Origin of the sequence: Paenibacillus sp. HJGM_3 (assembly GCF_045062745.1) — a bacterium.
Lineage (GTDB): Bacteria > Bacillota > Bacilli > Paenibacillales > NBRC-103111 > Paenibacillus_AA.
The window spans coordinates 1-115,343 of sequence record NZ_JBJGED010000021.1; the positions used below are offsets into that span (position 1 = coordinate 1).

Below are 115,343 nucleotides of genomic sequence, written 5' to 3' on the forward strand. Positions count from 1 at the left end.
CTTGCCTTCCTTGCCTTCCTTGCCTTCCTTGCCTTCCTTGCCTTCCTTGCCTTCCTTGCCTTCCTTGCCTTCCTTGCCTTCCTTGCATTCCTTGCCTTCCTTGCCTTCCTTACCTTTCTGCCCTTCTTTGCTTTCCTTTTTTTCCGTGCTTTCCTTGCCTTCCTTGCCTTCCTGCCCATCCGAGCGCCGTTTCGCGTAACGCGCCTTCAGAGGCCGGTTCCAGTGCTCGAGCCTCTGCCCGTCTTCCTCCGCGTCCATCGCAAGCTCCCTCCTCTGGTCTTCTTCCTCATTTCCCCTTATTATGCGCGACGAGCCGCCAATGTAATCCAAGTAGCAATTCGCCTCGGAATTCGATAGAATAGAAGAAACAATTCCACTTACCAGATGGGGTGACCTCGTTGTCGCAAACGAATTCGCAAGCACAGAGCCGGCCGGCGATCTACGGCGGACAGGCGGTTATGGAAGGCGTCATGTTCGCGGGCCGTACCGTCCACGTCACTGCCGTCCGTAGAAAAAATGAACAGATCGAATTTTTCGAAGTCCCCAAAAAAGAAATCGCTTGGGTGCAAACGCTGAAAAAAATCCCGCTGCTTCGAGGATTGGTCGCGATTATCGAATCGAGCGCCAAGGGAGCCCAGCACTTGAACTTCTCGGCCGAGGTTTATGCCGATGAACAGTTGGACGCAGGCGAAGCGAAGGAAGCAAAGAAAGGCGGCTTCGGCAATTTGTCGCTCATCCTGGGAGTAGCCGTAGTCGGGGTGCTCTCGTTCATTTTCGGCAAGTTCGTGTTCACGCTCGTTCCGGCCGCTCTGGAACAATTGATATTCGGATCGTTATTTGAGAATCAGATTGGGCATAATCTAGTCGAAGGCGCCATCAAGATCGTCTTGTTGATCGGCTACATTTATTTCATCTCCTTCACGCCCGTCATCCGTCGCCTGTTCCAGTACCATGGAGCCGAGCACAAGGTGATCAGCGCGTATGAAGCGGGCAAGGAACTGACCGTCGAGAATGTCCAGAAGTTCAACACGCTGCACTACCGTTGCGGAAGCAGCTTTATCGTATTCACGGTGCTAGTCGGAGTAATAGTGTATTCCTTCCTCCAATACGATAATATATGGGAACGCCTGCTTCAGCGTATCCTCCTGCTCCCGCTCGTCATAGGCCTCTCCTATGAGGTGCTGCGGTTCACGAATTCACTGCGCGAAGTGCCGGTCCTGAGGTTCTTGGGCTATCCCGGCTTGTGGCTCCAAAAGCTGACGACGAAGGAACCGGACGACTCGCAGGTAGAAGTGTCGATCGCCTCCTTCGAGCGGATGCTCGAGATCGACCGCGGCCAGCAGGCAAGATCAGACTACGAGATCCCGAGCGTGCAGCACGCGTAAATCGGACTACGATTCATAATAGTAGGGGGAACCAACTATGAGACGGCGAATGCACTGGTCGACTATACTCATTGCCGCTTTGTTCATCATCGGCATCACCGCCAGTTTGGTAAGCAGACCGACTCAGCTCATCATTCCGCTCGTCATCTTCGGCGGCGTGTTCCTGCTCTGGAAATACCCACCGGCCCGCTGGCGCGTGCAGCGCAAGCCGACCCGCTCGAGTCCCCCCGCCGGCAGCCGGGGCAAGTCGGCCCGCGACAAGCGCAAGCAGGTGCCGTTCAAAGTCATCCAGGGCAACAAGAAGGACGAGAAAGACCCCGACCCGCCGTATCCCTACCATTAAAGCAAGTAAGCCGCAGAATCGGATCGCTCCGACTGCGGCTTTGTTATGGTTTAGGGCGAATGCTCATACCAGGGTGCGGCTGATATACTGTTTGAACTGGGCCATGTAAGCCGTGTGCGACCAGCGGTCGAAGTAATGCAGCCCGGCCCTGTACCCGGATTCGTACAGCTGCAGGCTCTTTTCCTTGGAAATATCAAAATCCGTCACCCTGACGCCCAGCGTAGGAATCTTAATCGTCCGGAACAAGTTTTTCTCTTCGATATACCGCTCATCATGGGCTTCGAGCATCGTTTCGAACAAAGCCTGAAACATCGAGATCGGGCCGATGATTTTGTGAGGGGCGTTCTTGCGCTTGTCGACCAAGTGAAACCCGAGTGTGGGCAGCAAGTCGTTCTCCTTGACGAAGGCGCTCTGGTTGTCGAAGATCCACAGCGGGAAGTTGCTGAGTACCCCTCCGTCGACGACATAGATGAACTGCTCGGCGAACGATTCCCCCTTCTTCCTTAGCCTGGCGGCTTTGCGGATCACGACGGGATCGAAAAAGTAAGGGATGCTGGTGCTCATGCGGATGGCGCGGGAGATCAGCAGCCGGCTGGGATCGATCCCGTAGGAAGCAATGTCGTCCGGCAGGACGAGCAGTCGTCCCATCGTAATATCCGAAGCAACGATGCGCAGCTTGTTGCGCGGCAAGTCGGAGAATGTGCGAATCCCTTTGAGGGCCAGCTTGTCGTAGATCCATTTCTCCAGCTCGTTGCCGGAGTAAAGCCCTTTTTTGATAAACAGCCGAAGCCCGGGACCGATAATCTTGATATCCATGAGCCAGGACTTCTTCAGGAAGGTGGAGAACGGCGTCTCGAGGATAAGGTCCCGCATTTCGTCCGCGTCGTAGCCCGCCGCCAGCAACGAAGCGACCAGGGCTCCCGAGGAAGTGCCGGCCACCTGATGGAACCGGACCCCCTTCTCCTCCGCCGCTTTGATCGCGCCTACTAAAGCGATCGCCTTCACACCGCCTCCTTCAAACACCCCGTTCATCTGCATGCGTTTCACCCTTTCCCACAAAGCCGCTTACTTGTATGTATGCGGGGGAATGGGCTGCGTATGATAAATCGGATGAGGACAGGAGTTTCCTCAGCACAAAAAAACATCCATCCAAAGGGTGAATGCTTTATTCCGACTCCAGTTCGCTGCGAATTCTCGACAGCTCCTGAATACGGTCCGGTTCGCGATTGAAATATTCGACCAGCCCTTCGAGGCATGTAATCGAATCCCAGCTCAGATGATGCTCGATGCCTTCGACATCCTTATAGATGTTGTCTTCCTGCACGCCGATAATCTTAAGGAAAGATTCCAGCAAATGATGCCGTTCCACAAGCCGCTTGCCCATCTTCTTGCCCTTGGATGTCAGCACGAGCCCGCGATATCGTTCGTAGATCAAGTAATGGTCTTTGTCCAGCTTCTGGATCATTTTCGTCACGGAGGACGGGTGCACTTCCAAGCCTTCGGCGATATCCGATACACGAGCGTATCCTTTCTCGTCAATCAGCTTGTAGATCTTCTCCAGATAGTCCTCCATGCTAGGTGTAGCTGCCATAACGTACCTCCATTTGCCACTACTGTGTCCGCACACGATCGTCTAATGTATGATACACTGTTTGCCTGGCTAAAGCAAGTGCTCCTGCCCTAGCTGCGAACGGCTTCAAAAACGGAAGCAAGCCGTTCCCGAGGAAACGGCTCACCGCATCTTTTTCACGTTAGCGTTAGAACTTGAGCCACTCGGGGGTGCGCTCTTGCAGCCAGATCGTGATCAGAATCATTTTGTCAAAATAGAGCAGGACAGCAATCACAATCATCAGGGCGCCCCCGATTTTCATGATCAAGGAGGAATAGCGCTGAATCCACTTGGTCGACCCGATAAAAAAGGCCAAAATGAAAAAAGGAATCGCGAATCCGAGCGTGTAGGCGGTAATCATCGAAAACCACGCGCCGGGCTCGGTGGTAGAAAGCATCAGAATCGCCGATAGGATAGGCCCGATGCAAGGCGACCAGCCGGCCGCAAAGCCCATGCCGATCAAGATCGAGCCGACATAGCCGGCCGGGCGGTACTTGAACTGCAGCTTCCGCTCGCTCATCAGCCATTGCGGCTGGAAGATGCCGATCAGGAACAAGCCCATCACCAGGATGAAGATTGCGGCGATTTGACGGAGCAGGTCGCGATACGAATCGAACCAGTCCGACAGCAGGCCGGCTCCGAACCCTAGGGTGTAGAAGATGATCGAGAACCCGAGGATAAAAAAGAGCGTATGCGTCAAAGTCGATTTGCGCACTTCTCGGGCGGTTCGCTCTTCACGCAACCTTTGAACGGAAATGCCGGTAATATAAGATAAGTACGACGGGTAAAGCGGCAGGCAGCAAGGCGAGATGAACGAAGCGAACCCTGCCCAGAAAGCGATCCAAACGTTTACGTTCTCCATGTCTTCTCCTCCTGTGCTAAAAACGGAAGGTCCGCTTGGCTATAAGCGATAGAATGAGCAGCGCAATCAGAGTGAGCACGACGGTCGCACCCGGAGCCCAGCTCCAAATTCCCGCCGCGACCAAGCCGCCCACGACCGCAATCTCCGAATAGATCACCGCGGTCCAGACGGAATGCCGGAAGCTTCGAGCCACGACGAGACTGCAGGCGACCGGAACGGTCAGCAGCGCCGATACGAGGAGCGCTCCTACGATCTTGATCGCGACGCCGATCACCAGGGCGGTCAGCATCGTGGTCAACAGATTGAGCGTGCGCACCGGCAAGCCGCTCACGCTGGCCGCCTCCTCGTCGAACACGAGCAGGAACATCTCCTTGAACGTCAGGAGCAGCACCGTCGTCACGACGACCGTCACCCCCGCCACGAGCCACAAGTCGGTCCAGTTAAGCGTATAAATGCTGCCGAACAAATAGCTGGTCACGTCCATATTGAACCCTTGACCTAACGTGAACAAAAACGTCGCCAGGGCAACGCCCCCCGACATGATGATGGCGATCGACAGCTCGGCATACGTCTTGTACGCTTTGCGCAGCCATTCGATCGCGAACGAAGCGAGGACGGAGAACAACAGCCCGACCCCGAGCGGGTATATGCCCATCAGGAAGCCTAGCGCCACTCCCGCAATCGAGACGTGCGCCAGCGTGTCCCCGATCATCGACAGCCGCCTGAGGACGAGGAAGACGCCCATCAAGGGCGCCATGAATCCGATCAGTACGCCCCCAAGCAGCGCCCTCTGAAAGAAATATTCCTGAAAAATGTCCAAGCCGGTTGCTCCTCCGCATGTATTTCTCTACTTCTATTGCCAAACGGGAGCCGGCTCCGTCCGCGCGCGCAGGTCGCGTAGCGAATGGGCCAGGTTCGTCTCCTTGCAGTTCTCCAGCTCGTGGGTGTGCTTGACATAAAACTTCAGCTTCCCGCTCGTCATCGCCGGCTCTTGGCCGAGATAGGCATACATCATTTCCATGTCGTGCGAGACCATCAGGAAAGTAATATTATGGTGCTGATGCATATGGCGAATCATATGGAAGAAGCCGGCCTGCGTCTCCGAATCGATCCCGACGGTCGGCTCATCGAGGATGAGCAGGTCGGGGTTGTTGATCAGCGCGCGTGCAAGGAACACCCTCTGCTGCTGTCCGCCGGACAACTGACCGATCCGACGGTCGGCGATGTCCTCGATACGCATGGCGTGCATCGCATCCTCGCACTTCTGCATGTCCTGCTTCGTCGTCCGGCGGAACAGCTTCTTCTTGCCATAGACGCCGGACAGCACCACTTCCCGCACGGTAGCCGGGAACAACGGATTGAAGGCGTTCTTCTGCGGGACGTAGCCGATGCGCTCCCAGTCCTTGAACTGTGCGATCGGCTGGCCGAACAGCTGGATCGAGCCGTGATCCGGCTGGAGCTGGGAGACGATCATACGGAGCAGCGTCGTCTTCCCCGCTCCGTTCGAACCGATCAGCCCCACGAAATCACGCTGGTATACGTTGAAGGTCAGATGCTCGATTACATTCCGGTTGTTATAGCGGAACGAGACGTCTTCTATAGAGATGATGCTGTCATGACAATGCGGTCCCGTGAACGGGGGAATCGCATGCAGACCAGTCGGATTGGACGTATTGGCGTTCATCGGAATCAGGCTCCCACTTTAGCTTTCTTAGGCTTATTGTAATGCTTTCAGCAATTTTTGCAAATTGCTCTCCATCACTGTCACATAATTGTCGCCGGCCTTGATCTGCGCATCGGTCAAGCCCTCGAGCGGATTCAGCACTTCGGTCTCGATCTTGGCGTCCTCGGCGAGCGTCTTCGCCAGCTTGTCGGAGACCAGCTCCTCGAAGAAGATGACTTTCACCTGGTGCTCCCGGATAAATTGGTTGATCTCCTTCATTGCCTTGGCCGTCGGCTCCGCATCGGGCGACAAGCCCATAATCGGCATTTGCGTCAGCCCATAATCGCGGGCCAAATAACCGAACGCCTGGTGGGACACGATGATTTCCTTCTTCGACACCTTGGACAGCTTCTCCTTGAACTGGGCGTCCAGCGCGGACAGCTGCTGTGCGAGCTTGCCGTAGTTCGCCTCGTAGTCGGTTTTGTGCGCGGCATCCGCTTGGATCAGCCCGTTCTTGATCGACTCGGCCATATGCAGCGCGGACTTCGGGCTGACCCATACGTGAGGGTCTACGCCGGACTCTTGCTCGTGGCCGTGATCGTCCTTGTTATCGGCAGCCCCTTCTTCGCCCGCATGGATAAGCGGGATGCCGGCGCTCGCTTCGATGACGACCTGCTTCGAGCCGCTCTTCTTGCTGGCCAGGAAATCGTCTACCCAGCCTTCGAAGCCGGCCCCGTTGTACACGAACAGCTCCGCCTTGGTCATCGCGACGAGGTCGCGGCTCTTGGGCGACCACTCGTGCGGCTCTACGCCGGCCGGGACGAGATTGATCACGTGCGCATGATCGCCCCCGATCGCACCGGCAAAGTAATAGAGCGGGTAAAAAGTAGTCACGATGTTGATCTTGCCCTCCTCCAGCTGGACGCCGGACGTTTTACCGCAGCCGGAGAGGATGAGGACTGTGGAGAGCGCTAAGGTTAATAAGATGTATGAGAGCTTATTAGTTCTCGGATGCATGGTATTAGGGTCCCCTTTCAGATGCTGCCGGCGGATCGCGGATCTGATTTCGTGGATCATGGATCTTGGATCGCCTGGCGATATGTAAATCGTAAGTATTTCTATTTACACTTCGGATTATACGTGCCCGCCCAATCGCTTGTCAACGATTAGTTTCGTGAACGGCAAAGAAGCCCCGTCGGCCGTACTAGCGGCCCACGGGGCGATTCTTGGATCTTGCGGGTTATTTCACGCGAGCGCCGACCGGGATGTCCTCCGCTACGGTTGCCAGCGTCAGCCGGTCGCCCTCGGAAGCGGCGAGGATCATGCCTTGCGACAACTCGCCGCGCAACTTGACCGGCTTCAGGTTCACGACGCAGATTACTTTGCGTCCGACGAGGTCTTCCGGCTTGTAGAACTTGGCGATGCCCGAGACGACCTGCCGCTGCTCGCTGCCCAGGTCCAGCTGGAGCTTGAGCAGCTTGTCGGCGTTCGGAATCGCGTCCGCGGCGAGCACTTGCGCGACGCGCAGCTCGACCTTGAGGAAATCGTCGATGGCGATTTCCTCCAAGCGGTCGGCGCCGCTCGCCGCCGGCGCCTTAGGTGCGGCGGCGGGGGCACCTGCCTCTGCCGCAGGCGCTGCCGGCGGCTCGGCCGGGGCCGCGCCGCCGCCCATGGACTCGGCGATGAACGCCGTCTCGACGGGTACGTCGAGCCGCGGGAACATCGCCTCGCCCTTCACGACCTTCGTGCCCGCCGGGAGCTGGCCGAAGGTCGTGACGCTGTCCCAGCCGCTCAAGCGGCTGTCCGCGGGGTCGAGCCCCAGCTGGGCGAAGATGTTGCCCGGCGTCCGCGTCAGGAACGGCTGCAGCAGCACGGCCGAGATGCGGAGCGACTCGGCCAAGTGGTACAGCACCGAGCCGAGCGCCGGGCGCGTCGCCTCGTCCTTGACGAGCGACCACGGCTGCGTCTCGTCGATGTACTTGTTCGTGCGGCCGATCAGCGTCCACACGGCGGCAAGCGCGAGCGAGAATTCCATCCGCTCCATCGCCTCTTCATACTTCGCCAGCGTACTCCGGTACGTCTCCAGCAGGCCGGCATCATGCAAGGTGACGTTCGCGATATAAGGCTGGATCTCGCCGCCGAAATATTTGTCGATCATGACGATCGTCCGGTTAAGCAAATTGCCCAAGTCGTTCGCCAAGTCATAATTCAGCCGCTCGACGAAGCCTTCCGGCGTGAACGTCCCGTCGGCTCCGAACGGCACTTCCCGCAGCAAATAATAGCGGAGCGCGTCCAGCCCGTACCGGTCGATTAGCGTCACCGGGTCGACGACGTTGCCTTTGGACTTCGACATCTTGCCGTCCTTCATGAGCAGCCAGCCATGGGCGAACACTTGCTTCGGCAGCGGCAGGTCCAGCGCCATGAGCATGATCGGCCAGTAGATCGTATGGAACCGCACGATTTCCTTGCCTACCAGATGCACGTCAGCCGGCCAGTACCGCTCGAACTTCTCCGGATGGTCGGTTCCGTAGCCGAGCGCGGTAATGTAGTTGGACAGCGCGTCGATCCAGACGTAGACGACATGCTTCGGATTGTTCGGCACCTTGATGCCCCAGTCGAACGACATCCGCGAGACCGCCAAGTCCTCCAGGCCGGGCTTGATGAAGTTGTTGACCATCTCATTTTTGCGGGATTCCGGTTGAATGAACGAAGGATTCTCCTCATAGTAAGCGAGCAGCCGGTCGGCGTACTTGCTCATCTTGAAAAAATAGCTCTCCTCGCGCACCTTTTCCACCGGGCGTCCGCAGTCGGGACAGTTGCCGTCCACGAGCTGCCGCTCCAGGAAGAACGATTCGCATGGCGTACAGTACCAGCCTTCATACGTATCCAGATAAATGTCGCCCTGCTGCACAAGCTTGTCGAAGATGCGCTGCACTACCACCTTGTGGCGCTCCTCCGTCGTGCGGATGAAGTCGTCGTAGGAAATGTCCAGCTTCGCCCACAGCGCCTTGATCCCCTCGACGATGTCGTCGACGAATTGCTGAGGCGTCACCCCGCGCTCCACCGCCTTGCGCTCGATCTTCTGGCCGTGCTCATCCGTCCCGGTCAAGTACATGACGTCGAACCCGCGCAGCCGCTTGTAGCGCGCCATGGCATCCCCCGCTACGGTCGTGTAAGCGTGGCCGATGTGCAGCTTGTCGCTCGGGTAGTAAATCGGCGTCGTAATGTAATACGTTGGTCGTTTGGTCTCTGACATGTCGGTCAGCCTCCTATAGTGTTTCCCGTCGCAGGCGACGGTTCTGATTCCCCGAATTCGTCTGATTCCTCATTTTCCCCGAAAAAACAAAAAAACCCTCTCCCCTATGGGACGAGAGTTCGGACTCACGCGGTACCACCCAACTTCCTCCGGCCTTTGCAGGCGCGAAGCTCATCAGTCTGCTGGAGACTGCGCCGATATCGCGGCGTAGCGTCGATCCTTAACGCAGCTGCATGCAGCGGGCGCTCGGGACCGATTCCTCCTGGACCATGTTCCAAAGGGCGGCCTATACCGGGTTTCAGCGGGTTCCGGCTCTCTGTAATAGGGGCGTCTCTGTACTCTTCCATTCATTGGAGTCGAGTTATAACCATTCATTTAGTGAAATGATACCGAAAAGGGGCGCCGCCTGTCAAGCAGCCCCCAAAGTGATCGTATTGTCAAGGTTTCCGGCCATCCGGTTCGCTCCCCGCCTTCGGCGGGACCGGGTCCAACCCGCCCGGGTGGAACGGATGGCACTTGCATATGCGCCGTACCGCCAAGTACGAGCCTTTCAGCGGACCGTGCACCTCCAACGCTTCGAGCGCATAGGCCGAGCATGTCGGATAGAATCGGCACGTCGGCGGCTTCAGCGGCGAAATCCAGCGGCGATACACGCGGACGGGAAGCTGAAGCGCCTTAGTGAGCATGGGGGGCGGCCGCCTCCTCCTTACCCTCCGCCTTGCACGAAGAGCAATAGCCGTAGATCTCGAATTTGTGGCGCACGACTTGGAAGTCTTCCGGAACCCCCTCGATCCGGGTCATCGGACAATAAACGATCGGTACCGTCTTCTCACAGTTTAGGCAGAACAAGTGGTGGTGATGATGGTGCTCGTCGCAATGCGCGCGAAACTTCACGCCGTCCTCGAACACGAACTGCTCCACGATGCCCATGTCGTGCATCACCCGCAGGTTGCGGTACACCGTATCGAAGCTAAGGCCCGAATACCGCTTGCCCATATAGTCATAGACGTCTTTGGCCGTCAAATAGCCATCCGTATCGGCGAACAGCCCGGCTAACGTCCTCCGTTGGTCGGTAATGCGCAGCCCGCGGCTGGACATCATTTGAACGATCTGCTCCGCATTCACAACAAAACGTCCCTCCAATCATCTCCTGTCCCCCTATCATGCACGAAAAGGAGAACAACGTCAATGAAAGAGGGACTTTGACCCCATAACCAAGCTTACTTGCTGACCCCGTAGAACGTGTACAGATCATCCAAGAGCAGGTTGGCCGCTTTCACGCCGCCTGCCGTATTCCAGATCGCGTCGTCCACTTTCTTGACCTTGCCGGCCTTGACGACGTTCAAGTTTTTCCACAGCGAATCGTTCGTCCATTCCTGCTCGGCCTTGCTGGCCTTGCCATCCCCGGTCTCATACGTGAAGTAGAACATGTAATCGCCGTCCATCTCCGGGATCCGCTCCTTGGTCACGTCGGCCGAGAACTCCTGCTTGTTCTGGCTGTCCGGTCGGGCGATGCCGAGTTGGCTGAAAATAATGCCGGTAAACGTCTCTTTGTAGTAGATGCGCACGCGGTCCGGCATAAACCGCACGATGGAGATCTTTTGCTTCAGCTTGTCGCCGGCCTTCGCCTTCAAATCTTCGACCCGCTTGTCGAAGTCCGCAATCACCTTCTCGCCCTCGGCCTTCTTATTCAACGCTTGGGCATACAGAGCAAAGTTGTTTTTCCACTCGCCCCGCAGCGTTTCGGACTCGATGGTAGGCGCAATCGCTTTGAGCTGCTCGTAGATTTTCTCGTGACGCAGCTTGTTGCCGATAATCAGGTCCGGCTTGAGAGCGGCGATCTCTTCGAGGTTCGGCTGGCTTTCCTCGCCGACGACTTTGACGCCTTCCATGTCGGCTTTAATATGATTGTACCAAGGGTTACCCGTCCATGATTTCACCGCGCCTACCGGCTTCACGCCTAACGCGAGCAGCGCCTCCGTACCTTCGTTTGTCAAAATGACGACTTTCTTCGGCGTTGCCGGAATCGTCGTTTCCCCCATGGCATGTTTGATCGTATAAGCCGTAGAGGCGCTTGGAGACGGAGTGCCGCCTGCAGCGTTAGTCCCGCCGTTGTCTTCGGATTTGCTGCCGCAGCCGGCTAACGCAACCGAGGCGGCGAGGGCCGTAATCGCTAATGTAATCACTTTCTTTTTGACGAGCAACATGCTTGAATCTCTCCCCTGTCCTGCAAATATGTTTGATAATGATTATCAATGTCAGAACAAATCATACACAGGGACTGAAGCGTTGTCAAGCCTTTTTGCTCCTCTTTCAAATGATTCCCACTCGGTTTTCATTGAGAATGAATATCAAATTCATTGACAAAAGACGCTTCGATCGCCTAAACTTGTTCTTGTTCCTACTTACTTTCCTTACTTATTTTCCTTTACTTAATATTCCTTTACTTATCTCTCATGTTGATTAAGGATGAATGCATAATGACCGGCTTGCTTCGGACCACCGCAACCAGAATAACTGGCGTTATCGTCGCCATCGCGCTTGTGCTGCTAGCGCTCTATGCCAGCGTCGTTTTCGGTGTAATCAACACCGGGTGGAGAACCGCCGTCGATGCGTTCATGCACTTCAACGGGTCCAATGAACATATAGTAATTAAGGATGTCCGCATTCCTCGAGCCTTCATCGCCGCCGCCGTCGGAGCGAGTCTCGGCATCGCGGGAGCGCTGCTGCAAGCACTAACCCGGAATCCGCTGGCCGATACCGGCCTGATGGGCTTGAACGCGGGAGCCGGTCTCGCGATCGTCGTTGCGGTCACGTTCATGTCTGTAGGCAGTCTCAGCCAATTCGCTTGGGTCGCGTTCATCGGCGCCGCCTTCAGCGGGGCGATCGTCTTCGCGCTCGGCTCCGCCGGCCGGGAAGGGTTGTCACCGATGCGGGTCACCCTGGCGGGTGCCGCCGTCACAGCGCTTGCCTCTTCCATGACCCACGCCTTTCTCGTCATTAATCAGAAGACGATGGATGAAGTGCTGTTCTGGCTCGCCGGTTCGGTTGCCGGCCGCAAGCTGTCCATCCTGACCGATCTGCTTCCTTATATGGTCGTAGCCTGGATCGCCGCCTTCGTCCTCGCCGGTCCGATCAATACGCTGCTGCTCGGGGAGGATGTGGCGAAAGGTCTCGGCCAGCGGACCGTGCTCGTCAAGGCGATGACCGGTCTCGTCATCGTCCTGCTCGCCGGCGCTTCGGTGGCCGTGGCCGGTCCGATCGGCTTCGTCGGCCTCGTCGTGCCGCATCTGGCTCGTTCGTTGATCGGCCAGGACGTACGCTGGGTCGTCTTGTACAGCGGCCTGCTCGGGGCGATCCTGCTCCTGGCGGCGGATATCGGGGCGCGTTACGTCGCGATGCCGAAGGAAATTCCTATCGGCGTCATGACGGCGATCATCGGCACTCCCTTCTTCGTGTACGTGGCCCGGAAGGGGGGCAAGTAATCATGAACCGATGGATCCACATACGATTCGGTCGATTAGGCGCTTCGTTCCTCACCGAACGAAGAACGATTGGGACGATCGGCGCGTTGCTCATTCTGAGCGTGATCCTGCTGATCGCCAGTACGGCGCTCGGCTCGACGCGCATTCATCCATGGTCGGTCGTGCAGGCTGTATTCGGCTACGGGGACAGCGGAGCCGGCTTGATCGTGCGGCAGCTGCGTCTGCCGCGTGTCGTGATCGGCTTCCTCGTCGGGATCGCGCTCGCCGCATCCGGAGCGATTCTGCAGGGCATCATTCGCAATCCGCTCGCCTCGCCCGACATCATGGGTGTCACTGGCGGCTCTTCCGCCGCCGCTGTGCTGCTCCTCCTGGTGTTCCCGAAGGTGAGCATCCAGTGGCTGCCGGTTGCGGCCTTGCTCGGCGCCGCGCTCATTACGTTCCTGATCTACGCGCTGGCCTGGAAGCGGGGCGTCACTCCAATGCGGCTCGTCCTCGTCGGGGTCGGCATCGGCGCCGCGATGGCGGCGATTACGACGATGCTGATCGTCACGAGTCCGATCTACTTGACCGCCAGGTCGCTCATCTGGATGACCGGCACCGTTTACGGATCGAACTGGAAAAATGTACTCACCTTGCTGCCTTGGGTATTGGTGTTCCTCCCGCTCGCCTGGGCGCTGGGACGCTCGGTGAATGCGCTCCAGCTCGGCGACGAGACCGCGACCGGAGTCGGCAACCGCGTCCAGCGCAGCCGGTTCCTGCTGCTCGTCATCTGCGTGGCGCTGGCCGGCGCGGGCGTCGCGGTCGGAGGCGCCATCGGGTTCGTCGGCCTGATCGCCCCCCACATCGCGCGGCGGCTCGTCGGCCCGGCGTTCGGCGGCAATCTGATCGTCTCGTCGCTTGTAGGCGGCATTATGGTCGCGGCAGCCGATCTCGTCGCCCGCACCGCATTCCCGCCGCTTGATCTGCCCGTCGGGATCTTCACTTCGCTGATCGGCGCACCGTTCTTTATCTATTTACTATATAAGCATCGCAACGCTTAACTATCAAACGGCCAAAACTTTTAAAAAAAGGAGTGCTTCCGGTGACCGCCATTGAAACGAAACAGCTCACCTTGTCCTATGGGGACACCTGCATTATAGAAAACCTGGATTTGTGCGTTCCAAAAGGGAAAATCTCGGTGTTCATCGGAAGCAACGGCTCCGGTAAGTCGACGCTGCTGCGTTCGATGGCCCGGCTCCTCAAGCCTCGCGGCGGCCAGCTTCTGCTGGACGGACGGGCGATCGCGGAGCAATCGACGAAGGAAGTGGCGCGCCAGCTGGCGATTTTGCCGCAAGGGCCGATCGCGCCGGAAGGGCTCACCGTGCTGCAGCTCGTGAAGCAGGGCCGGTACCCGTACCAGAACTGGCTGAAGCAGTGGTCGGACGAAGACGAACGGGCGGTGAGGCAAGCTCTTCATGCGACTGGCATCGAGGATCTCGCCGACCGTACGGTTGATTCGCTGTCGGGCGGCCAGCGCCAGCGCGCCTGGATCGCAATGACGCTGGCACAGGGCACCTCCACGATCCTGCTCGACGAGCCTACGACATATCTCGATCTGACCCATCAGATCGAAGTGCTGGACCTGCTGTTCGAGCTGAATGAACGGGAGAATCGGACGATCGTCATGGTGCTGCACGATATTAACCTGGCGTGCCGGTACGCGCATCATATCGTCGCCGTCAAGGACAAGACGGTCTATGCCGCCGGACAACCGGAGGAAATCGTGACCGAGCGGCTCATCGGTGATGTGTTCGAGATGCCATGTCAGATTACGCGCGATCCGGTGTACGGCACGCCTATGGTCATCCCGCTTGGGAAAGGGCGCACCGTAGGACGGCCTGAGCCCCGGAGTGTAGGTGTAGGTACGGCATAGAAGCCGGCAACAGCATCAAGAAGACCCAGCTCCAAGTCATGGAGGCTGGGTCTTTTTTCAAGCCATGAATCCCATAATGATGCCGGCCGTCTCCTCGATCGCCTTGTCGGTGACATTGATGATCGGGCAATTCAGCTGCTTCATCAATCCGTTCGCGTATTCCAGCTCCTCCATGATGCGCTGGAGCGTCGCGTACTTGGCGCCGTATGGCAGTCCGACGGCCTTCAGCCGTTCTGTCCGAATCTTGAGCAGCTGCTCGGCGTCCATCGTCAAGCCGATGATGCGGCGCTCCGGCAGCATGAACAGCTCCTTCGGCACCTTCACCTCCGGGACGAGCGGGAAGTTGCCTACCTTGATTCCTTTATGAGCGAGGAAGATGCTGAGCGGGGTTTTGGACGTGCGGGATACGCCCAGCAGCACGAGCTGCGCTTGCAGGAGCGCGTTCGTGTCGCGGCCGTCGTCGCACTTGACCGCGAATTCGATCGCCTCCACCCGGCGGAAGTAGTCGTCGTCCATCTCGTGCAAGAGGCCGGGCTTCCGCTTCGGCGAGTCGTTGAACGTGTCGATGAACGCCTGCATAACCGGCCCCATGATATCGACCGCCCGCACTCCGAGCCGGATCGATTCCTCCCGGATCATCTCTCTCAGCTCCGGCTGCACGAGCGTGTAGGCGACGAAGCCTCCGTGGAGGGCCGCTTCCTCCATCATCGACTTGATCTCGTCCTCATGGCGAACTTGCGCGAACCGCTTAATTCTCACCTGATGCGCGTCGAACTGACGCATAGTGGCCCGAACGACGGCATCGGCGGTTTCCCCGACCGCGTCCGAGCAAATGTAAATGATATGCTGCGCTTCTTGCGTCACGTGTTCCTCCTCCAGCCCGGTTTGCTGCCGCGAAGCATTGCCGGCTTGTTGCTCCCATTCTGTCTTCTGTCTGTTCCTAGAACGATCCCGGATCCGACGCCAGCTCGACGAGCAGCCGGGTCATCGTCGTCTTCGTAATGCGGCCTACGACCTCGAGCCGTACCGGTCCGCCCGGCGTGTCCTGCTGTTTCGCCACCACCGGCAGACTGTCCACCTGATGATGGATCATTTTGCGGCCGGCCTCCACGACCGGATCTTCCGGCGACACGGTAATAATGTTCGGCTGACGGGACATGACGAGACTAACCGGCATTCCGGCAGCTCCGGCATTGCCGAGCGTCACCTTAAGCAAGTCCTTCCGGGATACCATCCCGACGAGCTCCCCCTCGGCGTTCGTCACCATCAGGCTCCCGACATTCTCCATGAAGAGCGCTACGACCGCATCGTGAACAGTGGCCGTCTCCAGGATGTTGACCGGCACCGACTGAACGTCCTTTACCTTCAAGCCCTGCAGTTTCCGGGCCCCATGATGGTCTGATACGGCGGCGTCGCCGAGGAAGTATCCGACCTTCGGCTTCGCGTCCAGATAGCCCAGCATGACGAGCAGCGCCAGGTCCGATCGAATCGTCGGCCGGCTCAGGTTCAGCTGTTCGGCGAGCTGGTCCCCCGTGATCGGGGCGTGCTGTTTCACTAGCCGGATGATCTCCAGCTGACGAGCGGATAATTCGATGGCGGTTCCCCTCCTTGGTCCAAGCATTCCAACCCATAATTTACGTTTCTTCTATGTTAGCCTGAAACGAGAAGAAAAGCCAGACGAACGTACGAAGCCGACGTCCCTCTGGCTCTGATCCGCTCCCTAGTGTCCCACCGCCGGCCGCAGCGCCTCGGCTGCACTCGACACGGCATTGGCATCCGCCTCCAGCTTCGCCTGAGCGGCGGCCAGCCGGGCGAGCGGAATCCGGTACGGGGAGCAGCTGACATAGTCGAGCCCCGCTTCATGACAGAAGCCGATCGACTGCGGGTCGCCGCCGTGCTCGCCGCACACGCCCGTCTTGAGCGCCGGTTGGCTCTTGAGCCCATGCTCCACTGCCCATTCGATCAATTGTCCGACGCCTTCGCGATCGAGCACCTGGAACGGATTGTGCGCCAGTACTTCCCGGTCCACATAAGCGGTCAGGAATTTCCCCTCGGCGTCGTCCCGGCTATAGCCGTACGTCATCTGTGTGAGGTCGTTCGTCCCGAAGGAGAAGAAGTCGGCGTACGGGGCGATCTGAGCCGCAGTGAGCGCCGCCCGCGGCACCTCGATCATCGTGCCGACCTTGTAGCCGCATGTCAAGGCATCGCCATGCAGGACCCGCACTGCCGTACGGTCCACCATCTCTCGCAGCAGCTTGAGCTCGTTCACATGCCCGACGAGCGGGATCATAATCTCCGGCAGCACCTTCACGCCCTCGGCTAGGCACGTTTGGACCGCGAGGAAGATCGCCTCTACTTGCATTTCATAGATTTCCGGGTACAGGATCCCCAGTCGGCACCCGCGCTGACCGAGCATCGGATTCACTTCGTGCAACGCCTTCACTTTGCGGATGAGCCGCTCCAGCTCCTGCCTCTCCACTAGGCTGCCTACCCCTGCGGGTGAATGCTCGAGCCGCGCCTTCAGCTCCTCCAGATTCGGCAGAAACTCATGCAGAGGCGGGTCCAAGAGACGGATCGACACCGGCAACCCGTCCATGGCGCGGAACAGCCCTTCGAAATCGTCCCGCTGCATCGGCAGCAGCCGTCCCAGTGCCTCGAGCCGCCCTTCCCGCGTCTCGGCCAAAATCATCGCCTGCACGATCGGCAGCCGATCCGGCGTCAAGAACATATGCTCCGTCCGGCACAGCCCGATGCCTTCCGCACCGAACTCGCGGGCCTTCCGCGCGTCCTCCGGGTTATCGGCGTTCGCGACTACCCGGAGTGTGCGGATGTCGTCCGCCCACGCGAGCAGCTGCCTCAGCTCAGCGGTCATCTCCGCCTCCTGCAGCGGCACCTCGCCGCGGATGACGCGCCCGCTCGCGCCGTCGATCGTGACGCAGTCGCCCTCGCGCACAACCGCGCCTGCTACGGCGAACGTGCCGTCCTCCGCATCGATGGCCAGCGCCTCGCAGCCGCAGACGCACGGCTTGCCCATGCCGCGCGCCACGACCGCCGCGTGGCTCGTCATGCCGCCGCGGCTCGTCAGCACGCCCTCTGCGGCGAGCACGCCGTGGATGTCCTCGGGCGTCGTCTCGGCTCGCACGAGGATGACGCGCTTGCCGGCGGCGGCCCACCGCTCGGCGGTGTCGGCGTCGAAGACGACTTGCCCGGTGGCCGCGCCAGGCGACGCCGGCAGCCCTACGGCCAGCACGTCCAGCTCGGCATCCGACCGAATCGTCGGATGGAGCAGCTGGTCCAGATGGCCGGCTTCCACGCGGCGCACCGCCTCGGCGGGCGTCAGGACGCCCTCGGCGACGAGATCGACGCCGATCTTGAGCGTCGCCTGCGCCGAGCGCTTGCCGGTGCGCGTCTGCAGGATGTACAACCGGCCGCTCTCGACGGTGAATTCGATGTCCTGCATGTCGCGGTAATGGGCCTCGAGCTTGCGTGCGGTTGCGGCTAGCTGGGCGTACACGTCCGGCATGACGGTCTCGAGCTCGGCGATCGCCCGGGGGGTACGGGAGCCGGCCACGACGTCCTCGCCTTGGGCGTTCGTCAGAAACTCCCCATACAGTACATTGCGCCCCGTAGACGGGTCCCGCGTGAAGACAACCCCCGTGCCGCAATCTTCGCCCCGATTGCCGAACACCATCGCCTGTACGTTCACCGCCGTACCTTGCGAGTCGGGAATGCGATGCACCTTCCGGTATACTTTCGCCCGGGCGTTATCCCACGAGCGGAACACGGCATCGACCGCCAGTGTCAGCTGATCTCGAGCCGCCTGCGGGAAGTCCTGACCGGTCTGACGGCGGATCAGCGCCTGGAACTGCCTGACCAGCGTCTTCCAGCCGTCCGCGTCCACATCGCGATCCTGCTCCAGGCCGCGGGCCGTCTTGAGCTCATGCAGCAGCCTCTCGAACAGGATCCCCTCAATACCGAACACAACGTTGCCGAACATTTGCACGAGGCGTCGGTAGCAGTCGTAGGCGAAGCGCGGATTGCCGGTTGCGCGGACCAGCCCTTCTACCGTATCGTCGTTCAAGCCGACGTTCAGAATCGTATCCATCATCCCCGGCATCGAATGGACGGACCCGGAGCGGACGGACACGAGGAGCGGGCGGTTCGCATCGCCGAAACCCTTCTCGAGCTGCCGCTCCAGCTCGGCTAGCGCCCGGTACGCCTGTTCCATCAGCCCTTCGGGAAGTGTAGAGCCGTGCCGGTAATATTCTCGGCATGCTTCGGTCGTAATCGTGAACCCGGGCGGCACCGGCAGTCCGGCTCTCGTCATCTCCGCCAAATTCGCGCCTTTCCCCCCCAGTATCGAATTCATCCCCGCGTGACCTTCCTCGAATCGCATAACCCAGTTTCCAATCATCCGTCTCATCCTCCCGGTGCGGCATCATTATTGGCTGCATTGTTTACTTTTTTCAATATATAATACATATCATATAACGATTTAGTGTGCAATATTTTATTTATTGTGTGTACTAAATAAAAGTAGTATGAATTGTAAAAGCCCTAGAAGACTCGTGACGATCTGCCGTAAGAGGAGCTGAGCCCAGTTATCCAATTCTTTTGTAAAGCTAAATTTACAAATTGTAACGCTAACTAAACTATATACGCGCGACACTACCTGCAAATGGTCAATTAGTAAGGCAAACTTCGGTTAATTGTAAACTCGGGTTTATTGTTAACGGAAGTTAGGTTTACAATCTCGCCGGGAAGCACGATTTTAAGCTTGTTTTGTTAGGCTCGGTTTACTCTTTGTAAGTTTAGTTTCACTACTTCAGCTCAAGACATAAGACAAGGCGAGTTTAAGCCGAATAAGCGGTTTGGTCGATAAAGGGGACGATCGGCAGGAATAAGCCGAAAAAATCGGGTTACGGGTCGATAAGCGGGGCGTTCGGCTGGAATAAGCCGTAAAAATCGAGTTACGGGTGGATAAACGAGGCGATAGGCAGGATTAAGCCGAAAAAATCGGGTTACGGGTCGATAAACGAGGCGATAGGCAGGATTAAGCCGAAAAAATCGGGTTACCGGTCGGTATGGTTGCGGTTGGCCGGGATAATCCGAAAATCGGGTTACTTGTCGGTCAGTGAGGCGATAGGCAGAATTAAGCCTAAAGTCAGGTTACTGGTCGTTTAGCGAGGCGATTGGCGGGGATAATCCGAAAGTTGGGTTACTGGCCGGTCAGCGAGGCGATAAGGCAGGAGTAGGCCAAAAATGAGGTTACTGGTCGTTTAGACGGGGATAATCCCAAAATCGGGTACGGGTCGGTCCGCGAGGCGATAGGCGGGATAAAGCCAATAAACGGGTTACTGGTCGTTAAGCGAGGCACTTGGGGAAAATAATCCGAATAAATCATGGTACTTGTCGGAAAGCGGCGGGACTGCCCCTGTCGATTCCAACATTGTCCGTTCCCTTAGCCAATCCGGATATTTGAATCAGCAGGATGCGATAGTTACTCAGCCCTCTTCCGCTTCTTCCGCCGCCTCCGCTCCGGCCCCGCCAACCGGGCGCTCTCCGCGCAGCAGCTGACGAATGTGGAGCACACGGGCTTCCGCATCGACGACGTACGTATTGCCCACCTTCAACACCGAGGAGGCGGCTATGGAGGTCACATCGATCCCGCCGACACGGATGGACGGGTCCTCGTTGAAGATGCTCACCTTGACCGGCGACGACAAGTCCGGCCGCGGGATCGGCACCGAGAATAACGGATAATTGGAGAATCCGCCCTCCCAGGGCAGGAAGAATGCGATCTCCCGCTGTACGGCCAACGCGCGGCTGCGCGGCTGAACGACCTGGGAATCGCCGACTTGGAGGAGCGAGGAGGACGTAATCGTGTTCAGGTCCAGTACTCCGACGACAACCGTGCGATTCATACTCATCCCCGAGTCTCCCCTCTCCTCTGTAAGCTTACCACTCGCCTGACCGTTCCGGTGCCAGGGGTACGAGCGGACCGATAATGAGCGATTCCGGAGGCGTATCGAACACGGAGGCCAGAGTGATAATCTCCGAATCGCCGATGAGGAACACCGAAGAGCTCGAGACCCCGGTCACCCGGATCGTTCCGATTCGCACTTCGCGGTTTACGACATTTAGATTCATCCGCTACTCCTCCTCTCTTTTCGGGAACGTTTGCAAGTACTGCTCCACGCCTTTCCGAATATCGGCCTTCACTTGCTCCGAGATTTCGCGTACCCGCTCTTCTGGATTCTCCCCATCGTCTCGAAGCTCCATCTGCTGCATATAATGCACGATCCGAGCGTTTACTTGCTTCTGTACATCCGCCAAGATGTGCGCGCGATACTCTCCAGGAAGAGACAGGTTGTATTTGCCCTCCATCTGCATCAGCTCCTCCGGCGCTTCCGCGTTCAGATAATTCATCACTCCGTTCTGAATCGCGGCGAACGACTGGGGAGACTGGGTCTGAATCGGAACCGGGCCGACCATCACTTCGCTGTCTCCGAGGGCGAGCTGCTCGATGGACTTGGCATTGTCCGGTGTAATCCCGATATTCAAAGTTCCGTCCAGCTTCTCAACCTTCAGCTGGTCGAAATTGTATTCGATCTTCTCCACATTGACCGGCTTCTGGCCCCGAATAGCCTGCAGCTCCGCCAGGATGGCGTCCAGCTTCCGGTCCATCTTGCCCAGCTTCTCGGACTGCCACAGCAGCTGTGTATACAGCTGGCGGAAAATCATGTTCCAGTCGTACCCGCTGTTCATCGGCATCCTCCCCTCGGGCGATAAGCTCGTCGCGAGCCGTATCATCCTATTGTATGACGGGAGGCCTGCCGGACATGACAATTGCGCTATCGCGGAGAAGCCAGCGGCACGAGGGGACCGGCTGTGCCCGCGGCTGTGCCCAAGGCTGGCGGAGCGGGTCCTGTATATTGGCCGGTATTGAAAAGGTTGGCTTGCGACTTGATAATCCCCGCCGTTCCGATCTGCAGGATGGATGAATTGGTAATTCCGCCGACCTTCAATTGCTGAATGACGATGGACTGATGGACGATGAGGTTCACTCCACAACCTCCTTCTTATTGCTGGAGTCGATGACGTCTTGGTCATTCGTCTTAGTGATGTTTCCGGGGTTATTCACAAGCGATGGTCCGAACGTATCACCGGTATTGAACGAATTGGCGCCTGCATACGTCTTGGATGAGCTGACCGGAGACAAAATAACGGCATCTCCGATCTGTACGATCGAGCTCGGGCCGACACTTAAGATTTTGATGTTTCCCACAATGGATGGCATGACAAACACCCTTCGCTCTTTAGTCCATATGCTAATGTATGTGGGTATCCGCCCACTGGTGCTTACCGATTTTATCGGAGGGATCGGTTTAAGCCCTTAGCACGCACTCGCTTCCCTTGATGCACATAAGCTAGTAGGAGAAGGTTAGGAGGGATGGAGATGGCCGACAATGGGAATCCATTCGGCAATTGGAAGCATTTCGAAGAGCTATTCAACGGAATCGCCTCGGCCCAGCAGGGGAAAGTTCCGGACATGGGCTGGGTAGACAAGTTCATACAGAACGTCATGAAGCAGACGGTGCCGGCCGCGCTGGGGAATGCCCTGAAACCTCAACAAGCCGCACCGGCCTCACCGGCCGGGCAGCTCGAGACGGAAGTTTTCGAAACGCATCGCAACGTCATTGTCCGGATCCGCATCCCAGCCCAAGTCAACCCACGCAATCTGCAGCTATTCGCCAATTCCAGCAAGGTCAAGATCGAGGGGCCCGGAAAAAACGTGCAATTCGTACGCCTCCCCGCGCTTGTGCATTCCAACTCCAGCAAAGCCGAATATCAAGACGGCATCCTGCAGCTGCAATTGCGCAAGAAAATGAATTCGGACCGGTTCGACGAGCTCTACATTCGGTTCCTCTAGGTAAGCCGAGTGTCGGAAGTGAGCAACGGCAAATGAACCGTGAACGTTGTTCCGGTCCCGAGCTCGCTCGATACATTCACCCGTCCCTTATGGTTCTCGATAATGCTGTAGCTGACCATGAGGCCGAGGCCGGTCCCCCGATCCTTGGTCGTGTAGAACGGTTGCCAGATCGTGGCCAGCTTGTCCTCGGGAATACCGCAGCCTTGATCGATGAAGGCAATCACCGCTTCCTCCTGATGCCGTTCTACTGTAACCCGCAACAGGCCGCCGTTCGGCATTGCCTCGATCGCATTCTTGATGAAATTGATAAACACTTGCTTGAGCTGATTCTCGTCGCATCGGATGTATAAAGGCTCCATGGCGGGAGTGTTCACGACTTGCACGTTATTCAGAATCGATTGCGGCTCCATGATGGACACGACCTGCTTCAGCAGCCCGCCCAGCTCGTGCTTGTGGAACGCATGGGCATGAGGTTTCGCGAGCAGCAGCAGCTCGTTCGTAATCTCCTCGATCCGGTTCAGCTCGGAGCGCATGATCGTGACGAATTCCTGTTTGTCCTTCATCTGCGAGCCCAGTAGCTGCAGGAAGCCCTTGATCGACGTCAGTGGATTGCGAATTTCATGGGCAATGCCGGCAGCCAGCTGACCGGCCATTAACAATTTCTCGGACCGAAGCATAAGCTCCTCGGTCTGTTTGCGTTCCGAGATATCCCTCGATACGCAGAGCAGCTCCGAGACAGCTCCGTCCGCGTCGCGAACCATCGAGATGATCGTTTCCATCCAGACATAGTGGCCGTCTTTGTGGCGGAACCTATAGGCATGAAGCGAAGGCTCCATTCCACGCTGGTACTGGGACTGGAAGTTTTGTTCCATGAGCAACAGATCGTCGGGGTGCATATACTGCTGCGTGTATTGGTCTCTTAGCTCTTCCTGGGCGTACCCTAACATGGTGGTGACGATGGAGGACATGTAGAGCAGCTTCCCGTCCAGCGCGCAACGGGCGATCAGATCGAACGAGTTCTCTTCGATAAGCTTGTACATCCCCTCGCTGGAACGCAGCTTCTCCAGGAGCCGCTTCTCCTGCGTAATGTCCTGCGCGATGCCGTAGACGCCCCTCGGCTCATGATCTACGAGTATGGGCAGCAAATAGACGCGGAACTCGATGAGCCCGCCGTTCTTGTGCTGTACCCTAGTATTGAACACCCGCGGCTGGCCCTTGACCGCCAGCAGGAATTGATCGTATGTAACGGCCCAGTCTTCCTGATACGTCCGGTTGATGAAGTTCGTCTGGAACAGCTCGCTTGCGGAATAGCCGGTGATCCGTTCGAAGGAGGCGTTGAGCGTCAGGAACCGAGCCTGCAAATCCAGGGAAAAGACGCCGTCGGGATGCTGTTCGAACAAGGACTTGTAGTGCTGCTTGCTTAAGACCAGCGCTTGTTCGAGCTTCGATTGATGCTCCAGCTCTCGAATTCGCTCCAGCGTAGGATCCGGGTAGTGTTGAATATCCTTAAACTGAATCAAATACCCGTCGCATCTTGAGTTGGACAAGACCACTTTCCGGCTGTACAGCTCCAAGTCGGAGTACCCTTTCTTGTGATACATTCGCACGGACCGTCCGGCCCCGCCTTCTACCAAGCAATCGAGCGGACTTGCGGCGCGGTCGCCGATCGTGAGCAACGCGGGCCCTACGGAGTGCGGCATGAGCCATTCCTGCTCCGCATACCCGGACATTTCGCACAGTGCCGTATTGACCGCTATCCAATTTCCGTGTATATCGATCCATCCGGCTGCCACAATGGACATTTGAACGAACGATTTGAAAATTTCACGTTCGTTTGCTAAGGATACAAGCTCCAACCTTCCCGCCCCCCGAAGTCGTCGCGTGTGAAAGTTCACATAGGCTTACATTTTCGCTATTTATATCTATAATCTTCTATAGATTAATCTAGGAATGCAAGACTTTTTTCTATATTTTCATATTTAAACAAAAATCGAGCTGCTTGAAACAAGCAGCTCGGCGTTGCGGCCAATCGTTTAGATCTCCCAATTTCCCCATTCCTGCTTTTGCCGTTCCCGGTCTTCCAGCCATTGCATCGTCTTAGCGTATAGCTCGGCTTTGCTGTTGCCGTCGGAATACGTATGGTTGGCTTGAAAGATCCACTCCAAATCGCACTGCCCCTCCGTACGCATCCAGAACACCTTCTGGTAGATGGAGCTGTAGTCCGGCGGAATCGTATCGTCCGATGTGCCATGCACGACGAGCACGTCTCCGGCAAACTTGCGTACTTGAGCAAGCGGTTGATGCGTCTTGAGCGATTCGAAAAATTCGGGCTGGAGGCTATAGCCGAGGTAATCGGCGGCGCCCTTCTGGACCGACTCGTCAAATGTCGACTGTCCGACGATCCGGACGATATCATTGAACGGATGGGCGACCGCGGACCAGAGCACAAGCGACTTCACTCGCTTGTCCTGGGCGGCCGTCAGGAGCGCCGCCGCACCGCCCAGACTGTGGCCGATCAGGATCAGCCGATTCGGGTCCACATAATCCACGTCGAGCAAGTAGTCCAGCACCGTACGCGTCTGCTCGATCATGGCCGTCAACCCGCCCGCTCCATAATCGCCCGTGCTCTCTCCACAGCCGGCGTAATCGAATCGGACGACGACGTACCCGGCGCGGCTGAACTGGCGGGCGGCATTCACGAACAGCCGATCGACGCCGATCCGATTGCCGACGAAGCCGTGGCACAGAACGACGGTGGCGCAGCGCTCCAAGGGAATCCCCCCTCGGCCTTCGCGGTTCGGGTAATGGATCGTCGCGCGCAGCTCGTCGTTTTTATAAGGGATCGTGATCGTATGCTCCATGTGGGAAACCTCCAGCTGTTTTTATCATATAACATCAGAATTAATAAGTTTTGAGCGAAGCTCAAAAATTCTGATGTTTCAAGAAAAGCTACCGCTAAAGCACGAATGCACTTCCTCGAATGGCTTCGATCAGAAAACTTTTCTTATAATTCCTATAAGATTACTATGCTTTAAAAGCATCGTATCATTCCGGCCGTCTCCTGTCAATGCTCTCCAATTTTCATTTTTTTATGAGTTTTCCTTGGCCTGTACAAGAGAAGCAGCCTTCCGGGATCCGGAAGGCTGTTTCGTTATAGGTTGACCCGCACCGGGCGTCCTTGTTTGGCCGATTCATAAGCGGCGATGGCGACCGCCGCGGATTTTAGGCCGTCTTCCCCGCTGATCGGCACCGGCACGCCGGCTCGCAGCGCCCTCACGAAATCGCGCACGAGCGGTCCGTCCATACCGTCGCCCCAGAACATGCGGGCGGTCTTGCCGCTCTCGCTGTAGTACGCCTCGTTCGCTTGAGCGAATCCGTCGAGGCTGATCACGCCCTTGGTGCCGATGATCTCCATCGTGACGTCGGCCCGGCCGTACCCGGCAGGCCGCGACCAGCTGGGATCGAGGATTCCCAGCACGCCGTTCGCGAACTTCACGTGAATCATGCCGGCGTCGTCGATCCCCAAGTTCTCGTGGAACAGCTCTCCGACTTCCGCATACACTTCCTCCGGCTCCGTGTTCAGGAACCAGTTCATCAAGTCCATCACGTGCACCGTGTGGTCGAGCACCGCTCCGCCTCCGGACAGCGCCGGATCGATGAACCAGCGTCCGGGCATCCGCCCGCGGTTCGTCCCCTTGATCGCGACGATGTCGCCGATCGCTCCGTCCTCGACGGCGGACTTCGCGTCCAGGACAGCCGCCAGGTAGCGGCAGGGGAACGCCGTCATCAGTTGCACGCCGTGCTCGCGGCACACCTCGATCATCCCGCGCATCTGCTCGGTTGAGACGCCAAGCGGCTTCTCGCACAGCACATGCTTGCCGGCACGCGCCGCATCGGCCGTGAACCGGCCGTGCTCGGCATTCTCCGAGCAAATCACGACCGCATCGATCGGCTCTGCCAGCAGCCTATCGTGATCGTCATAGTAGGGAAGTCCCCACTCTTCCACATGCGGGGCCACCCGCTCGTACACTGGGTCGTACAGACCGACCACCTGAACGTCGTCCAGCTTCATCAGCTCTCGTAAGTAGCTGTTCCCATGGGAATGGGCGAAACTGATCATTCCAATCCGCAGCTTCTTCATCGGGACACCTCCTCTAGCTTGCCGTCGAGCCGGACCGGCCGGCCGGTGCGCAGCGATTCGACGGCGGCGCACGCCAGCGTCACCGCCATCACCCCGTCATGCGCGTTGACGAGCGGCTCGTTACCCGTCTGCACGCAGTCAAGGAAATGCTCCAGCTGGACCTGGAACGGGTCCTTCAGCGCCGGCCGATTCGGGAACCCGACGCCCCTCAGCCGGAACGCGTCCGGGTCCGAGCGTTGAATGACGAGCGAACGGGTCTGCGTGCTGTCGTAGCGCAGCAGCCCTTGCGAACCGGCGAGCTCCACCTGGGTCAGGAACGGCCCCGGGTAGCCCCAGTACGCCTCCACATTCGCGATGGCCCCGTTCACGAAGCGGAGCGTGACCGACGCGTATTCGACCCCTTCCGCTTGCCGGCCGGAGGCGAAGACGCTCTTCACCTCGCCGATCGTCCAGCGGAGGAAGTCCAGATCGTGGATCATCAGATCGAGGATAATGCCGCCGCTTAGCGCCTTGTCCACGTACCAGCTGCCGGCGGGCGGGCATTTGCTGGCCCGCTTCGCATGGCTCACGCCAATCCGACCGATCGTACCGGCCGCCGCCTGCTGCCGGAGCTGGGCGTATTCCGGGAAGAAGCGCAGCACATGGGCCGCGAACAGCCGTACCCCGCTCCGCTCGCATGCCTCCTGCATGAGGCGGGCATCCTCAGGATTCAACGCGAGCGGCTTCTCGCAGATGATGTGCTTGCCTTGCGCTGCGGCGAGCAGCACGACTTCCTTGTGCAGATGTGTCGGCAGCGTCACACAGACGACTTCAGCATCCGTAGCCGCCAGCAGCTCCTCGTACGACGTGTACGGGGTTGCCCCATAACGGGAGGCACACTCCTGCAGCGCTCCCTCCGAACGGTTGCTGATCGCCACGAGCTCCGCCTCCGGCATCAGCTCGAACCGCTCCATGTACATCTTGCCCATTGTACCGCATCCGATGACGGCCACTTTCATTGGGCTTCCCCCTTTCCAATATTTCCTGCAAGCTGTTGCAGCGCCTCGCGTACCGGAGCTTCGATCTCCGGGAGGAGCCGGGACGGCATGTGGAAGTAGTACGTCGACGAGTCCGATTCGTAGCTATCCGTGCGAAGCTGATAAGCGAGAGGTACATAGCCGATCATGCCGTTGGAATACCCCATCGGCAGTACGTCGGCGTTCATCGCCTTCACGTACAGCCCATACTCGACGACGACCTCGGCGTTCATCGCCAGGAAGCTCAAGCCTTCGGCCACGTCTATCCGGACGAATTCCATCGTAAGCGTGGTGTCCCGGCGGTCGAATTGCTGCAGCATCGTTTGCGCCCACTCGTCGTGGGGCGATCCGGCTCGCTCGGCAAGCGCCTGCAGTTCCTCGCGTCCGGCGAGCGGTCTCAGCTGCAGCGGAATGGCCAGGCGCATGCTTGAGAACGGCGTCACGGCCAGCCGCTTCAGCGGCCGCTTCAGGACGCCAATGACGGAATCCGCCAGCCGCTCGCCGAAGTACGCCACCTTCTCCCGCGGCGTGGAAGCGGACGGATCGGCCGATTCCGTGTATACATTAATATCCGCGCAGCAGCCCTGCAGGAACAGGCAGACCGACCCGTCCAGCTCGCGCTCCAACCGCTCCATCGCATGTCCCGTGAATTCCGAGGACACCACGTTCTCATTCGTCGTCACGGGATGGCATGCATAGTGCACCATCAGCGCCTTCACCGAACCGTCGGTCCGGGCGAAGCGGATCACATTCACCTCATGATCGGCGATCCCGTCCGGGAATGCGCCCCCGACCACGCCTCCGTCGGCATATTTTCTCCGCTGCACCCCATTGCGGCACTCGCCCGACCCGCGCTCGACGGTCACCGGCTCCAGGCCGGCGAGAGCAGCTTCGACGGCCGTGTACAGCTGCCGCTCGAGCGCCTCGACGTAACCCGGATCCGGCGCGCCGAGCAGCCGATGGAACCGGAAGCTCGTCTGCGGGCCGGAATGGCTGTGGGTAGCGTTCAGGATGATACGCTCCGCGCTCAGGCCGAAGCGGGCCTGCAGCGTCTCCCGGATCGTCTCCATCCGGTCGGTCCCCCACCAGAGTAAGTCGGCAGACACGATGAGCACCGGCTCCCCCACCCGTTGGTCCGCGGCGTCGGCCTGCTGCAGGACGGCCGCGCGCAAATACAGGGATGTGTGTATCGCTTCATAAGGCTTATTCTCGCGGACGGCGAACCCGGCAAGCGGGATCGGCCGGTCCGGGGTAATATCGAATTTGGTACAGCCCAACAGCAGCTTCATCCGATTCGTTCCTCCCTGTCGTCTCTCGCAATCTCCTCTTCATACTAAACGACAAGAAGCTTGATTGCATGCCAATTATGCCGGGATGTGTGCCAAATTTTACAGACCCCTCCCGCTCCGCAGGAAAAGCCCGAACGGCTATTCATCCCGCTCGGGCTCTGTGCTACAATGGGCGTATAAACCTATGTGAAAACGCTTCAGGAGGATGTCCGATGTCCACTTTCCCGATCTATGAAGACGCGCTACAGCTCCGCAATGTGACGGAGGGCATGTTCCCTTTCTATATCGGCATCCATACGATCGACAGCTATCCGGTGCACCATCACGAATTTGCCGAGATCGGCCTCGTGTTCCGGGGCAAAGGCCGGATGTTCATCAACGGGGTCAAGCACGAGTTCCAGCCCGGCACCCTGTTCATGCTGCTGCCTCATCAGATCCATAACTTCTCGAACGATACCGACAGTTCGCTCGAGCTCGTCTGCTGCATGTTCGATATCGGCATTCTGACCGACGCGCTTCTCGAGCCGGAACTGAGCAGCCTGCTGCTCCGGATCGGGGACGACCTCCATCCGCATCTGCAGTTGAACGAAGCGTTGTTCGCCTCCGCCAAATCGATGATCGACGAGCTTCACCGCGAGTTCCAAGGCCACGAGCTGGGACGCAACAGCATCATTCGCGCCAAGCTGGTCGAGGTGCTCCTGCTGTTCATCCGCGCGCATGCCGGCATATCCCGCCCGCAAAAGCCCCTTGCGCCGGAGAAGAAGAAGGAGACGTGGAAGCTGATTCAGTACGTGAACACGCATTATATGGAGGACGAATTGACACTAGAGCATCTGGCCGCCATGTTCCAGGTGAGCGTGCCGTATATAAGCCGTTCGTTCAAGGAGCTCGTCGGACAAAGCTTCCTCAGCTACGTGCACGCATTACGCATCCGCCGAGCTTCGAGCTTGCTCGCGTCCACCGAGATGACGGTGTCCGACATCGCCGCCGAGGTCGGATTCGAGTCGTTCCGGACGTTCTCCCGGGTGTTCAAGGAGCTGAAGGGCGTAACCCCGTCGGAATTCCGCCATACGATAAGCGGTTTACAGACGTTCTCCTAGCGGACGGACGGGAACTCGAAATCTTCATCACGGAGCGCTTCGACATGCAGCGTCCGGACGTAGCCGTTGCCCTTCTTCGAGAAGAAGTCATGCTGCTTCGTCCGGGTGCTGATACCGTTGAACACGATCGGGTTGACCGGCTCTTCCGGGAAGTGCGGATCCAGGCCCAGGTTCATAAACGCCTTGTTCGCGTTGTACCGGACGTACGCCAGCACTTCCTCCTTCAGCCCGATGCCTGCGTACAGCTCTTCCGTATAGGCGGCTTCATTGACGTACAGCTCGTCGAACAGCTCCATCAGTTCCCGAATCGCCGCCTCCCGCTCGCCAGGCGTGAGCTGCCGGTAAACCTCCTGAGCCAGCGTCCCTACATACAGCCCGTGGATGCTCTCATCCCGCAGGATCAAGTCGATGATTTCCCCGCTGCTCGTCATTTTCCCTTGCCCCGCCAAGTACAACGGGTAGAAGAACCCGCTGTAGAACAAAAAGCTCTCCAGAAGCACCGATGCCGCCATAGCGACATAGAGCGACTGTGGACCCGTGATGGCCGAGTAAGCCGAGGAGATGCGCTTCGCCTTCAGCTGCAGGCGCGGATGGCTCTCGACCCAGCGGAATAGGTCGTCGATCTTCTCCGCGGTCGCGAGCGTCGTGAAGATGCTGCTGTACGACTTGGCGTGAATCTGCTCCATCATGCCCATAAACGACAGCACCGCCTTGCGCTGCAGGCCGTCTACATGCTCCACGATGCGCGGCATCCCTACGCCGCCTTGCACGGTGTCGAGCAGCGTCAGGCCCCCGAGCACCTTCATATAGACGTCCTGCTCGACGGGGCTCAGCTCGATCCACGCCATTATATCATCGGACAGAGGAATTTCTTCATCCGTCCAGAATTGCATTACATTTTGCTGCCAGAAGGCCAGTGTGAAATCGTCGTCCGGCCGGTTCCAATTGACGGCTTGCATGCGCGCTCCTCCTTTGTCCTGCTGCCTTAAACGGCGCAGCTCGTGCATTCTTCCACCGAGAGATGCTTCGTGCGGGTGTAGTACAACGACTTGAGCCCCTTGTGAGCCGCATAAATGTACATGCGCGCCAAGTCCCGCGTAGAGACGCTGCTGTTGACGTGGAGGATCGTGGAGATGCCCTGGTCGACATGCTGGCTGATCTCGGCGATCAGGTCGATGATCTTGAACTGGTCCATGTTGTAAGCCGATTTGTAATAAAACACATTATTCGGGGCCAAATACGGCATCGGGTAGTACGTCGTAGCATTCGCATATGTACGCGTCTCGATGAGCTCCACCACCGGCATTACGCTCGACGTCGCGTTCTGGATGTAAGAGATGCTCTGGGTCGGCGCGATCGCCAGCCGATAAGCGTGGTACAAGCCGTGACACCGCACCTGCTCCTTCAGCTCCGCCCAATCGGCCGGAGTCGGAATGGCCATACCCTCGAACAGCGACGCCACCTTCTCCGTACGGGGGAGGTAGTCCTGCTCGACATACTTGGCGAAATAGACGCCGGACGCATACTCCGACCGCTCGAAATCCTGGAACGTAACCCCCCGTTCCCGGGCGATCTCCATGCTCTTCTCGAGCGAGTAGTAGTTCATCATCATGAAGAACGTGCGGACGAAATCCTTTGCTTCCTCGCTCTCGTACGCGATGCGGTTTTTGGCCAAAAAGCCGTTCAAATTCATCGCCCCGAGGCCGACCGAATGCAGCTCCTTGTTCGCTTTGCGGACACCGGGCGCGTTCTCGATCTGCGAGAAGTCGCTCACGGTCGTCAGAGCTTCCATCCCGACGTGCACGGATTCGCGGATCGCCCGGCGCTCCATGACGTTCACGATGTTGAGCGAAGCCAGATTGCAGCTGATGTCGCGGCGAATGTGATCCGGCTGGTCGTAGTCGGTGATCGTGGACGTTTCTTGCAGTTGGAAAATTTCGGTGCACAGGTTGGACATCTTCACATCGCCGATCGCCTTCAAGGCGTGAGCGCGGTTCGCATTCGACTTGTTCATCATGTACGGATAGCCGGACTCCAGCTGGATCGAAGCGATCTTCGTCAGCATGTCTCGCGCGCTCATCACCGTTTTCTTCAGCACCGCCGGATTGGCGAGCAGTTCCTCATACATCGAATCGATGTCCAAGTCGTCCAGGTGCTTCCCATAGGCCTGATAGACGGAATAGGAGCCGAACACCGTAAGCGGCTTGTTCTCGGCGGCGAGCCGGTACAGCTTGTCCGGTACGATAAGCCCGATGGACAGCGTCTTGATGCGCGACTTTTCATCGGCGTTAATTTTTTTGCAATCGAGAAACTCCAGCACGTCCCAGCCGAAAATGTTGTAGTACGCCGCTCCGGAGCCTTTGCGCTGCCCCATCTGATCCGCGTAAGAGAATGCGTCCTCGAGCAGCTTCAGAATCGGCATGATGCCTTTCGCCGCGCCCTCCACGCCCTTGATGGGCTCGCCGCGCCCGCGCAGCTTGGACAAGTTCACGGCGACCCCGCCGCCGATCTTCGACAGCTGCATGCACGTGCAGAGCACATAATTGATCGAGTTGAGCGAATCGTCCATCTCCAGCAGGAAGCAGCTTACCATCTCGCCTCTGCGGCTCTTGCCCGCATTCAAGAATGTCGGTGTCGCCGGCTGCAGCCGCTGCTCGATCATGGCGAGCGCGATCCGTTTGGCCAGCTCCGCGTCCCCGTGCCCAAGGAAGAGCGCCACGATGGCTACCCGGTCTTCATAGCGCTCGAGATACTGGCTTTTGTCGTCCGTCTTGAGGGCGTAGTCCTTGTAAAACTTCGAGACCGCCATATACGACTGGAACCGGAAGCCCGCCTCGTCGGTCAGCCGATAGACGGCCTCGACTTGCTCGTATGTATAGCGCTCATACACGTTCGTATAATAGTGATGCCGGATCAAGTAGTCGAGCTTCTCCCGTAAGGATGGGAACTTCATTCGCTTCGTCTCCACTTCCTCCAGGAAGGCGGCGGCCGCCTCGCGGTCTTTCTCCAAATCGTAAAACCCATCTTCGGTCCGCTGCATCAGCTGGTTGTTCAATTCAATGTGCCGCAACGCGGTTCAACCCCTCTCGAAATCGTTCTACATCGGTAGACGTGCCGGACAGCTCGAATTTATGAACGATCGGGACGCCGAACTGCTCGGCGATGGCGTCGGCGCTGCCGGCGAACGATGCGCCCCAATTGCGGTTCCCGCTGGCCGATACCCCCCTCAGATGGGCACGGTTGCGATTCAGGAAGTTCATCACTTGGGCTGGTACATGACCGAACCCGGTCGTATACGTCACCATGACGAACGGCTCCTCAACCTGCTGCGACTCGGAGTCGTGCAATTTAAGCACATCGAGGCCGAGCTTCCTCACGAAACGCTCCACATTCCCCGTTCGGGAGTCATAGACGATTAACATGGCGAGCTTCACTCCCTCTAGCAATCTAGTATTTCATGCGTGCCCGATGGGCGATATCGACATCAAAAAGGCGCATCCGGCCTCCCCCGAGAGAAAGCCAGACACGCCCCGCATCTGCACGATGAAGCCGTCCGAACCCGCCGCTGTCCAACCGGCAGCAGCCCGAACCCAAATTCGTCCTTGCAAGCTTGTCCGACACATCCCCTATCTCCCGTAGGTACCGTTGTGTCTTCATGCGTGGGCAGGTCTCCTGGCTCCAGATTCATCGCAACCTTCCGCCTTCCCAGCCTTATGGCCAGTGGCATATCGAAGGAGCTTCTCTGTTACAGTGGCGGGACCGCATCGGATTCGCTGTTGCTCTACCGAATTTCCCTATTAAGCCTTGGCAGCCGATCGCTGCCAGGCACCCATACATGTCCATATGTAGTTGTCGAACTTCAGATTATATCAAGATATTGATTCTGTCAACCGCCAAGAAGAAAATAAAAAGATAAAAAAACTCCCGGGTAATTAAACCCGGAAGCCGGTAACTCAACGATCAATCGGTTTTGAACGTGACCTTTTTGCCAAGCGCTGTAGAAATTTGCTCCGCGTATGCGTCGAAGATCGCTTTCGCTTTATACGTATCGAGCAGTTCTTGCAAGTATTTCGGCCAGTTGCTGGAGTCTTTCTCCTCGAACAATACTTTCACTTGCTTAGCACGCATTTGGGTGCGGTAAGAGCCGATATCAAGCCCTACAGGAGGAACTACGTTCGTTCCGAGCAAGTAGTATTTGTTCTTCTTCATGGTGGCGAGAATTTCGCGGTCATGATCGGTTTCGCGCGGGTCGATGATTTGGATGCCGATTTGGTTGGATGGATCCTTCACGTTGTAGCTGAATACACTGCTCCAAATTTCCGTAAAGTTACCGTTGTCGCCGATGTCCTTCTTGATCGCATCCGGAATCAGAGTAACCTTGTTGCCTTCTTTCTTGTAATGCACGTTTTCTTTCCCGAAGTTGGTGAGCAGGTACCCTTCCGGCGTTGCAAGGTAATCGAGAATCTCGATGGTGCGCTCAATTTTTTTAGGATCCGCTTTTGCGTTGAACAGGAACGGTACGCCTGGCAGCGGCTCGTAGCTGACCGGCACGTCGCCCGCGATATGGAACGCCGCGAATTCGGCTTTTTGGTTGCCGGTTACTTCGCGCGTCTTTTTCTGAACGCTGTTGTTCGTATTGTCGAAGGCAATGTCGCGGACCGCCGAGTAGAAAATGCCGGCCTTGCCTTGTTGAATCTTCGTTAACTGCTCCCCGGATTTGTTCAGGAACCAGTCGGGATCGACCACCTTCATATCGAGCAGCTTGCGGATATCGTCCAGTACCTTGGCGGTGCGGACGTTCGTGCCGCTATCGATGAAATTGTTGTCTTTATCCACATAGAAGCTCGCAGGGACCAAGCCGTTCTTCACCCATTCCGGGAAGTCCCCGGTGATGGACGTTCCGGCGCCGGCAGTAGTGAACCCATACGTATCGTTCTTGCCGTTGCCGTCAGGATCGTTGAACGTAAACGCCTTCATGACCGCGACCATTTCGTCGTAGTTTGTCGGCACTTTCAGCTTGAGGCTAGGATCTTTCGCATTCAGCGCATCGATCCAGTCTTTCCGAACATAATAAGAGAAGTAGGCGTTTTTCTCGAAAGGTACAGGAGCGCGCATGAACTTGCCGCCGACTTGGTAACGCTTCATCTCCGTGTCGGTAACCCACTTGAAGTAGTTCGGCATCTTGGCCGGCGTCACATAATTCGTCATATCCATGAGAGCGCCGTCTGTGACGTACTTGGTCGTAGCGGTGCCCTCAGCCTGGAACATGTCAGGCGCGCTGCCCGAAGCAAGCAGCGTATTCAGCTTCTGCGTAAATTCCGGACCCATAGCCATATAGTCCAGCTTAATTTCTACGTTGAACTTTTCTTCTAGCGTCTTCTTGATAAAATCTTTATCCCCGGATGGAAGGCTGGAGTTGTTCGTCGGCGTACCGACCATCCAGCTGAGGGTCAGCTTTTCTTTGGTCGGGGCCGCAGATTTGGCCGGGCTGGAAGAGTTGCCTGGAGTAGGCGTCGCGGAGCCTGTATCCGATTTGCCGCAAGCGCTAAGAATGAGTGCCGATGCCATCGTTAATACTACGACTTGATTGAACCGCTTTTTCAACAAGATGACCTCCCTGGGATTCAAAATGTTTGATTTTTGTTTGTCTGTTCATACTGTGCACCTTTACTAGAAACCGCTTACAATCAATACCTATTATGTTGGAATATAAGCGACACCTCCAGCCGTAATTTATGGAAATACCACTGTATAACAATTTAGCGGATCTGTATTTTACATGTATAGAATTTATAAAAGTATATCCTGTACCTATCCTGTATGTAACTATAATATAGCATAAAGGTTTGTCTAGGCAACTACCTTTTTTACTATCTAAATCCTCCCTTCTCCGATATTAAGAGCAAGGGAGAATCTATAGTTATGGATTGGGTGATTCTTGTAATTAAAAAGCCCCCGGGTGTTAAAACCCGGGAGCCGTATTCGTGGAATATCAATCTGTTTTGAACGTAACCTTTTTGCCAAGAGCTGTGGAGATTTGCTCCGCGTATGCGTCGAAGATCGCTTTCGCTTTATACGTATCGAGCAATTCTTGCAGATATTTCGGCCAGTTGCTGGAATCTTTCTCTTCGAACAGCACTTTGACTTGCTTAGCCCGCATCTGAGTCCGGTATGAGCCGATATCCAGGCCTACAGGAGGTACGACGTTCGTACCGAGCAAGTAGTATTTGTTTTTCTTCATGGAAGCAAGGATAGCGCGGTCATGGTCCGTTTCGCGAGGATCTACGATTTGCAATCCGATCGTGTTGGAAGGATCCTTGACATTATAGCTGAATACGCCGCCCCATATTTCGGTGAAGTTGCCGTTGTCGCTGATGTCCTTCTTAATCGCGTCCGGGATAAGCGTGATTTTATTGCCTTCCTTCTTGTAGTGCACGTTCTCCTTACCGAAGTTGGCGAGCAGATAGCCTTCCGGGCTAGCCAGCCAGTCTAGGATCTCGATCGTACGTTCCACTTTTTTCGGATCCGCTTTGGCGTTGAACAGGAACGGTACGCCTGGGAGCGGCTCATAGGTGACCGGAACGTCGCCCGCAATATGGAAAGCGGCGAACTCGGCTTTTTGGTTACCCGTAGTTTCGCGAGTCTTTTTCTGGACGCTGTTGCTCGTGTTGTCGAAGGCTATGTCACGGACGGTGGAATAGAATATCCCCGCTTTTCCTTGCTGAATCTTCGTGAATTGATCACCTGATTTGTTCAGGAACCAATCGGGATCGACGACTTTCAAATCCAGCGTTTTGCGGATATCCTCCAGAACCTTGGCGGTTCGGAGGTTCGTGCCGCTGTCGATGAAGTTGTTGTCCTTGTCGACATAAAAGCCCGCCGGCACCATGCCGTTCTTCACCCACTCAGGAAAGTCGCCCGGGATGGACGTCCCTGCCCCGGCGGTCGTGAACCCGTACGTATCGTTTTTGCCGTTACCGTCCGGATCGTTGAAAGTGAAAGCCTTCATGACCGCGAGCATTTCGTCATAGTTCGTCGGCACCTTCAGCTTGAGGTTCGGATCCTTCGCGTTCAACGCATCGATCCAGTCTTTCCTTACATAATAAGAGATGTACCAGTTCTTTTCAAAAGGCACCGGAGCGCGCATGAACTTGCCGCCGACCTGATACCGCTTCATCTCCGTATCGGTAACCCATTTAAAATAGTTGGGCATTTTGGCCGGCGTTACGTAATTGGTCAGATCCAGGACTGCGCCATCATTTACGTATTTAGACGTTGCGGTGCCTTCCGCATGGAACATATCAGGCGCAGTGCCCGACGCGAGAAGCGTATTCAGCTTCGTGGTGAATTCCGGACCCATGGCCATGTAATCCAACTTGATCTCGACGTTGAATTTTTCTTCGATGGCTTTCTTAACGAAGTCCTTGTCCCCGGAAGGGAGGCTGGAGTTGTTCGTAGGCGTACCGACCATCCAGTTCAATGTGAGCTTTTCTTTGGTAGGGGCCGCAGATTTGGCCGGACTGGATGAATTGCCTGGAGTAGGCGTCGCGGAGCCCGTATCCGATTTGCCGCAGGCGCTAAGAATGAGTGCCGATGCCATCGTCAATACGACGACTTGATTGAACCGCTTTTTCAACAAGATGACCTCCCTGAGATTCAAAATGTTTGATAGTGTCTGTCTGTTCATGCTGTGCACATTCATTAGAAATCGCTTACAATCATTACGTGTTATGTTGGAATATAAGCGACACCTCCAGCCGTAGTGTATGGAAATAACGATATACGAATAATTCTATTGTTACATGTATAAATCCTGTATGTAACTAATATAGCATAAGTATTTGTCTACGCAACCACCTTTTTTCTGCCTCTATGGCCTCCAATCTCCGAGCACTGCTCTCGCCTTGGAAAACCCGGTAAAATCCGCGTTTCTATCATGCGTGCGGAGCACTTGCAATTCTAGCAAATTACCGGTTCCGTCCGAGAGGAGCGGCACATATTGAATGGCCGAATCGGCGGAAGCGATCTCGCCTGTATGGCCGTCGCTCTGCTCTGCCGGGTCCGCGTAATCGCACCGGATGGCATACCGCACTTCTTGCGGCCGGCTGTATCCCGGCATCGGGTCGATTCCATCTACGACCGACTCCAGCTGGATCCCTTGCAGGTAGATCGGCAATCCGTGCCATTGAGCCGCATAGTGGTGCGCCAGCGACTGGAAGCCGCTTCTGGACGGATGTACGTCGTCTACGAATAAGCCCGGATGGACCCCGATCCCCCGTTCGCGATCGAGCGACCACTCGTAGAAATCGACGACCGTCGCTCCATAAGCGGGCAACTGCTCGCTCATCCAGGCGTTCAGACGGCGAATCTGGTCGCGCCAGGCCGGCGTAGCCGCATTATGGTCGCCCATATTGGAGAAGATGCAGAGGATGCCGTGCTCCTTGGCGCTCTGAGCCATCTGGATCCAGTAACGCTGGATGAAGCCATCGTCCCGATTCTGGAATACGTCGTTGATGCCCGCCACGATGAATACCGCATAAGGCTTGCGAGACAGCGTCCGTACGCCTCTTCCGTCTCCCAGCTCAATCGTGTCCGCCAGCACGTCCCGGCGCCACCTGGCCCAGATCTCGTCGGTCCGCTGGCCGCCGATGCCGTGATTGTACCAATGCAGGCCGGTAATGGCGCCCAGCTCGTACGACAGCTGACCCGGGACGTTCCGGTGGTGCGGGCTGAAGCCAGGCGCCCCGTCCACTTGCATCCGGCTGCGCGTCTGCGGCGAGCCCGCGCTTATGCTGTCCCCGATTACGACGCCGAACGGCAGGTGAAACCGGAATGTGGCCGACTCGGCTGAGCTTGTCCGCAAGGGCTCTACCCAGCAGGCGGATCGCTCGGCGACCGCGCTGATCAAGCCGTTCGGCTGGTTGATCGTGCCGTGCGTCGGAGGGTTCTGTTGCTCTCCTTGCATAGTGACGAGCTTGCGCATGGAATCGACTCCCCTTCTACTGAACAATGATTTCGTAGATTGTACTATATTATCTTTCGTCTTGTGTGCCGGATTTGTGAAGGGACAAGTCAATTTTTGACTGCCCTTGATAAGAAAGTTATGGTAATCCGACTATTTTTTTGATACGGTAAATGGGTTCTAGTTCTATTCGGGAGGTAGCACGTGGAAAAGAAATGGTTTACGTTCGGTCATATTCCGGCGATTCATCTCGTCACATTATTGTTTTATACCGGGCTCATTCCGATCGTTTACAAGGCAACCGCATTCGGAAAATCGACTTCCCTTCATCATACGATAATGAAGACGGTTCCGGATGGCCGCGGCATGTATACGGGCATAGAAGTGCCGAACGTATCGCTTGGGATCTTGTACGGCCTTCTCGCTTTCGCGATCGGCGTTGTAGTATGGAAAGTCGTATGCGAGATTTTGCTTATCGTCCTCCGGTATTTCGAAAGAGCCCGGAACGTTGACAAACACGGACCGGAGTTGTAAGGTGGAAGTAATAGAATCGGCCGACTGGGGGAGCCTGAAGAGCGCAGGCTGAGATGAAGACACGTATGCTTCGAACCCTTTGAACCTGTCTGGTTAGGACCAGCGTAGGGAAGTGGAGCAAGGCGACCGTTCGCCTGCATGAGCTAGTGACATGTATCCGTCCCTTGGGGGGCGGATTTTTTGTTAACCCCGGGATCCCCGCAAAGTAGCAGGAATAAGCTTCAAGGGCCTACATCACTTTGTGGGGTTTCTTACATTTGGAGGCGTGCTATGGATAAGAAGGAAACATTCGAGCGTTACTCGCGGCAGATGCTGTTCGCTCCGATCGGCGCCGACGGGCAGAGCAAGCTGTCGGCCGCTTCCGTCCTCATCGTCGGCATGGGCGCGCTCGGTACCGTGTTGGCCAACCATATGGTGCGCGCCGGCGTCGGCCATGTCCGGTTCGTGGACCGGGACTATGTCGAGGCGAGCAATCTGCAGCGGCAAATGCTGTACGACGAAGACGACGTTCGCGGCTCGCTGCCGAAGGCGATCGCCGCCGAGCGGAAGCTGGCCCGCATCAACTCGCTCGTCAAGCTGGAGCCCGTCGTAGCTGACGTCACGACAGCTAACATCATGACGCTCATGGACGGCGTCGACCTCGTCCTGGACGGAACCGACAATTTCCATACCCGCTTCCTGCTGAATGACGCCTGCTTCAAGCTGGGCATTCCGTTCGTCTATGGCGGCGCCGTCGGTTCGCGGGGCATGAGCGCCAGCTTCGTGCCCGGCGTCACGCCGTGCCTGCGCTGCCTCATTCAGCCGGGCGACGGAACGGCCGAGACTTGCGACCGCGTCGGCGTGCTCTCCCCGGTCGTCGATATCTCCGCGTCCTTTCAGGCCGTCGAAGCGCTGAAGCTGCTAGTCGGAGCCGGTTCGGCAAGGCGGACCAGTCTCGTGACGTTCGACGTGTGGCACAACTATCACTACGAAATGAAGATTGGCACGCCGAATCCCGAGTGCCCCACATGCGGCACGCACGAGTACCCTTCCCTTCATGCGAACGAAGCGGAGGAAGTCGGTTCGTTGTGCGGGCGGGAGACGGTGCAATTCCGCCTGGCGGCCCGATTCGATCTGGCCGAGTGGGAGGATCGTCTGTCCGGGGCGGTTACCGTGGAACGGAATCCGTTTCTATTGAAGGCTCATCTCCCCGAAGGCGAACGGATCGTGCTGTTCCCCGACGGCCGCGCGCTCGTCCAAGGAACGGAAGACCCGGTTCGGGCGAAGACGCTGTACGCGCGCTATATTGGAATGTAGGAGGAATTCTTATGAAGGATTTCAAGCTCTATGCGATCACCGGCGAGATGTTCCATCCCGGACGGCCGATGCTGGAGGTTATGGAAGAAGCGATTCTAGGCGGGGTCGATATCATTCAATTGCGGGACAAATCCAGCTCCAAGCGGGACGTGCTGGACAAAGCGCACGCCCTTCGCGAGCTTACCCGGCGGTATGGTGTGACGTTCATCGTCAACGATCACATAGACGTGGCGCTCGCCTGTGATGCGGACGGCATTCATCTCGGCCAGGACGACCTGCCGATCGAGGAGGCGCGGCGTATCGTCGGCCCGGACAAGGTGATCGGCATCTCCACGCATGCGATCGAGGAAGCCCGGGCCGCCGAACGCGACGGCGCGGACTATATCGGCGTCGGCCCGGTGTTCGAGACGAAGAGCAAAGTCGACGTCGTAGCTCCGGTCTCGACCCGTTACGTAGAGCAGGTGGCCGCGGAGATCCGGATCCCGTTCGTCGCCATCGGCGGCATCAAGCTGCACAACGTGGATCAAGTGCTCGCGGCCGGGGCGACCCGAATCTGCGCGATCAGTGAGATTGTAGGCAGCGCCGACGTACAAGGGACGTGCAGAGCGTTCCTGGATCGGATCGAGACCGCCGGCAGGAGGAATTCGCATGGAATTGTGGGTTAACGGCAGCCGGAAGACGAGCTCGGCATATACGGTCGAAGGTTTGCTGCAGGAATATGGCATGGAGCGCAAGCTGGTCGTGGTCGAGATCGACGGCGCGATTATTCAGCGCGACCAATGGGCCGAGACGGAATTGACGGCGGGCATGCGGATCGAGCTCGTTCACTTTGTCGGAGGGGGATGACACATAGAATGGACACATCAAGCTTAGTTATTGGCGGGAAGACACTGCGCTCCCGCTTTTTCCTCGGTACGGGCCGCTACCCGAACCCCTATGTACAGCGCCAGGCGATCGCCGCATCAGGCGCAGAAGTGCTGACATTCGCCATCAGACGAGTCAATCTGGATTCGCCGGAAGACGACTCGATTCTGCAGCATCTGGAGGAACGGCCCTATACGTTCCTGCCCAACACATCAGGGGCGCGAACGGCGGAGGAAGCGGTCCGTCTGGCCCGGCTCGCGCGCGCCTCGGGGCTTAGCGACTGGATCAAGGTCGAGATCAGCGCTTCCGAGAAGACCCTGCTCCCGGATCCGATCGAGACCTTGAAAGCGACCGAGACGCTCGCGCGCGAAGGGTTCGTCGTGCTGCCCTATACGTCCGACGATCCGGTGCTGTGCAAACGGCTCGAGGAGGCCGGGGCGGCCGCGGTTATGCCCGGCGGCTCGCCGATCGGCACCGGTCTCGGCATCCTCAATCCGTACAACCTCGGGTTGATCGTGGAGGATGCCGGGGTGCCGATCATCGTCGACGCCGGCCTCGGGTCGGCGATGGACGTCGCCCAGGCGATGGAGCTCGGCGCGGGGGGCGTGCTGATGAATACGCCGGTCGCCAAGGCGAAGGATCCGGTCCGGATGGCCGAAGCGATGAAGCTCGCGATCGAGGCGGGCCGGCTGTCCTACCTGGCCGGGCGCATCCCGAAGAAGCGCTACGCATCGGCCAGCAGCGGCAGCGAAGAATGGGTGTTGAACTAGATGGCCGAACATCTGGTTGTGATTGGCGGCGGGGTCATCGGATTAAGCTGCGCGTACGAGCTGCGTTCCCGCGGGCACGAGGTGACGGTGATCGAGCGGAACGGCTGCGGCGGACAAGCGTCCGGGGCGGCCGCCGGGATGCTCGCCCCGTACTCCGAGAACAGCGAGCAGCCGGACGCGTTTTTCGAGCTGTGTCTCGACAGTTTGCGATTATACGAGGATTGGCAGCAGGACATCCGAGAAGTGTCGGGAATTCCGTTCGAGTATTCCCGGACCGGCAGCTTGTACGCCTACTTCCATGAAGCCGACCGGCTGGCTATGGAGTCGCGCCGCTTGTGGCAGCAGCCCTTCGGGGCGGAAGCCGAGATCGTAACCGGCGAGGCGCTGTTCGAGCTCGAGCCCGGTCTGTCGCGAGGCGTGCGGGGGGCGCTGTACTATCCGCATGAAACCCATGTGTATGCGCCGCATTATGTGCAGGCGCTCGAGCTAGCGTGCCGGCTTCGCGGCGTAGCGATCCGCGACCATGCCGGCGACCTGGAGCTGGAGCAAAGCAGCATTGCCTCGGGTGACGGTGTACTCGTGAAGCTCGCATCCGGAGAGACCGTGTCAGGCGACCGGCTCGTGCTCTGTACGGGCGCCTGGTCGAACATGTGGGAAGCCTACTGGGGGATTGAGGTGCCGGTGTACCCGATCCGCGGTCAAATATGCGCTTACTCCTCTTCGCAAGTGGGCGTTGCGCGGCACATGGTATTTTGCAGCCAAGGCTACGTCGTGAGCAAGGCGAACGGCTCCCTCGTCTGTGGAGCCTCGGAGGACGTCGCCGGTTTCGATACGTCCGTGACGGCCAAAGGACTTGCTCGGCTCGAAAGCTGGAACGGCAAGCTCGTCCCTGCCCTGAAGGAGCACGCGCCGTTCCATCAATGGGCCGGTCTGCGGCCGGCAACTCAGGACGGGTGGCCGCTTATCGGCGGCGTTCCAACATCCAAGGCGGTGCTGTTCGCCGTCGGCCATTACCGTAACGGGATCCTGCTCAGCCCTGCTACAGCGAAGCTCGTCGCAGACTTGGCAGATGGGCGGGCCGGTTACTATGGGGATGGTCGCCTGAATCGGTACGCGGCTGCTTTTGCCCCGGATCGATTTAGTTGAATGGAAAAATGCCGAGAGGAGCTGCATGAACGTGGAACGTAACGCAACGATTCCTAGAGCGCTCACGATCGCCGGCTCGGATTCCGGCGGCGGAGCCGGCATCCAGGCCGACCTGAAGACGTTCCAGGAGCTCGGCGTCTTCGGGATGAGCGCCATCACGGCGATCACCGCCCAGAATACGCTTGGCGTCCAGCACGTGTTCCCGCTGCCGGTCGAGACGGTCGAGCAGCAGCTCGACTCCGTCCTCTCCGACATCGGGACGGACGCGGTCAAGACCGGGATGCTGTTCTCCGCCGAGATCATCCGCCTCGTCGCGCGGAAGATCCGGCAGTACGGGATCGAGCGTTCGCTCGTCGTCGACCCCGTCATGATCGCGAAAGGCGGCGCCTCGCTGCTGCAGCGCGAAGCGGTCGAAGCGCTGCGCGAGGAGCTGCTGCCGCTCGCGGCCGTCATTACGCCGAACGTGCCGGAGGCGTGCGCTCTGCTCGGCCTGGACGCCATCGCCGATCTCGATGGCATGGTCGACGCCGCCCGGCGGCTGCACGCGCTAGGTCCGCGCTACGTGCTGCTGAAGGGCGGGCACATGGTCGGCGGCGAAGCCGTTGACGTGCTGTTCGACGGGTCCGAGGCGGCGCTCTATCGCGCGCCCCGCATCGCGACCCGCCACACGCACGGCACCGGCTGCACGACCGCCTCGGCCCTCGCGGCCGGGCTCGCGCGCGGCCTGCCGATGGCGGACGCCGTGGACGAAGCGAAGCGCTTCGTCACGGCCGCCATCGGTGCGGCGCTGCCGCTCGGGCGCGGCATCGGGCCGACGAACCATGCGGCGTACCGCCACAGCCTGCAGAAGGGCGGCTAGTCCGCCCTCTCGTACAAGCGGGACGGCAAAGAGGCTTCTCCCCTCCATTGGGGTGAAGCCTCTTGTCGTCATGAGAAATTTTGGAGACTGTCGATTAATTGGGGACATGGGGAGTGTCCATCCAGCTAGGACGTTTCTACCTGAAAACCTCAGATTGTTGAGAACGCATGATGGGTGATCTTCGTGTAATACGATTTTGCCGAATTGGGAGACGCAACCGAAACGTTCATGGCGATGCAATTCGATTTTGCCTATTTAGAACGCATTCTGACGGGGCTAGGGCTCCAATAAGGAGCTCCAATTCGACAAAATCGAATTAGAACACGATCAGAGTCGCGCTGCCCTTGTGCAATTAGGCGAAATGGAACTACAGCTTGCCATAAGCCCATTACTTCTGCCAGAAACCGCTACAATGGCACGTTATTAGTAAAGTTCCCCTGCTAATTTGTAAACTTAGATTGACAACGAGCGTAGTACGTTTCTATACAACCCCTTCGACTACTCAGCATGCCCCTTCAGCCCAGCGAGGTCGTCCTTCCAACCATTAATCGACAGTTTAAGAAGGGATCCTTGCTTGCGAGAACGCTTTGCTCGTCAAATACCCGGCATGACTGATGCCGAGAATCGCGACCAGCCCGTCGCTCACGACGGGAAACGCATCCAGCTCGACGGCGGGGCTCGCGACGAACATTTGGAACAGGGCGACCGCGTAGGCGAACGACGATACGACCGTAAAGAAGAACATCTGGACCTTCGCCAGATCCAAGTACTGGCAGTTCGACGCGTCCTCCCCCCGGAACAGGTCCATGAACGAAGCCAGGCTGCTGTGCTCCTTCACGGCGAGCAAGCCTTTGCTAGTAATTTCTTTTCTCACCACGTCGGCGGATTGCTGCAGATCAACGGGGCTCACGGAGCTGACCGGATTGTCCGCTGCTCCCGGGCTACCACTGTCAGGTGCGTTTGCGTCCGGGCCCATTTCCGCTTTTAGCGCGGCGACATGCGTGTCCACGATCGCCTTCGCGGAGTCCGGGCTCAGCTTCCCCGCCGCCTTCGTCGAATTGATGAGCGGGGACCCGACGAGGGAAGTGACGCTGATGCCCAAGAGCGCCCAGATGTGCCAATCCATCTCGATGTCCATCGCGTCGGGTATGCCGGAGATCGCGCGGACAATCGTCGCCGTCCCGTACGCCGACAAGATCAGGAGCGTCCAGAGCACCGTCTGGAAGCGGGCCAGGCTCATGAAGTTTTGTTCATTGATCAGAACGCCGAGCGCCCGGCCCTGGATGAAGTAGCTCATCAGGAACAGCGCGACCGCCATAATGACGAGATTCGCCAGCCAGATGAAGCCTTTGCCGTGTGTGACCCGTTCCCGCTCCGACTCGATGTAGCTCTTCAGCACGGGCTGGCGCAGCGATTGCCCGAGCTCCGCCGCCGTTGTGGCGCTCGTGACCTGAATGCCCTTCAACTCGGCGGCGATCGCCTGCTTCGTGGCCGGGGCCGCGTCCGACGCTTGCAGGCGGTCCTGGAACGCGTCCATCGCTTGCTGGACCTTCCCGGCGTCCGGGGGCTGTTCCTGCATCGCGCTCGCCATCGCGCTGTAGCTCTCCAGCATTTGCTGCTGAGGCTTGGCGGCGGTCATCCAGGGCAGGAGCAGCACCAGGATGAGCATGGCGAGCAGCATGAACCCATGATGCCACCGGAACCTTCTTCCCTCCACTCTTTTCATTTTACTGAACAGACCGATAACTTGAGGCTCCATTACGCCTCCTCCCCTCGAACCTTACGAGCTTCTTACGATCATTTTATGTCTCAGCCGGTGAAGCGCCCATTCGCGGTTGCCGTCGTTTTGCTCCAACAACGATTGATAATAGTCGAACTGCGGCTTGGCGACCACGATCAAATAGTTGCTTCCGTAGCGCGCGATTTGCGCTTTGGCCCACTCCGCGTTGCCGTCCTTCTGAGCCATGAGGCTAGTGTAATAGTACCACTGCTCCTCCTCGATCCCGACGACGCTGCGGTCGAGCTGCGCTTGCGCCCACACCTGGTTTCCGTCGTTCTGGGCGAGCAGACCGGTATAGTAATTGTACTGGTCTTCCGTGATCAGAATAACCGACTCTGCCGCTTGACCTTCGGGCAATGCCTGCGCCTCTTCATGGGGAACGACGAGCCGGCTTCGGTTGAGTTGTGCCTGTGCCCAGGCGCTATTGCCGTCGCCGGCCGGAAGCAGGCTCTGGTAATACGCGTATACGCCTGGGTCGATGAGGACCGCATAAGAGTGCGAATGGGACCCTTCGAATACGATCGGTCCGTCTGATAAGCCTATACGCCCATCGAAATCGAAATAGGTGCCGTGAACGATTCCGGAGCCATGGACGATGGCCATTTTGCGGGCCAGTACGTCATTGCGATAAGGGGGCGACGAAGCTTGCGCGACGGCTTGCGCGATCAAAGCGAGCTTCTCCTTCTCCGCGATGGCGTCCGACCAGCCCTGCTTCTCCATCCAGGAGCGGGCCGACCCTGAGACGGTCCCGTTCTGCACCGCTATGTCAAACAAAAGCGCATAGCCGCGCTCAGTGGTGAGCCCGAATTCGTCGCACAACGACTGCGCCCGCTGCAAATACGGATCAGCCGCCTCGAGCTGCGCGGACTGGCAGGAGGCGGCTTGGCCGAGCTGCTTGAATGCCTGACACCAGTCGCTCTGAAGCGTGCCCCCGCCGTTCAGGCTGATGCTGCCGCCCCAGGCGATCTGTTCGGAGCGGGACTGTCCCAATACATTCTGCAGCGTCTGCACTTTATCGCCGCCGAAGATTCCGCCGATCGTATCCGGATCACGGCTAAGCAGACCCGACAAGATCGGCTGAAGCGTGCCTTGACCCAGGTTCCACTGCAGTGCTCCGAAGGAGAGCCCTTGTCCGTCGAAATTGCCGGTCACGTTGGAATACCCGTCGGGGCCTTCGTACCCGGAGGTGATGAGCAGCGCCTTTTGCTTCGAAGACGGTCCGCCCGTTGCCCCCTCCGGCGCCGGAAGGCGATAAAGCGCCAAAAACGGGATCGTATACTCGCTCATAAGTCCAATTCCCCTTCCCTAACCGAAAATATAGGAATGCCTTTGCGGCACTGCTCCAGCTCGTGAGCGATGTGCGGCCAATCCTGCAAGGCAGCGGATTCCGAGGCCGCCTGCAGCTTTTGCCCGATACGGATGAGCAGCCGATACATACACTCGGAATTTCCGATCACGACATTCAGCCGCTCAAGCAGCACAGCATCGCATGCGCCGGTCGCCTTGAAGCTCGCGTGGCAGGCGTCCCAGCAGCGGCGGCCTTCCCCGTCCAGTTCTAGCCAGACTGAGGTGCGCTCGCCCTTGCACACGTCGTCGTACAGATCCCGGATATCGTCCAGCAGCCGCCACGCGATCCCGAATTCCTCGAGAATGCCGATCAGCGCTTCCGCGCCGGCCTGACCGCCTGCCGCATAGCCGATCAGCCGGGGAACGAGCGTCCATGTGCTCATTTGCCGGCGGAATCGTTGCTCGTACGCTTCCAGATCGGCAGCATCTTCGGTTCGCTCAACCGAGGCGAGATAGAGGCCGGCCAGCTCATCGAAAATCCCCGCATCCCCTCTAACCTGCTCCGTCAAGATCAGACTCGACGAGCGGAACCGCTGCCAGGCCTCCGTCCGGAGCTGCAGCAGGGTCATTGTCGCAGGCAGTTGGCCGTCGCACAGATGATCGTCGAGCAGGTGCAGGAGCAGCGCCATTCCGTGGGCCTCCTGCGCATAGGACTGCAACTCGGAAGCCGACTGAAGACCGGCGTCTGGCCCCAGATGGTGCAAAAACGACCACATCGGGACGTAATACAGACGCATGATGTCGCCATCCGTCGGCCCGAGCCCAAGGAGCAGCTCCACAGCTTGCCCGTCCAGCGGCTCCGGGAGCGACGCGGCAGTATGCAACAACGAAGCGTTCATCTCCTGTCGCAGCCGGCCTATCCCGGTACCTTCGCTAACGACACCGAAATCCAATCCGGCATACAAGGACGGTTCGGGGTGATCATCCGGCATGGGATCGGATGTCGATAATATCCCATGGGGATCCGCGAACCGCTGGCAAGCATCGTGCAAAGCAGCCGTACCTTCATTGGAGCCGGGAATCGACGGCCCGTCAAGCAAACCGAGCCGATACGGGTAATAACCGTTCCGATCCAGCAGCTCACGGACGGCCGCGTGGCAGGAGGCGGCGCGTTCGTCCGTCTCCGGCTCATCACGGTCGTAGAAAAGGCCGATGATCGCATGAATCGAACGGCCCCCGAGCATCCGAAGCGAAACGGAAGGCTCGAAGCCCCGATCGAGCATGAGCCGCTCCACGCGTTCCATCACGGCGGCCGTCTCTCGGCCGAGCATGGGGAGCACCGGCGCGAGCCAGATGACGCCGCACCGGTCGCGATCCGGATCGGGATCGTCGGGCACCGCTCCCGGCTTACGCCAGTACACGCTGCGCATGCTTTCCTGGAAGGGGGGCGCCTCGATGCCTCGACCCGGAGCTTCCTCCAAGGCCGTCACGCCGATCGGTCCTAACGCACCTTCCAGCCGACTCCGGCAGCAAGCCAGCTCCTCTTCGCTGTCGGCCCACAACGTCGCACAGCCGAACCATCGCCCTCCGCCCAGGGCGGCGATCGCATCGGTCAAGTCGCTGCGGGACAAACTGTGTCTCGGATCCGACGTCTCGAACGGGAACGATCCGCTCATCATGAGCAGCCGGTAATCGTTGATCACTTCGGCTTGCATGCCCTTGCCGCTGCGCAGCAGCAATCCGCGCAGCGCTTCGATCGCGCCTTCGAGATCGGTGTCGCCGTGGAGCGGGAACATCAGCCGCTGCCGCCATTCCGGGGCCGGCTCCAGCCGGATCGTCATGCGGGTGACGATCCCGAGCCGGCTTTGCTGGAACAGTCCCTGCAGCGACGGCCCGGCAGGCTCCGCCTGGAGCGCAGCCGCAGCAGCGTCCGGATCCCCGGCTATGCCGGTATAGACGACTTCCCCCGAGGCCAGCACGATCTCATAGCCGCAGCTGTGGGCAGCCATATCCTCATAAGGACCTTTTCCGATCCCCCGCTGGAGCACGTTGCCTACGATGGAGGCCTCCCCGTCCGTGCCGGTCATAGGCGGCAGGAGTGACGATCCTCGCTCCCGCATATAAGCGGCCAGCTGGCGGAACGTCACGCCCGGCTCGATCGTGGCGTACGCGAGTTCCTCGCTGAAGGCCAAGATCCGCTTCATTCGCGCGAGCGACAGCAGGACGGCCCCGTCGCGAGGCGGCAGCCGGGAGCCGTAACCCCAATTGCGTCCGCCGCTGATCGGGTGGACCGGGATACGATAGCGGCCCGCGATTCGCAGGCAGGCCGCCACCTCGTCCCGGTTCTCCGGCTCGAGCAGTAACACGGAGCGGGAACCGAACGCAAACGTCGCCCGCTGCGCCTGCTCGAGCCGCTCCCCAGCGACATGGACGCGCTCCGGATCGAGCGCATCCTTCCATGCCGCGACAGCCGACCGCAGGCGCGTATCCCCTCCGATTTCCCGGATGTCCGTCTCCACGCCCTTCATCTCCATCCCTTACATCTTGATCGCGGCTCTGGTCATCGAGCAGGCGCGCTGCGCGAGCTTCACCGCTTCGTCTATGATTTGCTTCGCTTCCTCGACCGTCTTGTGGAACTGCTCTACGAGTACGCGCGTGACGTCCTCGACGCCCTGAATCAATTTCTCGTACACGTGCTTCGCCCATTCGACCGCATCCTGGAAAAACTCAAGCAGCTTCTTTTTCACATACTCGTAGGCGATTTTGGCGATGTCGAGCAGCGAATCGGCGTCCACCTTCAGCTCGATCGGCAGATCGAACGATTTCCCGGCGAACTTGAAGCTCCCGTCCACCTTCGCGTAAATCGTCGAGCCGCTGACCCCAATGTCGATCTTGCCTGTAACTCCGGTATTGATGTCGATGCGGCCCAGCGGGCCTAGATCGATCGTGTCCAGCCCGATCTTGATTTCCCCGCCGATGTTCATATCCGAGATGCCCTTGATATGGCCGTGTATGTTGAGATACAAGTATGGCGTCATTTGTCCGCTCAATTCGAGCTCGAAGCCGCCGGTCGTCAGCGTGACGAACGCTTCCCGGGTAAGCCCCAGGAGCTTCACCATGCCGTTGACATAGAAGTGCGGCGTCCGGAACCGCTCTACCGGATGATCGGGCTGCCAGAACGTCGCGGCCGAGATGACCGGCCCGCCGTCCCCTTCCATGGCCGACAAGCTGAACAGCTTCTCGTGGCCGATCACGATCCGGTTCATCTCCGCGTCTACCGCGATACCCCGGTTCGGGTCGATATCGATCGTAGCGGAGGCGCGGAAGCCGAGCAGCTTGATCGCGCCGTTAATATAAAAATCCGGATCGAACGGCGGCAGCGCACCGATTTGCGTCCGCTGGGGCACCACATAGAGCTGCGCTTCCAGGGACACCTCTATGCCGTCGTCGCCCCGCTGCAGCTGGTAATGGCGCATTTTGTTCGTTTGATCGGTCAGGAACCAACGCTGCCCGGGCCGGGACACGACAAAGTAAAGCTGCTGCAGGGTAGCCGGAATAAAGACGCCGTTCGCGGCAAACGCGCTTGCGACCCGGTCGAAGCGGAGATGGTCCAGATCGTCGGCCAAGTCGGCCGAAATCGTAAAGTTCCGGGTGCCGTGAATGCCGACCGAATCGAGCACCTGATCGATCTCCGACGGGAGAACGCTGCCCGCCAGCGTGTCGAGCACGTCCTTCAGCGACAAGTTGCTGAGCGAGCCGGCCACCATGCTCTTCTGCGGCTCCACGGAGTCGAAGAACACGGCGATCGACGATTCGAAGCCGGCGGCCTCGATCGAACCCGCCACTCCGAGACTCGGGATGCCTTCCCAGTCACAGCCGACGACTAACGCGAGATTGCCGATCTGGAACACCTCGAAGTCGATCGGCGTATTATCCTTCATCGTACCGGAGATAAAGGCGCCGTTCTCGACGAAGTCAAGCTTAACGTCAAACGTATGCGGCTGGTTCTGGATCTCGACCTGGACCGCGCCTTCCAGGAACACGCCGACACTCCCGCTGCTCATCCGCCCGCCGAACTTCGCCAGGAGCGGCAGCCCTTCGATCTTCGTCTCATAGCTGACGAACAGCGTGGCGTCCTTCGTCGGGTCGACGCCGACCTGCAGCGTAATCCCGAGACGCGGATTCAGCCCCAGCAGCTGCTTCAGGAACTTCTGCTTCGCATCCTCCGTATCGATGACCCACTCGGCGAAGAAATTCAGTCCGGCGATGACGCCGCCCTTGCCCGGCAACTGAAGACGTCCGCCGGCGATAACCGGATTGTTGAACTGCGCCATATCCGGGAAGGCGAACCCTACATCGTCGAACGACGATACGACGAACAGAAGCTTCTCCATCCGGAACAGATCCTCGAACGCCTGCAGAGCGCCGAGTCCGGGCAATTGCGAAGCGAGACCGGCAGAGAGATCGATGCCTGCCGCGACTCCCCATTGGCTGCCCCCCGTCTTGCGCACCTCCAGGGCAAACAGGCCGAAATGCTCCAGCTCCGTCCCGACCCGGAACACGTAGTTCGCACCGGCCTTCTGAATCAGCACGGACGAGTTAATGAAGGTCAAATCGAACGCCGAAGGGAGCGGCACCGGTTGGTTGACGAGTTTGGCCAGCAGATGGGACAGCTGCACCTTAGGGAACAAGCCGCGGATGACGATGTCGCCGGGGATATCGTAGCGGATGCCCAGGGTCACCGCGTCTCCGAAGGAGATGCTTCCGCCGAAGGTGCCGGCGAGCGGCCCTCCACGCGGGTAGGAGAACGCCAGGATGACGTCTCGAACGGTCAGCTTCTCGAAGCCGACGTCGATGACCCACGGCTCGGGCTCTTCGGCCATTGCCAGCGCCATCCCGTACGAGCGGAAGGGCGCCACGGTGACGTTCAGCGCGTCGATCGTCAAATCGCTCGGTGCCGGCACGCCGGGTACATACGTCTCCATGAGGTGTTTCAGCGGAATCGTCTGCTTCTCGCCGAGTTCGGCGAAGACGGTGAATCCGTCCGTGTTCCCGGCATACACGTTGATCGGCACGCCCTCGATCTGCATGGAGCCGATCACCGTCACTTCCACTTTCCGCTTCAGCTTGTTGAACGGATACAAGACGGTGAACCGGGATTCGATCGAGTCGATCTCGAAATGACCGTCCCATACGTTCCACTTCAAGTCCGGCATGCCGATCGTAACCGAAACCATGCCCAGCTCGAAGCCGGTCGCCGTCGGCAGAGCCAAGTCAATCGCGGCATGCGTCAGCTGCAGCTGGCCGAGCGCGCTGCCGAGTTGTTTAATCTGATCCGGCATGTTGGCCAGGAAATCCCCGCTGCCGTCCATATCGGCGAGATGGGCCAGATTGGCGATCGAGAGCCCCTCGAAGCTGCCCAGCAGCAGCAGCTCTCGGCTGCCCGGTTCCGTAGGCGCGACTACATCGACTTCCAGATTGGCGCTCGGGATGCTGAGCTTCCCGCCATAAGCGAGAATCGGCTTATATGTAGCATTGCGCTCCGTCCAATCGGCCGTGATCGGCGAGTACAAACGGAACACCGTATCCCCTAACGTCATGCCGCCGATCGTTAAGCCCAAGCCGAGATCGCATTGCAGCGTGATGCCGGCGGGCGGCGCTTCGAGATCCCACGGGTACTGGAAAGGCTTGAGCGGAATAGCCGCCTCGGTCGGCGTAGGGATGCGCACGGTTCCGTACAGCGTTAGCGGATCTCCGCTGTGGTTGAACACGCTCTCGATGATGCCGACGATCCCGGTCGGATGCAGCCGGCCGACGAAGTTGATGCCGGGGACGAGCGGCACTTGGAAGCGGGAATCCTGTACGGGATGGGTGACGACGACGAAGGAGGAATCGGATAAGCGCAGCTGATCGAGCGGAATGGAATACGGGTCGTCGTACGTTTTGTTCCAGTCCATCACTTGGGGCAAGCTTGGGAAGCTGCGCGAGAACTTCCAGGCATTGATGTCGGGCGTCTCGCCAAGCACCGTGTACCGAAGCGATAGATGCACCTGCTCCTCCGGGTCGAGGCTCGCCCGAAGCTCTACCGGCAAATTCGGCATATTCAGGAAGCTGGCTTCCCCTCGAATGACGACCGTGTCGTTCTGCCCGTCGTCCGGTCCGGGCACAGCCGCAGTCAGGACGATCGGCTGTCCGTTGTAGTAGCGGACGAGGAAATCGTTAATGGAAGACGTCAGCGTACTCGACGAAACCGTGACTGTCCCATTGGAAATGTCCAGTCGCTGCCGAAGCTCTGCATAGTTCAAGTGCAAAACCCTCTCTGAATTGAAATGGGAAAACCGTTAACCTGTGCGGCGTCCGCCTTAAGTCGGGATTGGAAGAGCCGGGTAGAAGACGACCCTTTGCGTGATGGAGACGTAACCCGTCGGCACGGGCAGCTGAAGGGATGAATCTACATTCCACACATACTCGTTCGCCGTATCTACTAAAGTGGTTCCACTAGTGGGAACTTGCTTCAGTTCCGTATTAGGCCCCCATAGCACATGCCCATCGTTGCGCAGGATGTATCCGCCTTTCTTGGCCGCCACAGCATCCGTTTCCAGCGGCTTTCCGCCGGCCGACAGGAGATGCAGCTTGATCGATTTCGTCGCACCCTCGTTCGCTTGCCATTGTGCCAATGTCGTCTTCAGCACCTTGAGTCCATGATCCAGGCACACCTCAAGACCGAAGGAGATGCCCGCCAAGTCGAAGACGCGCAGGCGCTTCGCGCTCCACTCATCGAAAATCAGCTTCACTTTTGCATCGGCTCCAGGCGCAAAAAAGGTCGGAGGCACTCCATCGATCGAAGAATTTATCTTCTTCTCCACGAGGCGGATGGAGTTGGTTTTCCCCCCTTCCACTACGACCCCCGTATTAAAGTACAGCTTCGTTTTGGCGAACGTATCGTTGGCTGAATCCCAGATCACCGTTCCGCAGACGAACAACCAATCCTTGAAGTCGGCGTGCGAGAACATGCTGTTCAGCGTTTGGAAAATGCGGTTGGCGACGTTGTCCGGGTAGCTGTTGCTGGCGATCGCCGCTTTGTCCGGGCGGAAGTAAAATTCCGGCACGATGAAAATTTTGAGCGTACTCGGGTTGTCGCTTAAGAGCAAGCTGTGGCGCAGCCAAGCGGCATTCACCACGCTGGCCAGGCGCCTCAGCCGCTTGCGGGCGTCGTCCGGCAAATCGTCCGGCACCGGGATCCTGGCAACCTTGGGGGTTTCGGTCCCGGGGTCCCAGCCGGATAGTCGATCATTGTAATTGGTCGGTCTGAGGGTAACAGTCGGCACTTCATAGCCAATCATGCGAAAATGCGTGTACGGCATCGGAGCCCTCCAGGTAAAAGGCTGAACGCCTCTACCGACCCAACCGGTCGTCGCTAGTGCCAGGGTATCGGGTCGGAAGAACGTTCGCAAAATGCAGGATGAGTTGCAGGTTAGGCGTCGAGCTTCCCGGCGATGATTTTTTTGGCGCCGTCGGTCGCCGTCCGTCCGATCGCGCCGAGATTTTGGGCCGCCCGGGCGTTGATCCCTTCGAGCGCCCGGCGCTTAATATCGTCTTGATTGAACACCTCGTTGATGATGTCTCCGAATGCGGAATCGATCTGAAGCTCGATCCGGATATCGCCGGGTGCTGCGTCCAGCAGCAGCTTCGAGAACTGAATGTCGAGCTCGGCCAACTCGCCACCGGTTGCCATCATCGAGGCCGACACGGTGGAGCGGACGACGCGGATCACGAACGAACCACCCAACGGCTCGTCGTCGCCGTCCACCTGCAGCGAGAATTGTCCGGTGATGAGGAGCGGCGATGCCGGAACCTGGACGTTCACGGTTGAACCTCCTCGCACCACGGGTACCTGCGGAGGAGGATTAAGGGTGGACAGCAGCAGCGTGCCGTCCATGCTGTTCTCTTGCAGCGCGAGCCGATCAGCCGGTGCGGCGATATTGGACAATCCTTGGATGACCACTTGCTTCAGCTGCAAATTGCGGAAATCGAGGCCCTCGGCGCTCTGATCGCCGAGCGAGATGACATCGATCCGATACGGCTCCAGGTTCGGGTCCGTATTGCGGCTCACGACCTTGGGCAAGTAGTAATCGCTTGCGGCGGTGTTCAGAGAGGCGCGTACGCGATCGAACAAATATTGATCAGCCGGATTGGAGACGGCCGGGCCGCTGCTCGGCAGCGAATTCGGCGGAATCGGACCGAGGGTGTCGTCCAGCACTCCGCTGAAATGTTTGGACAGCGTCTGTTCCAGCACTTGCCGGTTCGACGGCTGGTTCAGCGCCGCCGAGATATTGAGCAGCAGCCCTTTGCGGCCGTCCTCGCTCGCCAGCGCGTCCTTGGCCTTGGGCAGCCAGATGTTGTCCGCGATCCAGGTCATCGACGTATCGAGCGTCAGCTCGTCGACGGTGAGATCCGGCAGCTTCCCCTCCGCTCCCCGCAGCGTCATCTCGCTGATCGTCAGCTGCAGCGTTCTGGCCGGGCCCGTACCGTTCACGGCGACGACGACCGTGGCGTCCACATACACGCCGGTCATGGTGATTTTGAAGGTGCCGGTGCCCCGGATATCGTTATCCGGGATCCAGTGGTCGCAGGCGGTCGGTGCCGCTTCTCCCGAGCCCGTCGCCGGAGCGCTGCAGACGCATTGGCTCATGGCGTATTGGCCTTCCAGATGAAGCTGGCTTAACGACGGCCCTCCATTCTGGCCGGAATAGTAGCCGAATTGAAGCGTCATCACGGTGCTGTAGCCGGATCCTGGCTGCGTAGTGAGCGGATTGTCAAGCAGACCGACGTTTTCCAGCCCGTATACGGTTACGGCCGGCATCTCCAGACGCGGCCAAGGCTCGTTCGGACAGGCGATCGGCTGGTGCTTCTTCAGCTCCGGATCGCCACGGCGATCCCTCCCGACCTTCAGCCACCATTGCCCCTTGATCGTATTCTGGAACAACGTGCCGGCCGTGCCGGTAATATTGCCCAGCTTCCAATCCGTGCCCTGCAGCGGAAGCAGCTTGCCCGATCCGTCCGGTTTATCCAGCTTCTGCAGCGCGGCGGGCAGCCAGAACGTGCGATTGTTCGGGTCATTCGCCCGTTTCTGGATCGTCTTGTATATAAAAGCGAACAGCCTTGCTCCCATAAATGTCCTCCTTTATGTCAAAAGCTGCGGTCCACAACATACAGCGCGATATCCTCCAGCGCCTTGCGATACCGGTTGCGCGGGAAAGGCTTCAAATACTCGAGCGCGTCCAGCGCCTGGCTGCGGGCATCCGCATAGGCGCGGTTGAACCCGGCGGTGTGGCGTACGGCTACCACGCCCGTCTCAAGCTCCTCCCGCGAATACTCCGCACCGCGCATAATCCGGCTGACCGGATGCCACGGGCCCAGCTCCTCCATCGCATATAGAATAGGCAGCGACATCCGGCGGCGGGACAGATCCATCCCCCGTGTCTTGCCGGAGGCCGCATCGTCTTGGACGAAGTCGAACAAGTCGTCCATGATCTGGAATGCCCGGCCGACCCGGCGGCCGTAGAAGCCGGCTCTGCGGGAATCGCTTGTTCGCCCGCCCGCCAGCGTGGCGCCCGATTCGCACGCCAGTCCGAAGAGAATGGCGGTCTTCCGCTCGATCGTCTCCATATACCGCTTCCGAAGCTCGGCCGGGGATAGCGAGGGGTCGGTCTCCAGCTCGTCGAGCTCTCCGCAGCAAATGCGGAATGCCGTATCGAGCACCAGCTTCACGAGTCCCATGTCCTGCTGCGTATCGATGGCATCCACGAATCCGCGGATCGCTTGCACGAATTGCATATCGCCGATCAAGATCGCAGCCTCCACGCCTCGCGACGCGTTGACGGACGCCATGCCTCGGCGGACGAGGGCATCGTCGATAATGTCGTCATGGATCAGCGTCGCCACATGGAGCATCTCGAGCGAGACGGCGCCTTGGATCGCCTTCTGCGGCAGCGGAGTGTCGGGACCGTGCAGCATCCGGGCGGACAGAAGCATCATCATGGGCCGGAGCTTCTTGCCACGGCGGTACAAATTGTATTCGGTGTCCGACAAGTAGGGCTGCTGGGGCTTGAGCGCCTGCTCCATCATCTCGGCGTACCGCTCCAGGTCATCCGCCAGCAGCTCAACCCGGATCCGATCGATCGGATCCGGTTTTGCACTTTGCGTCAGAGGTGCTGCAAGCGGCATTTTCATGGGCGGTTCGTCCCTATTTCGCCCGTTTCATAAGCGGAAGCTGCATATTCCCCTACCGATCGCGACAGATGATCTACGATGGAGTCGTGGAGCAGGCTGCGGATGAAGGACATACTCTCTAGCCGCTTGCGGGCGATTTGTCCGGCGTCGCCGATCCAAGCGGAATCGTCGATGTCGAGCTCGTAAGCCGGCAGCTCGAGGCGGACCGAGCCGGTGCGGCACTTCGCGCCGTTCGGACCGGCTTCGAGCACGAGCTCGACGAACGCCTCTACGCCGCCAATCTCGGCGAAGAGCGCTCCTTCGAACAGCGGTTGCCCGGCAATAGCTGCTTTTTCCGCTTTTTGGCGCATCGTCGCTTCGAACAGCTGGCGAAGCCGGTGGCGGTCCTGCTCGTCGAGGACGACCCAGTCCGGCCGCCTCGCGGCAAGGCCTCCGCCGGGACCGTTGCCTTGAGCGATCACGTCCATCATCTCTTCGTCGCTCACTTGCGGCAGATCCTGATCATGCGCCTGGACGGTGCCGTGCACGTCCGTCGCTTTCAGCTCCTGGATGTTGTCCTTCGTGTTGTTCGTCGTCAATGTCACTCCTTTGCCGAAGGATAGAGCGGCTTTGGCCGCATTCCAATACTTGCTGTCGGGCGTCGGGCCGACCGACGGATCGAAGTCCGGGTCCGACCAGACGCAAGCGCTGGCCACGTTCAACTGCTGCACGAAAGCGTTGGCATTGTATGTAAGATTGCCGGTGTACGTTTTGTCGGACTTGTTCACGACGCCATCCGTCTTCACCGCCTCGTGCGTATCGGCCGCCATCTCCTTCGTCGCGCCGTCGGCTCTCCACAGCGGGGTCAGCGCGGCATTCTCCCGGAACACCTCCTCGTACACCTCGTTGTGTTCGTTATAGAGCCCCATGAGCTTTTGCCCGTTTTCGGTCTGCTGTAGCTTGGTCCGTTGATCGCGCGCTTGACCCAGCCACTCCTCCTGCTGCGGGTCCAGATCCCCTCCGTCGTCCGGATCGGCGCCGCCTTGGGTGGGCCGGCTCGCCTCCTGGGCCATATCCATCAAGTTCCCGGCCGTGTCCAGGTCGACGATCGGATCGTACTTGGCCTCCACCGCATACCTGCCTTCCAGTCGAACCCCGTCCAGCCTCAGCTCTAGGGCGACCCGCTCGCCTGCCGCATCCCTGTCGGATCCGACCCATTGCATCCGGTCAAGCCCGAGCAGCTTCAAGCCCGTCATGCGGTAGCTGAGCGCCCCCGTCTCATAGGCATGCCCTTGCGGCATAGCCACCGTGCGTGCGAGCGGATAGGCCGGGGTGTCGCCAAGCGGTACGACGGCCCCGAATTCGGCGATATGCCGGTTCCACGCTTGTGTGAATTTCGTCTTGTTCATTCTCATTCTCCGTTCTTCATAATTTAGTCGACCTTCACGTCACCGGTCGCGAGCAGCATGCCGTTGTAGGTAGAGAGATTCAGCGTCTGTACAGTCAAATTGACCTTTACCCCGGCCACGTCCAAGCTGTAGCCGAGCGGGCTGCCGAACTCGATCTTTTTCTCCTTGCCTTTGATCCCGTTATGAAGACCGTCTTGAATCCCGGATTGAATCAGCTCCCCGACCGCATACACGGTACCGACTCCGGCCCCTCCTCCGAGCAGCGCCCCTGCCGGACCGGCGAACAGCCCAAGGATCGACCCCGCGATCGCTCCCCCTATGATCGTGCCCGTACTCGGGGTTGCCTTTATCTTGCAATCTCCCAGTTGATCGACTTTGACCGTCAGATCGTTGGGGGTAGCGCTGATGCTCAAGTCCACGACCGGCTTTCCCGGATCGATGCTGATATCGTAACTAATGAATCCCATGCTTCGTCCTCCTTACGTTACGTGGATGGAGCCTTGAACCAGGAGCATGCCGTTATACCCGGTCAGGCTTAAGTCTTGCGGGGCGAACGTCAACGTTTCCCCTTCGATGGAGACCGAAGACGGCGTAATCGACATAGGCTCGAACGAATAACCGTTGATCAGCGACTTCGTCATGCCGGGCAGGATCGTGCCCAGGAATTGGGCGAGCGGCCAAGCGACCCCGGATAATATTTGCTCCGACACGTTCCCGGAAGGCGTCAGCCTCACAATGAAGTTGTCGACGTCCCTTACGGTGGCCCGCAAAGTCGTGTTGGAAAAGCTCAAACCAAGCTTCACACCCAGACGGGACGGCTGAGTCGTCGCGTCGTAGCTCAAACCGATATCAGACATAAACAATCACCTCCTCCGGTTATGTTTAATAGCTTTTGAAGGCGTCGGTAATGACACTCAGTACGTCCACCCCGGCACTTGCGGACACCTGAACGCCAATCGAAGCGTTAACCGTTGTCAAATCCGTTGGGGAGACGCTGGCCGATACGCTATTCAATTGGACATTGGCGTGGTAGCTCGCTTTCCCGATCCCGAAGCTTTGGCTGCCGGACGCACCGGTCGATTTGCCCTGCAGGCTTCTCGTTCCTTGATCGGCGAGCAGCTGCATCGTCCCCGGACTCATGAGCACGGAGAATCGGCCTCTCGGCAAGCTGCCGATCGCGGGCGGCTGCGGGGCCGGCTTGCCTGCCAAGCTCGCGGCTACGGCGAGCAGTCCGTTGCCCGCGGCCAGGACGAACGGGCCGAACGATACGCCCTGGAATTGGATGTTCGGCAGCTGCCTGCCCGAAAGCATCGTGCCTACCATGTCCAGGATGCGAGGGATGAGAATTTTATCGTAAATGACTTTGTCGATTTTGGAAGCTTGTGTGAGATCGATAACGACGGCGAGAGGTTCTATGGTGATGGAGTTTTGCGAGAGGCGAACCGTACAGATGGCATCGAAGGAGGTGGTCGTTTCCATGACGGAGCCGGATGCCGTTTTCTGAACCTTGATTTGCGGGATATGTACGACGATGGCTGGGGCTATTGGAGCTGTAAGAGTTCCGTCCTTTTTCACGGATGCATCCCACTGGGCTTTCGTGGGAGCGTTCAGGCTTAGGAGGGGTGGGGCTTCCACACTCCAGCCTACTGTGGCATTCACTCCCGCAATTTGGATCGGCTGGTTGCCGCTGAACAGCTTGCTTCGGAAGCTGGGTCGCCCATACAGGGAGGCGACGATTCCATTGAGGGTAGACTCGTCGATGCAGATTGAGACGTCGAAGGCGCTCATACAGGTCTCCTTTCGGCTCGGTTAAAAGGTTTTGGTCGCCGCAGTAACGGCGCATGGACCGCCTATACCAAGGGGCTTGAGGGTGGCGGTGAACCCGAAACCGATATTGGCGCTGAGCTTCGTCCGATCGTCGGCATGGGTGGTGATCGAATCGACGCTGTTGACCTTCGCCTCCCATTCGTACTTCAAGACGCTTTTGTAATCCCCGTTGTCGGAAAAGATTTGATTGACGAGCTGCGACTGGGCAAGCTCGGAAGCGGCATTCTCCAACAAGGTTGGACTGAGCAGAAGAAACAGCGGTTGATTCGGCCACTGCACCCCGGTAATGTCGACCGTTTGTTTGGCTTTGAGGCTGGCCGCCAGGATGAGCTGATTGTTCTGAATCGCCGCTATGGGAGGCGTCAGCTCGATCGAGACGCCCGATTGGGAGAAGGAGAGCGGAGGAATGGTTAGGCCGGCCAGCATTTGCTGCGCTTGCGGCAAAATGCGGGGCAGGATGACTTTGTTCAGGATGAATTTGTCCCAGCCCTTCATTTGCGTCTCGTCCAGCCATATCGATGCCGGGTAGAACGTAGCTTTACTGTCTTGGATAGCGAGGGTAGCGAACACAACGACCTTCGTCGTGCCGCTAACCGGCTGTGCGCTGCCCATTGTATAGCTCGCGGCGAACGTGGGCATGACGAGCTGAAACGCGTTCACAGTCGGTCTCGCACCCGCATCCGGGTGATTGCCGCTGCTGTCGATGGACTGTGCCCATTGATCGGCCGGCGGCGGACTCAGATCGAACGTCGGCGGGGCTTGAATATCCCAGTCCGCGGTATAGGTTAGCTTATTGAACGTCCCGGTTTCGGTTCCTTTGAAAAATTTGGCGCGTGCGCCAGGATCCGCGTGAAGCTGTGCGGCTCCTTTGTCAAGCGTCGTACTGTTTAGACCAACCGCTACGTCGTATTGGCTCACGATTTCATCTCCCTCATGATCTTATCGTTCCGGCAGTCGGCGGACACGTCCAGTACGTCCCTCGCCAGTATCCGCCGGTGCCCCGGTAATGAGCCGGGAACGCGTCGAACTGCTGTACGGACGGACCGAGCAACGGATCCTCCACGAACAGTTCGCGGGAGCCGGCGCTATACCCGGTGACAACCGCATAATGCGAGCCGCCGGTTTTCCAATCCACTGCCAGGCAGACCGGCCGGCCGGTGTCGATCTCCGCCTGAATCCGCTCGAACGCCGGTCTGCCCGGACTCCAATGGCTGAAGCAGCCGACCAGCTTCAGAGCCTCGTCGAGCATCGCGGTTGCATCGCAGCGGGCGCGCGTGTGCGGGTCCTCGCGGATGCCGGTGCAGTCCAGCCCGAGCAGCGTGCCGGCTACTTCGTGCTGCGACAGATGCGGCAGGCCGTAGTAATCGCCGAGCGATGCGGCTATGGCCGCCCAGCACCAATGCTCCAGCTCTTGCCGCTGCAGGGCGAGGTCGAGCACGTACGTCTCCTTCTCGCCTACGGGGACTCTGGCACCGCCGGAATAAACTTCCCGCTTGGCTGCAGGCGGCTCGATCCTCCATCTCATGATCCTTTTCACCCCCTTCCTTTTACACACATGTAAACTATATCCTAGTAAGATTTTGTCAACAATGCTCCGTTGGACCTTGTAATCGGACAGAAACATAAAAAAAACCGCCGATTTCGACGACCATTTTTGGTACCATTTTCCTATTCTAATTTACAATCGCCATGATGCCAGGCTTTGCCGGCCATCGATGGCAAACAAAAAATCAGCGGGGCTTCAGGACTAGTTCTTCGTCCCAAAGAGCCGCTGATCAGTGCTGCAATTATGGCCGTTTTCTAGCTTCGGAACGCCGGTTCGGGGAGGGTCCGCGCGATTTCATCGAGCCGATACCCGAAGCCGGGACCGCCAATCGTATGCAGACGAACCGTCCCGTTACGCCGCTCGTAAAGGCCGGGATGCACGGCGGCCTCCGCTCGCGAGGCTTCCGGGTAGAACTGCATCCCGTTCGTCTCGACCCCCATGATCGTGCCGGCGTAAGCGCCGAGGAGCAGGTGCGGGATTTGCGCCAGCATCGGATTCGTAAGATCCTGAACCATCAGGGTCATGCCATGCGCCTTCGCCCATACGAGGCTGAGCAGAGCCCCCGTCTGCGTCTTGCAAGTCTTAAGCGCCACGCCCGTCCAGCCGAGCTCGCGTCCCAGGCGAACGAGCTCCCAATCATGGGCGCTCTCATCCATGAACAGGGGCTTCCGTGCGCTGACGCTGCGGACGTCGAGCCGGTGGGCGTGCAGATCGTAAGGGAACGGCTGCTCGATGTACAAAATCGATTTGTAAATGTCCGGCTGCTCCAGCATCAATCGGTCGAGTATCGCCGTCACATAGGCCGGATCCTGCACCTGGCAGTTGAAGTCGGCTGTAAGCCAGACGACTCCGTTCGTGAGGGCGATTCGCCCTACTTGCAGCAGTCGGTCGTAATCCCAGGCCGCGTCGTTGCCGGTCAGCTTGATCTTCAGGCACGTCAGCCCGTCCCGCTCGATCCAATCCTCCAGGGCGTACGGATAGCCGTCGTCCGGCTCCGCTCCGGTCAGCTCATGGCGGAACAGCATGTCCTTGCCGCCGACCAGGTGCCACGCCGGGACCTGCTGCGCAGGCTTGACCAGGAACTGCTCCGGGTATAGCCCTTCGAAGCTTGCTGACGATCCGGCAGCGGGCGTAAGATAGGCTCCCAAATCACGGTTCATGTAAGCGGCGTTGTACGTCTCGTACACGGGGACGCCGTTCACTTGGCCAAATCCGTCATGCAGCGCCAGATCGAAGGCCGAGAAGCATACGAGCGCAGCTAAGTACGGCAGCGGCTCGGACAAGCCCGACTCGGCATTGAAGCGATCCACGAGTCCCGGGAGCCGTTCCTGCATGTACCGGTGGCCCAGCTCGAATGCATGGCCACTCTCCGCCCAGCCCGACAAATCCCGGGCGATATGCAGGCAGAACGACTTCAGCGCTTGCTCCCGCACCTCATAGCCGAGCGAACTCGGCCATACCCATTGCACGCTGAGCGGGGTTTCGCCCCAGCCGTCGGCCTCCCCGCCTTGCCGATTCCTGACCCGAACGCGAGCTCGGGCGCACGTGACATGTGTCAGCGTCTCCGCGCCGAATTTCAGCGGAACGCGCGTTTCGACCGGCAAGTAATACAGCTCCACGCTTTGAATCGTCATATCGGTCGGTTTCATTGCGTTTCCTTCACTCCCCTCTCCACGGACTTCTCCATCGCCATCTCCATTGTATGCCGAATATAAGCCGCTTCTTCCTTCAACGTCGTCAGGAGCCGTTCCGGCTCAGCTGTATGATAGAATGGCTGGAAATTGAACACCCCGCCGAACTCCGCATCCCGAAGCGCTTCGGCGATCGTCGACCAGTTCGTTACCCCCTCCTGGCAGGGCGCGAACTCCGGCTGCCAGCCTTTCGCAGGCGCCGTCCGCTCCTCAGGGTTATGCCGGTAGCGCCCATCCTTGACGCCGATGGCGGCCAAATACGGGCCCAGGCTCGCAATCGCCCGGCGCCAATTCTCCGAGCCCTCCCGGAATTGATTGCCCGGATCGAGCATAATCCCGACTTGTTCCGCCGGCAGACCGCGGACGACGTAAAGCGCAGCCAGCGAATGCGGGATGAGCATTTGCCCCCCGTGGTGCACTTGGTAGACGGCTTTCAGCCCGTACCGGGCGCACAGCTCCGCCATCCGCTCCATCGAGGCGCGGGCACGGTCCAGCTGGACGAACATCTCCTCTTGCTCGTTGTAAGCGAAATACGACATCCGGAACGACCGAATTCCGGAGGCGGACATGACTTCCAACGGGGTGGTGTCATGGGCAAGTTGTTCGGGCGAGTACCCGGTTGTGGCGAATTCCACCCTCAGCCCCCGCTGGCGCATTGTGCGAACGAACGCTTCCGTCTCCTCCGACATGTTGGCGGGCGTGACCCAAAACCCGTCGCGGACGACAAGATCGACCGCATCGAATCCCGACTCCGCCGCGGCCGCGGCCAACTGCTCGGAGCTGAGGGGTTGCAAAAATTTCGGAAATAACGAGTACATGATCGCTTTCATGCTCAGCGCCCCTTTCTAGGCCAACCGGTCCAGCATCTCCCAAGTGACGGTCATTCTCGGTTTGCCCCCCTGCGTGAACGCTTCGATGTCTTGGACGACCTGACGGCCGATATGAATGCTCGGTCCCCCTGCGATATGCGACGTATAGACAGCATTCGGCAGGTGCCGAATCGGATTGTCCGAGGCTGCCGGCTCCGGGTCGGAGACGTCGAGGAAGGCGAACAGCCGCCCTTTCTGCAGCTCCGCGATGAGCGCGGCCTCGTCGATGCAAGCGCCCCGCGAAGCGTTGATGAATACGGCGTCGTCCTTCATCGCCTGGAACTCGCGTGCTCCTAGCATGTGACGCGTCTCAGGCGTAAGCGGCGTGTGGATCGTGATGCCGTCGGCCGCTCGGCACAGCTCCAGGACGGACTCGGCCTTCGTCGCGCCGAGCGTCTGCGCCTCTTCGGCCGAGAGGAACGGATCGTACACGAGGAGCATGGCCCCGAACGGCCGCAGCAGCTGCATGACTAGACGTCCGACCTGCGACGCTCCGATGACCCCGATCGTCGACACGGCTAGATAGGACCGTCCCGGCAGAGGTGCACGAAGGTTCGTCCGGTTGCTGACCACATTCGGCAGTACCCGACGCATCCCAATGATCAGCTCGCCCAAGACGAGCTCGGCGACCGTTTGCCCGATCGCAGGGGCGCACGAGGCGATGAGCAGCTCCCTTCCTTTCAGCTCGTCCGTGAAAAACCCTTTCACCGATCCCGCCGCATGCTCCCACAGCTTGATCGTAGGACACCGGTCCAGGATGGCGCCGGTTGGAGTCACCGTACGCCAGGAGCCTACGACGACATCCGCTCCGTGCAAGAAGTCGAAAGCCTCTTCCTCGGTCAGATGCTCGTCCCGTTCATTCCAGCGTACCTCACCGAGCGTTTCCAGCCCATCGCGGCTTTCTTTTGAAAAGATTGCATTTTGCATACTGACCGGCAATAATACTCGTATATGCGTCACTGGCTTGCACCTCTTCTATGCTAAGATGGAATCAGCCTAACTGTACCACTCCCTACTGCCCGGACGAATGGCAGAATGCGAGATAAACTTATCTTTTTGTACACTCATCCTTTAGGAGCTGATCGTCTCATGAACGCCGTGAACCTGCTCATTCTGGAAAAAATGCGCAAATCCGATACTGGCCGAATTCCCGTTCACGCTCACCCGTTCTGGCAGTTGGAGCTCGCCTTGGGCGGTCCGATCGGCGTGTGGCTCGACAGCGGGCAGGATGTGCTGCAAGAGGGCGATATGCTGCTCATTCCGCCGGGAACGGACCATGCTTTTCTGTATGAAAAGCTGGACTGCGCTTGGATCACGATCAAATTCGAATGCGAGCCTAGGGCGGTGCCCGAACCGAAGGTTCATCGGCTGCCGCGCTCCCGGCTGAACGAGAAATGGATGTCCTTGATGGAGACGATCGTCTCGGAGCCTGTCCTGACCAGGGCGGAGAAGATGTTCGTGGAAGGGCTGCTCCAGGCGTTATGCCGGCATTTGGCTGAGCGGGAAGCGGTTCAGGAGACCGGCTCCGAGCACCCCCTTGTCAGAAGCGTAACGGATCGGGTGCGAGAGCAGGGAGGACGTCCGGTCAGCATTGGGCAGCTGGCGGAGGAGATGGGCTACACGCGAGGCTATCTGTCGGCTCAATTCCGTACGGCTAGCGGAGAGAGTCTGAAATCGTTTATCGACCGGACGCGGCTCGACAAAGCGAAGGAGCTGCTGCTGTACAGCGAGAGCGTCATTGCGGAGGTGGCGGAGTCGCTGGGGTTCAAGGATTTGTTTTCGTTCTCGCGGTTTTTCAAAAAAGGCGCCGGCGTAAGCCCGAGAGCCTTTCGCCAGCGCCATCGATTGAGGGAACAGGGGTAGATATGTTGCTAGGATCTTGTCCGGGAGGCCTGTACTGACGCGCCGTTCCCGTTTAGCGAGCTCAGCCAGATGACCGCGGAACCTCGGTCCCGTTCCGCCCCCAGCCGCTCGAACAACCGGGCGGCATCCGAATCGGCAATCGGCACGCCGTTCCACGTATCGACCACCAGTTTGCGGATGCCGCTTAGCCGGAACAAGGCCCGGATCATGGCTTGCATGGAACGGAGATAGACCGCGTCCTTACTTCTGTCCGCAGCAGGGGCGGACTCTGGAGTTAACTCGTATATTCTTCGGCCGTTATTTTCGATCCAGAGGATCGGCCGGCCAAGTCTAAGAACGACGAAGTGGCCGGCTCTTCTCGCGAACGCCGGGGCCGTCCCCTGGCCGGACTCCGACTCGGCGACCTCCGGCCATGGCACGAGCAGTCCGTGCGGATTCGCCGGATCGACGGCGCTCAGCACGACCCACGGCGTCTCTCCGCCCGTCGCCGGGAGGGGCTGCCGCAGCGCTTCCACATCCGGTGGCGTGGAATATTGCAGCTCCCGAACCCCGCGTACCCACAAGCCGCGCGTCAGCAAGCCCCATGTCTCGAGCTGCCGGATCGGCTCGTTCAGCCGGTCGGGCGCCACGTCCAGCCGGTCGGCCAGCATGATCTTCGTGAACAGCCCGTAGCTGTTCATCAAATGTTGGATCCAACCTGTTAACACGGTGTCGGTTGGCGGGGTTGGGGCCGGATCGGAGATGGTATCGTCACGTCCGTTCTCCGGCGTCTGCACATCCAACGTCTCTAGCAAATACCATCGGCCTAAGCCCGATTGGAACTTGGCGCTGCTTCGAGAGCTGCCCGTTCTCGCGCTTGTTCGGGCGGCCGGCTTGCTGCCGCCGGATGCCCCGTGCAGACGCATGGGCGCGAACTGGTCGTTCGAGACGTACCCGTCCCACGCCAGCCGTACGAGCTCCTCCAGCAGCTCCGACGGCAAGAGCCCGGTATCCCGGCTTAAGGCGGTCAGGAAGCTCGCGCCTTTCTCCCGGAGCCGCTCAACCAAAGCAAGCGATTCCGGCCGTTCCGGTGGCGTCCGATTCAGGAAAGGTCGGTACAAGCTTTTGGACTCCGTCAGGAAAAACGCGATTTTCCCTTCCTTGTCCCCTTCCGCCTTGCGTCCCAGCCAGATGACTTCCCCCAGGGCACACAGCTGATCCAGCGTCTCCTTCCGATAGTCGGGCAGCCGAGTTGGGAATAGGATCGTCTCCCAGTGGGACAAGGGCAAGTACAAGCCTTGCAGCTTCTCAATAACGCCTCGCAGCTTGTCGGTTGGGGCGAGCGAAGCATAAGCGTCGGCGTCATCGTACTGGATGAGCTGCAGCTTCAGGATCCGCTCGCTGAGCCGCGACACCTCGACGGGTTCGGCCTGGCGCCGAAGCTCGCGCGCCGACAGCCGGACCATCTGCTCCGCCGCTTTGCTGCTCGTCCATAACGCCTCGCCCTCGTCCGCGAAGGGTGAGCGCTCAACAAGCCCTTCCTCCGCCCATCGCGCCAGCAGCCGCTCGGCGTCCTTGTCCGGCAGCCCGAACCGCTGTTCCAGCTGCTCTTCCGTCACGTAGAGCTGGCGATCGACGTAGCGGCCTACGATGAACCGGACGGACTGGGGGTCTTGCGGGAACGCTGCGTACGTGGCCGCTTCATCCGCGCAGATCCAGCGTTCTTCGCCCGCGAGCCCGATTTGCTTCACCCGGTCCTTCGCCTGCAGCTCGCCGATCCAGGGATTGATGCTGGATGCCCGGTCTTCGCCGACGAGCTTCCTCAGCTCGTCCTCCGTGCTGTCTCCCCGCTGCTTGAGCACTTTGTATAGATCGGCGGCATCCTCCACCGCCTGAGGTACGTTATCCGTCCATTCGCCCGTTCCTTGCGGGTCCAGCGTCTCGATCAGCTGCTTCATCGCCGTCGTGCCGAACGCACGGACCGCGGCGTCCTTGTTGATCGCCATCAGCTGCAGCTGAATGTCCTTGGCCAGCGCATCGGACTCGTAGATTTGCTGGTTCGTGAATTCGAAGAGGAATTGCATAGCATAGGGGGAAGGCGCCATGCTCCGATGCACCGACACATGAATGGCCCCGGACGCGATGCCTTCCAGCGTCTGCATGAGCGAGCCGGAGTCCAGCATGTCCTCCAGGCAGACGTCCATCGCTTCCCGGATGAGCGGGAACTCATCCGCGAACGGCAACGCGTCGCGCAGCAGCGCCTCGCTGCGCAGCCGCTTCACCCAGAGGGGCGTGCGGCCATAGTTCCGCGCGAGCAGCAGAGACGTCTCGGCGAGCCGCCGGAACGCTGCGCCGAACAGCGGCGAGCCGGCGATCGACTCGCGCAGCAACGGCTCGACCTTCTCGGCGGTCACGCCGAGGATGAGCTCGGTCCAGCTGCTGTCCCATTCGGGGAACACGAATTCGATGCCGTTTTCTTTCACATAAGAAAAGAACCGATAGGGCAGCGCCTGATCCAGCACCCGCTGCAGCACGAGCTGCCACGTACGGTTGACCCTGCGCCCGAGCAGGCTGTGGATGACGAGATGCACATGCCCCGCATCGTCCTTGTATTGCTCGATCACGATATGCCGATCGGTCGGCACGCCGCACGCGCGGCGTTGTCGCCGTACGAGCGAGACGAGCTGCTCGGCCGCCGAAGCTTCCATGGCGTAGTTCGCCATGAGCCATTCAACCGCCTCGGCGGGGAGCGGGGTTGCATCCGCCGTATCCGCCGATTCGTCCGGCTCATCCTCCTCCGAAGGCTTCCGTTCGAGCAGCTCCCCGATCATCGCCCCGATTCTCCGGGACACCTCGATGGACCGTCCGGTCCCCTCTCCGCGCCAAAACGGAATTTCGCTGAATTCGTTCGTCGCCTCCCTCACCGTCACGCGGTCATTCTGGATCGACTGGATCATCCACGAGGAGGTGCCGAGCATGAACACGTCCCCGACCCGGCTCTCGTGAATGAATTCCTCGTCCAGCTCGCCGAGCTGCACGCGCGATTCATGATGGTACACCGTATACGCTGTGCTCTGCGGGATCGTCCCGGCGCCCAGGATGGCGGCCATCTTCGTATTGCTGCGTGCGGCGAGCGTGCCGGTGAGTTCCGCCTCCGCGTACTGCGCTTGCTTTGCGCTTCCGCTGTCGGTCCGCTCCCAGTCCAAAAGCGGCTTGCTGAACGGGTAGTACCCCGACAGCACTTGCAGCAAGCCCGCGAGGCGTGACCGGGTGAGCGCCCGGTAGCCGTAGCTGCGCCGCAGCAGCGCATACGCGCGCTCCGCGGCAACCGGGCCCGCGGCGGCCATCGCCACGAGCTGCTGCGCGAGGACATCCCCATCCCCCTCGGGGATGCGGATGTCCTCGATCGCGCGGGCGGCGATGTCGCGGGCGAGCAGCGCGCACTCGGCGAGCGCGCCCGGCTCGCGGGCGACGATGACGCCGCGGCTCACGTCGCCCACGCTGTGGCCTGCGCGCCCGATGCGCTGGATGCCTGCGGCCGCGCTCTGCGGCGAATCGATCTGGAGCACCAGATCGATGTGGCCGACGTCGATGCCGAGCTCGAGCGAGGCGGTCGCCACGAGGCAGCGCAGCTCGCCGGCCTTCAGCGCGCGCTCTACGTCGAGCCGCTTCTCGCGCGAGACGCTGCCGTGGTGCGAGCGCGCCATCTCGTAGCCGACGTGGTCGTTCAGCCGCAGGGTGATCCGCTCGCACAGCCGCCGGTTGTTCACGAAGATGAGCACCGAGCGCGCACCTTCCATCTTGGCGGTGAGCAGGTCGAGGAGTGGCCCCCAGACGGCCTCATCATTACCGCTCCGGCGCCGCCGTGTCGACTCCGGAATGGCCACGCTGAGCTCGAACTGTTTGTCCATTCGGCTGCGAACGATCACCGAAGGCCGCTCGTGTCCGGCCTCGTCGTACCCGACGAGGAACGCCGCGACCCGCTCCAGCGGCTGGATCGTCGCCGAGACGCCGATCCGCTGCAGCTCCCACCCGCACCACGCGTTCAGCCGCTCGAGCGTGACGGACAGGTGCAGCCCGCGCTTGTCGGCGGCTAGCTGGTGAATCTCGTCGACGATGACTTGCTCTACCGTCTGCAGCATGGCCCTCGCCTTCTCCGAGCCGAGGAGCAGGTACAACGACTCCGGCGTCGTGACGAGCACGTCCGGCGGATGCTTGATCATCGACGCCCGCGTGCTCTGCGTCGTGTCGCCCGTCCGGATGCCGACGGTTAGCCCTGGCCAGGGCAGCGCCTGCTCCCGCGCATACGCCTCCATCTCCGCCACGAACCCGAACAAGTGGTGGTGGATGTCATTGTTCAGCGCCTTGAGCGGCGTAATATAGAGCAGCCTGACCCCGCGGCGACCCGTGTGTCCGGTGTGTCCGGTGTGTCCGGTGTGTCCGGTGTCCCCTCCGTCACGAAGCTTCGCTTCGACGATGCGATCGAGGCAGGGCAGCATGCCCGCGAGCGTCTTGCCGGAGCCGGTCGGAGCGGCGATCAGGACCGCTTGACCGTCTTGAATCGCCGGCCAGGCCCTTAGCTGCACGTCCGTCGGATGGCCGAATGCCCGTCCGAACCAGCCGCGGATGACCGGATTGCGAATCCATTCCTCCCACGCTGCTTGTTGTTGCGCCATGTGCCACTCTCCTCTCTCGCATTCGAATATGATAGAATGATAGGGACATTGCCCCTAAAAAACAGGAGGACTTTACCCATTATGGCTGCCGTGCTGAACAACGATTGGGCACCGCTCTTGGAGCCGGAATTCGCCAAGCCCTACTACCAACAGCTTCGCCATTTTTTGGCGGACGAATACCGCACCGCGTCGGTGTTCCCGGACATGTACCATATTTTCAATGCACTGCATACGACTGGCTATGAGGCGACCAAGGTCGTCATTCTCGGGCAGGATCCCTATCACGGCCCTGGACAAGCTCATGGACTGAGCTTTTCAGTCCAGCCAGGTGTCCCGGCCCCACCCTCGCTGCAGAACATGTTCAAGGAGCTGCACAGTGACTTGGGCGTGCCGATTCCGCGTCACGGCCATCTGCTGGGATGGGCGCGGCAAGGCGTGCTCCTGCTGAACACCGTGCTGACCGTGCGGGAGAGCCTGCCCAATTCGCATAAGGGCAAAGGCTGGGAGACGTTCACCGACCGGATCATCGCGCTCTTGAACGAGCGGGTCCAGCCGGTCATCTTCGTCCTGTGGGGGAGCCACGCCGGCCAGAAGCGGCAAATGATCGATACGAACCGCCACTTTATCATCCAGTCCCCGCACCCGAGTCCGTTGTCGGCGCACCGCGGGTTCTTCGGCAGCCGCCCGTTCTCGGCGATCAATCGGTACTTGCGGGAAATCGGCAGCGAAGAGATCGATTGGAGCTTGCCTGAATAACGGCAATTCTCGAACCGCCTATTAGTACCTGTGCCGGGCAGCGATGCATCGCACCGTCAGCCGAGCAGCGCGATGAGCTCGGCGTCGCCGCTGTCCTGCGCCATCCCCCGCGGCGTCAGGCCGCGGTCGTTGGCCGCGAGCGGATCCGCGCCGTGCTCGAGCAGCAGCCGCACCATCGCGGCTTGCTTGTTGTGGACCGCGCTGTGCAGCGGGGTCCATTCCGATTGCTGGCGCGCGTTCACGTTCGCGCCGTGCTGCAGCAGCAGCTCCGCGATCGCGAGCTGCCGGGTCGCGGCTGCGCTGTGCAGCGGCGTCACGCGCATCGTGTTGTACGAGGCCGTCTTCACGTCGGCCCCGAGCTTGAGGAGCAGCCGGGCCACGTCCTCGTGCCCGAAGAACGCCGCGAGCCCGATCGGCGTGAACCCGTCGTGCGCGTAGCTGTTCAGCAGCTCCGGCTTTTGCTGCACCAGGCTGCGCACCGTCTCCAGCTTGCCGAGCGCGCATGCCTCGTATAGATTCAGCAGCGCCCCCTTCTCCAGCAAGTAGGCCACGATGTCCCGTGCCCCATAATAAGCCGCGAGCAGAATCGGGCTGTTCCCTTGGGCATCCCGCCGGTTGACCAGCTCGGGGCGCTCTTCGCAAAGCGACCGCACGGCCTCCAACTCTTTACGCTTTACAGCTTCGAATAACGCTTGGTCCATCCCGTTCGCCTCCTCTAGTTCATCTTTCTACTAATTTTCAGTATACCGGAAACCGTCCCAGTTGCAATGAAAGGACGTTACTCTAGAGCGCGGAAACCGACGGACGGCGAGGCTCTAAAGTAATAAAGTTACTCTAGAGCGCGGAAATCGGCCGACGCCGAGGCTCCAAAGTAAAAAAGTCACTCTCGTGCGCGGCACAAAAGCAAAAGAAACCTCCGAAGCAATCGCTCCGAAGGTTCTCACAGGCTCTATATCCCGACTTAGGCCGTCGTATAAATATGCGGGTTTTGGCGACGGCACTCTTGCATAACCGCCATCTGCTGGCGGATTTGCTCCGGCGTAATTTCCGGCGCCGCGCCTTCCGTCATCGTAGCGTACAGCTTCTTGTAGAGGGTGTTCGTCATCACTTCGAACGCGTTCATCCCCTCCGGAGCTACATTTTCCCAGTTGTCCTCATACCAGGTCAATTGCTCGCTGCAGTACGCCGGGTTGCCGTTCTTGTCGACGAGCGGCTGGGTGATCAGCTCTTGCTTCGGCGCTTCATCCGGCTTGAAGTACTTCCAAGTCAGTTTGCTCGAATTGCCCGTCAAACCTCCGTTCGTACCTTGAATCGTGAATTGCGCTCTCGGATAGACCGAGCAGGACGAGATCTCCAAGTCGATCGTCGGACGGCCCGGGCCGCGAAGGATGATCTTCACATAATCTTCGGCATCGCCGAACGTGTTAGCGCGGTCCATGATGCAAGTCACCTGCGGCATGAGGTCGGTGCCGAACAGCTGCAGCGCTTGGTCGACCGGATGCGGACCGGTGTTCAGCAGGTTGCCGCCGTTGTTGCTCTGCAGCGTCTGCCAGTCCCAGCGGCGGGCGAAGCCGTTGCTCGTGAAGTCGACTTGGACGATGCGGCCCAGGACGCCCGATTCGATGATCTCACGCATTTTGAGGAAAGCCGGCATATAGCGGGATTGCTGGAACACGGACAGACGCGCGCCCGACTTTTGAGCGGCGATCAGCTGGTCCACTTCCTCCGGGGTTTTCGCGAGCGGCTTCTCGCACAGGACGTTGATGCCGCGTTTCAACAGCTCCAGCGAGATCGGGAAGTGGAGATCGCTAGGCGAAGCGTTCACTACCAGATCGAGCTGCTCGTTCTCGACCATTTCCTGCCATGTCGCGTAAGCGTTGCAGCCGAACTCCTCCACCGCGCGCTTGCGGCGATCTTCCAATCCGTCGGCTACCGCCGTAATCGTAAATTTGTCCTTCAGCCGAACGAGACCGTGCGCGTGGATGTTGCGGCCGCTGCGGCCTTGTCCGATAATGCCTACTTTGATCGTTTTTGCGCTCATGCGATATGTTCCTCTTTTCAATAGGATGATTGCGGAAAATGCCAAAAAAGACGGCTACAAGGTAACTATACCTTGAGGCCGTCTTTTCCTCTTGCACTATTTTTGTTAGCCGATTGCTTTATTTTTCGCTGGGGGCAAACGTCTTTTTGTACTCGGTCGGGGTCAGTCCGGTCCGTTTCTTGAACGTGCGGATAAAATGGCTCAAATGCCGGAACCCCACCTGGAAGCACACTTGGGTCATCGTATGCACGTTTTGCCGAATGAGCTCCATCGCCCGCTCGATCCGCACTTCGTGCACGAAATCGACGAACGTCTGGCCCGTCTCTTTCTTGAACGCGTGGCTGAAGTACGCCGGCGTCATCCCGGCGAGCTCCGCGGCCTTCTCAAGCGGGATGTCCAGGCTGTAGTTGTCGCAGATGTACTGGATGACGCCGCCGAACGGCCGCTCCATAAGCCGGATCGGGTTGCCCGGTTGGCGCTTCACCGTGAACTTGCGCGACTCCCGCTCGATCAGAATGAGCAGCTTCACGAGGCTGATGCGAGTTGAGACTTCATAGCCGTGCTCCCGATGCTCGAATTCGTCCTGAATGTCGAACAGCAGCTGCTCTACGAGCGGTTGCTTGTCCTTGGAGATGTGCAGCCAGGGCAGCAGCTCGGAAGCGCCTTCCTCCTGCTCCTGGAGGATCATGTTCCAGACGTACGAATCCGCGAACGAGTGCAGCTCCTCCTGGACGAGATAAGGCATGAAGTCGACGAGCACGATCTCGAACTCCTTGCCGTCGAAGGCGTTCAAGCTGTGCTCGATGCCGGGCGGAATGATAAACACGTCCCCTTTGCCGACCGTAAGCGTCTTGCCTCGGAACTGGTGGCTGCACACACCCTTCATGACATACGCGATCTGCACGTAGTCGTGCATGTGCATAGGTTGTCTCAAGTTCTGCTGACTGTAGCGAATAAATTTGAAAGGATAGCCTTCGACCTTCTGATTCTTGTATTCGAATAGCAGGGTGCCCATGAAGCCGTTCCTCCCGTAGCCGGACCTTGTGAATCCATAGTTCTAGCATAGTACAAATGGGCGGGAGGAACAACCTCTAATTGATCGCGCGTGAATCCGCCGCTTATCGCTTGGAAGGATCGTAAGGCTCGCCGAGAGCCGCCGGCGGATAGGCTCGGCCGACCGTTCCGGCCAGTACGAGAATGGTCAAGAAATACGGCAGCATATAAAAGAATTCGGACGGGATGTTCTGGGCCTCCGGATATTGCTGCAGGAACACCCGCAGCGCTTGCGCGAAACCGAAGAACAAGGCGGCTCCAAGCGCGCCGGCCGGATTCCACTTGCCGAAGATCATGGCGGCGAGCGCGATGAACCCTTGTCCCGAGATCGTGTTGTGCGAAAAGCTGCTCGTCGTCGTCAGCGTAATCGTCGCACCGCCGAGACCGGCCAGCGCTCCGCTAAGCAGCACCCCGATGTAGCGCATCCGCCTCACCTTCACGCCCACCGTATCGGCTGTGCTCGGATGCTCGCCCACCGCACGCAGCCGCAAGCCGAACGGAGTCTTGTACAGCACGAACGCGGTCAGCAGAACGCACAGCAAGGCGATGTAAGTCGTCGGGTAAGCGTAGAACAGCGCTTGTCCGAGGAAAGGGATGCCGCTCAGCCCAAGGATGTCCCACTTGCCGAACACTTCATTCAGCGTATCCGTCTGACCCGCTCCCGCGAACAGCAGCTTCACGAGGAACAACGTCAGCCCGGCCGCGAGGAAGTTAATGACGACGCCGCTTACGACCTGATCGGCCTTGAACGTAATCGTAGCGACCGCATGGATCCAAGCAAAGACGAGCCCTGCAGCGATGGAGGCCAGAAGGCCCACCCAGGGGGACACCGCACCCACGCCGGCTTGCTCCAAGTAGAAGACGGTAATGGCTGAGCCGAACGCACCTGCCGTCATCAGCCCTTCGAGCCCGATGTTCACGATGCCGGAACGCTCCGAGAAAATGCCGCCGAGCGCAGCGAAGATGAGGGCGGTCGAATAGACGAGCGTGATGTTGACGAGCTGGCCGAGCGTCTCAAGTGTTCCCATTCGCTGTTCCCTTCCCTTTCCGCCGCAACGGGGCCAGCACGATCCGCACGATGCCTTGGGCCGCCACGAAGAAAATGACCGAACCGATCACGACGCGGATGATCTCCGGCGGGACGTCGGCGGCGAAGCTCATGCCGGTCGAGCCATATGTCAGCATCCCGAACAGACAGGCGGCGAGCACGACGCCGAGCGGGTGATTCATCCCGAGCAGCGCGACGGCGATTCCGTCGAAGCCGTATCCAGGGGACGAAGCCGCCTTCACCTGATAGTGGAACACGCCGAGCACCTCGAACACGCCGGCTAGCCCGGCGAACACGCCGCCGATGAACATCGCCTTCACGATGTTCCGGTTCACGTTCATCCCCGCGTAGCGGGCGGCTTCCGCATTGTGGCCGACGGCTCTCAGCTCATAGCCTTGACGGGTCTTCCACAAGAGAAAATAAAACGCAACCGCCGCAAGAGGCGCAAGCACGATCCCCCAATGCAGCCGCGCATTGTCGAACAGGGCCGACAGCCAGCCTATGCTCAGCGATGCGCTGGCCTGGATCGGCAGGGAGCGCTGCTGGCCGGGCTGCAGCATGAAATTTTCCACGATATAGCTGCTTAAGTACAAAGCGATCCAGTTCAGCATAATCGTCGTGATCACTTCGTTCACTCCGCGCTTCGCCTTCAAATATCCGGCGATTCCGCCCCATACGCCGCCGAGCAGAGCGCCGACCAGGGTGGCGAGCGGGGCATGAAGGATCCACGGCAGTCCGGTCAACTTGACACCGACCAGCGTGGCGAACGTCGCCCCGATCATAAATTGGCCTTCCCCGCCGATATTGAACAGCCCCGTGCGGAACGCGAAGGCCACGGCAAGACCGGTCAGCATGAGCGGGATGATCTCGCGGATCGTCTCGCCGAGGTTATAGCGGCTGCCGAACACTTTGGTCAGAAGCGCCCAGTAGGCAGTGAGCGGATTGTAGCCCCCGACCAGCATGACGAGCGCGCCAAGCACGAGCCCCATGAGAATGGCCGCCAGCGGGACAAGCGCGGAATCGGCCGTCATGATGCGAATAAGCCTATTCATCTAGGCCCCCCTCCCCGTGTCGTCGCCGTGTATCGCCGTACCGGCCATCATTAACCCGAGCTCGCGGTCGTTCGTCTCGTCCGGATCGACGATCCCGATCAGCCGGCCGTCGTAGATAACGGCGATCCGGTCGGACACGTTCAAGATTTCGTCCATCTCGAACGAGACGAGCAGCACGGCCTTGCCCTGGTTTCGCTGCTCGATCAGCCGCCGGTGCACGAACTCGATCGCGCCGACATCGAGCCCGCGAGTAGGCTGCACGGCCAGCAGCAGATCCGGGTTTTTGTCGATCTCGCGCGCGATGATCGCCTTCTGCTGGTTGCCGCCGGACAGGGCACGCCCTTTCGTATAGATCGACGGCGTCCGGACGTCGAACTCCTCGATCAGCTTGGCCGCGTGCTTGTCGATCGTCTCGTAGTTGAGCAGCGGACCCCGCGTATAGATCGGGCGAAAATACGTGCTCAGCACCATGTTCTCGTTCATGCCGAAATCGAGCACGAGCCCGTGCTTGTGGCGGTCTTCCGGGATATGAGAGATGCCCGCCTCCGAGATCGTCCGGGGGGAGCGGCCTGTGAGCTCCGCACCCCGCAGCTTGATCGAGCCGCTCTCGACAGACCCGAGTCCGGTGAGCGCCTCGATCAGCTCCTTCTGGCCGTTGCCGTCCACCCCGGCGATGCCGAGTATTTCTCCAGCCCGCACCTCGAAGCTCATATCCTTGAGCGCCGAGGCGCCTCGGCCTCCTGCGGTGCGCAGGCCGCTCACTTTCAGCACCGGTTCCCCCGGCTGGGCCTTCGTCTTGCTGACCTTGAAGCTCACGCCCCGCCCGACCATTTTCTCCGCCAGCATGTTGGGATTGGTCTCGACCTTCCGAACCGTATCGATGATCTTGCCTCGCCGAATGATCGTCACCCGATCCGCGATCTCCATTATTTCCTTCAGCTTATGGGTAATGAGGATGATCGACTTGCCCTCGGCCGCCAAATTACGCAGGATTGCCATCAGCTCGGCAATTTCCTGGGGTGTCAGCACCGCGGTCGGTTCGTCGAAAATGAGAATGTCCGCGCCCCGGTACAGCACTTTCAGAATTTCTACCCGCTGCTGCATACCGACGGAGATGCGGTCTACCCTGGAATCCGGATCAACCTTCAAGCCGTACCGGCGGGACAGCTCCGCCACTTGAGCGGCAGCCGCGCGATAGTTGATCGTGACTCCCGCCTTCGGCTCCATGCCCAGGATGATGTTCTCCGTCACGGTGAACGGCTGCACCAGCTTGAAATGCTGATGCACCATGCCGATGCCGAGCTCGATCGCCCGGTTCGGGCTGTCGATCGCGACCTCCCGGTTGTGAATGAGGATTTGCCCCTCGTCCGGCTGGTACAGCCCGAACAGAATGTTCATGAGCGTCGACTTGCCCGCTCCATTCTCCCCCAGCAATGCGTGAATCTCGCCCTTCAGGAGCGTCAAGGAAATCGAATCGTTCGCTACAATACCGGGGAACCGTTTCGTAATGTGCCGGAGCTCCACAACCGTGGCTGCAGCGTCCATCGAATCACCCTTTCCGTCTCGTCGTAATGTGCTCTTCGGGCAGGATCCCGCCGGTTACTGGGTCGGGACTTTGATCTCCCCGCTCACGATCTTCTTCTTGTACTCCTCGACCTTGGCCAGAATATCGGCCGATACGTTCTTCTTCGATGTGTCCGGGATTCCCACCGCATCGTCCTTCAAGCCCAGTGAGGTCGTCGTCCCCGCCTTGAACGTGCCGTCGATGACTTCCTTGGAGATGCGCTCCACGGCCAGATCGACGCGCTTCACCATCGACGTGAGCGTCACGTCGTCGCCGAATTCGAGCGATTGGTCACGGTCCACGCCGATAACCCATACTTTCTTACCTCCGGCGCGGTTGCGGTCCTTCGCTTCATTAAAGACGCCGTTGCCCGTACCGCCGGACGCGTGGAAGATAATGTCCACACCGCTGTTGTACAGTGTCGCCGCGGTCGTCTTGCCCAGATCCGGCTTGTCGAACGCGCCCGTGTAGTTCACGGAGATCGTCGCATTCGGGTTGACCGCTTTGACGCCTTCGCGGAAGCCCGCCTCGAACCGCTTGATGAGCGGCGACTCAATGCCGCCTACGAAGCCGACTTTGTTGGATTTCGTGGACAACCCTGCCACTACGCCGACCAAGTACGAGCCTTCGTTCTCGGCAAAAACGACCGACGCCACGTTCGGCGCATCGACCACGTTATCGACGATCGCCAGCTTGGCGTTCGGATTCTGCGTCGCCACTGTCTTGATCGCGTCTCCGAGCAGGAAGCCGATGCCCCAGGAGAGCGAATAGTTGTCCCTGACGAACTGCGTCAAGTTCGTTGCATATTCCGCATCCGATTTGCTTTGCAAATATTTCACACTCGCGCCGGTGTCCTTCTGGAGCTTTTGCAACCCTTCCCACGCCGCCTGGTTGAACGATTTGTCGTTTACGCCGCCCACGTCGGTCACCATGCCGAACTTGAAGTTAGCCCCGGCTCCGCCGCCGGCGGCTCCTCCTGCACCCTGGTTCGTACCCGCCGTCGGAGCCGGCGTCGCCGTAGCGCCAGGCCCTCCCTCGGTCGGCTTTTTGGCGCAGCCTCCGGATACGAGCACGGCCGCCATCGTGAGCGCCAGCGCCCATTTTTTCATTGCCATCGGTCAGCATCTCCTTACTATGGAATATTGTCAGCTATCGACATGCTAAACCGTATTATGGCAACTTCCGGGAAAAATTATGAGGATGACGCGCGTTCGATCTAAGATCGGGCAAGCATACAAAAAAACCTCCGGACCCATTTCGTCCAGAGGTACTTGTAACGATCGTTATTTCGCCGGCCTCGGAATCGATGCGCTCATGGCCAGCCGCTTCGGCTTGCGGTTCACGCACAGGATGCTGAGGATGATCAGCAACAGCCCGCCCAGCAAAGACAGCGTAAACGGTTCATGCAGGAAGAGGATGCCGGTCACGATGGCGACGACGGGAATTAAGAACGTGTAAGCCGCAACCTTGCTCGCTTCTCCCGATCCGATCAGCTTGTAGAACACGAGCCAGCCGAGGGCGATCACGAAGATGGAGATGAACAGCAGGCAGGCGACGAAGGTCGGGCTCCAGACGATGCTGGACCAACTCTCCACTTCCGTGCCGAGCCCTGACATGAACAGACCTCCGATGATCAGTTGCATCGTCACGAGCCAGATCGGGTCAACGAGAGTGCCGATTTTTTTCACATAAATGGTCCCAAGCGCCCAGCTAAGCGCCGAACCGAGCGCCAGCAGGATCCCGACAAACGAGATATGGGCCGATAAGCCTCCGATGCTGATAACCCCCACGCCCGCGAACCCGACGAATAGGCCGAAGAGCTTCAGCCCGAACATCGGCTCGCTGAGCCACATCCACGCGAACACCCCGACGAGCACCGGCTGCAGGAAGACAATGGCTGAGAATAAACCGGAAGGCAAGTACGTAAGGCCGACCGTTTGGAGACCATAGTATAGGATGATATTGACCACCGAGGAGATCAAATAGATGTACCATGTCTCGCGAAGCCTCAGCTTCTTGTACCTCGGGAGTGCGACGATCAGCAGCAGCAGCCCGCCCACAATGGTTCGTACGCCTGAGAATAGGATCGGGGGCGCGTATGTGAGAGCGAGCTTGGAGATCGGCCAGTTCACGCCCCATATAAGGATAAGGCCGATTAGCAGCCAAGTAGATTGAACGCGGTTCGATGTACCCACAAGAGTCACTCCTTGTCATGCGTGTGACCTTATGATACACTTCGAATTACCATAAGGAAAATGAATCTTAATTATAGAGGATATAAGGAATCGGTTATGACCATTACACAGCTTATCGTCTTCGTCAAAGCCGCCGAACTGGGCAGCTTCACGAAGGCCGCCCAGGCGCTCAACATGACGCAGCCCGCGGTCAGCCATGCGATCTCCGGACTCGAGAGCGAGCTCGGTCTGAAGCTCCTTATCCGCGACCGCCGTACCGGTCTCGCGCTGACGGACGCCGGCAAGCGGATTCTCGTCCATGCGCGGGAGATCATGTGCCGGTTCGAGCATATCGAACAGGAAGCCCGCGCGGGACGAGGGCTGGAGGACGGGACCGTGCGCATCGGCAGCTTCCCGAGCGTATCGGCTCATTACTTGCCGGGCATAATCGGCACGTTCCGCCGGAAGCACCCTAAGGTGGAGCTCGTATTGTTGGAAGGGACTTATGAGGAAGTGGAGGAGTGGATCGCCTCCCGTGTAGTCGACATCGGGATCGTGGTGCTGCCGAACGAGGAGTTCGAGGTTCAGCAGCTGACGGCTAACGAGATGGTCGTCGTGCTCCCTCACGATCACCCCTTGTGCGACAAGAGTGCGGTTCCCGTCACGTGTCTGGACCGATTGCCGTTTATTATTCAAAAAGGGTACGAAGCGCCTATTCTGAGCCTATTCCAGCAGGCAGGCGTCCAGCCCAGCTTCGATTACCAGTTCTTGCACACGAGCACGATTCTGAAAATGATCGAGGAAGGGCTCGGCGTCGCGATCCTGGCGGATTTGGCGCTTCCGGACGCGCTGCCGAACGTGCAAATTCGGAAGCTCGATCCCCCCTTCTGGAGAGAGCTAGGTCTCGCCTGCCCTTCGTTCAAGGAATGCTCTCCGGCTGTGAAACGATTCGTACAGCTGTTCCTGGAGCATGTGCCTGTACGTTGTCACGATTGAACCATTTACATCCCGGCTAAGGGATTTCTTAGGAGGACGAATCCGATGAATGAAGCTCACCCTCATGAAGCCACCAACCGCCATATCCCCATCTCGGTGCTCGATCTGGCTATGATTACGCAGGGCAGTACGGCGGCGCAATCGTTCCGGAACACGCTCGATCTGGCCCAGCATGCGGAGCGTTGGGGCTACCGCCGGTTCTGGCTCGCCGAGCATCACAACATGCCGGGCGTCGCCAGCGCGGCGACTTCGGTCGTCATCGGCCACGTAGCGGCGGGTACTTCGACGATTCGCGTCGGCTCCGGGGGCATCATGCTCCCGAACCACGCGCCGCTTATGATCGCCGAGCAATTCGGCACGCTCGAATCGCTCCATCCCGGCCGCATCGACCTCGGTCTCGGCCGGGCGCCGGGTTCCGACCAGCTCGCCGCCCGGGCGCTGCGCCGCGGCCTGGCGTCAAGCGGCGACGACTTCCCCGAGCTGCTCGCCGAGCTGCGCGGCTACTTGAACCCCGCGCTCGGCAATCGGCCGCTGGGCGTTAGGGCGATACCCGGCGAGGGGCTGGACATCCCGATCTGGTTGCTCGGCTCAAGCGGCTTCAGCGCCCAGCTCGCCGGCCAGCTCGGCCTGCCGTTCGCTTTCGCGAGCCACTTCGCGCCGGACTACTTGCTGCCCGCGCTCGAGCTGTACCGCAGCGGGTTCCGGCCGTCGGACACGCTGGAGAATCCGCACGCCATGGTAGCGGTCAATGTCTTCGCCGCCGAGACGGACGAGGAGGCCTACTATCTCTCTACCTCGATGCAGCTGCAGTTCCTGAACATCATCCGGGGAAGAAGCGGCATGATGAGTCCTCCGGTACGGAACATGGACGAGTATTGGACCGAGCATGAGAAGGCGATGGTGCAGCGCCAACTCAGTTTCGCGCTGGTCGGCGGCAAAGCGACGATCCGCCGCAGGTTGGACGAGATCCTCACCTTGACCCAAGCGGATGAGCTGATCGCGACCTCCTCCATTTATGATCATCAGGCGCGCCTCCGGTCGCTGGAGCTGTTCGCCGAAGTGGTGAAGGAAGCGGGAGCGGCGGAATAAAGATAAAATAAAACCATGCTTTGGCTTATTAGGAAGGAAAGCATGGTTTTTCCATGGGTCAATCAAATCCCGGTACGAGCTTATAGACCGGTACGTTCGACTGCAAGCGCACGATTTGTCCGGGGGCGAATTCAGGTTGATCGAACTCCTCGAACCAAGGGACTCCTTTGGAAATCAACGCCTCATACCCCTGCTCCTTCATCCACTGATTGCCCCGCGAGTAATAGTCGCTGTCCTCCTTCCAGAACGCATCGGTCGAGCCTTCATACGTATGGACCGCATAGTGATGCGCCGACATCGTGAACGCGACCATGCCCTCCGGCACCGACTGAATGTTCTTCACTTCCATCGCCATGTAGTAGACGAGGAACAGCTCCCCATGATGGATCGAGATGCCGAGCCGCTTGTCCGGATTGACTAGCTTGGCTCCTAGTCCGATCTCCGCCTTCCGTTCCTGGAACATTCGGGTAACTTCATCCAGCTTGACCGCATCGCCCCGCACCCAACGGACGCCGATCGCTTGAAACTTAGGTTTATGCCTCAATTCGGAATGGACATACATAGCGGTTTCGCCTCCTCTTAGTGAGCCGCCGGATGCTCCTGAATGACGCCCCACATATTACCGAACGGGTCATAAAATTTCAGAACCCAACCGAAGCCTTCGTCTTGAAAAAATGGAATCGTGACGCCCAGGTCGGCCAGTCGCCTATGCAGGGCATGAATCTCTTCCGTCTGGTACAGCAGCACCGGGAAAGTCACACCGTTCACGGTAAAATTCGCCGACGTCGCGTCCTTCGTCTCCCACAGCATGAGCATCGGCCCGTCCGGCAGCTCGAGAAAAGCGTGAACGCCGTCGGTTTTCCCGGTCAGCACAAACCCCAAGTGATCTACGTACCACTCAATTGCGTCCGCCAACTTGGGGACGGGAATTTGCATATGGAACAATTTATTTAGGCCTGTACGATTCATCGGGATTCCTCCTTTATGGTGGGATCGGCTTTTGCCGAATCGAATACCCTCCTCCAAAGATTCGCTCTTTATCCAGACCATTCCTTTTTTGTGCAGAAAAAAAAGCCTCTCCACCCGCTAACTTCTTAGCCGGCGAAAGGCTTCATGGACTTACAGAACGAGTCCCTTCTTCAATATGAGATTGGCATATTGGGACGTTTCGCCGCTGGCTACGATGGCATACGCCCGCTTTGCCCGCTCGTAAAAGGCAAACCGCTCGACATACTCGAGCTGAACCGGGTTGCCGGACTGCTGCAGCACGTTTTGGTAGACGTCCCAGATGACCGGGTTGACCGCATCCCCTTCCACCACCTGCATGAGGGCGACCGGCGCCTCCACATAGCCGTCCAGCGGATACAGCTCCAGCACCGCCTCCAGCAGCTGGGGGATCGGGTGTCCGTCACAGCGGATCAGCCGCTGCGCATGGCTCGCCGCCGGGAAATGCGCATCGGCCAGGATCAGCTCGTCGCCGTGGCCCATCTCCATCATGATTTTGACGAGCTCCGGGGGGAGCAGCTTCGGAATTTTCTTCAGCATCGGAGTCCCGCTCCCTTATCGCTCGAGATGATCGTCCGGCTGCGCGGCCTTGACGGTCAACCCGCCGTCGACCATCAGCAGATGGCCGTTCACCTGCATCGCTTCCTCGGAGGCGAGGAAGACGACCGCATCGCCGATCTGGCGAGCCGTCCCCAGGCGCTTCATCGGGTTCGCTTCCACTTCCTTCCGGCGAATCGATTCGTCGGCCAAATAATCCGTGCACATGTCCGTATCGACCGTGCTCGGACCTACCGCGTTCACGTTGACATTGAACTTCCCGAGTTCGATCGCCATCCCTTTGGTCAGCATATGGGCCGCCGCTTTGGACGATTGATAATGCGGGATAACCGGGCTCGTGACGACGAGGCTGGCGGTTGAGAGCACATTGACGATTTTGCCGTAAGCCCGTTTGACCATCCCTTCGGCGGCCCGCTGCGAGCAAAGGAAGATCGACTTTACGTTCGTGTTGTATGTGCGGTCCCATGTCTCTTCGGTTACTTTCAGGAACGATTCGAACGGCGCGATGCCGGCATTGTTCACGAGAATGTCGATAGGCCCGAGTTCGGCTTCCACCTGATCGAACATGAGGAGCACGTCGCTTTTCTTGCCAACGTCCGCTTGGACGACGATCGCTCGCTGACCTAGCGCTTCTACCTGGGATTTCACCGCTTCCGCGAGCACCCGCGAGCTGGTCGACGTGAAGTTGATCGCCACATCGGCGCCTTCCTCCGCGAGCCGCAGCACGATCGCTTCCCCGATTCCGCGGCTTCCCCCCGTTACAAGTGCGATGCGATTTTGCAATCTTTTCATCTGGATGCCCTCTCTTCGATTGGAAATGTGGGTTATAGGCTAGGCCCGATCCGGTTAATGCTGAACTCGTTATGGCCCAGCACCTCGGCCTTCGTCAGCTTGCCGGCCGCCACTTCCTGGATTTCCTGCCAAATGCGGTCTCCCGCCGCTTCCATGCTGAGCGTGCCCTCCAGCAAATCGCTTACGTCGACGTCCATGTTGTCCGTCATCCGCTCGTACATTTTCTTATTGCCCGTAATCTTGATAACCGGGACGACGGCAGCACCTGTGGGCGTTCCCCGCCCCGTCGTGAAGCACACGATATGCGCGCCGCCGGCCGCCATGCCGGATACGCATTCGATGTCGTTGCCGGGCGAGTCCATGAAGTACAGGCCGCCGCGCGGAATGTGCTCCGCGTACTCGACGATGCCTTCGATCGGCGCGGTACCGCATTTGCTGATGCAGCCGAGCGACTTCTCTTCGATCGTCGTCAAGCCGCCGGCGATGTTGCCGGGACTCGGATTGCCGCCGCGCATGTCGGCCCCCATCCGCTCGACCTCCTTCTCGAACCGCTCGACGATCGAATACAGCCGCTCCGACACCTCCGGCGTCCGGCAGCGCTCTGCGAGCACATGCTCCGCCCCGATGATCTCCGTCGTCTCCCCGATGACGATGCCGCCGCCTTCGGAGATGAGGGAATCGGCCGCGGCGCCGAGCGCCGGGTTCGATGCCAGCCCCGAGGTAGCGTCGGATCCGCCGCACTTCACGCCTACCTTCAGCTCGCTGAGCGGGATCGCCGTCTTCTCCTCCTGGTCCAGCAGCGCGCGCATGCGGCGGGCGAGCTCGACGCCGTGCTGGATCGCCTTCACCGAACCGCCGACCGATTGAATGTCGAACACTTCGACAGGCTTGCCGGTTACGCGGATCGCTTCGCCCAGCGCGACCGGATCGATCACCTCGCAGCCGAGGCTGACGATGAGGACGCCGCCTACGTTCGGGTTCTTACCCGTCCCAGCCAAAACTTCGAATGTCCGCTCCTTGTCGGCCCCGATCTGGGAGCAGCCGTGCTGATGCGGAATGGCCACCGTATCCGGAACGAGCTGCGAAATGCGGTTTACGACCTGATTGGAACAAATAACCGTCGGAATGATCAGCAGATGATTGCGGATGCCTACGTCGCCGTTCGGCCGGCGATAGCCTTGAAACGTCTTCATGCCGGATTCCCTCCCTTGCCGGATACGTGCTCGGCCGCTTTCACGTCGCCGCGTCCGCGAATGCCCTCGACATTGTGTACGTGTACATGCGCGCCTTGAGCGATGTCCACCGTCGCCCGGCCGATCACTTCTCCGTACTTGCGTACGGACGTCCCGGCGGGAATCGGCAGGATCGCGATCTTATGACCGAATGGAATCGCTTCCGCAACTTCGAGCCGGAACAGCTCGCCCTGCTTCATGCACGTAACGGTCGTCCCTGCCTGCAAGTCTCGAATGGCTGTTGCCACATGATCTTTGCCATCCATGACGAGCGCATCGGCACCGGACTGAATAGGTGCTGCCATTTGCCATTCCCCCACCCATCGTATTAGTTCATTTGTATGCAACGATTCAGCTAAACATAATCCGAAGCGTTACCGATAACATAACCATACCCCCCTTTTTTGTTGCTGTCAATGGTCAGAATCGTTAAGATAGATTTATGAAGATTTCAATAAGCAGAGGACGGTTGTATGGTTACGATCTATGATGTCGCCAAAAAAGCGAACGTGTCGGCGATGACGGTCTCAAGGGTTATCAATAACTCCGGCCGCATCAGCGACAAGACGCGCAGCAAGGTGAAGCAAATTATGGAGGAGCTGAACTACGTACCGAATTCCACGGCGCGCAGTCTCGTCAAGCAGGAGACGAAGATGCTCTCCCTCCTCATCGCCGATATTACGAACCCGTTCTATACGACGCTCGCCCGCGGGGCGGAGGACGCCGCGATGCAGCTCGGCTACAAGCTGCTGTTCGGCAACAGCGACGAGAGTCTGCAGAAGGAGAAGGAATACGTCGACATGATCTTGTCCACGCGGGTCGACGGCGTGCTGCTGGCGCCTGCGGGCGACGCCTCTCTCGAGCATCTGCAGGCGCTGAAGCGGCATAATATCCCGTTCGTGCTGCTCGACCGGGAGGTGCCGGGCATCGAGTGCGACATGATCGTCGGGGAGAGCAAGGAAGGCGCGCGCCGGCTCGTCGAGCATCTGATCGGCCTCGGGCATAAGCGGATCGCGCTCGTCAACGGCTCCAGCACGATCTCCACCGCCCGGCACCGGTTCGCCGGGTACTGGGAGGCGCTGAAGCTGAACGACATCCCGTTCGACGACCGGCTCGTGCTCGAGCTTGGGTACAAGCAGGTGCAGGACCCGAGCCTGCTCGATCCGCTGCTCTCGCTGGAGCAGCCCCCTACGGCGATATTCGCGGCGAACAATTTCCTGGCGACCGGCATCATCAGCGTGCTGAGGAGCCGCGGGATTCAAGTGCCGGACGACATGTCCATCGTCTGCTTCGACGATCTGGGGCTCGCCTCGCAGCTCGTCCCGTTCTTGACCGTCGCCGCCCAGCCTGCTTACCAGTTCGGCTTCCTGGGCACCCAGCTGCTGCTCGAGCGCATCCAGAATAAGAACGCGACCGACTGGAGGAAGCTGATTTTGCCGATCGAGCTGATCACCCGACAGTCGGCGAAAGCGTTGGATTGACTCGGCGTTGATGTCTACCGGACCCAAAAAGAACCTCCTTCCCTTGCTCGGGAAAGAGGTTCTTCTGATTCCTGCGCCTATACAACACCAAATGCCGATTATGCGTTCTTGCCGAACACGACACCGCCGTCGATGTAGAGCGGGGAGCCCATCATAAACTTGCTGTCGTCCGAAGCGAGGAACAGAGCGGCCTTCGCCACGTCGTCCGGACGGCCCAGATCGCCGCTAAGCTGGCGCGACTTGAGCGAAGCGATCGCCGCTTCGGGATCGTCGTAAGATGTCTTCAAGTAATTTTCCACGAACGGGGTCATGATCGTGCCCGGGAGCAGCGCGTTCACGCGGATGCCGTACGGAGCGTAGTCTACCTGCATCGACTTTGTCAACGCCAGCACCGCCCCCTTCGTAGCGGCATACGAAGCCCGACGGGCGAGTCCGATCTCGGCGATGCAGGAGGACATGTTGATGATCGACCCGGCTCGGCGTTCCATCATGTGCGGCAGCACGTATTTGCTCGGCATATACACGCCGCGAATGTTGATGTTCATGACGCGGTCCCATGCGTCGGGCTCGACCTCGTGCAGGGCACCGACCCCGCTGATGCCGGCGTTGTTGAACAAGACGTCGATTCGTCCGAAGCTCTCGATCGTTTGCTTCACCATCGCGTCCACTTCGGCCGGATTCGTCACGTCGGCACGGATGAACTCGGCCTTGCCGCCGGCAGCCCGGATTTGCTCCACCGTTTCCGCGCCCTTGGAGGCATCCAGATCGTTCACGATCACCGTCGCGCCTTCGCTCGCGAACAGGAGGGCGGAGCTTTGCCCGATGCCGGAGCCCGATCCGGTGATGAGGCAAATTTTGTCTGTCAGTCTCATAATGGCAACCTCGCTTTATAAAATGTACTGTGATACCGATAACATACCCCTATGCGGCGGAGGTGTCAACCTCGATTTTCCGTGACGGCGGGAGCGCACGGTCCAATCAGACGCGACCGGCGCCCTCTCCTCGACGGGAAAAGGCGCCGACTGCGCCGCAATCGAACTCCGATTTGGCAACGTTCCTGCCATGCCTTATAATAAGCGATGACAACCACACCAGAAGGGGTGCTCGATCTTGGGTCTTGTAGACATCGGCGGCATCGAACCGAAGTTTTTTGCCACATCCGCCATCTTTATTTTGCTCATCCTTTCCTTACTCAGCATGGGGATCCTGCGCACGTTCCAGCAGCGCGTCCGGCCGGCCGTCGTGTTCTTCGTGCTGAGCGCCGCCAGTCTTGTATTGTTCATCTGGATAATCAACGCTTGGCTCTTATGACCGGAACGTTACGCAAACCTGAACTACGGTAAATTGGACGCTCCCATTAAGTAACGGTCGCATTCCCGGGCCGCTTCCCGGCCCTCGTGGATCGCCCAGACGACCAAGCTCTGCCCCCGCCGCATATCGCCCGCTGCGAATACGCCATCCACGTTGGTGGCGTATTTGCCGTATTCGGCCTTGGCGTTCGACCGTTCGTCCTGCTCGACGCCGAGCTGCTCCAGCACCGTCTTCTCCGGGCCGAGGAAGCCCATCGCCAATAGCACGAGCTGAGCCGGGTACACCTTCTCGCTCCCCGGAACCTCTACGGGAGCAAATCTCCCTTGGCCGTCCTTCTGCCACTCGATGCGCACTGTATGCAGCTCTTTCAAGTTGCCCTCTTCATCCCCCACGAACCGCTTTGTCGAAATGAGGTACTCCCGGGGATCATCTCCGTAAGCGGCCGCCGCCTCTTCTTGGCCGTAATCGAGCTTGTAAACCTTGGGCCATTCCGGCCACGGATTGTTCGCCGCGCGCTTCTCGGGCGGCTTCCCCATAATCTCGAACTGAGTTACGCTCGCGCAGCCATGGCGCATCGAGGTGCCTACGCAGTCCGTCCCCGTGTCGCCGCCCCCGATGACGATGACGTCCTTCCCGGCCGCCGAGATGAAGTCGCCGTCCTCATGATTCGAGTCGAGCAGGCTCTTCGTATTCCGGCGCAGGAATTCCATCGCCGGATAGATGCCCTTCAGCTCGCGTCCCTCGATCGGAAGATCCCGCGCCTTCGTCGCCCCGCCGCACAGCACGACCGCATCGAACTCCGTCTTGAGCCGCGCCGCTTCATAATTCACTCCCACTTCCACGCCAGTTAGAAACGTTACACCTTCGGCGGCCAACAGATCAACCCGCCGCTGGACGGTCGCTTTGTCGAGCTTCATGTTCGGAATCCCGTACATGAGCAAGCCGCCGATGCGATCGGCCCTTTCGAAGACGGTCACCGTATGCCCGGCTTTGTTGAGCTGCGCCGCGCAGGCAAGCCCCGACGGGCCGGACCCGACGACGGCCACCTTCTTGCCCGTCCGCACCGCAGGCTGCTCCGGCACGATCCAGCCTTCGTCGAAGCCTCGGTCGACGATCACCTTCTCGATCTGCTTGATCGTCACGGCCGAGCCGTTCAGCCCCACGGTGCAAGAGCCTTCGCACGGCGCCGGACATACCCGGCCGGTGAACTCGGGGAAGTTGTTCGTCTTGTGCAGCCGGTCGAGCGCTTCCCGCCATAAGCCGCGGTAGACGAGGTCGTTCCACTCGGGGATGAGATTGTTCACCGGACAGCCCGACGCCATGCCGGCGATTAGCTTGCCCGTATGGCAGAAAGGGATGCCGCAGTCCATACAGCGAGCGCCTTGCGTCTGCAATGTCTCGATCGGGAGCTTGACCGAGAATTCCTTCCAGTCTTTCACCCGCTGGAGGGGCGGACGCTCCGCCGCCGTCTCCCGTTCGTATTCGATGAATCCTGTCGGTTTGCCCATCGGACCAGTCCCTCCTCTAATTGCCGCTCACGCGGGATAAGTCTCTGCTGTTCTCCTCGAACGCGGCCATGATCGCGTCCTCGTTGCTCAGGCCGTTGATCTTGCCCCGCTCGATCGATTCGAACATCCGCTTATAGTCCCGCGGAATGACCTTCACGAAGCTCCAGACGTGCTCCTCCCAGTGATTCAGTACTCGGTGGGCGACTTCGCTGTCCGTGAACTTGGCGTGATTGCGGATCATATTAAGCACATCATTGATCTCGAATTGCGCCTCCAGCTGCTCGAAGAGCACCATCTCCTTGTTGCACCGCTCGCGGAACGAACCGTCCTCGTCGAGCACGTACGCGATGCCGCCGGACATGCCCGCGGCGAAGTTCCGGCCGGTCGGGCCGAGCACGACGACGCGCCCGCCGGTCATGTACTCGCAGCCATGGTCGCCGACGCCCTCCACGACCGCACGCACGCCGCTGTTGCGGACGCAAAACCGCTCGCCGGCTACGCCGCGAATATAAGCCTCGCCGTCGGTCGCCCCATAGAACGCCACGTTGCCGACGATGATGTTGTCCTGCGGCACGAACGTCGCCTGCTCCGGCGGGAAGATGATGATTTTGCCGCCGGATAAGCCCTTGCCGACATAGTCGTTGGCGTCGCCTTCGAGCGAGAGCGTCATGCCGTTCGGGAGGAACGCGCCGAAGCTCTGCCCGGCCGAACCGTGTAAGTGGAAGCGGATCGTGTCGTGCGGCAGTCCCTCCGCGCCATAACGGCGCGTCACTTCGCTGCCCACGATCGTGCCGACGACCCGGTTCGTGTTGCGAATCGGGAGGATCGCGTGCACGTGCTCCCGGCGCTCGAGCGCCGGCTCGCTCAGCGCGAGCAGCTCGCGGCGATCGAGCGAGTCGTCGAGCCGATGGTCCTGCGGCACGCTGCAATAGCGGCCGATGTGCGCCGGCACATCGGGCTGGTGCAGCAGCGCGGCCAGGTCGACGCGGCGAGCCTTCCAGTGCTCGCCGATCCCGGCGGCAGCACCGTCATCGGCGCTGCCCAAGAAAGCGGCCGGCTCCAGCATGTCGGTGCGGCCGATCATCTCATTCACGGAGCGGAAGCCGAGCTCCGCCATAATCTCGCGCATGTCCTGCGCGAGGAAGCGCATGAAGTTCGCGACATGCTCCGGGTCGCCGGCGAACTTGCGGCGCAGGTCCGGATTTTGCGTCGCAACGCCGACCGGGCATGTGTCCAGGTGGCACACGCGCATCATGACACAGCCGACCACGACGAGGGGCGCGGTCGAGAAGCCGTACTCCTCGGCGCCGAGTAGTGCGGCGATGACGACATCGCGGCCGGTCATCAGCTTGCCGTCGGTTTCGACGGTGATCCGGTCGCGCAGGCCGTTCAGGACAAGCGTCTGGTGCGTCTCCGCCAGACCGAGCTCCCACGGCAGCCCGGCATGCTTGATGCTCGTGCGTGGAGATGCGCCGGTCCCGCCGTCGTAGCCGCTGATGAGCACGACGTCGGAACGGCCCTTCGCGACACCCGCGGCGATCGTGCCGACGCCGACCTCGGACACGAGCTTCACGCTGATACGAGCGCGCGGGTTCGCGTTCTTCAAGTCGTGGATCAGCTCGGCCAAGTCCTCGATCGAATAGATGTCATGGTGCGGCGGCGGCGAGATCAGCCCTACCCCCGGAGTAGAACCGCGCACCTCCGCGATCCACGGGTACACCTTCTTGCCCGGCAGCTGGCCGCCCTCTCCCGGCTTGGCGCCCTGCGCCATCTTGATCTGAATCTCGTCGGCGTTCACGAGATAATGGCTGCTCACGCCGAATCGGCCGGACGCCACCTGCTTGATCGCGCTGCGTCGCAGGTCGCCGTTCGCGTCGGGCTGGAACCGCTTCGGATGCTCGCCGCCTTCGCCGGTGTTGCTCTTGCCGCCGATCCGGTTCATCGCGATCGCGAGCGTCTCATGGGCCTCTGAGCTGATCGAGCCGTACGACATCGCCCCGGTCTTGAACCGGCGGCAGATCGACTCCACCGACTCGACTTCCTCGATCGGCACCGGCGCGCGGCCGCTCTCCGCCTGCGGCTTGAACTGCAGCAGCCCGCGCAGCGTCGCCGTCTGGCGGGAATGGTCGTTCACCATCGAAGCGTATTGCTTATACAGGCCGTAGTTGTTCGTACGGGCCGCCGTCTGCAGCGCATGAATCGTCTCCGGCCGGTACAGATGCAGGTCGCCTTCCTTGCGGTATTGGTACTCGCCGCCGGCGTCCAGCGTGGCGTCGCGTCCCTCCTGCGAGGAATACGCGCGACGATGGCGAGAGAGCGTCTCCTCCGCGATGACATCCAGCCCAATGCCTTCGATCCGCGAGGGGGTCCAGGTGAAATACTTCTCGACCAGCTCGGCCTGCAGCCCGATCGCCTCGAAGATTTGGGCGCCCCGGTAGCTCTGCACGGTGGAGATGCCCATTTTGGACATGACCTTGACGACGCCTTTCGTGGCCGCCTTGATGTAGTGGTACACCGCTTTGTCCGGCGTCACGCCCTTCAACAGATTTTGCCGGATCATGCCGTCCAGAGATTCCAACGCGAGATACGGGTTGATCGCCCCGGCGCCGTACCCGAGCAACAGCGCGTAATGATGCACTTCCCGGGGCTCGCCGGATTCCAGAATGAGACCGACCTTCATCCGGGTGCCCTGACGAATCAGGTGGTGATGCAATCCGGACAAGGCGAGCAGCGCCGGAATCGGCGCCAGCTGCTCATTCATGCCACGATCGGACAGAATAAGAAGCTGTGCCCCTTGCGCTATCGCGGCATCCGCGCCAGCGAACAGCGTGTTCAAGCCTGCCTCCAGCGCCCCCGCGCCTCCCGTCGCGTCGAACAGAATCGGCAGCGTGTGCGGCCGGAAGCCTTCCCGGACGTTGTGCTTCAGCTTCGCGAGCTCTTCGTTGTTCAGGATCGGCGTCTTCAGCCGGATATGCCGACAGCTCTCCGGCTCCGGCCGGATGAGGCTGCGCTCCGGACCGATCGTCGTACCGACTGCCGTTATGAGCTCCTCGCGGATCGCGTCGATCGGCGGGTTCGTCACCTGCGCGAACAGCTGCTTGAAGTAGTTGTACAGCAGCTGCGGCCGGTTGGACAGGACGGCGAGCGGCGTGTCGATACCCATCGAGCCGATCGCTTCCACACCCGAGCCCGCCATCGGCTCCAGCACCTTCGTCAGCTCCTCGAACGTATAGCCGAACGCATGCTGACGACGGGTGAGCGTATGCCGGTCCGGGTCCGGGACAGCCGGCGCGTCGGGCAGCTGCTCGAGATCGATGAGCTGCTCCTTCGTCCACTGCTCGTACTGCTGCTCCGCCGCAATGGTTCGCTTCAGCTCCTCGTCGGCCACGATACGGCCCTTCACCGTATCGACGAGCAGCATCCGTCCGGGACGGAGCCGCTCCTTCTGCAGGATGCGGTCGGCCGGAATGTCCAGCACGCCCACCTCGGAGGAGAGAACGATCAGGTCGTCTTTGGTCACATAATAACGGGCGGGACGCAAGCCGTTGCGGTCGAGCACCGCTCCGATAACGGCGCCGTCCGTGAAGCAGATCGCCGCCGGACCGTCCCATGGCTCCATCAGGCAGCTGTGGTATTCGTAAAACGCTTTCATCTCTGCGCTCATGCTCTCGTGATTCGACCACGGTTCGGGAATCATCATCATGGCCGCATGCGGCAGGGAGCGTCCGGTCAGCATCAAATATTCGAGGCAGTTGTCGAACATTTGCGAGTCGCTGCCTTCCATATCGATAATCGGCAGCAAGCTTCGGAAGTCGTCGCCGAACAAGTCCGTCTCGTCCATGGCCTGGCGAGCGCGCATCCAGTTGACGTTGCCGCGAAGGGTATTGATTTCTCCATTATGGATCAGATAGCGGTAAGGGTGAGCCCGTTCCCAGCTGGGGAACGTATTCGTGCTGAAGCGGGAGTGAACGAGTGCAAGGGCGGTCTCGAAGGCGGGGTTCGTGAGGTCGATATAATAGGCGCTTACCTGCTCGGGGGTCAGCATGCCTTTGAAGACGATCGTACGGCTGGACAGGCTGGGCAAATACGCATCCTTCACTCCGGCAGCGGCGAAGGCGTGCTCGGAGCGCTTCCGCACCACATAGAGCTGGCGCTCCAGGGCGAGGGGATCCTTGGTGTCCGCGGCCGTGCCGATGAACAGCTGCTTGATCACCGGTTCAACCGAGCGGGCCGATTCCCCAAGGGTGGCGTTGTTCGTAGGCACGTCGCGCCAGCCGAGGACCGTCAAGCCGACCTGGTTCACGAACGACTCCATCGTCGTCTCGCACAACCGCCGCTTCTCTTCGTCCTGGGGCAGGAACACCATGCCGACGCCGTACTTGCCCTCTTCCGGCAGCCGGATTTGGTCGTGAGCACATACTTGGTGGAAAAACGAGTGAGGAAGCTGCATGAGAATGCCGGCCCCGTCGCCCGTGTTCGTCTCGCAGCCTTGACCGCCGCGATGATCGAGATTGCACAGTACCTTTAATGCTTGACGGATGATGTCGTGTGAGCGGCGTCCGCGAATATCGGCTACAAATCCGATACCGCAGGCGTCATGCTCATATTGCGGGTCGTACAAGCCTTGCTTGCTTGGGATACCTGATCCTGTTGTCCGCATACGTCGCACCTTTCCGAATATGAAATTTTCTGGAACCCCACAAAGTGAAGCGCATTCCGAAGCGTGCTCCTCGTACTCTGCGGGGACTCCATCTAAATCCCCAAAAAGAGAAGCGATCCTCTGAAGCATCATTCTATTGCTTTGTGGGGACCCCAGATGTGTCTTTTTTGTGTCTTAAAATATGTTTCTTTCACCGTAGCATACTTTAGAATTGTTTTGAATACGTAGTATTTATTATCTTTTCTTATTAATGAAGTAGAAAATACTTATATATAACCACTCGCTCGAGGGCTAGCTTGACTACGAGCCTTATTTTGGATCCAATTCATGTGTAGTTCGATTTTGCGTAATTAGAGCGGGTGTTGAGGACAGTCCACGCTACGCAGTTCGATTTTGCCTGACTAAATGGCGGTATTCCAGGGTCCGTGTTCTAAATGTGCGCTCCAATTCGACGAAATGAAACTAGAGCTCTTCCAAATGACTTTTTGGCGCCATAAATACTACGACTCCAAGGTCGAATTTCACGAAGCTTTCCCCGGGCTTCCTATGAAAAAGCGTCCAGAAGCCAAGCCCCCGGACGCAATTGACGACTACTGCCACCTTACCGCAACAGCGACTCGGCGCCGTCGATATAGATTTCCGTACCCGTAATATGGCTCGATGCGCTGGAAGCGAGGAACAGCACGAGATCCGCCACCTGCTCCGGCTGACCCGGCCCGTGCTCGAGCGGCTGACCGCCCTGCGGATACTTGATCGGGATCTCCACCTCTTTCAGCTCCGGCGTCTTGTGCGTGTTTTCGCCGATGTTCGTCTTGATCGCCCCGGGACAGATGGCGTTCACGCGGATATGGTACCGGGCCAATTCGAGCGCCGCCATTTTGGCGAACGCCACCTGGCCGGCCTTAGAGGTGGCGTATGCGGACATCCCGATCCCGGAGAACGTCCGATTACCATTGATGGAGCTGGTGATGATCACGCTGCCCCCTTGCTTCTTCAAATGCGGCACCGCGTATTTGACCGTCAGGAACGTCCCTTTCAAGTTGGTGTTCAGCGTCTCGTCCCAATCCGCAGCCTCCATCTCCTCGATCGGGGTGACCGTGCCGTTAATGCCCGCGTTGGCGAATACGATATCGAGCCGCCCCCACATTCCGATCGCCTGCTCCACCGCCGCCTGTACCCGTGCCGGATCCGAAACGTTCGTGTCCGCTACTATCGCCTCGCCGCCGGCTTTGACGATTTCGTCGCGCACCTGCTCGGTCCGCGCATCCTTCAGATCGACGAGACATACTTTCGCACCGGCCCCCGCTAAACGCAGCGCGGCGGCGCGCCCAATGCCGGAGCCGGCCCCGGTCACAAGCGCAACTTGATCCTGAACTCGCAGCGCGGGTTGTGCGGTACCGTTTGTTTGATTCATAATCGTTTTTCCTCCTCATCTGCTAGTGGGTTGGTCTGTTTGGCTTCTTAAATCGCCTTACTCCACTTCTTTACCCAAACGGCCTATAGTGTGCATCAACTTTCTGGAAACTATTACTTCCTCTTGTGATTTGACGTTTCCTAACCAGATCGGGATAAGTCATTCATGTCAATATTCCTAACACAAAGTTCACTTTTAACTTGATCTTTTTGGGTATGTTTGCTATTTTCAAGTAGAAAATGACATCCTTGCAGGAGGTCTTATGTCTTTCGTTCACAACAACGAGAACCAGCCTAACATTCTTCGTGCCACAACGAGACCCGGAATGAAGCGGGAAATTATGCCTTACTTCCAACCGATCGTCTCCCTGCAGACATTGCAGATATACGGCTACGAGGCATTAGGCCGAATGGTACAAGGGAACGAGCAGAAAAGCCTGGGGCCGTTCTTCGAAGACGGCACGGTCAGCCTGGAAGACCATCTGCGAATCGACCGCATCCTGAGGGAAAAGGCGATACGCACGTTCGCCGCTTCCGACCAGTCGGGTTGTTTGTTCATTAATATTAAGCCCTCCTGGATCTACAGCCAGTACAACGGCAAGGGCTCCCTGTATACATTGGAATTGCTGAAGCAGCACAAGCTGTCACCGGTCCGGCTCGTCATCGAGATTACGGAGGAAGAGTTCTCGGGCGACTTGGAACGGCTCGCGGATATCGTCAAGCTGTACCGGGACGCCGGCTGCATCATTGCGGTTGACGATGTGGGCAGCGGGTTCAGCAATTTGGACCGGATCGCGCTCATTCAGCCCAGGATTATGAAGATGGATTTGAATATGCTCAAGAAAGCTTCGGTCCACGACGGCTATAAAGCTTTGCTGCGCTCGTTCTCGGCGATCGCCACACAAATCGGCGCCTCGCTGCTGGTGGAAGGCATCGAGACGAAGGCGGATCTGCAGCTTGCGCTTGAGATCGGCGCCCGGTATGCGCAAGGCTATTTGTTCAGCGTCGCCGAAGCGGAGCTGCAACCCTCGAACCGCTACGTCGAGCTGTTGTTCCAAGAGATTCGGAGGTATCACGACCGGAATTATCAAAAATTCGAGCTGCTCGCACGAGAAGAACAGGCATGGAATGCGAAGATGGAGCTCATCATCGGAGAGTCGATCGGCTGGGTGGATGCGGACGAGCGGATCGAACAGCTGCTCCCGCTGCTCGCTTCATCATTCTGTATTCGCATTTATGCTTGCCGGGATGACGGATTCCAGGTGTCGTCAAACCATTTTTTGAACGAAGAAGGCTCCTGGAGCAAGGATGCGAGCTTTCGGGGGACGAATTGGAGCTGGAGGCCTTACTTTATTCCGAATATATTGAACATGAAGCGGTACAAACGGGGGACGATGTCCACCGGCTATGTCGACCTGGACAGCAATCGGATGATTCATACGTTCTCGTATCCGTCTCGCGACGGCATGTATTTATTTCTGGACTTGGCGTTTTGAAACGTTTCTTTCTCAAACACATGAACCTCCTTCTTCGCCAGTTGGCAGAGAGGAGGTTCTTTTTAATATCTTGATGGGATCATCCAGCGGCTGCCGTTTTCGTTTCGGCTGTTTTGCGCGAATCGCCGGACTGTATGGCTCCCGCTTGGGCCAAATCGAGGTCGACGCCGACGACGCCGATTACTTCCCGCCGTTCGTTGTAGATCGCCCTCGACAGCGTCACGCACGGTTTCTTCGTAATCGCGGATATGTAGACGGAGGAGACGAACGTCTCGCCTTGCATGGCCCGCTTCCACCATTCCCGCCCTTTGGCGTTCAGGAGCCCGGCCTCGGGCTTCGAGAAGAGGAACGACCCGTCGCTGCGGTTCGACCAGACGGCCTCGATCATGCGATTGTCCGCCATGAGGCGGCTGAGCGAGCGGGCATGCGCCTCCGGCGTCAAGCCGATCAGCTCCTGGGAAGCGACCGCTTCGCCGAGCTTCCGGAGGAAGGCGTCTCTCACATGTGACGGGATTTCCAGCTCCTTCTCCTTCGTCCGGATGCTGCCGATCGCCCCGACCATCTCGTCGGACGCGCGGGACAAGCCCGCGCTGACCGTTTGCAGTTTCGCCGTCTCCCTGCGCTGATACTCGGTTTGCTCCAGCGTGCGGTCCACGCTCCCCAGCGCAGCATTGACGAGCTCCACCATTTCGCTCAGCTTGACCGTCGTGTCTTTCATCTGCTCCGCCTGCTGTTCGCTTGCAGATTCGGTACGACCCACCAAATGGTGGACTTGTACGATTTTGCTCAGGATGAGGGCAATGCCTTCCTTCATCCGCTTCATTTCCTGAATGCCGCGATACACCGCTTCTTTCTCCGAATAAACGGATTCCACGACCTCGTGTACGCTCTTCTCAACGGCTGCCAGCGTATCGGAAGATCGGGCGACCGCCTGGTTGCTCTGATCGGCGAGCCGTCGAATCTCGGTCGCGACTACATTGAAGCCGCGTCCCAGCTCCCCGGCCCGCGCTGCCTCGATCGAAGCGTTCAGCGCCAAGAGCGACGTCTGCTCGACCACCTCGCGGATGAAGCCGTTGATCTCCTCGATTTTCCCGGTATGCTCGGACAGCATCGCGATGTTGCGTCCCAATATATCGTGGTTGCTGTGCAGATCCTCCATGACCTTGTCCGTCGCCTCGAGCGAGCGGGAGATCTCTGCCACCTTCTCCTGCGTATCCTCGCTCTCCCGGCCCAGCCGGCCGGATACTTCACGAATCTGCTCGGCGGCTGAGGCCACCTGCTGCAGCGAGGCGAACGTCATCTCCAGCGTGACAAGCGTCTCCTTGCTGCTCGCCCGAAGCCGCTTCTCCTCCACGATGGATCGGTCGGCGATTTCGTTCAGGCATTCAATCGACTGGTTCACTTCCTCGACGGCCGCGGACAGCCGATCGGACAACACTTGGGATTCATTCATGAAGCCGGTGAACCGCTCGGTGGACAGCGGCGCATCGTGCCCCGCGGACGATCCGTCCTTGCGGCCCTTGGAACCGAGCCAACCGACTTCACCTGCAATCGAAACCGCTGCGTTCACGACAGCCACCAAGCTGATCAAGTACCATAAAGCGGCATCCCGGCTAACGAGCCATCCAATCAGAGCAAGCCCCAGTCCGTTCCAACCTAACATATAGACGGTCATCCCGCGGCCCCAAGCCCGGTTTTTCATCCCGATCCCCTTCTCTCTTCAATATCATGTGAACTTTAATAACATTATAAGAGAGAGTACTTGCGATTGAAAGGGGATTTCTAACATTTCAATGTAAATTAATTCGATGCCGCCTCCGTGCGCCGGTACGCGATCGCCGCCAACATGGCGGCCCCGATCGGCAGACAAGCCTCGTTCAGATTGAACTTCGGGTGGTGAAGCCCGTAGGCCTGCTCCGCATCCGTCTCCGGACCGGAGCCGAGCCAGAAGAACGACCCGGGAACGCGCTCCAAATAAGCCGCAAAATCTTCTCCAACCAACGTCGCGTCTCCTAGTACGCGATTGTCCTCGCCTACGAGCTCCTCGGCTAGCCGGGCAAGCTCGTCGGTGCAAGCCGCCTCGTTCACTAGCACCGGCGTGCGCTCCATGTAGCGGAGCGTACCTACGCAGCGATGAGCCGCGGCGATCTCCGTCACGATGCGTTGCAGCACCTCCGGCAACCGCTTCCGGACGGCGGGTGAGAACGATCGCACAGTGCCCTTCAGCTCCGCCCGGCCGGGAATAATGTTGCCGATATTCCCGGCGATGAAGCTGCCGATCGTGACGATGGCCGGCTCGAACGGGGAAATCTCCCGGCTGACAATCGTCTGCAGCGCGCCGACGACCGCCGAACCGGCAACGATCGGATCGACACTCTGGTCCGGCATCGCTCCGTGCCCGCCCTTGCCGACAATCTCAATCTCGATCAGATCGGACGAACCCATCATCGCCCCGGGGCGAATGCCGATCTTGCCTGCAGACAAGGTCGGCAAATTGTGCAACCCGTATATCTCGTCCACACCCTCCAATGCACCGTGATCGATCAAATCTCGCGCCCCCAATCCGACCTCTTCGGCCGCCTGGAACAGCAGACGCACCGTGCCGGCCAACTCCTCCCGAGCTTCCGCTAGCAGCCGAGCCGCGACGAGCAGCATCGCCGTATGCGCATCATGGCCGCACGCGTGCATGACGCCCTCGCGCCGGGAGGCGAACGGCAGCCCGGTCTCCTCCACAATCGGCAGGGCGTCCATGTCTGCGCGCAGCGCGATTGTCCGTCCCGGCCCTGCCCCCTTCAGCTCCGCCACGATACCGTGGCCCCCTCCTACCCCTGTCTGAACGGTGTAGCCGAGCAGGCGCAGCTTGTCCTCTACCTTTGCCGCCGTCTCCGCCTCATGAAAGCTCAATTCGGGAGCCGCGTGAAGCTCGCGGCGGATCGAAACCAGCTCTCCCTCCAATTCAACCGCTCTTGCGCGGAACTCATTGATTGTCCATCTCATATTAGTATTTCTCCTCACCCGTCTATTCGTTGACAAGCCGAACCCGTAGTCGAATCATTCAATCATTTTTGCGGTAAAATCCCTCAATAAGGAATTGCATCGTCGAATAAAATCGAGAATGTTTTGTAGTTCCCTATCCTCATAACTCGATAACATTTGGTTTAATTCTTTACCAAATGAAAGAAAGAGGGGGAGAATATCTTTTTCTGCCTTTTCTTGATCTAGATGAACGATGACGCGTCTTTTGTCTTGCGGATCTTTCACCCGATAGACGTATCCCACTTTCTCTAGTCTATCTAACACGCCTGTGACAGCACCTGTTGTTAATCCGGTTAGTTCGGAGAGGCGACCGGCAGTAATGGGTTGGTTTTGCAATATTACATCTAAACATTTGTGATCCGTTAGATTTAATCCTAACTTGGTACCAATCGCTTGGTGAAACATGATCGTTGCGGTACTGTTATTTCGTAATTCTTCCGACAGATTGTTTATGATTGGATTCGTTGACATTTCGATGGCCTCCGTTTACTATTATCTTATCTCGTGAGATAAAATAAATATGATCCAGCAATATTATATCCAAAATTCATTGATAATCAAACAACTAAAAAGGAGATGAATAATAATGGCAAAGATTTCAGTGGCCATCGCAGGAGCTGGATTAAGCGGCTTATGCTTGGCCCATTCGTTACTTCGTACCGGGTTCGATGTGCAAGTTTATGAACGTGATCCAGCTCCGCATGCCCGTCGCCAGGGATATCGGATCACTGTTGACGGGTATGGCCTTGCCGCCCTTCAGCGATGCCTGCCGCCACATTTATTTAAGCTGTTTCTCGCCACCACCTCGCCTACTGACGAGACGGGTTACTTTCGGGTAACGAATCATCAGCTTGGGGAGATATTCAGACTTACTTTTAAAGGCGATCCGAGCGGTAATGACTTGCGTACACCCCGGCAAGCAGATCGCCAAACCCTGCGTGCCATTATGCTCGAAGGGCTTCAAGATAAAGTCCATTTTGGCAAGGAGGCGGTACGTGCGGAGACAGCATCCGATGGAGCAACACTTCATTTTGCGGACGGAAGTTATATCCAAGCATCCGTCATTGTATGTGCTGATGGTGTAAACTCAGCCCTGCGCAAGCAACTTTTGCCTGACTGTGAGCCGGAAGACACTAACAGCTGGGGGATTTATGGGCGCACACTCCTCGTTCAAAATGGACGTTCCCTGGTTCCCGATCGATTGAAAACCAGTGGAGTGTTCGCAATGGGTCCATCAAGTCGTGGATTCTTCTTTACTACCATGAGATTCCGCGAGGCTCCGCAAACCGCTTTTTCCCGTTTTGGAGTGGATCGAATCCCTCCAATCACTGACGATTATGTGATGTGGGGCATTGTCTTGCCGAAGGAGCAATCTCCTAAGCATCAGGGTAAATGGAGTAACGAAATGTTACTACGTTTTGCGCAGGATATTACCCGAGACTTTCACCCAGTGCTGCAAAGTTTTGTGGACCGAGCCGACGTTGATTCCACCATGGCAGTAAAATTAAAAGCCGCAAAAGAACCCTCTACGTGGCCAGTCTCCCGAGTAACGTTTATGGGAGATGCCGTACACGTCATGCCCCCCACTGGCTCACACGGAGGTAACACAGCCTTGCGTGATGCGGCACTTCTTGCCGAAAAGCTCGAAGCAGCGGTAATCCAAGGCGAAGCTCTTGAGAAAGCGATCGGCTCCTATCAAGAGGAGATGAGCCATTATGCTTTTCGTGAAGTTAAATCAGCAAAGGCGATGTTGAAGCGATTCACTATCAAGAATCCTATTATAGGCTGGGTCATGATGCGTGCAATACCAAGGATTCGTTCCATTACGAACAAACCACTAACATCAGAATAGCTTAAAAAACAACCAGCAAACAAGGTGTAAAAAGGGCACCGTACACCGCTACCCAGTTTAAATGGTTAACCTGCAAACTCCCGGCAGGCGCCTTGTAAGAACAAAAAACCTCTGAATCCTCAGAGGTCCTTGTTACTGGCCTATAGTTTATACCTGCCCGCCTGAATAACGGCATATTCGTCGTTATGTTCTCATCGCACTTGCGGCACGTCCAGCCATATACTGCCCTGCTCGACGGATTGCTGAGCGATTAAGCCCGGCAGCGTGTATTCCATTGCCCGGTATACGTCAATGGCCGGCCGCTTGACGCCGTTCAGGGCATCAATGAAATCCTTGAGCAAATAATATTCCGTCGTCCCGTGCCCGCCGCGAGTCGCTTCCTCCGGCGCGAACGGGTCGCTGATGCTGCACGCGATCGGCTGCGCCCCTTTCTCGTACCCCGGCTCCTCCTCCAAGTACAACCACCCTTGGTTCTGCGTCTGGCCGCGGCCATTCTCGACATGGCCCTTCGAGCCGTAAACCGAGTAGAAGTGGTGCCCTGGCTCCTTCGCCGCCACCGAGCTGCGCAGCAGCTTGATCGTCGCGCCCTTCTCCGTCTGCAGCAGCGCCACCTGCATGTCGATGCTGCCCACTCCCCCATGCGGCACGATCGTCTTCGTCTGCCCGACCCCCATCGCTCGGACGACGCGGTCCTGCATCAGATTGAGGATCGGTCCGAGCGAATGCGAGCAGTAGTGCAACGGGGGACGTTCATCGCGCCAGTAGCTCTGGCCGGTGACGGGATCGATAATCCGGGAGCGGATCGCATGCACGTATTCGCACTCTGCGTAGAAGAGTTCGCCCAACCGACCGTTCCGGACAAGGTCATTCCATTCTTTGAAAAAATGGAAGTACACCGTATTCTCCGCCATCATATAGATCCGGCCCGTCCGCTCCACCGCATCCACTATCCGGAGGCAATCGTGCACCGTGTTCGCCGCCGTCACTTCGCACAACACGTGCTTGCCGGCCTCGAGCGCAAGGATAGTATGCTCCGCATGCAGAGGCATCGGCGATCCGATCATAACGAAATCGAGATCGGCTTCCAGGAACGCCTCGTAATCGGCATAACGGGACGATTCCGGAACGCCCAGCTCCTCACCGCCCTGCTGCAGCGTATCGAGGTCCGTGTCGCACACGGCCCCGACTTCGACTTGAGGGTGATGCATGTACGCGGCCGAACGTCTCGACCCGCCCAGCCCAACCAGTCCCATCTTCCACAGTTTCGCCATGAAGATCCCTCCCGAGCTCCAATAGCTTCATCGTTTTCACGCTAGATGCCGTGCTGTTTGATGCTGATTTTTTGCTGCAAGCTCTGAATCGCCTTGGCGATGCCGCCGATCAGCTCGGAATCCTCACTGTAGTGCGCGGTTTCGAGTTCGATCGCCCGGCCTGTCAAATCCTTCAGCAAGGTACGGATCTGAGGCAGGAACAAGTCTTGAACTTGCAGGATCGTGCCGCCGATAATGAGCCGTTCCGGATCGAATAAGCTGACGATATTCGCCAGCATCACGGCAAGCTTCGTCTGATCCTCCCGGACGAGTGCAAGCGCCGCCTCGCTGCCGGCCTGTGCCGCGCGCAGCACGCCCTCGTTCCCGAGCGCGCCCAGCCACCGCTCCAGATAGCCGCCCTCCGGGTGGTACCCGCCCGAGAGCTGCCGCGGCGCATCGATCAGCATATCGCCTATCTCACCCGCCGCGAAGCGGGCACCCCGGAACACTTGCCCTTCGATCATCATCCCCATGCCGATCATCGCTCCCAGCGTGACGAACGCCAAGCTATACGGCTGCCGGTCGAGCACACTCGCTTCGCCCAGAACGCCCATGTACACGTCGTTATCGATGAAGACGGGCGCCCGAAGCCTCTGTTCCAGCTGCTCCTTAAATGTGGTCCCTTTAACGAACGGGAAAAACCGAGCGTACAGGATGTCCCCCTGCTGCGGGTTGACGATCCCGGAGAACGCCACCCCAACAGCCGATAGATCGTTCGCGGTCAGCTTGGCCGTCCCAAGCAGCTCGTGCGCCTGCGACACAATCTCATCCAGCAGCGAATCCAAGCTGTCCGGCGCAGGGATTGCCCCCCGCTTCAGCACATCGCCCAAGTTGTTCGCCAGCGCAATCCTGATCGTCGGGTAAGCGACGTGCACGCCGATCACATAAGCGCCCTTGGAGTTGATCTGCAGATAGATCGGCTTCTTCCCTCCGCTCGACGGCCCGACGCCGATCTCGACCAGCACCTGCTCGGCCAGCAGCTCCGACACCAGCTTCGACACGGTCGGTCGGCTCATATGCAGACGCTTGGCCAGCTCGGCACGCGATAACGGGCCGTCCCGGCGAACCATGTCCACGATACTGCCGGTATTGATTTTTTTCAACAGCTCCGGTTTCCCAGATAACATCGACTAATCCTTCCTTCTTGCCTAACATCATTCTTTCTCGACCGGCATCGGTTTCGAAGGGCTTCAGCCGTTGGCCGGCTTCGTCTCCCCGCACCACTGCAGGATCGTCTCGATATACGCCCGGGCGAGCTTCAGCAAGCTATCCACGTCCACGAACTCATCGGACGCATGCGCATTCTCCCCGACCGGGCCGCAAATTACAGCAGGCGTAGGCGAATATTCGTTGAACATAAAGGCGTCGCAAGCGAACGGCGACATCTCCGCCTGCAGGGGCGGATGTCCCTCTTCCGAGAGTGCGCCCGCCAATACGCCGGCCAGCCCGGTATCGGCCACCGTGCCCGGGATGAACCGCGTCACTTGCTCCCACTCGACCCGGTACGGCCTCATGCCCGGCTCGGCGCACAACGCTCGAATCCGCGCGGCGAACGTCGCCTCGAGCTCCTCCAGCGTCTGGCCGGGATAGCATTCGAGCCACAACTCCAGCATGCAGCTCTCGGGAATACCGTCCGAGGCGCCAGGGTCGAAATGCCCGGCCCGGATCAAGGACAGCACTACGTTCGGCTTCGTACCCGGGACGGGACCGGGGGTCCCGGCAGGCGCATCGCCCAGCTCCGTGTGGTAACGCTCGATCTCGGTCACGATGCGGGCAATGCCGTAGATCGGGTTGCACAGCTCTTCCCCGCCGAACCCCATGCCGCCCTTGCCGTGCACGGTAATACGCCAAGTGACGCCGCCCAGATGGGAGGTGCACACTCGCAGATTCGTCGGCTCCGGGATGATGGCGGCATCGGCGTGATGGCCGCGCAGCCGGCCGGCGAGCGTCCCGTTCGCCCCGCCCATCTCTTCGTCGACGACGCTCTCGAAGGCGAGATCCCCCTTCAACTGCACGTCGTGCTGCTGCAAGTAATAGAAAGCGAGCAAGGCCGCCGCCATCCCGCCCTTCATATCGTTGGACCCTCGGCCATATAGCCGGTTGCCGGTTATAGTAGGCTGATAGGGCGGATATTGGCCGGCATGGCTGCCGATTACGACGTCGGCATGGCCGGAGAACAAGAGCGATCGGCCGCCGCCGCTCCCCGGCTTATGCGCCCATAGATTCGGCCGATCGGTATAATCGCGGCCGGGCCAGTAGGCGGGATGCTCGCGCAATCCCTCCACTTCGTCCAGCTCGTACAAGTCCACTTGAAATCCCAGCGCCTCCAGCTCCTGGCGGAACAAATGCTGAACGTCCCGCTCGAGGCCGTGAGGAGGGCGATTCTCGCTCGGGATGGCGATTAGCCGGCTGCATAGGCCGACCAGCCAGTCGCGATGCTGCTCCATCCATTGATCGATTGAGGCAGTTGTGTCCAATTCGTCCACTCCAGTGCCAGTTAAAGTAAGGAATCGGATCCTGATCCCACCCTAATGATTCCTTTGTAACCTTTACTACCTAAGTCAAATCTACAACGCCCAATGCGATTCGTCAATCTTAAAAGGCGAGCTGGCCCCCATCGACTACGATCGATTCCCCGGTGATAAACGACGCGTCTTCCGAAGCGAGGAAAGCGAACACCCCCGAGATGTCCGTCACGCGGCCTCTCCGGTTGAGCGGGATTTTGTCTCGGACATACGCCAGTACCTTCTCCTCATCGTCGATCGCTTCCGACATCGGAGTTTGGATATACCCGGGGCATACCGCGTTCACCCGGATGTTGTGAATGCCGAGCTCGATCGCCATCGTCTTCGTCAGCAGCACGACCCCGCCCTTGGAGGCATTGTAGTGCGCATAGTTCGCTTCCCCGACGAGGCCGTTCGTGGAGGCCATGTTCAGGATGACCCCGCCCTCGTTCTGAGCGATCATCTGGCGGGCCGTGCGCTGCGCGACGTGAAACATGCCGTTCAGATTGACGTCGATGATTTTGCACCAGTTCGCTTCTTTGATGTCCACGAACGGCTCTTCCCAGGCGATGCCCGCGTTGTTCACGACGATATCGATCCTGCCGAGGGCGGATACGGTCCGGTCGATCGCCTCCTGCACCTGCTCGGCGTCCGAGACGTCTACTTGGATGGCGATCACCGTAGCCCCCCGGCTCAGCAACTCCGACTCTGTCTGCTTCAAATCGTTCAGCTCGTTCGAGAGCAGCGCCACTTTAGCCCCTTCGGCGGCAAAACGCTCCGCCGTCGCTTTCCCGATGCCGCGCCCGGCTCCGGTGATCAAGGCTACTTGACCTGCGAATCGCTGTATATTCATCTCAATCGCTCCTTTCACTCGTTTGGATTGGGCAGGCTGGCAATGGCGTCGATCTCCACCAGAATATGGTCCAACCCGGCTTCGACACATGTCCGGGCCGGCATCGGCGCTTGGAAGTAGCGCTTGTACACTTCATTGAATCGGCCGAACAAGCCCATATCCGCCAAGAATACGTTCACTTGCACCACCTCGTCCATTGAGGTTCCCGCTGCTTCCAGAATGAGCTCGATGTTCCGGAGCGTCAGATCGGCCTGCTCCTCGATCGTGTCCCCGACGATGCGGCCGGTTCCGGCCTCAAGAGGGCCTTGTCCGGACACGAAGACGAACCCGTTCGACACGATCGCTTGCGAATACGGACCGTCCCCGGCAGACGCGAGCGGCGCGAACACGCTTTTTCTAGGCATAGCTCCACCTCTCCTTTCGAAATATTAAACGCAATTGCAATATATTGAACGAATTACGCTTTCAATATATCACCGTCGTTCTTGCACCGTCAATGTGCCCCCAATCCCAGAGCCAAAAAAATCGTCACTCCCCGACATTCGCCCAAATCCACTAGGCCCTTCTCACATAGGATGGATGGAACCAGACTCTGTATAAGGGGAATCGCTCATGTACAATCCATTCTCGGCTTCAACACCCGGCGGTGGGGGCAACCTGATCCAAAGCAAAGCGCAAGCGCTCATCGGCCGGCCTGCCGGCATCGCCCTCCGCGACGGGACCGGCGTCTCCGGCGTCATTTGTAGCGTCCATGGCGGAGAGGTGTATGTGCTGCAATATTTATATCAAACCCAGTTCGCTACGTTCCACTACCCGTTCAACCAGATCCGGGACATTCATCCCTTCCCGAACTGCCAGTCTTCCGGGCCCTATCCGGACGGTCCTATGCGTATCGCCTCGACCAATCCCGAGAGCAGGATTGGTTTTTTTGTTGTCCCCTTGAATCCGGTCTATCTGAACCCGATGTCCCGTGATATAATGACTACGTTTACATAAATTTAACAAATCTACATTTTCAGAGAGAGAGCGATACATGGGTATTCAAGGATTACATCGAATTCACACCTATCTCCGACGCCATTATGTGCCGTTCGCCTCATGCGTCGGAATCGTGGTGATGCTGGAATTTCTGAGCCGCGGCGGTGCCGGGGCAGCCTTCGCCTGGAGTCTGACCCACATCATCCGGTTCGGCTTCAATGCCGCGATCGTCTATTGTTTGCTGCTGCTGCTGACCGCCCTCATCGGCCGTACGCGTGTTTCCTTCTGGGTGTTGGCCCCCGTTCTGCTCGTCCTCGGTCTCATCAGCGGGATTAAGCTGAAGGTGCTGGGCATCCCCCTGCTCCCTTGGGACTTCGTGCTCAGCAGCGAGACGAAAGACATGACGCCGTATTTGAATAACATCCTCTCCTGGAGTATCGGGTTCGCCTTGCTTTTTTTCTTCCTGTTCAGCTATTGGATGATGCGGCTCCTCCCTCGCCACTTGCACCGGCTCTCTTGGAAAGAACGCGGAATCACAGCCGCCATCGCCATCGCCGTCTTAGCCGTCCTCTACACCGACAAACCGATTCCGCTCAAACGAGCGTTTGCTATCGAGGGCATTCTATGGGACCAGTCGGACAATGTGAAAACGAACGGATTTACGCTGACGACGCTTATGAATATGGAGCAGCTGTTCGTGAGCAAGCTGACGGATTACAGCAGCGAGATGGTGTTCGGCATCATGAAGCAGCACGCCCCGCCCGACGGAGGCCCGTCCAGTGTCAAGCCGAATGTGATTGTCGTGCTGAGCGAATCGCTGTGGGACGTCACGCAAATTCCAGGCATTGAGTTCAACCAGGACCCGCTGCCCCATCTCCATGCGCTTCAAAAGCAATTCCCGAGCGGCACGCTGCTGTCGCCCCAGTTCGGAGGCGGTACGGCTAACGTAGAGTTCGAGGTGCTGACCGGCAATTCGATGCGGTTCCTGCCCCAAGGCTCCGTGCCTTACAACCAGTTCATTCACGGCGGGGTGGATTCGCTGGCCAGCATTCTTGCCCGTCAAGGCTATTCGGCGACAGCCGTCAGCCCGTACCATGCCTGGTATTTCAACAGCAACGAGATTTATAAAAATTTCGGGTTCCACAACTATGTCAGCCTAGAGTTTTTCAAGCCCGTCTACGAGGGACCTTATATCGCCGATCGGGAGGTCGGCCAAGTCATCATCGACGCCTCGAAGAAAACGAGCGGGCCCGATTTTATTTTCGCGAATACGATGGAGAACCACTTTCACTATTTTCCGGGCAAGTTCGCCGATAACCCGATCCGCATCCGCAACGATTACCCGGCGGAGACCAAAGGGATGCTGGAAACGTACGCCCGGGGCGCCTATGACGCCGATCGGATGCTGCAGCAGCTAGTCGATTATTACAACTCGGTGGATGAGCCTACGATTCTAGTTTTCTTCGGCGACCACCTGCCCTCGCTCGGGGACCAGTTCAAGGCGTACAAGGAATCGAAATACATCACGGGCGACACCGATCCGGGCTTCCTGGACAAAATGTACCGGACTCCGATTCTCGTCTGGAACAACTACTTGCCCGAGCAGCCGGCGGAGAAGCTTAATATGAGTCCTTCGTTCGTCAGCCCATACGTGCTGAATATGGCTCACCTGCAGGGCAGCTACTTCACGGATTACTTGCACGAGCTGTACGGCAAAATCCCGGTCATTCCGCCCAAAAATTACTTCGTCAAAATGGGGATCAAGGAAGGCGATCTGAAGCCGTACGAGACGCTGCAATACGACATCCTGTTCGGCGAGCAGCATGCGTACAAGGAGAAAGGGCTCCGCATTCTCGATCCCGACTATTTGCTAGGCTTCGGCCCCATGAAGCTGGAATCGGCGGATCCGCCGGCCGTACTCGCGGGAGGCGGCGCCAATGGCGACTGGACCGTTCATCTGACAGGTCAAAATTTGCCTTCAACCTCGATCGTTTATGTAAACGGCAAAAAAGCGAGCTCATCCTGGGAGAGTCAAACCGCCATCACGGTCAACATCCCGCCCGAGCTGCAAAAGGCGTTCCAGCTCGATATCGACGTCCGCGTCATCGATTCGCAGGACAAAACGATCGGACAGACGAACGTCGTCCAGGTTGCGGCTTCGTCCTTGAAGGCGGCGACGCCTTAAATCCGCTTGCTGCTGCCGGGACGGGCAAATCGCCTTATGGTCATCGCGATGAGCGGAGAGCCCATGATAGTCGGAATGAACCAAAGGAACAATGACGGAATGCCGGTCACAGAGGAGACAGCCTCGCCGTTCACGACAAGCACTGCCGTAATGATCCCAATATACGATCCGAGCATGCCGTTAATATGCTTAGGCAGCCAATTGTTCCGTCTCAGCTTTCGGACCAAATAACCATAAAGGGCCATCCCGTAGGAAAATACGGCAATATAGAACAAGAATGCCAACTCCGACCATTTTATCATGGACATGATTACTGCAGTGAGGAATACCACTACGTAACCGCAATGATACACTTCCCCGGTTATGGTGTGGATTCCTTTTTGTTTGCGGACAAAAGAGGCCAGAGCCCCGGTGATCAAGCAGATCGTTCCGGCCCCAATATGACCTGCGAGCAATACCGAATAAATGGACATCGTTACAATTACCTCCTCATTTATGGTTTTTAATGAACACTGTTCAGTAAATGAGCTAAAAAAATCGGCCTTATCGATTCAAGGCCATGTAAATCATATCCCTCGAATGTTTGGCGAGCTTCGCGGTTCGGTCTTCATCAAACATGGGCATCTGAATGGCGAGCGCGACAACCCCATGCATCATCGCCCAAAGGATGTCGCTGTACACTTCCGTTTCCCCAGGCTTCATGGCTCCCTGATCCATAGCGTAACGCACGGCATCGGACAAAACTTGGAAGGCCGCAAAACGCGGAGTCTCTTCCCCATGACGGGACTTGGTCAAATAATCGCTTCTCCACATGAACATCAATTGATAATGCACAGGATTGTTTAAGCCGAAGCGGATATAAGTGTCTCCCAATCGTCCCAATCGCTCCCAAGGGTCTGCAGTGCTATCGGCGGCCTCTGAAAGTTGGCATTGGAAACGGGCAAAAGCTTCGTCTACGACCGTAAACAAAAGGTCATCTTTGTCGCGGAAGTACAAATACAAGGTTGCTGGGGAATAGCCGATCCGTTCAGCCAGCTTGCGCATGGAAAAATCATTGTATCCCCACTCCAAAAACTGTTCGCTTGCCTTTTGAAGAATGAAGTCGCGGAGCTGCTCTTTTTGCTCGTCGCGCCGACTCCGACCAACTTTCCGAGCACCTCCTTTCTCTATTTCATGAATCTTTTTCATTAAGCCTCCATTAAATGAACACCGTTTATTTAATATATACCCCATTTTGTTTTCCATTTCAAATATCTTTGAGTATGTAGAAATTCTTACAGTATGCCTTGCACACTAAAAAGGACCTGCCGAGGCATTGCCCTTCACAGATCCTTTCCTGTCTGTATGCACTTATTCCGCAGTTTCCACGTAAAGTCGGCTCGATTCCGTCCACGTCTCGCCCGGCGGGAGCAAGAGCAAGCCCGTCTCCTCGGCCGGCAGGCTCAAGCTCGGCGCGTTCACCATGTTGATCTGCGGCTCCGGGCAAAAGAAGCCGCCGGACGCGCCGTTGTTCCAGATCATCCACTGCCGGTACTTGTCGCCGGCCTCATATACAAGACGCACGTTCGCACGGGTATCGGTCAGCATCATCCGGTTGCCGCCAGGCCCCGGAACGGCGCTGTAGTGATTGTCCATCGCCTCGGCGAACGGCGATGCCCCTGTCGTCTCGTCGCGGAAGCTCGCCTCGAATGGGCTGAGCGGCCGCTTCCGGCCGTTCGGCAGCATCCGGTCGTCCAGCTCCCAGCGGTCGCCGATCGTCATCGTGAAGCGGCAGTCGGCGTTCGTGCTGCCGGGGACGAACGGCGCGTTCACCGCCGTGTGAAACCCGAGCATACACGGCATCGGCTGGGGGCTGAGGTTGTGAACCGTCACTTGCTGCCGGAGGCCGTCTGCGCTTAGGGTGTACAGCAGCGTAAGGCGGAACCGGTGCGGGAATTGAACGAGGTCCGTATGGATCGCGTCGCGCTCGAAGGCAAACTCCGCATAGCTGGACCGCTCATCCGCGCCGGTGCGAACCGTCTCCCATGGCTGGTCGAAGCAAAGGCCGTGCAGGTGGTTGCCTCGCTCCGGCTCGTTGATCGGCAGCCGATACTCGAGCTCGCCGATGCGGAATAGGCCGCCGTCGTACCGGTTCGGCGGGAACAGCACCGGGATGCCGTGGGCCATCGGCCGGGCGAAGAAGCTCTCGAGCTCGTCCGCCTCCGGCTCGCGGATGATCCGATAGCCCTTCTCCACATCGCGGAAGGCGATCAGATTCGCGCCGGTGCCTGGCAGCACGGCGGCTTCATAAGGGCCGGCCTTCAGCCAGACGGCGGCCTCCCCTTGATAAGTTCCAACGTACACTTCAGGTTTCATGAAATAAGCTCCTTTTAGTCGGTGTCCTGCATCTTTAGTCAGTGTCCTGCATCGATAATGTCAGCTCGCATGACGGGCATTGCCGCGCGTTCGCGCGTACGCGGTGCCCGCATGCCGGGCAAGTCTCTTCTTCCTGCGATTCGGCCTCATCCGGCTCATCGGCGGATCCCTCCGAGTTGAGGCGGTATGGCTTGTTCCGTAGAGCTTGCAGCCACTCATCAGGAGACTTGCCGTCCACCTCGAGCACCTGCAGTTCCTCGGTTGGCAGCCACCGGATCGTTCCCGCCGCATCGCTGACCGCGGCACATTCCACCTCGCCGTACTCCTTGTTCGGGAACAGATTGCCTCCGAAGAAGCTCGGGCTGCTCGAGCTGTAAGCTCCGAATCCGGTCCCGATCAACACGAAGCATTCGCCGGCAGGCTTGTGCAAGACTATGGTCGCCATCCCCGCACCTCCTACACGTCCCGCCGGCGAACGTCAGCCAGGCCGGTCTCGTCGGTGAACAAGATAAGCTGAGGGTTGTTCTTCAGCTTTACATTATACCGTTTCAGCTGAGCTTCTTCTACCTCGAAGACCGCCCACCCGTCCGCATCCGCCGCGTTCTGGTCGGCCATGTAGGCGTGAATTTGCGCCAGGGCGTCCTCCTCGAAATCCCAATATTTCACGCCGTAATACTCCAGCTTATAGGAGTTGGTCAGGATGGACGTCCACACCTGTCCGGAACCCGGATGTCGGGCTACATAGGGCATCGTCGTTCGCCTCCGCTCTTCGAATATGCGCTCTACAGGCACAAGGCACAATTCCGCTTGGAATTGTGCCCCGTTCCTGTATACCCACGCCTAAATTATAGGTAAGGATTCTCGTGCTTCGCCTTCAGGATGTTCCAGCGGCGATCGACTTCCCGCTCGAAATCCGCCAGCGCTTCCGCGTTTTCCGGCTTCGTCATGTGCTTCGTCTTGCCCATCGTCTTCAACCAGTCGGAGAGCGGCACCCGCTTGTTTTTCTCTTCCGGGTTGTATGTGATCGTCGTCACGCCATGCTCGACTTCATACAGCGGGAAGAAGCAGGAGTTGACCGCCTCGTCGACGATGTTCGTGCCCTCCTGGTCCTCGGACAGCCAGTTGAGCGGACACGTGATCAAGATTTTGCCGTACACGAGCCCTTCGTTTTGCGCGTACCATTGCGCCTTGGCCGCCTTCTTCACGAGGTCCTGCGGGTACGACTCGGAACCGGTGAAGACGTACGGAATGTGCGTCGCCGCCATGATTTGGGCCGTGTCCTTGTGGTGGAATACTTTGCCCGCTTGCTTGGAGCCGACGTTGGACGTCGAAGTCCGGTGCCCCATCGGGGTCGAGTAGCTCAGCTGAGCGCCGGTGTTCATATAGCCTTCGTTATCGTACTCGAGGATGATCATCTTATGATTGCGTAATGCGGCGCCGATCGCCGGCCCCATGCCGATATCCATCCCGCCGTCGC

General features: G+C 58.9%; 103 protein-coding genes and 2 riboswitches (1 of these 105 running past the window's edge). Of the genes, 24 read left to right on the plus strand and 79 right to left on the minus strand.

Annotation, left to right across the window (positions count from 1 at the left end; all coding sequences use genetic code 11):
- Positions 1-258, minus strand: a 258-nt coding sequence (locus ACI5FR_RS21545; RefSeq protein ID WP_405458138.1) for a hypothetical protein, incomplete at its 3' end; no start/stop codon positions are given.
- A 200-nt stretch (positions 259-458) separates the two neighbouring features.
- Here ACI5FR_RS21545 and ACI5FR_RS21550 point away from each other — a divergent pair.
- A complete protein-coding gene (locus ACI5FR_RS21550; RefSeq protein WP_405458374.1) occupies positions 459-1,385 on the plus strand; it encodes a DUF1385 domain-containing protein in 927 nt (308 codons plus the stop codon).
- Between the two features lie 37 nt (positions 1,386-1,422).
- Positions 1,423-1,728, plus strand: a complete 306-nt coding sequence (locus ACI5FR_RS21555; RefSeq protein ID WP_405458140.1) for a hypothetical protein — start codon at positions 1,423-1,425, stop codon at positions 1,726-1,728.
- A 63-nt stretch (positions 1,729-1,791) separates the two neighbouring features.
- Here ACI5FR_RS21555 and ACI5FR_RS21560 read toward each other — a convergent pair whose 3' ends face one another.
- The 10 genes from ACI5FR_RS21560 to ACI5FR_RS21605 form a co-directional block, all read right to left on the minus strand.
- Positions 1,792-2,766, minus strand: coding sequence for a patatin-like phospholipase family protein (locus ACI5FR_RS21560; RefSeq protein WP_405458143.1), 975 nt, complete (start codon positions 2,764-2,766; stop codon positions 1,792-1,794).
- A gap of 127 nt (positions 2,767-2,893) precedes the next feature.
- Entirely contained in the window at positions 2,894-3,319 is a 426-nt protein-coding gene (gene mntR, locus ACI5FR_RS21565; protein ID WP_405458144.1) for a transcriptional regulator MntR, read from the minus strand.
- Between the two features lie 166 nt (positions 3,320-3,485).
- The gene (locus ACI5FR_RS21570; protein ID WP_405458146.1) at positions 3,486-4,199 is read right to left on the minus strand and encodes a cytochrome c biogenesis CcdA family protein; all 714 of its coding nucleotides are present in this window, start codon (positions 4,197-4,199) and stop codon (positions 3,486-3,488) included.
- Positions 4,200-4,215: 16 nt separating this feature from the next.
- The gene (locus ACI5FR_RS21575; protein ID WP_405458148.1) at positions 4,216-5,019 is read right to left on the minus strand and encodes a metal ABC transporter permease; all 804 of its coding nucleotides are present in this window, start codon (positions 5,017-5,019) and stop codon (positions 4,216-4,218) included.
- Positions 5,020-5,052: 33 nt separating this feature from the next.
- Positions 5,053-5,883, minus strand: a complete 831-nt coding sequence (locus ACI5FR_RS21580; protein WP_405458150.1) for a metal ABC transporter ATP-binding protein — start codon at positions 5,881-5,883, stop codon at positions 5,053-5,055.
- A gap of 33 nt (positions 5,884-5,916) precedes the next feature.
- A complete protein-coding gene (locus ACI5FR_RS21585; protein WP_405458151.1) occupies positions 5,917-6,879 on the minus strand; it encodes a metal ABC transporter substrate-binding protein in 963 nt (320 codons plus the stop codon).
- A gap of 223 nt (positions 6,880-7,102) precedes the next feature.
- Positions 7,103-9,118, minus strand: a complete 2,016-nt coding sequence (gene metG / locus ACI5FR_RS21590) for a methionine--tRNA ligase (protein ID WP_405458153.1) — start codon at positions 9,116-9,118, stop codon at positions 7,103-7,105.
- A 437-nt stretch (positions 9,119-9,555) separates the two neighbouring features.
- Positions 9,556-9,804 carry a membrane protein insertion efficiency factor YidD gene (yidD, locus tag ACI5FR_RS21595; protein ID WP_405458156.1) on the minus strand — a complete coding sequence of 83 codons (249 nt, stop codon included), beginning with the start codon at positions 9,802-9,804 and terminating at the stop codon, positions 9,556-9,558.
- A complete protein-coding gene (locus ACI5FR_RS21600; protein ID WP_405458375.1) occupies positions 9,794-10,219 on the minus strand; it encodes a Fur family transcriptional regulator in 426 nt (141 codons plus the stop codon). The genes yidD and ACI5FR_RS21600 overlap by 11 nt, the downstream gene beginning before the upstream one ends.
- Positions 10,220-10,338: 119 nt before the next feature.
- Positions 10,339-11,325, minus strand: coding sequence for an ABC transporter substrate-binding protein (locus tag ACI5FR_RS21605; protein WP_405458158.1), 987 nt, complete (start codon positions 11,323-11,325; stop codon positions 10,339-10,341).
- A gap of 273 nt (positions 11,326-11,598) precedes the next feature.
- Between ACI5FR_RS21605 and ACI5FR_RS21610 the strand changes: the two genes are divergently transcribed.
- Genes ACI5FR_RS21610 through ACI5FR_RS21620 form a run of 3 tightly spaced genes read left to right on the plus strand, consistent with a single transcriptional unit; the run spans position 11,599 to position 14,515 of the window.
- Positions 11,599-12,603, plus strand: coding sequence for a FecCD family ABC transporter permease (locus ACI5FR_RS21610; RefSeq protein WP_405458159.1), 1,005 nt, complete (start codon positions 11,599-11,601; stop codon positions 12,601-12,603).
- 2 nt (positions 12,604-12,605) lie between these two features.
- Positions 12,606-13,643: a FecCD family ABC transporter permease gene (locus ACI5FR_RS21615; protein WP_405458161.1), complete on the plus strand. Its 1,038-nt coding sequence runs from the start codon at positions 12,606-12,608 to the stop codon at positions 13,641-13,643.
- Positions 13,644-13,684: 41 nt separating this feature from the next.
- Positions 13,685-14,515, plus strand: a complete 831-nt coding sequence (locus tag ACI5FR_RS21620) for an ABC transporter ATP-binding protein (RefSeq protein ID WP_405458162.1) — start codon at positions 13,685-13,687, stop codon at positions 14,513-14,515.
- Between the two features lie 57 nt (positions 14,516-14,572).
- Here ACI5FR_RS21620 and ACI5FR_RS21625 read toward each other — a convergent pair whose 3' ends face one another.
- From ACI5FR_RS21625 to ACI5FR_RS21660, 8 genes are all read right to left on the minus strand, one after another.
- Positions 14,573-15,379 carry a pyruvate, water dikinase regulatory protein gene (locus ACI5FR_RS21625; protein WP_405458163.1) on the minus strand — a complete coding sequence of 269 codons (807 nt, stop codon included), beginning with the start codon at positions 15,377-15,379 and terminating at the stop codon, positions 14,573-14,575.
- A gap of 76 nt (positions 15,380-15,455) precedes the next feature.
- A complete protein-coding gene (locus tag ACI5FR_RS21630; RefSeq protein ID WP_405458165.1) occupies positions 15,456-16,136 on the minus strand; it encodes a helix-turn-helix transcriptional regulator in 681 nt (226 codons plus the stop codon).
- 99 nt (positions 16,137-16,235) lie between these two features.
- Positions 16,236-18,929, minus strand: coding sequence for a pyruvate, phosphate dikinase (gene ppdK, locus ACI5FR_RS21635; protein ID WP_405458166.1), 2,694 nt, complete (start codon positions 18,927-18,929; stop codon positions 16,236-16,238).
- 1,090 nt (positions 18,930-20,019) lie between these two features.
- The gene (locus tag ACI5FR_RS21640) at positions 20,020-20,445 is read right to left on the minus strand and encodes a spore germination protein GerPE (RefSeq protein WP_405458168.1); all 426 of its coding nucleotides are present in this window, start codon (positions 20,443-20,445) and stop codon (positions 20,020-20,022) included.
- A gap of 28 nt (positions 20,446-20,473) precedes the next feature.
- On the minus strand, positions 20,474-20,665 hold the full coding sequence (locus ACI5FR_RS21645; protein WP_405458170.1) for a spore gernimation protein GerPD: 192 nt from the start codon (positions 20,663-20,665) through the stop codon (positions 20,474-20,476).
- Between the two features lie 3 nt (positions 20,666-20,668).
- Positions 20,669-21,283, minus strand: a complete 615-nt coding sequence (gene gerPC, locus ACI5FR_RS21650; RefSeq protein WP_405458171.1) for a spore germination protein GerPC — start codon at positions 21,281-21,283, stop codon at positions 20,669-20,671.
- Positions 21,284-21,369: 86 nt separating this feature from the next.
- Positions 21,370-21,582 (minus strand): spore germination protein GerPB, encoded by a 213-nt coding sequence (locus ACI5FR_RS21655; protein WP_405458172.1) that lies wholly within the window; start codon positions 21,580-21,582, stop codon positions 21,370-21,372.
- Positions 21,579-21,815 (minus strand): spore germination protein, encoded by a 237-nt coding sequence (locus tag ACI5FR_RS21660; protein WP_405458174.1) that lies wholly within the window; start codon positions 21,813-21,815, stop codon positions 21,579-21,581. Before ACI5FR_RS21660 ends, ACI5FR_RS21655 begins: the two co-directional genes overlap by 4 nt.
- A 159-nt stretch (positions 21,816-21,974) precedes the next feature.
- Here ACI5FR_RS21660 and ACI5FR_RS21665 point away from each other — a divergent pair, with 159 nt between their 5' ends.
- Positions 21,975-22,448, plus strand: a complete 474-nt coding sequence (locus tag ACI5FR_RS21665; protein ID WP_405458175.1) for an Hsp20/alpha crystallin family protein — start codon at positions 21,975-21,977, stop codon at positions 22,446-22,448.
- On the opposite strand, the gene ACI5FR_RS21670 is transcribed toward ACI5FR_RS21665, so the two are convergent.
- The 5 genes from ACI5FR_RS21670 to ACI5FR_RS21690 form a co-directional block, all read right to left on the minus strand.
- A complete protein-coding gene (locus ACI5FR_RS21670) occupies positions 22,445-24,304 on the minus strand; it encodes a PAS domain S-box protein (protein WP_405458177.1) in 1,860 nt (619 codons plus the stop codon). The genes ACI5FR_RS21665 and ACI5FR_RS21670 overlap by 4 nt on opposite strands.
- Before the next feature lie 177 nt (positions 24,305-24,481).
- Positions 24,482-25,309 (minus strand): alpha/beta hydrolase family protein, encoded by an 828-nt coding sequence (locus tag ACI5FR_RS21675; protein ID WP_405458179.1) that lies wholly within the window; start codon positions 25,307-25,309, stop codon positions 24,482-24,484.
- A gap of 290 nt (positions 25,310-25,599) precedes the next feature.
- Positions 25,600-26,589 (minus strand): Gfo/Idh/MocA family protein, encoded by a 990-nt coding sequence (locus ACI5FR_RS21680; protein ID WP_405458181.1) that lies wholly within the window; start codon positions 26,587-26,589, stop codon positions 25,600-25,602.
- A complete protein-coding gene (locus ACI5FR_RS21685) occupies positions 26,586-27,587 on the minus strand; it encodes a Gfo/Idh/MocA family protein (protein ID WP_405458184.1) in 1,002 nt (333 codons plus the stop codon). The genes ACI5FR_RS21680 and ACI5FR_RS21685 overlap by 4 nt, the downstream gene beginning before the upstream one ends.
- Positions 27,584-28,894, minus strand: a complete 1,311-nt coding sequence (locus tag ACI5FR_RS21690; RefSeq protein WP_405458186.1) for a neutral/alkaline non-lysosomal ceramidase N-terminal domain-containing protein — start codon at positions 28,892-28,894, stop codon at positions 27,584-27,586. The genes ACI5FR_RS21685 and ACI5FR_RS21690 overlap by 4 nt, the downstream gene beginning before the upstream one ends.
- A 212-nt stretch (positions 28,895-29,106) precedes the next feature.
- Between ACI5FR_RS21690 and ACI5FR_RS21695 the strand changes: the two genes are divergently transcribed.
- On the plus strand, positions 29,107-29,994 hold the full coding sequence (locus ACI5FR_RS21695; protein ID WP_405458188.1) for a helix-turn-helix transcriptional regulator: 888 nt from the start codon (positions 29,107-29,109) through the stop codon (positions 29,992-29,994).
- Here the strand turns inward: ACI5FR_RS21695 and nrdF are convergent.
- From nrdF to ACI5FR_RS21725, 6 genes are all read right to left on the minus strand, one after another.
- Positions 29,991-30,953, minus strand: a complete 963-nt coding sequence (nrdF, locus tag ACI5FR_RS21700) for a class 1b ribonucleoside-diphosphate reductase subunit beta (RefSeq protein WP_405458190.1) — start codon at positions 30,951-30,953, stop codon at positions 29,991-29,993. The genes ACI5FR_RS21695 and nrdF overlap by 4 nt on opposite strands.
- Positions 30,954-30,979: 26 nt before the next feature.
- Entirely contained in the window at positions 30,980-33,064 is a 2,085-nt protein-coding gene (gene nrdE / locus ACI5FR_RS21705; RefSeq protein ID WP_405458192.1) for a class 1b ribonucleoside-diphosphate reductase subunit alpha, read from the minus strand.
- Positions 33,051-33,416, minus strand: a complete 366-nt coding sequence (gene nrdI, locus ACI5FR_RS21710; RefSeq protein WP_405458194.1) for a class Ib ribonucleoside-diphosphate reductase assembly flavoprotein NrdI — start codon at positions 33,414-33,416, stop codon at positions 33,051-33,053. Before nrdI ends, nrdE begins: the two co-directional genes overlap by 14 nt.
- A 223-nt stretch (positions 33,417-33,639) precedes the next feature.
- Positions 33,640-33,842, minus strand: a riboswitch (cobalamin riboswitch).
- 112 nt (positions 33,843-33,954) lie between these two features.
- Positions 33,955-35,598, minus strand: coding sequence for a type 2 periplasmic-binding domain-containing protein (locus tag ACI5FR_RS21715; RefSeq protein WP_405458196.1), 1,644 nt, complete (start codon positions 35,596-35,598; stop codon positions 33,955-33,957).
- A gap of 388 nt (positions 35,599-35,986) precedes the next feature.
- A complete protein-coding gene (locus ACI5FR_RS21720) occupies positions 35,987-37,630 on the minus strand; it encodes a type 2 periplasmic-binding domain-containing protein (protein ID WP_405458198.1) in 1,644 nt (547 codons plus the stop codon).
- 234 nt (positions 37,631-37,864) lie between these two features.
- On the minus strand, positions 37,865-38,977 hold the full coding sequence (locus tag ACI5FR_RS21725) for a GDSL-type esterase/lipase family protein (protein WP_405458200.1): 1,113 nt from the start codon (positions 38,975-38,977) through the stop codon (positions 37,865-37,867).
- 183 nt (positions 38,978-39,160) lie between these two features.
- Here ACI5FR_RS21725 and ACI5FR_RS21730 point away from each other — a divergent pair, with 183 nt between their 5' ends.
- The 7 genes from ACI5FR_RS21730 (at position 39,161) to thiD (ending at position 44,425) form a co-directional block, all read left to right on the plus strand.
- Positions 39,161-39,490, plus strand: coding sequence for a hypothetical protein (locus tag ACI5FR_RS21730; RefSeq protein WP_405458202.1), 330 nt, complete (start codon positions 39,161-39,163; stop codon positions 39,488-39,490).
- 16 nt (positions 39,491-39,506) lie between these two features.
- Positions 39,507-39,618, plus strand: a riboswitch (TPP riboswitch).
- A gap of 142 nt (positions 39,619-39,760) precedes the next feature.
- The gene (locus tag ACI5FR_RS21735; protein WP_405458204.1) at positions 39,761-40,786 is read left to right on the plus strand and encodes a ThiF family adenylyltransferase; all 1,026 of its coding nucleotides are present in this window, start codon (positions 39,761-39,763) and stop codon (positions 40,784-40,786) included.
- Positions 40,787-40,797: 11 nt separating this feature from the next.
- Positions 40,798-41,451: a thiamine phosphate synthase gene (gene thiE / locus ACI5FR_RS21740; RefSeq protein ID WP_405458207.1), complete on the plus strand. Its 654-nt coding sequence runs from the start codon at positions 40,798-40,800 to the stop codon at positions 41,449-41,451.
- Entirely contained in the window at positions 41,435-41,632 is a 198-nt protein-coding gene (thiS, locus tag ACI5FR_RS21745; RefSeq protein ID WP_405458210.1) for a sulfur carrier protein ThiS, read from the plus strand. Before thiE ends, thiS begins: the two co-directional genes overlap by 17 nt.
- Before the next feature lie 8 nt (positions 41,633-41,640).
- On the plus strand, positions 41,641-42,420 hold the full coding sequence (locus ACI5FR_RS21750) for a thiazole synthase (protein WP_405458212.1): 780 nt from the start codon (positions 41,641-41,643) through the stop codon (positions 42,418-42,420).
- Positions 42,421-43,566 (plus strand): glycine oxidase ThiO, encoded by a 1,146-nt coding sequence (gene thiO / locus ACI5FR_RS21755; protein ID WP_405458215.1) that lies wholly within the window; start codon positions 42,421-42,423, stop codon positions 43,564-43,566.
- A 25-nt stretch (positions 43,567-43,591) separates the two neighbouring features.
- Complete coding sequence (gene thiD / locus ACI5FR_RS21760; protein ID WP_405458218.1) at positions 43,592-44,425, plus strand: bifunctional hydroxymethylpyrimidine kinase/phosphomethylpyrimidine kinase; 834 nt, start codon at positions 43,592-43,594, stop codon at positions 44,423-44,425.
- Positions 44,426-44,981: 556 nt separating this feature from the next.
- Here thiD and ACI5FR_RS21765 read toward each other — a convergent pair.
- From ACI5FR_RS21765 to ACI5FR_RS21840, 16 genes are all read right to left on the minus strand, one after another.
- Positions 44,982-46,184, minus strand: a complete 1,203-nt coding sequence (locus ACI5FR_RS21765) for a hypothetical protein (protein ID WP_405458219.1) — start codon at positions 46,182-46,184, stop codon at positions 44,982-44,984.
- A gap of 21 nt (positions 46,185-46,205) precedes the next feature.
- Positions 46,206-47,492, minus strand: coding sequence for a hypothetical protein (locus ACI5FR_RS21770; RefSeq protein ID WP_405458221.1), 1,287 nt, complete (start codon positions 47,490-47,492; stop codon positions 46,206-46,208).
- Positions 47,489-50,026, minus strand: a complete 2,538-nt coding sequence (locus ACI5FR_RS21775; RefSeq protein ID WP_405458222.1) for an FAD-binding oxidoreductase — start codon at positions 50,024-50,026, stop codon at positions 47,489-47,491. Before ACI5FR_RS21775 ends, ACI5FR_RS21770 begins: the two co-directional genes overlap by 4 nt.
- A gap of 3 nt (positions 50,027-50,029) precedes the next feature.
- The gene (locus ACI5FR_RS21780; RefSeq protein WP_405458223.1) at positions 50,030-53,797 is read right to left on the minus strand and encodes a hypothetical protein; all 3,768 of its coding nucleotides are present in this window, start codon (positions 53,795-53,797) and stop codon (positions 50,030-50,032) included.
- Positions 53,798-53,854: 57 nt separating this feature from the next.
- A complete protein-coding gene (locus ACI5FR_RS21785) occupies positions 53,855-54,856 on the minus strand; it encodes a hypothetical protein (RefSeq protein ID WP_405458224.1) in 1,002 nt (333 codons plus the stop codon).
- Between the two features lie 110 nt (positions 54,857-54,966).
- Complete coding sequence (locus ACI5FR_RS21790; protein ID WP_405458225.1) at positions 54,967-56,664, minus strand: hypothetical protein; 1,698 nt, start codon at positions 56,662-56,664, stop codon at positions 54,967-54,969.
- Positions 56,665-56,681: 17 nt separating this feature from the next.
- On the minus strand, positions 56,682-57,725 hold the full coding sequence (locus tag ACI5FR_RS21795) for a polyprenyl synthetase family protein (RefSeq protein WP_405458228.1): 1,044 nt from the start codon (positions 57,723-57,725) through the stop codon (positions 56,682-56,684).
- Entirely contained in the window at positions 57,722-59,113 is a 1,392-nt protein-coding gene (locus ACI5FR_RS21800) for a hypothetical protein (protein WP_405458230.1), read from the minus strand. Before ACI5FR_RS21800 ends, ACI5FR_RS21795 begins: the two co-directional genes overlap by 4 nt.
- Positions 59,114-59,136: 23 nt before the next feature.
- Positions 59,137-59,580 (minus strand): hypothetical protein, encoded by a 444-nt coding sequence (locus tag ACI5FR_RS21805; RefSeq protein WP_405458233.1) that lies wholly within the window; start codon positions 59,578-59,580, stop codon positions 59,137-59,139.
- 12 nt (positions 59,581-59,592) lie between these two features.
- Entirely contained in the window at positions 59,593-59,970 is a 378-nt protein-coding gene (locus ACI5FR_RS21810; protein WP_405458234.1) for a hypothetical protein, read from the minus strand.
- 25 nt (positions 59,971-59,995) lie between these two features.
- Complete coding sequence (locus ACI5FR_RS21815; RefSeq protein WP_405458236.1) at positions 59,996-60,901, minus strand: hypothetical protein; 906 nt, start codon at positions 60,899-60,901, stop codon at positions 59,996-59,998.
- A 21-nt stretch (positions 60,902-60,922) separates the two neighbouring features.
- Positions 60,923-61,858 (minus strand): hypothetical protein, encoded by a 936-nt coding sequence (locus ACI5FR_RS21820; RefSeq protein WP_405458239.1) that lies wholly within the window; start codon positions 61,856-61,858, stop codon positions 60,923-60,925.
- A gap of 13 nt (positions 61,859-61,871) precedes the next feature.
- Positions 61,872-62,465: a C39 family peptidase gene (locus ACI5FR_RS21825; protein WP_405458241.1), complete on the minus strand. Its 594-nt coding sequence runs from the start codon at positions 62,463-62,465 to the stop codon at positions 61,872-61,874.
- Between the two features lie 275 nt (positions 62,466-62,740).
- The gene (locus tag ACI5FR_RS21830) at positions 62,741-64,135 is read right to left on the minus strand and encodes an enolase C-terminal domain-like protein (protein ID WP_405458244.1); all 1,395 of its coding nucleotides are present in this window, start codon (positions 64,133-64,135) and stop codon (positions 62,741-62,743) included.
- Entirely contained in the window at positions 64,132-65,007 is an 876-nt protein-coding gene (locus ACI5FR_RS21835; RefSeq protein WP_405458247.1) for a sugar phosphate isomerase/epimerase family protein, read from the minus strand. Before ACI5FR_RS21835 ends, ACI5FR_RS21830 begins: the two co-directional genes overlap by 4 nt.
- Before the next feature lie 15 nt (positions 65,008-65,022).
- Positions 65,023-66,006 carry a hydroxyacid dehydrogenase gene (locus tag ACI5FR_RS21840; RefSeq protein ID WP_405458249.1) on the minus strand — a complete coding sequence of 328 codons (984 nt, stop codon included), beginning with the start codon at positions 66,004-66,006 and terminating at the stop codon, positions 65,023-65,025.
- A gap of 129 nt (positions 66,007-66,135) precedes the next feature.
- Here ACI5FR_RS21840 and ACI5FR_RS21845 point away from each other — a divergent pair, with 129 nt between their 5' ends.
- Positions 66,136-66,909: a helix-turn-helix transcriptional regulator gene (locus tag ACI5FR_RS21845; protein ID WP_405458251.1), complete on the plus strand. Its 774-nt coding sequence runs from the start codon at positions 66,136-66,138 to the stop codon at positions 66,907-66,909.
- 8 nt (positions 66,910-66,917) lie between these two features.
- On the opposite strand, the gene ACI5FR_RS21850 is transcribed toward ACI5FR_RS21845, so the two are convergent.
- Positions 66,918-71,564: a DEAD/DEAH box helicase gene (locus ACI5FR_RS21850; RefSeq protein ID WP_405458253.1), complete on the minus strand. Its 4,647-nt coding sequence runs from the start codon at positions 71,562-71,564 to the stop codon at positions 66,918-66,920.
- Positions 71,565-71,645: 81 nt separating this feature from the next.
- On the opposite strand from ACI5FR_RS21850, the gene ACI5FR_RS21855 reads away from it, so the two are divergent.
- Positions 71,646-72,320, plus strand: a complete 675-nt coding sequence (locus tag ACI5FR_RS21855) for a uracil-DNA glycosylase (RefSeq protein ID WP_405458255.1) — start codon at positions 71,646-71,648, stop codon at positions 72,318-72,320.
- A 56-nt stretch (positions 72,321-72,376) separates the two neighbouring features.
- On the opposite strand, the gene ACI5FR_RS21860 is transcribed toward ACI5FR_RS21855, so the two are convergent.
- The 8 genes from ACI5FR_RS21860 to ACI5FR_RS21895 all read right to left on the minus strand — a co-directional run bounded on the left by ACI5FR_RS21860 (position 72,377) and on the right by ACI5FR_RS21895 (position 81,273).
- Positions 72,377-73,021 (minus strand): ankyrin repeat domain-containing protein, encoded by a 645-nt coding sequence (locus ACI5FR_RS21860; protein WP_405458257.1) that lies wholly within the window; start codon positions 73,019-73,021, stop codon positions 72,377-72,379.
- Between the two features lie 260 nt (positions 73,022-73,281).
- Entirely contained in the window at positions 73,282-74,361 is a 1,080-nt protein-coding gene (locus ACI5FR_RS21865; protein ID WP_405458258.1) for a Gfo/Idh/MocA family protein, read from the minus strand.
- A 118-nt stretch (positions 74,362-74,479) separates the two neighbouring features.
- The gene (locus ACI5FR_RS21870) at positions 74,480-75,376 is read right to left on the minus strand and encodes an AraC family transcriptional regulator (protein WP_405458259.1); all 897 of its coding nucleotides are present in this window, start codon (positions 75,374-75,376) and stop codon (positions 74,480-74,482) included.
- A 103-nt stretch (positions 75,377-75,479) separates the two neighbouring features.
- A complete protein-coding gene (locus tag ACI5FR_RS21875) occupies positions 75,480-76,442 on the minus strand; it encodes an ABC transporter permease (RefSeq protein ID WP_405458261.1) in 963 nt (320 codons plus the stop codon).
- On the minus strand, positions 76,429-77,514 hold the full coding sequence (locus ACI5FR_RS21880; RefSeq protein ID WP_405458263.1) for an ABC transporter permease: 1,086 nt from the start codon (positions 77,512-77,514) through the stop codon (positions 76,429-76,431). Before ACI5FR_RS21880 ends, ACI5FR_RS21875 begins: the two co-directional genes overlap by 14 nt.
- A complete protein-coding gene (locus ACI5FR_RS21885; RefSeq protein ID WP_405458265.1) occupies positions 77,515-79,059 on the minus strand; it encodes an ABC transporter ATP-binding protein in 1,545 nt (514 codons plus the stop codon).
- A gap of 54 nt (positions 79,060-79,113) precedes the next feature.
- Complete coding sequence (locus tag ACI5FR_RS21890; RefSeq protein ID WP_405458376.1) at positions 79,114-80,187, minus strand: BMP family lipoprotein; 1,074 nt, start codon at positions 80,185-80,187, stop codon at positions 79,114-79,116.
- A gap of 174 nt (positions 80,188-80,361) precedes the next feature.
- On the minus strand, positions 80,362-81,273 hold the full coding sequence (locus tag ACI5FR_RS21895) for a DMT family transporter (RefSeq protein WP_405458267.1): 912 nt from the start codon (positions 81,271-81,273) through the stop codon (positions 80,362-80,364).
- Between the two features lie 96 nt (positions 81,274-81,369).
- On the opposite strand from ACI5FR_RS21895, the gene ACI5FR_RS21900 reads away from it, so the two are divergent.
- Positions 81,370-82,248: a LysR family transcriptional regulator gene (locus tag ACI5FR_RS21900; RefSeq protein WP_405458269.1), complete on the plus strand. Its 879-nt coding sequence runs from the start codon at positions 81,370-81,372 to the stop codon at positions 82,246-82,248.
- A 45-nt stretch (positions 82,249-82,293) separates the two neighbouring features.
- Positions 82,294-83,337: an LLM class flavin-dependent oxidoreductase gene (locus ACI5FR_RS21905; protein WP_405458271.1), complete on the plus strand. Its 1,044-nt coding sequence runs from the start codon at positions 82,294-82,296 to the stop codon at positions 83,335-83,337.
- A 58-nt stretch (positions 83,338-83,395) separates the two neighbouring features.
- On the opposite strand, the gene ACI5FR_RS21910 is transcribed toward ACI5FR_RS21905, so the two are convergent.
- The 6 genes from ACI5FR_RS21910 to ACI5FR_RS21935 form a co-directional block, all read right to left on the minus strand.
- Positions 83,396-83,899 carry a GyrI-like domain-containing protein gene (locus ACI5FR_RS21910; protein WP_405458272.1) on the minus strand — a complete coding sequence of 168 codons (504 nt, stop codon included), beginning with the start codon at positions 83,897-83,899 and terminating at the stop codon, positions 83,396-83,398.
- A 17-nt stretch (positions 83,900-83,916) separates the two neighbouring features.
- Positions 83,917-84,306 carry a VOC family protein gene (locus tag ACI5FR_RS21915; protein ID WP_405458273.1) on the minus strand — a complete coding sequence of 130 codons (390 nt, stop codon included), beginning with the start codon at positions 84,304-84,306 and terminating at the stop codon, positions 83,917-83,919.
- Positions 84,307-84,456: 150 nt separating this feature from the next.
- A complete protein-coding gene (gene fucU, locus ACI5FR_RS21920) occupies positions 84,457-84,882 on the minus strand; it encodes an L-fucose mutarotase (RefSeq protein ID WP_405458275.1) in 426 nt (141 codons plus the stop codon).
- Positions 84,883-84,897: 15 nt separating this feature from the next.
- The gene (locus ACI5FR_RS21925) at positions 84,898-85,692 is read right to left on the minus strand and encodes an SDR family NAD(P)-dependent oxidoreductase (RefSeq protein WP_405458276.1); all 795 of its coding nucleotides are present in this window, start codon (positions 85,690-85,692) and stop codon (positions 84,898-84,900) included.
- Between the two features lie 32 nt (positions 85,693-85,724).
- Positions 85,725-86,885, minus strand: coding sequence for a UxaA family hydrolase (locus tag ACI5FR_RS21930; RefSeq protein ID WP_405458279.1), 1,161 nt, complete (start codon positions 86,883-86,885; stop codon positions 85,725-85,727).
- The gene (locus ACI5FR_RS21935) at positions 86,882-87,229 is read right to left on the minus strand and encodes a UxaA family hydrolase (RefSeq protein WP_405458281.1); all 348 of its coding nucleotides are present in this window, start codon (positions 87,227-87,229) and stop codon (positions 86,882-86,884) included. Before ACI5FR_RS21935 ends, ACI5FR_RS21930 begins: the two co-directional genes overlap by 4 nt.
- Before the next feature lie 168 nt (positions 87,230-87,397).
- Here ACI5FR_RS21935 and ACI5FR_RS21940 point away from each other — a divergent pair, with 168 nt between their 5' ends.
- Entirely contained in the window at positions 87,398-88,405 is a 1,008-nt protein-coding gene (locus ACI5FR_RS21940) for a LacI family DNA-binding transcriptional regulator (RefSeq protein ID WP_405458283.1), read from the plus strand.
- 98 nt (positions 88,406-88,503) lie between these two features.
- Here ACI5FR_RS21940 and ACI5FR_RS21945 read toward each other — a convergent pair whose 3' ends face one another.
- Positions 88,504-89,277: an SDR family NAD(P)-dependent oxidoreductase gene (locus ACI5FR_RS21945; RefSeq protein WP_405458286.1), complete on the minus strand. Its 774-nt coding sequence runs from the start codon at positions 89,275-89,277 to the stop codon at positions 88,504-88,506.
- Between the two features lie 238 nt (positions 89,278-89,515).
- Between ACI5FR_RS21945 and ACI5FR_RS21950 the strand changes: the two genes are divergently transcribed.
- Entirely contained in the window at positions 89,516-89,716 is a 201-nt protein-coding gene (locus tag ACI5FR_RS21950) for a hypothetical protein (RefSeq protein ID WP_405458288.1), read from the plus strand.
- Between the two features lie 23 nt (positions 89,717-89,739).
- On the opposite strand, the gene ACI5FR_RS21955 is transcribed toward ACI5FR_RS21950, so the two are convergent.
- The 3 genes from ACI5FR_RS21955 to ACI5FR_RS21965 all read right to left on the minus strand — a co-directional run bounded on the left by ACI5FR_RS21955 (position 89,740) and on the right by ACI5FR_RS21965 (position 97,298).
- Positions 89,740-91,224: a glutamate synthase subunit beta gene (locus ACI5FR_RS21955; RefSeq protein WP_405458289.1), complete on the minus strand. Its 1,485-nt coding sequence runs from the start codon at positions 91,222-91,224 to the stop codon at positions 89,740-89,742.
- Between the two features lie 16 nt (positions 91,225-91,240).
- Complete coding sequence (gene gltB / locus ACI5FR_RS21960) at positions 91,241-95,884, minus strand: glutamate synthase large subunit (RefSeq protein WP_405458291.1); 4,644 nt, start codon at positions 95,882-95,884, stop codon at positions 91,241-91,243.
- Between the two features lie 601 nt (positions 95,885-96,485).
- The gene (locus ACI5FR_RS21965) at positions 96,486-97,298 is read right to left on the minus strand and encodes an SDR family oxidoreductase (protein ID WP_405458294.1); all 813 of its coding nucleotides are present in this window, start codon (positions 97,296-97,298) and stop codon (positions 96,486-96,488) included.
- Between the two features lie 262 nt (positions 97,299-97,560).
- On the opposite strand from ACI5FR_RS21965, the gene ACI5FR_RS21970 reads away from it, so the two are divergent.
- Positions 97,561-98,793, plus strand: coding sequence for an EAL domain-containing protein (locus ACI5FR_RS21970; RefSeq protein WP_405458295.1), 1,233 nt, complete (start codon positions 97,561-97,563; stop codon positions 98,791-98,793).
- Positions 98,794-98,872: 79 nt separating this feature from the next.
- Here the strand turns inward: ACI5FR_RS21970 and ACI5FR_RS21975 are convergent, their stop codons facing one another.
- The 3 genes from ACI5FR_RS21975 to ACI5FR_RS21985 all read right to left on the minus strand — a co-directional run bounded on the left by ACI5FR_RS21975 (position 98,873) and on the right by ACI5FR_RS21985 (position 102,300).
- Complete coding sequence (locus ACI5FR_RS21975; protein ID WP_405458297.1) at positions 98,873-100,495, minus strand: methyl-accepting chemotaxis protein; 1,623 nt, start codon at positions 100,493-100,495, stop codon at positions 98,873-98,875.
- 98 nt (positions 100,496-100,593) lie between these two features.
- Positions 100,594-101,790, minus strand: coding sequence for a M20 metallopeptidase family protein (locus ACI5FR_RS21980; protein WP_405458300.1), 1,197 nt, complete (start codon positions 101,788-101,790; stop codon positions 100,594-100,596).
- Between the two features lie 54 nt (positions 101,791-101,844).
- A complete protein-coding gene (locus ACI5FR_RS21985; protein WP_405458302.1) occupies positions 101,845-102,300 on the minus strand; it encodes a MarR family winged helix-turn-helix transcriptional regulator in 456 nt (151 codons plus the stop codon).
- Positions 102,301-102,415: 115 nt separating this feature from the next.
- Here ACI5FR_RS21985 and ACI5FR_RS21990 point away from each other — a divergent pair, with 115 nt between their 5' ends.
- Entirely contained in the window at positions 102,416-103,681 is a 1,266-nt protein-coding gene (locus ACI5FR_RS21990) for an FAD-dependent oxidoreductase (protein WP_405458305.1), read from the plus strand.
- A gap of 191 nt (positions 103,682-103,872) precedes the next feature.
- On the opposite strand, the gene ACI5FR_RS21995 is transcribed toward ACI5FR_RS21990, so the two are convergent.
- From ACI5FR_RS21995 to ACI5FR_RS22015, 5 genes are all read right to left on the minus strand, one after another.
- Entirely contained in the window at positions 103,873-104,952 is a 1,080-nt protein-coding gene (locus tag ACI5FR_RS21995) for a Gfo/Idh/MocA family protein (RefSeq protein ID WP_405458306.1), read from the minus strand.
- Between the two features lie 41 nt (positions 104,953-104,993).
- Positions 104,994-106,118 (minus strand): ROK family transcriptional regulator, encoded by a 1,125-nt coding sequence (locus ACI5FR_RS22000; protein WP_405458308.1) that lies wholly within the window; start codon positions 106,116-106,118, stop codon positions 104,994-104,996.
- Positions 106,119-106,181: 63 nt separating this feature from the next.
- Positions 106,182-107,468, minus strand: coding sequence for a M20 family metallopeptidase (locus tag ACI5FR_RS22005; protein WP_405458310.1), 1,287 nt, complete (start codon positions 107,466-107,468; stop codon positions 106,182-106,184).
- Between the two features lie 118 nt (positions 107,469-107,586).
- Positions 107,587-108,348: an SDR family NAD(P)-dependent oxidoreductase gene (locus ACI5FR_RS22010; protein ID WP_405458313.1), complete on the minus strand. Its 762-nt coding sequence runs from the start codon at positions 108,346-108,348 to the stop codon at positions 107,587-107,589.
- 14 nt (positions 108,349-108,362) lie between these two features.
- Entirely contained in the window at positions 108,363-108,752 is a 390-nt protein-coding gene (locus ACI5FR_RS22015) for a RidA family protein (RefSeq protein ID WP_405458315.1), read from the minus strand.
- Between the two features lie 208 nt (positions 108,753-108,960).
- On the opposite strand from ACI5FR_RS22015, the gene ACI5FR_RS22020 reads away from it, so the two are divergent.
- Positions 108,961-109,344, plus strand: a complete 384-nt coding sequence (locus ACI5FR_RS22020; RefSeq protein ID WP_405458318.1) for a hypothetical protein — start codon at positions 108,961-108,963, stop codon at positions 109,342-109,344.
- 37 nt (positions 109,345-109,381) lie between these two features.
- Positions 109,382-111,511 carry an LTA synthase family protein gene (locus tag ACI5FR_RS22025; RefSeq protein ID WP_405458320.1) on the plus strand — a complete coding sequence of 710 codons (2,130 nt, stop codon included), beginning with the start codon at positions 109,382-109,384 and terminating at the stop codon, positions 111,509-111,511.
- On the opposite strand, the gene ACI5FR_RS22030 is transcribed toward ACI5FR_RS22025, so the two are convergent.
- The 6 genes from ACI5FR_RS22030 to ACI5FR_RS22055 form a co-directional block, all read right to left on the minus strand.
- Positions 111,508-111,984 carry a DUF2306 domain-containing protein gene (locus ACI5FR_RS22030; protein WP_405458321.1) on the minus strand — a complete coding sequence of 159 codons (477 nt, stop codon included), beginning with the start codon at positions 111,982-111,984 and terminating at the stop codon, positions 111,508-111,510. The genes ACI5FR_RS22025 and ACI5FR_RS22030 overlap by 4 nt on opposite strands.
- A 70-nt stretch (positions 111,985-112,054) precedes the next feature.
- Positions 112,055-112,699 carry a TetR/AcrR family transcriptional regulator gene (locus tag ACI5FR_RS22035; RefSeq protein ID WP_405458323.1) on the minus strand — a complete coding sequence of 215 codons (645 nt, stop codon included), beginning with the start codon at positions 112,697-112,699 and terminating at the stop codon, positions 112,055-112,057.
- A gap of 162 nt (positions 112,700-112,861) precedes the next feature.
- Positions 112,862-113,866: an aldose 1-epimerase gene (locus tag ACI5FR_RS22040; protein WP_405458325.1), complete on the minus strand. Its 1,005-nt coding sequence runs from the start codon at positions 113,864-113,866 to the stop codon at positions 112,862-112,864.
- A gap of 34 nt (positions 113,867-113,900) precedes the next feature.
- Positions 113,901-114,311 (minus strand): hypothetical protein, encoded by a 411-nt coding sequence (locus ACI5FR_RS22045; protein WP_405458326.1) that lies wholly within the window; start codon positions 114,309-114,311, stop codon positions 113,901-113,903.
- An 11-nt stretch (positions 114,312-114,322) separates the two neighbouring features.
- Positions 114,323-114,616: a hypothetical protein gene (locus tag ACI5FR_RS22050; protein WP_405458328.1), complete on the minus strand. Its 294-nt coding sequence runs from the start codon at positions 114,614-114,616 to the stop codon at positions 114,323-114,325.
- 95 nt (positions 114,617-114,711) lie between these two features.
- A protein-coding gene (locus ACI5FR_RS22055; protein ID WP_405458378.1) for a thiamine pyrophosphate-dependent enzyme crosses the window boundary here: on the minus strand, positions 114,712-115,343 show its final stretch. 1,651 nt of this gene lie beyond the right edge of the window; the window shows 632 of its 2,283 coding nt (coding positions 1,652-2,283); its start codon lies beyond the right edge, outside the window; it ends in the stop codon at positions 114,712-114,714.

What these genes read in the sequence shown, in the direction of transcription:
- ACI5FR_RS21550 (WP_405458374.1), top strand. Translation starts at nt 459, where the DNA reads ATGGAAGGCGTCATGTTCGCGGGCCGTACCGTCCACGTCACTGCCGTC.
- ACI5FR_RS21555 (WP_405458140.1), top strand. Translation starts at nt 1,423, where the DNA reads ATGAGACGGCGAATGCACTGGTCGACTATACTCATTGCCGCTTTGTTC.
- ACI5FR_RS21560 (WP_405458143.1), bottom strand. Translation starts at nt 2,766, where the DNA reads ATGCAGATGAACGGGGTGTTTGAAGGAGGCGGTGTGAAGGCGATCGCT.
- mntR (WP_405458144.1), bottom strand. Translation starts at nt 3,319, where the DNA reads ATGGCAGCTACACCTAGCATGGAGGACTATCTGGAGAAGATCTACAAG.
- ACI5FR_RS21570 (WP_405458146.1), bottom strand. Translation starts at nt 4,199, where the DNA reads ATGGAGAACGTAAACGTTTGGATCGCTTTCTGGGCAGGGTTCGCTTCG.
- ACI5FR_RS21580 (WP_405458150.1), bottom strand. Translation starts at nt 5,883, where the DNA reads ATGAACGCCAATACGTCCAATCCGACTGGTCTGCATGCGATTCCCCCG.
- ACI5FR_RS21585 (WP_405458151.1), bottom strand. Translation starts at nt 6,879, where the DNA reads ATGCATCCGAGAACTAATAAGCTCTCATACATCTTATTAACCTTAGCG.
- metG (WP_405458153.1), bottom strand. Translation starts at nt 9,118, where the DNA reads ATGTCAGAGACCAAACGACCAACGTATTACATTACGACGCCGATTTAC.
- yidD (WP_405458156.1), bottom strand. Translation starts at nt 9,804, where the DNA reads ATGCTCACTAAGGCGCTTCAGCTTCCCGTCCGCGTGTATCGCCGCTGG.
- ACI5FR_RS21600 (WP_405458375.1), bottom strand. Translation starts at nt 10,219, where the DNA reads ATGATGTCCAGCCGCGGGCTGCGCATTACCGACCAACGGAGGACGTTA.
- ACI5FR_RS21605 (WP_405458158.1), bottom strand. Translation starts at nt 11,325, where the DNA reads ATGTTGCTCGTCAAAAAGAAAGTGATTACATTAGCGATTACGGCCCTC.
- ACI5FR_RS21610 (WP_405458159.1), top strand. Translation starts at nt 11,599, where the DNA reads ATGACCGGCTTGCTTCGGACCACCGCAACCAGAATAACTGGCGTTATC.
- ACI5FR_RS21615 (WP_405458161.1), top strand. Translation starts at nt 12,606, where the DNA reads ATGAACCGATGGATCCACATACGATTCGGTCGATTAGGCGCTTCGTTC.
- ACI5FR_RS21630 (WP_405458165.1), bottom strand. Translation starts at nt 16,136, where the DNA reads ATGCTTGGACCAAGGAGGGGAACCGCCATCGAATTATCCGCTCGTCAG.
- ppdK (WP_405458166.1), bottom strand. Translation starts at nt 18,929, where the DNA reads ATGATTGGAAACTGGGTTATGCGATTCGAGGAAGGTCACGCGGGGATG.
- ACI5FR_RS21640 (WP_405458168.1), bottom strand. Translation starts at nt 20,445, where the DNA reads ATGAGTATGAATCGCACGGTTGTCGTCGGAGTACTGGACCTGAACACG.
- ACI5FR_RS21645 (WP_405458170.1), bottom strand. Translation starts at nt 20,665, where the DNA reads ATGAATCTAAATGTCGTAAACCGCGAAGTGCGAATCGGAACGATCCGG.
- gerPC (WP_405458171.1), bottom strand. Translation starts at nt 21,283, where the DNA reads ATGAACAGCGGGTACGACTGGAACATGATTTTCCGCCAGCTGTATACA.
- ACI5FR_RS21660 (WP_405458174.1), bottom strand. Translation starts at nt 21,815, where the DNA reads ATGCCATCCATTGTGGGAAACATCAAAATCTTAAGTGTCGGCCCGAGC.
- ACI5FR_RS21665 (WP_405458175.1), top strand. Translation starts at nt 21,975, where the DNA reads ATGGCCGACAATGGGAATCCATTCGGCAATTGGAAGCATTTCGAAGAG.
- ACI5FR_RS21675 (WP_405458179.1), bottom strand. Translation starts at nt 25,309, where the DNA reads ATGGAGCATACGATCACGATCCCTTATAAAAACGACGAGCTGCGCGCG.
- ACI5FR_RS21680 (WP_405458181.1), bottom strand. Translation starts at nt 26,589, where the DNA reads ATGAAGAAGCTGCGGATTGGAATGATCAGTTTCGCCCATTCCCATGGG.
- ACI5FR_RS21685 (WP_405458184.1), bottom strand. Translation starts at nt 27,587, where the DNA reads ATGAAAGTGGCCGTCATCGGATGCGGTACAATGGGCAAGATGTACATG.
- ACI5FR_RS21690 (WP_405458186.1), bottom strand. Translation starts at nt 28,894, where the DNA reads ATGAAGCTGCTGTTGGGCTGTACCAAATTCGATATTACCCCGGACCGG.
- ACI5FR_RS21695 (WP_405458188.1), top strand. Translation starts at nt 29,107, where the DNA reads ATGTCCACTTTCCCGATCTATGAAGACGCGCTACAGCTCCGCAATGTG.
- nrdF (WP_405458190.1), bottom strand. Translation starts at nt 30,953, where the DNA reads ATGCAAGCCGTCAATTGGAACCGGCCGGACGACGATTTCACACTGGCC.
- nrdI (WP_405458194.1), bottom strand. Translation starts at nt 33,416, where the DNA reads ATGTTAATCGTCTATGACTCCCGAACGGGGAATGTGGAGCGTTTCGTG.
- ACI5FR_RS21725 (WP_405458200.1), bottom strand. Translation starts at nt 38,977, where the DNA reads ATGCGCAAGCTCGTCACTATGCAAGGAGAGCAACAGAACCCTCCGACG.
- ACI5FR_RS21735 (WP_405458204.1), top strand. Translation starts at nt 39,761, where the DNA reads ATGGATAAGAAGGAAACATTCGAGCGTTACTCGCGGCAGATGCTGTTC.
- thiE (WP_405458207.1), top strand. Translation starts at nt 40,798, where the DNA reads ATGAAGGATTTCAAGCTCTATGCGATCACCGGCGAGATGTTCCATCCC.
- thiS (WP_405458210.1), top strand. Translation starts at nt 41,435, where the DNA reads ATGGAATTGTGGGTTAACGGCAGCCGGAAGACGAGCTCGGCATATACG.
- ACI5FR_RS21750 (WP_405458212.1), top strand. Translation starts at nt 41,641, where the DNA reads ATGGACACATCAAGCTTAGTTATTGGCGGGAAGACACTGCGCTCCCGC.
- thiO (WP_405458215.1), top strand. Translation starts at nt 42,421, where the DNA reads ATGGCCGAACATCTGGTTGTGATTGGCGGCGGGGTCATCGGATTAAGC.
- thiD (WP_405458218.1), top strand. Translation starts at nt 43,592, where the DNA reads ATGAACGTGGAACGTAACGCAACGATTCCTAGAGCGCTCACGATCGCC.
- ACI5FR_RS21765 (WP_405458219.1), bottom strand. Translation starts at nt 46,184, where the DNA reads ATGGAGCCTCAAGTTATCGGTCTGTTCAGTAAAATGAAAAGAGTGGAG.
- ACI5FR_RS21770 (WP_405458221.1), bottom strand. Translation starts at nt 47,492, where the DNA reads ATGAGCGAGTATACGATCCCGTTTTTGGCGCTTTATCGCCTTCCGGCG.
- ACI5FR_RS21775 (WP_405458222.1), bottom strand. Translation starts at nt 50,026, where the DNA reads ATGGAGATGAAGGGCGTGGAGACGGACATCCGGGAAATCGGAGGGGAT.
- ACI5FR_RS21785 (WP_405458224.1), bottom strand. Translation starts at nt 54,856, where the DNA reads ATGCCGTACACGCATTTTCGCATGATTGGCTATGAAGTGCCGACTGTT.
- ACI5FR_RS21790 (WP_405458225.1), bottom strand. Translation starts at nt 56,664, where the DNA reads ATGGGAGCAAGGCTGTTCGCTTTTATATACAAGACGATCCAGAAACGG.
- ACI5FR_RS21795 (WP_405458228.1), bottom strand. Translation starts at nt 57,725, where the DNA reads ATGAAAATGCCGCTTGCAGCACCTCTGACGCAAAGTGCAAAACCGGAT.
- ACI5FR_RS21800 (WP_405458230.1), bottom strand. Translation starts at nt 59,113, where the DNA reads ATGAACAAGACGAAATTCACACAAGCGTGGAACCGGCATATCGCCGAA.
- ACI5FR_RS21805 (WP_405458233.1), bottom strand. Translation starts at nt 59,580, where the DNA reads ATGGGATTCATTAGTTACGATATCAGCATCGATCCGGGAAAGCCGGTC.
- ACI5FR_RS21810 (WP_405458234.1), bottom strand. Translation starts at nt 59,970, where the DNA reads ATGTCTGATATCGGTTTGAGCTACGACGCGACGACTCAGCCGTCCCGT.
- ACI5FR_RS21815 (WP_405458236.1), bottom strand. Translation starts at nt 60,901, where the DNA reads ATGAGCGCCTTCGACGTCTCAATCTGCATCGACGAGTCTACCCTCAAT.
- ACI5FR_RS21825 (WP_405458241.1), bottom strand. Translation starts at nt 62,465, where the DNA reads ATGAGATGGAGGATCGAGCCGCCTGCAGCCAAGCGGGAAGTTTATTCC.
- ACI5FR_RS21830 (WP_405458244.1), bottom strand. Translation starts at nt 64,135, where the DNA reads ATGAAACCGACCGATATGACGATTCAAAGCGTGGAGCTGTATTACTTG.
- ACI5FR_RS21835 (WP_405458247.1), bottom strand. Translation starts at nt 65,007, where the DNA reads ATGAAAGCGATCATGTACTCGTTATTTCCGAAATTTTTGCAACCCCTC.
- ACI5FR_RS21845 (WP_405458251.1), top strand. Translation starts at nt 66,136, where the DNA reads ATGAACGCCGTGAACCTGCTCATTCTGGAAAAAATGCGCAAATCCGAT.
- ACI5FR_RS21850 (WP_405458253.1), bottom strand. Translation starts at nt 71,564, where the DNA reads ATGGCGCAACAACAAGCAGCGTGGGAGGAATGGATTCGCAATCCGGTC.
- ACI5FR_RS21855 (WP_405458255.1), top strand. Translation starts at nt 71,646, where the DNA reads ATGGCTGCCGTGCTGAACAACGATTGGGCACCGCTCTTGGAGCCGGAA.
- ACI5FR_RS21860 (WP_405458257.1), bottom strand. Translation starts at nt 73,021, where the DNA reads ATGGACCAAGCGTTATTCGAAGCTGTAAAGCGTAAAGAGTTGGAGGCC.
- ACI5FR_RS21865 (WP_405458258.1), bottom strand. Translation starts at nt 74,361, where the DNA reads ATGAGCGCAAAAACGATCAAAGTAGGCATTATCGGACAAGGCCGCAGC.
- ACI5FR_RS21870 (WP_405458259.1), bottom strand. Translation starts at nt 75,376, where the DNA reads ATGGGCACCCTGCTATTCGAATACAAGAATCAGAAGGTCGAAGGCTAT.
- ACI5FR_RS21875 (WP_405458261.1), bottom strand. Translation starts at nt 76,442, where the DNA reads ATGGGAACACTTGAGACGCTCGGCCAGCTCGTCAACATCACGCTCGTC.
- ACI5FR_RS21880 (WP_405458263.1), bottom strand. Translation starts at nt 77,514, where the DNA reads ATGAATAGGCTTATTCGCATCATGACGGCCGATTCCGCGCTTGTCCCG.
- ACI5FR_RS21885 (WP_405458265.1), bottom strand. Translation starts at nt 79,059, where the DNA reads ATGGACGCTGCAGCCACGGTTGTGGAGCTCCGGCACATTACGAAACGG.
- ACI5FR_RS21890 (WP_405458376.1), bottom strand. Translation starts at nt 80,187, where the DNA reads ATGAAAAAATGGGCGCTGGCGCTCACGATGGCGGCCGTGCTCGTATCC.
- ACI5FR_RS21900 (WP_405458269.1), top strand. Translation starts at nt 81,370, where the DNA reads ATGACCATTACACAGCTTATCGTCTTCGTCAAAGCCGCCGAACTGGGC.
- ACI5FR_RS21905 (WP_405458271.1), top strand. Translation starts at nt 82,294, where the DNA reads ATGAATGAAGCTCACCCTCATGAAGCCACCAACCGCCATATCCCCATC.
- ACI5FR_RS21910 (WP_405458272.1), bottom strand. Translation starts at nt 83,899, where the DNA reads ATGTATGTCCATTCCGAATTGAGGCATAAACCTAAGTTTCAAGCGATC.
- ACI5FR_RS21915 (WP_405458273.1), bottom strand. Translation starts at nt 84,306, where the DNA reads ATGAATCGTACAGGCCTAAATAAATTGTTCCATATGCAAATTCCCGTC.
- fucU (WP_405458275.1), bottom strand. Translation starts at nt 84,882, where the DNA reads ATGCTGAAGAAAATTCCGAAGCTGCTCCCCCCGGAGCTCGTCAAAATC.
- ACI5FR_RS21925 (WP_405458276.1), bottom strand. Translation starts at nt 85,692, where the DNA reads ATGAAAAGATTGCAAAATCGCATCGCACTTGTAACGGGGGGAAGCCGC.
- ACI5FR_RS21930 (WP_405458279.1), bottom strand. Translation starts at nt 86,885, where the DNA reads ATGAAGACGTTTCAAGGCTATCGCCGGCCGAACGGCGACGTAGGCATC.
- ACI5FR_RS21935 (WP_405458281.1), bottom strand. Translation starts at nt 87,229, where the DNA reads ATGGCAGCACCTATTCAGTCCGGTGCCGATGCGCTCGTCATGGATGGC.
- ACI5FR_RS21940 (WP_405458283.1), top strand. Translation starts at nt 87,398, where the DNA reads ATGGTTACGATCTATGATGTCGCCAAAAAAGCGAACGTGTCGGCGATG.
- ACI5FR_RS21945 (WP_405458286.1), bottom strand. Translation starts at nt 89,277, where the DNA reads ATGAGACTGACAGACAAAATTTGCCTCATCACCGGATCGGGCTCCGGC.
- ACI5FR_RS21955 (WP_405458289.1), bottom strand. Translation starts at nt 91,224, where the DNA reads ATGGGCAAACCGACAGGATTCATCGAATACGAACGGGAGACGGCGGCG.
- gltB (WP_405458291.1), bottom strand. Translation starts at nt 95,884, where the DNA reads ATGCGGACAACAGGATCAGGTATCCCAAGCAAGCAAGGCTTGTACGAC.
- ACI5FR_RS21965 (WP_405458294.1), bottom strand. Translation starts at nt 97,298, where the DNA reads ATGAATCAAACAAACGGTACCGCACAACCCGCGCTGCGAGTTCAGGAT.
- ACI5FR_RS21970 (WP_405458295.1), top strand. Translation starts at nt 97,561, where the DNA reads ATGTCTTTCGTTCACAACAACGAGAACCAGCCTAACATTCTTCGTGCC.
- ACI5FR_RS21975 (WP_405458297.1), bottom strand. Translation starts at nt 100,495, where the DNA reads ATGAAAAACCGGGCTTGGGGCCGCGGGATGACCGTCTATATGTTAGGT.
- ACI5FR_RS21980 (WP_405458300.1), bottom strand. Translation starts at nt 101,790, where the DNA reads ATGAGATGGACAATCAATGAGTTCCGCGCAAGAGCGGTTGAATTGGAG.
- ACI5FR_RS21985 (WP_405458302.1), bottom strand. Translation starts at nt 102,300, where the DNA reads ATGTCAACGAATCCAATCATAAACAATCTGTCGGAAGAATTACGAAAT.
- ACI5FR_RS21990 (WP_405458305.1), top strand. Translation starts at nt 102,416, where the DNA reads ATGGCAAAGATTTCAGTGGCCATCGCAGGAGCTGGATTAAGCGGCTTA.
- ACI5FR_RS21995 (WP_405458306.1), bottom strand. Translation starts at nt 104,952, where the DNA reads ATGGCGAAACTGTGGAAGATGGGACTGGTTGGGCTGGGCGGGTCGAGA.
- ACI5FR_RS22000 (WP_405458308.1), bottom strand. Translation starts at nt 106,118, where the DNA reads ATGTTATCTGGGAAACCGGAGCTGTTGAAAAAAATCAATACCGGCAGT.
- ACI5FR_RS22010 (WP_405458313.1), bottom strand. Translation starts at nt 108,348, where the DNA reads ATGAATATACAGCGATTCGCAGGTCAAGTAGCCTTGATCACCGGAGCC.
- ACI5FR_RS22015 (WP_405458315.1), bottom strand. Translation starts at nt 108,752, where the DNA reads ATGCCTAGAAAAAGCGTGTTCGCGCCGCTCGCGTCTGCCGGGGACGGT.
- ACI5FR_RS22020 (WP_405458318.1), top strand. Translation starts at nt 108,961, where the DNA reads ATGTACAATCCATTCTCGGCTTCAACACCCGGCGGTGGGGGCAACCTG.
- ACI5FR_RS22025 (WP_405458320.1), top strand. Translation starts at nt 109,382, where the DNA reads ATGGGTATTCAAGGATTACATCGAATTCACACCTATCTCCGACGCCAT.
- ACI5FR_RS22030 (WP_405458321.1), bottom strand. Translation starts at nt 111,984, where the DNA reads ATGTCCATTTATTCGGTATTGCTCGCAGGTCATATTGGGGCCGGAACG.
- ACI5FR_RS22035 (WP_405458323.1), bottom strand. Translation starts at nt 112,699, where the DNA reads ATGAAAAAGATTCATGAAATAGAGAAAGGAGGTGCTCGGAAAGTTGGT.
- ACI5FR_RS22040 (WP_405458325.1), bottom strand. Translation starts at nt 113,866, where the DNA reads ATGAAACCTGAAGTGTACGTTGGAACTTATCAAGGGGAGGCCGCCGTC.
- ACI5FR_RS22045 (WP_405458326.1), bottom strand. Translation starts at nt 114,311, where the DNA reads ATGGCGACCATAGTCTTGCACAAGCCTGCCGGCGAATGCTTCGTGTTG.
- ACI5FR_RS22050 (WP_405458328.1), bottom strand. Translation starts at nt 114,616, where the DNA reads ATGCCCTATGTAGCCCGACATCCGGGTTCCGGACAGGTGTGGACGTCC.